100 protein-coding genes, 1 tRNA gene and 1 pseudogene (1 of these 102 only partly in view) are annotated in these 114,204 nt (G+C 70.6%); 43 read left to right on the top strand and 59 right to left on the bottom strand.

Annotated features, from left to right (window positions below; all coding sequences use genetic code 11):
* Both ACIHFD_RS08325 and ACIHFD_RS08320 read right to left on the bottom strand, forming a co-directional pair.
* On the bottom strand, positions 1-576 hold the 5' portion of the coding sequence (locus tag ACIHFD_RS08325; RefSeq protein WP_397366149.1) for an N-acetylmuramic acid 6-phosphate etherase. It extends 327 nt beyond the left edge of the window; only the first 576 of its 903 coding nucleotides appear in the window; the start codon lies at positions 574-576; its stop codon lies off the left edge, out of view.
* 8 nt (positions 577-584) lie between these two features.
* A complete protein-coding gene (locus ACIHFD_RS08320) occupies positions 585-2,726 on the bottom strand; it encodes an alpha-N-acetylglucosaminidase TIM-barrel domain-containing protein (RefSeq protein ID WP_397366148.1) in 2,142 nt (713 codons plus the stop codon).
* Between the two features lie 88 nt (positions 2,727-2,814).
* Here ACIHFD_RS08320 and ACIHFD_RS08315 point away from each other — a divergent pair, with 88 nt between their 5' ends.
* The 5 genes from ACIHFD_RS08315 to ACIHFD_RS08295 all read left to right on the top strand — a co-directional run bounded on the left by ACIHFD_RS08315 (position 2,815) and on the right by ACIHFD_RS08295 (position 8,048).
* Positions 2,815-4,080, top strand: a complete 1,266-nt coding sequence (locus ACIHFD_RS08315; protein ID WP_397366147.1) for an ROK family protein — start codon at positions 2,815-2,817, stop codon at positions 4,078-4,080.
* A gap of 47 nt (positions 4,081-4,127) precedes the next feature.
* Positions 4,128-5,438, top strand: coding sequence for an ABC transporter substrate-binding protein (locus ACIHFD_RS08310; RefSeq protein ID WP_397366146.1), 1,311 nt, complete (start codon positions 4,128-4,130; stop codon positions 5,436-5,438).
* Positions 5,428-6,390 (top strand): carbohydrate ABC transporter permease, encoded by a 963-nt coding sequence (locus tag ACIHFD_RS08305; protein ID WP_397366145.1) that lies wholly within the window; start codon positions 5,428-5,430, stop codon positions 6,388-6,390. Before ACIHFD_RS08310 ends, ACIHFD_RS08305 begins: the two co-directional genes overlap by 11 nt.
* A 53-nt stretch (positions 6,391-6,443) precedes the next feature.
* Complete coding sequence (locus ACIHFD_RS08300; protein WP_397366297.1) at positions 6,444-7,208, top strand: carbohydrate ABC transporter permease; 765 nt, start codon at positions 6,444-6,446, stop codon at positions 7,206-7,208.
* Between the two features lie 81 nt (positions 7,209-7,289).
* Positions 7,290-8,048, top strand: a complete 759-nt coding sequence (locus ACIHFD_RS08295) for a GntR family transcriptional regulator (protein ID WP_397366144.1) — start codon at positions 7,290-7,292, stop codon at positions 8,046-8,048.
* Here ACIHFD_RS08295 and ACIHFD_RS08290 read toward each other — a convergent pair.
* A complete protein-coding gene (locus tag ACIHFD_RS08290) occupies positions 8,026-10,383 on the bottom strand; it encodes an FAD-dependent oxidoreductase (protein ID WP_397366143.1) in 2,358 nt (785 codons plus the stop codon). The genes ACIHFD_RS08295 and ACIHFD_RS08290 overlap by 23 nt on opposite strands.
* Before the next feature lie 70 nt (positions 10,384-10,453).
* On the opposite strand from ACIHFD_RS08290, the gene ACIHFD_RS08285 reads away from it, so the two are divergent.
* Positions 10,454-11,359, top strand: coding sequence for a phosphotransferase (locus tag ACIHFD_RS08285; protein ID WP_397366142.1), 906 nt, complete (start codon positions 10,454-10,456; stop codon positions 11,357-11,359).
* 4 nt (positions 11,360-11,363) lie between these two features.
* A complete protein-coding gene (locus ACIHFD_RS08280; RefSeq protein ID WP_350726383.1) occupies positions 11,364-11,963 on the top strand; it encodes a DUF4126 domain-containing protein in 600 nt (199 codons plus the stop codon).
* A 7-nt stretch (positions 11,964-11,970) separates the two neighbouring features.
* On the opposite strand, the gene ACIHFD_RS08275 is transcribed toward ACIHFD_RS08280, so the two are convergent.
* Both ACIHFD_RS08275 and ACIHFD_RS08270 read right to left on the bottom strand, forming a co-directional pair.
* Positions 11,971-12,765: an alpha/beta fold hydrolase gene (locus ACIHFD_RS08275; RefSeq protein WP_397366141.1), complete on the bottom strand. Its 795-nt coding sequence runs from the start codon at positions 12,763-12,765 to the stop codon at positions 11,971-11,973.
* Positions 12,766-13,530, bottom strand: coding sequence for a glucose 1-dehydrogenase (locus ACIHFD_RS08270; RefSeq protein ID WP_397366139.1), 765 nt, complete (start codon positions 13,528-13,530; stop codon positions 12,766-12,768).
* Positions 13,531-13,646: 116 nt separating this feature from the next.
* Here ACIHFD_RS08270 and ACIHFD_RS08265 point away from each other — a divergent pair, with 116 nt between their 5' ends.
* On the top strand, positions 13,647-14,270 hold the full coding sequence (locus ACIHFD_RS08265) for a hypothetical protein (protein WP_397366138.1): 624 nt from the start codon (positions 13,647-13,649) through the stop codon (positions 14,268-14,270).
* 63 nt (positions 14,271-14,333) lie between these two features.
* Positions 14,334-14,903 (top strand): Uma2 family endonuclease, encoded by a 570-nt coding sequence (locus tag ACIHFD_RS08260; protein WP_397366136.1) that lies wholly within the window; start codon positions 14,334-14,336, stop codon positions 14,901-14,903.
* A 66-nt stretch (positions 14,904-14,969) separates the two neighbouring features.
* On the opposite strand, the gene ACIHFD_RS08255 is transcribed toward ACIHFD_RS08260, so the two are convergent.
* Together ACIHFD_RS08255 and ACIHFD_RS08250 are read right to left on the bottom strand one after the other, a co-directional pair.
* Positions 14,970-15,530, bottom strand: a complete 561-nt coding sequence (locus ACIHFD_RS08255; protein WP_397366135.1) for a hypothetical protein — start codon at positions 15,528-15,530, stop codon at positions 14,970-14,972.
* Positions 15,531-15,714: 184 nt separating this feature from the next.
* Positions 15,715-16,296: a dihydrofolate reductase family protein gene (locus ACIHFD_RS08250; RefSeq protein ID WP_355191900.1), complete on the bottom strand. Its 582-nt coding sequence runs from the start codon at positions 16,294-16,296 to the stop codon at positions 15,715-15,717.
* Between the two features lie 187 nt (positions 16,297-16,483).
* On the opposite strand from ACIHFD_RS08250, the gene ACIHFD_RS08245 reads away from it, so the two are divergent.
* Entirely contained in the window at positions 16,484-16,846 is a 363-nt protein-coding gene (locus ACIHFD_RS08245) for a hypothetical protein (protein ID WP_397366132.1), read from the top strand.
* A 52-nt stretch (positions 16,847-16,898) separates the two neighbouring features.
* Positions 16,899-17,078 carry a helix-turn-helix transcriptional regulator gene (locus tag ACIHFD_RS08240; protein ID WP_397366131.1) on the top strand — a complete coding sequence of 60 codons (180 nt, stop codon included), beginning with the start codon at positions 16,899-16,901 and terminating at the stop codon, positions 17,076-17,078.
* Positions 17,079-17,178: 100 nt separating this feature from the next.
* On the opposite strand, the gene ACIHFD_RS08235 is transcribed toward ACIHFD_RS08240, so the two are convergent.
* A complete protein-coding gene (locus ACIHFD_RS08235; protein ID WP_397366130.1) occupies positions 17,179-17,853 on the bottom strand; it encodes a helix-turn-helix domain-containing protein in 675 nt (224 codons plus the stop codon).
* Between the two features lie 145 nt (positions 17,854-17,998).
* Here ACIHFD_RS08235 and ACIHFD_RS08230 point away from each other — a divergent pair, with 145 nt between their 5' ends.
* From ACIHFD_RS08230 to ACIHFD_RS08210, 5 genes are all read left to right on the top strand, one after another.
* Positions 17,999-19,207, top strand: coding sequence for a cytochrome P450 (locus tag ACIHFD_RS08230; RefSeq protein WP_397366128.1), 1,209 nt, complete (start codon positions 17,999-18,001; stop codon positions 19,205-19,207).
* Between the two features lie 5 nt (positions 19,208-19,212).
* Entirely contained in the window at positions 19,213-20,151 is a 939-nt protein-coding gene (locus ACIHFD_RS08225) for an ATP-binding cassette domain-containing protein (RefSeq protein ID WP_397366127.1), read from the top strand.
* Entirely contained in the window at positions 20,148-20,906 is a 759-nt protein-coding gene (locus tag ACIHFD_RS08220) for an ABC transporter permease (protein ID WP_397366126.1), read from the top strand. The genes ACIHFD_RS08225 and ACIHFD_RS08220 overlap by 4 nt, the downstream gene beginning before the upstream one ends.
* A gap of 582 nt (positions 20,907-21,488) precedes the next feature.
* Positions 21,489-22,364, top strand: coding sequence for a serine protein kinase RIO (locus ACIHFD_RS08215; protein ID WP_397366125.1), 876 nt, complete (start codon positions 21,489-21,491; stop codon positions 22,362-22,364).
* A 461-nt stretch (positions 22,365-22,825) separates the two neighbouring features.
* Positions 22,826-23,587 (top strand): alpha/beta fold hydrolase, encoded by a 762-nt coding sequence (locus ACIHFD_RS08210; protein ID WP_397366123.1) that lies wholly within the window; start codon positions 22,826-22,828, stop codon positions 23,585-23,587.
* A 127-nt stretch (positions 23,588-23,714) separates the two neighbouring features.
* Here ACIHFD_RS08210 and uvrB read toward each other — a convergent pair whose 3' ends face one another.
* The 4 genes from uvrB to ACIHFD_RS08190 all read right to left on the bottom strand — a co-directional run bounded on the left by uvrB (position 23,715) and on the right by ACIHFD_RS08190 (position 29,532).
* Positions 23,715-25,823: an excinuclease ABC subunit UvrB gene (gene uvrB / locus ACIHFD_RS08205; protein WP_350726360.1), complete on the bottom strand. Its 2,109-nt coding sequence runs from the start codon at positions 25,821-25,823 to the stop codon at positions 23,715-23,717.
* Between the two features lie 87 nt (positions 25,824-25,910).
* Positions 25,911-26,684, bottom strand: coding sequence for a sporulation protein (locus ACIHFD_RS08200; protein WP_397366122.1), 774 nt, complete (start codon positions 26,682-26,684; stop codon positions 25,911-25,913).
* A 9-nt stretch (positions 26,685-26,693) separates the two neighbouring features.
* Positions 26,694-27,926: an SPFH domain-containing protein gene (locus ACIHFD_RS08195; RefSeq protein ID WP_397366121.1), complete on the bottom strand. Its 1,233-nt coding sequence runs from the start codon at positions 27,924-27,926 to the stop codon at positions 26,694-26,696.
* Position 27,927: 1 nt separating this feature from the next.
* Positions 27,928-29,532, bottom strand: a complete 1,605-nt coding sequence (locus ACIHFD_RS08190) for an SPFH domain-containing protein (RefSeq protein ID WP_397366120.1) — start codon at positions 29,530-29,532, stop codon at positions 27,928-27,930.
* 139 nt (positions 29,533-29,671) lie between these two features.
* Between ACIHFD_RS08190 and ACIHFD_RS08185 the strand changes: the two are divergent.
* The 3 genes and pseudogenes from ACIHFD_RS08185 to ACIHFD_RS08175 all read left to right on the top strand — a co-directional run bounded on the left by ACIHFD_RS08185 (position 29,672) and on the right by ACIHFD_RS08175 (position 31,672).
* A pseudogene (locus ACIHFD_RS08185) lies at positions 29,672-30,573 on the top strand (ABC transporter ATP-binding protein).
* Positions 30,570-31,424: an ABC transporter permease gene (locus ACIHFD_RS08180; protein WP_397366119.1), complete on the top strand. Its 855-nt coding sequence runs from the start codon at positions 30,570-30,572 to the stop codon at positions 31,422-31,424. The pseudogene ACIHFD_RS08185 and the gene ACIHFD_RS08180 overlap by 4 nt, the downstream one beginning before the upstream one ends.
* 14 nt (positions 31,425-31,438) lie before the next feature.
* Complete coding sequence (locus tag ACIHFD_RS08175; protein WP_355191877.1) at positions 31,439-31,672, top strand: helix-turn-helix transcriptional regulator; 234 nt, start codon at positions 31,439-31,441, stop codon at positions 31,670-31,672.
* Between the two features lie 19 nt (positions 31,673-31,691).
* Here ACIHFD_RS08175 and ACIHFD_RS08170 read toward each other — a convergent pair whose 3' ends face one another.
* The gene (locus ACIHFD_RS08170; protein WP_397366118.1) at positions 31,692-32,477 is read right to left on the bottom strand and encodes a class I SAM-dependent methyltransferase; all 786 of its coding nucleotides are present in this window, start codon (positions 32,475-32,477) and stop codon (positions 31,692-31,694) included.
* A 138-nt stretch (positions 32,478-32,615) separates the two neighbouring features.
* Here ACIHFD_RS08170 and ACIHFD_RS08165 point away from each other — a divergent pair, with 138 nt between their 5' ends.
* The 4 genes from ACIHFD_RS08165 (at position 32,616) to ACIHFD_RS08150 (ending at position 35,456) form a co-directional block, all read left to right on the top strand.
* Positions 32,616-33,668, top strand: a complete 1,053-nt coding sequence (locus tag ACIHFD_RS08165; RefSeq protein ID WP_397366117.1) for a hypothetical protein — start codon at positions 32,616-32,618, stop codon at positions 33,666-33,668.
* Positions 33,668-34,285, top strand: a complete 618-nt coding sequence (locus ACIHFD_RS08160) for a hypothetical protein (protein WP_350726344.1) — start codon at positions 33,668-33,670, stop codon at positions 34,283-34,285. Before ACIHFD_RS08165 ends, ACIHFD_RS08160 begins: the two co-directional genes overlap by 1 nt.
* Before the next feature lie 10 nt (positions 34,286-34,295).
* Positions 34,296-35,117, top strand: a complete 822-nt coding sequence (locus ACIHFD_RS08155) for an inositol monophosphatase family protein (protein WP_397366116.1) — start codon at positions 34,296-34,298, stop codon at positions 35,115-35,117.
* Between the two features lie 96 nt (positions 35,118-35,213).
* Complete coding sequence (locus ACIHFD_RS08150; protein ID WP_397366115.1) at positions 35,214-35,456, top strand: hypothetical protein; 243 nt, start codon at positions 35,214-35,216, stop codon at positions 35,454-35,456.
* On the opposite strand, the gene ACIHFD_RS08145 is transcribed toward ACIHFD_RS08150, so the two are convergent.
* Complete coding sequence (locus tag ACIHFD_RS08145; RefSeq protein WP_397366114.1) at positions 35,457-36,629, bottom strand: SLC13 family permease; 1,173 nt, start codon at positions 36,627-36,629, stop codon at positions 35,457-35,459. It abuts the gene before it with no gap.
* A gap of 55 nt (positions 36,630-36,684) precedes the next feature.
* On the opposite strand from ACIHFD_RS08145, the gene ACIHFD_RS08140 reads away from it, so the two are divergent.
* Complete coding sequence (locus tag ACIHFD_RS08140; RefSeq protein ID WP_397366113.1) at positions 36,685-42,252, top strand: TIR domain-containing protein; 5,568 nt, start codon at positions 36,685-36,687, stop codon at positions 42,250-42,252.
* Positions 42,253-42,259: 7 nt separating this feature from the next.
* Here ACIHFD_RS08140 and coaE read toward each other — a convergent pair whose 3' ends face one another.
* The gene (coaE, locus tag ACIHFD_RS08135) at positions 42,260-42,862 is read right to left on the bottom strand and encodes a dephospho-CoA kinase (RefSeq protein WP_357728462.1); all 603 of its coding nucleotides are present in this window, start codon (positions 42,860-42,862) and stop codon (positions 42,260-42,262) included.
* A gap of 32 nt (positions 42,863-42,894) precedes the next feature.
* Here coaE and ACIHFD_RS08130 point away from each other — a divergent pair, with 32 nt between their 5' ends.
* Positions 42,895-43,581 (top strand): Clp protease N-terminal domain-containing protein, encoded by a 687-nt coding sequence (locus ACIHFD_RS08130; RefSeq protein ID WP_397366112.1) that lies wholly within the window; start codon positions 42,895-42,897, stop codon positions 43,579-43,581.
* On the opposite strand, the gene ACIHFD_RS08125 is transcribed toward ACIHFD_RS08130, so the two are convergent.
* The 5 genes from ACIHFD_RS08125 to polA form a co-directional block, all read right to left on the bottom strand.
* Positions 43,469-43,948, bottom strand: a complete 480-nt coding sequence (locus tag ACIHFD_RS08125) for a GNAT family N-acetyltransferase (protein WP_397366296.1) — start codon at positions 43,946-43,948, stop codon at positions 43,469-43,471. The two genes, ACIHFD_RS08130 and ACIHFD_RS08125, sit on opposite strands and share 113 nt — an antisense overlap.
* A gap of 18 nt (positions 43,949-43,966) precedes the next feature.
* Positions 43,967-45,526, bottom strand: a complete 1,560-nt coding sequence (locus tag ACIHFD_RS08120) for an alpha/beta fold hydrolase (RefSeq protein ID WP_397366110.1) — start codon at positions 45,524-45,526, stop codon at positions 43,967-43,969.
* Positions 45,527-46,025: 499 nt separating this feature from the next.
* On the bottom strand, positions 46,026-47,513 hold the full coding sequence (gene rpsA / locus ACIHFD_RS08115) for a 30S ribosomal protein S1 (protein WP_350726329.1): 1,488 nt from the start codon (positions 47,511-47,513) through the stop codon (positions 46,026-46,028).
* Positions 47,514-47,705: 192 nt separating this feature from the next.
* Positions 47,706-48,800 carry a polysaccharide deacetylase family protein gene (locus tag ACIHFD_RS08110; protein WP_397366108.1) on the bottom strand — a complete coding sequence of 365 codons (1,095 nt, stop codon included), beginning with the start codon at positions 48,798-48,800 and terminating at the stop codon, positions 47,706-47,708.
* A 55-nt stretch (positions 48,801-48,855) separates the two neighbouring features.
* Positions 48,856-51,546, bottom strand: coding sequence for a DNA polymerase I (polA, locus tag ACIHFD_RS08105; RefSeq protein ID WP_397366106.1), 2,691 nt, complete (start codon positions 51,544-51,546; stop codon positions 48,856-48,858).
* Between the two features lie 131 nt (positions 51,547-51,677).
* Between polA and ACIHFD_RS08100 the strand changes: the two genes are divergently transcribed.
* The 6 genes from ACIHFD_RS08100 to ACIHFD_RS08075 all read left to right on the top strand — a co-directional run bounded on the left by ACIHFD_RS08100 (position 51,678) and on the right by ACIHFD_RS08075 (position 56,899).
* Positions 51,678-52,022 (top strand): PaaI family thioesterase, encoded by a 345-nt coding sequence (locus ACIHFD_RS08100; protein ID WP_192794325.1) that lies wholly within the window; start codon positions 51,678-51,680, stop codon positions 52,020-52,022.
* Between the two features lie 634 nt (positions 52,023-52,656).
* Positions 52,657-53,694: a branched-chain amino acid ABC transporter permease gene (locus ACIHFD_RS08095; protein WP_397366105.1), complete on the top strand. Its 1,038-nt coding sequence runs from the start codon at positions 52,657-52,659 to the stop codon at positions 53,692-53,694.
* A 16-nt stretch (positions 53,695-53,710) separates the two neighbouring features.
* A complete protein-coding gene (locus tag ACIHFD_RS08090) occupies positions 53,711-54,709 on the top strand; it encodes a branched-chain amino acid ABC transporter permease (RefSeq protein ID WP_397366104.1) in 999 nt (332 codons plus the stop codon).
* Positions 54,699-55,649: an ABC transporter ATP-binding protein gene (locus ACIHFD_RS08085; RefSeq protein WP_397366103.1), complete on the top strand. Its 951-nt coding sequence runs from the start codon at positions 54,699-54,701 to the stop codon at positions 55,647-55,649. Before ACIHFD_RS08090 ends, ACIHFD_RS08085 begins: the two co-directional genes overlap by 11 nt.
* Positions 55,646-56,437, top strand: a complete 792-nt coding sequence (locus ACIHFD_RS08080; RefSeq protein ID WP_387831325.1) for an ABC transporter ATP-binding protein — start codon at positions 55,646-55,648, stop codon at positions 56,435-56,437. Before ACIHFD_RS08085 ends, ACIHFD_RS08080 begins: the two co-directional genes overlap by 4 nt.
* A gap of 87 nt (positions 56,438-56,524) precedes the next feature.
* A complete protein-coding gene (locus tag ACIHFD_RS08075; protein WP_397366102.1) occupies positions 56,525-56,899 on the top strand; it encodes a hypothetical protein in 375 nt (124 codons plus the stop codon).
* A 54-nt stretch (positions 56,900-56,953) separates the two neighbouring features.
* Here ACIHFD_RS08075 and ACIHFD_RS08070 read toward each other — a convergent pair whose 3' ends face one another.
* Positions 56,954-58,255 (bottom strand): ABC transporter substrate-binding protein, encoded by a 1,302-nt coding sequence (locus tag ACIHFD_RS08070; RefSeq protein WP_394494433.1) that lies wholly within the window; start codon positions 58,253-58,255, stop codon positions 56,954-56,956.
* Between the two features lie 188 nt (positions 58,256-58,443).
* On the opposite strand from ACIHFD_RS08070, the gene ACIHFD_RS08065 reads away from it, so the two are divergent.
* The gene (locus ACIHFD_RS08065) at positions 58,444-59,286 is read left to right on the top strand and encodes a hypothetical protein (RefSeq protein WP_397366101.1); all 843 of its coding nucleotides are present in this window, start codon (positions 58,444-58,446) and stop codon (positions 59,284-59,286) included.
* Here the strand turns inward: ACIHFD_RS08065 and ACIHFD_RS08060 are convergent.
* The 3 genes from ACIHFD_RS08060 to ACIHFD_RS08050 all read right to left on the bottom strand — a co-directional run bounded on the left by ACIHFD_RS08060 (position 59,283) and on the right by ACIHFD_RS08050 (position 62,894).
* Entirely contained in the window at positions 59,283-60,587 is a 1,305-nt protein-coding gene (locus tag ACIHFD_RS08060; RefSeq protein ID WP_364263982.1) for an ABC transporter substrate-binding protein, read from the bottom strand. The genes ACIHFD_RS08065 and ACIHFD_RS08060 overlap by 4 nt on opposite strands.
* Before the next feature lie 228 nt (positions 60,588-60,815).
* Positions 60,816-62,156: an ABC transporter substrate-binding protein gene (locus ACIHFD_RS08055; protein WP_397366100.1), complete on the bottom strand. Its 1,341-nt coding sequence runs from the start codon at positions 62,154-62,156 to the stop codon at positions 60,816-60,818.
* Between the two features lie 153 nt (positions 62,157-62,309).
* Positions 62,310-62,894, bottom strand: coding sequence for a response regulator (locus ACIHFD_RS08050; protein ID WP_350726309.1), 585 nt, complete (start codon positions 62,892-62,894; stop codon positions 62,310-62,312).
* 90 nt (positions 62,895-62,984) lie between these two features.
* On the opposite strand from ACIHFD_RS08050, the gene ACIHFD_RS08045 reads away from it, so the two are divergent.
* A tRNA-Leu gene (locus ACIHFD_RS08045) sits at positions 62,985-63,058 on the top strand.
* A gap of 63 nt (positions 63,059-63,121) precedes the next feature.
* Positions 63,122-63,508 carry a helix-turn-helix domain-containing protein gene (locus ACIHFD_RS08040; protein WP_397366099.1) on the top strand — a complete coding sequence of 129 codons (387 nt, stop codon included), beginning with the start codon at positions 63,122-63,124 and terminating at the stop codon, positions 63,506-63,508.
* Between the two features lie 4 nt (positions 63,509-63,512).
* On the opposite strand, the gene ACIHFD_RS08035 is transcribed toward ACIHFD_RS08040, so the two are convergent.
* Positions 63,513-64,241, bottom strand: a complete 729-nt coding sequence (locus tag ACIHFD_RS08035) for an SDR family oxidoreductase (RefSeq protein WP_397366098.1) — start codon at positions 64,239-64,241, stop codon at positions 63,513-63,515.
* Positions 64,242-64,312: 71 nt separating this feature from the next.
* On the opposite strand from ACIHFD_RS08035, the gene ACIHFD_RS08030 reads away from it, so the two are divergent.
* From ACIHFD_RS08030 to dapD, 3 genes are read left to right on the top strand one after another with little or no spacing between them, the layout of a single operon-like run.
* Positions 64,313-65,317, top strand: coding sequence for a LysR family transcriptional regulator (locus ACIHFD_RS08030; RefSeq protein ID WP_397366097.1), 1,005 nt, complete (start codon positions 64,313-64,315; stop codon positions 65,315-65,317).
* Positions 65,241-65,663, top strand: coding sequence for a pyridoxamine 5'-phosphate oxidase family protein (locus ACIHFD_RS08025; RefSeq protein ID WP_319714435.1), 423 nt, complete (start codon positions 65,241-65,243; stop codon positions 65,661-65,663). Before ACIHFD_RS08030 ends, ACIHFD_RS08025 begins: the two co-directional genes overlap by 77 nt.
* A gap of 24 nt (positions 65,664-65,687) precedes the next feature.
* Complete coding sequence (dapD, locus tag ACIHFD_RS08020) at positions 65,688-66,650, top strand: 2,3,4,5-tetrahydropyridine-2,6-dicarboxylate N-succinyltransferase (RefSeq protein WP_350726299.1); 963 nt, start codon at positions 65,688-65,690, stop codon at positions 66,648-66,650.
* 367 nt (positions 66,651-67,017) lie between these two features.
* On the opposite strand, the gene pyk is transcribed toward dapD, so the two are convergent.
* The 6 genes from pyk to ACIHFD_RS07990 form a co-directional block, all read right to left on the bottom strand.
* Positions 67,018-68,448, bottom strand: coding sequence for a pyruvate kinase (gene pyk / locus ACIHFD_RS08015; RefSeq protein ID WP_355191838.1), 1,431 nt, complete (start codon positions 68,446-68,448; stop codon positions 67,018-67,020).
* 35 nt (positions 68,449-68,483) lie between these two features.
* Positions 68,484-68,831, bottom strand: coding sequence for a DUF2784 domain-containing protein (locus ACIHFD_RS08010; RefSeq protein ID WP_397366295.1), 348 nt, complete (start codon positions 68,829-68,831; stop codon positions 68,484-68,486).
* The gene (locus ACIHFD_RS08005) at positions 68,831-70,465 is read right to left on the bottom strand and encodes a S8 family peptidase (protein WP_397366294.1); all 1,635 of its coding nucleotides are present in this window, start codon (positions 70,463-70,465) and stop codon (positions 68,831-68,833) included. Before ACIHFD_RS08005 ends, ACIHFD_RS08010 begins: the two co-directional genes overlap by 1 nt.
* Before the next feature lie 172 nt (positions 70,466-70,637).
* Positions 70,638-72,152, bottom strand: a complete 1,515-nt coding sequence (locus tag ACIHFD_RS08000; protein ID WP_397366096.1) for an MDR family MFS transporter — start codon at positions 72,150-72,152, stop codon at positions 70,638-70,640.
* An 85-nt stretch (positions 72,153-72,237) separates the two neighbouring features.
* Positions 72,238-72,819 carry a TetR/AcrR family transcriptional regulator gene (locus ACIHFD_RS07995; protein WP_397366095.1) on the bottom strand — a complete coding sequence of 194 codons (582 nt, stop codon included), beginning with the start codon at positions 72,817-72,819 and terminating at the stop codon, positions 72,238-72,240.
* Positions 72,820-72,930: 111 nt separating this feature from the next.
* Entirely contained in the window at positions 72,931-73,992 is a 1,062-nt protein-coding gene (locus ACIHFD_RS07990; protein ID WP_355191830.1) for an aldo/keto reductase, read from the bottom strand.
* 93 nt (positions 73,993-74,085) lie between these two features.
* Here ACIHFD_RS07990 and ACIHFD_RS07985 point away from each other — a divergent pair, with 93 nt between their 5' ends.
* The gene (locus tag ACIHFD_RS07985) at positions 74,086-74,916 is read left to right on the top strand and encodes a helix-turn-helix domain-containing protein (protein ID WP_397366094.1); all 831 of its coding nucleotides are present in this window, start codon (positions 74,086-74,088) and stop codon (positions 74,914-74,916) included.
* 40 nt (positions 74,917-74,956) lie between these two features.
* Here ACIHFD_RS07985 and ACIHFD_RS07980 read toward each other — a convergent pair whose 3' ends face one another.
* On the bottom strand, positions 74,957-76,435 hold the full coding sequence (locus ACIHFD_RS07980) for a glutamate synthase subunit beta (RefSeq protein WP_397366093.1): 1,479 nt from the start codon (positions 76,433-76,435) through the stop codon (positions 74,957-74,959).
* Positions 76,436-76,451: 16 nt separating this feature from the next.
* The gene (gene gltB / locus ACIHFD_RS07975; protein ID WP_397366092.1) at positions 76,452-80,957 is read right to left on the bottom strand and encodes a glutamate synthase large subunit; all 4,506 of its coding nucleotides are present in this window, start codon (positions 80,955-80,957) and stop codon (positions 76,452-76,454) included.
* 931 nt (positions 80,958-81,888) lie between these two features.
* Here gltB and ACIHFD_RS07970 point away from each other — a divergent pair.
* Positions 81,889-83,433: a bis-aminopropyl spermidine synthase family protein gene (locus ACIHFD_RS07970; RefSeq protein ID WP_397366091.1), complete on the top strand. Its 1,545-nt coding sequence runs from the start codon at positions 81,889-81,891 to the stop codon at positions 83,431-83,433.
* A gap of 709 nt (positions 83,434-84,142) precedes the next feature.
* Here the strand turns inward: ACIHFD_RS07970 and ACIHFD_RS07965 are convergent.
* The 6 genes from ACIHFD_RS07965 to ACIHFD_RS07940 all read right to left on the bottom strand — a co-directional run bounded on the left by ACIHFD_RS07965 (position 84,143) and on the right by ACIHFD_RS07940 (position 90,822).
* Positions 84,143-84,730, bottom strand: a complete 588-nt coding sequence (locus tag ACIHFD_RS07965; protein ID WP_397366090.1) for a hypothetical protein — start codon at positions 84,728-84,730, stop codon at positions 84,143-84,145.
* 334 nt (positions 84,731-85,064) lie between these two features.
* Positions 85,065-85,805, bottom strand: a complete 741-nt coding sequence (locus tag ACIHFD_RS07960; protein ID WP_397366089.1) for a hypothetical protein — start codon at positions 85,803-85,805, stop codon at positions 85,065-85,067.
* A 1,889-nt stretch (positions 85,806-87,694) separates the two neighbouring features.
* Complete coding sequence (locus ACIHFD_RS07955; RefSeq protein ID WP_355191814.1) at positions 87,695-88,399, bottom strand: VIT1/CCC1 transporter family protein; 705 nt, start codon at positions 88,397-88,399, stop codon at positions 87,695-87,697.
* Positions 88,396-89,481, bottom strand: a complete 1,086-nt coding sequence (gene lgt, locus ACIHFD_RS07950) for a prolipoprotein diacylglyceryl transferase (RefSeq protein WP_397366086.1) — start codon at positions 89,479-89,481, stop codon at positions 88,396-88,398. The genes ACIHFD_RS07955 and lgt overlap by 4 nt, the downstream gene beginning before the upstream one ends.
* A 110-nt stretch (positions 89,482-89,591) precedes the next feature.
* Complete coding sequence (locus ACIHFD_RS07945) at positions 89,592-90,350, bottom strand: DsbA family protein (RefSeq protein ID WP_397366085.1); 759 nt, start codon at positions 90,348-90,350, stop codon at positions 89,592-89,594.
* A complete protein-coding gene (locus tag ACIHFD_RS07940; protein WP_192792298.1) occupies positions 90,337-90,822 on the bottom strand; it encodes a MauE/DoxX family redox-associated membrane protein in 486 nt (161 codons plus the stop codon). Before ACIHFD_RS07940 ends, ACIHFD_RS07945 begins: the two co-directional genes overlap by 14 nt.
* 217 nt (positions 90,823-91,039) lie before the next feature.
* Between ACIHFD_RS07940 and ACIHFD_RS07935 the strand changes: the two genes are divergently transcribed.
* Positions 91,040-91,567, top strand: coding sequence for a TetR family transcriptional regulator (locus ACIHFD_RS07935; RefSeq protein WP_397366084.1), 528 nt, complete (start codon positions 91,040-91,042; stop codon positions 91,565-91,567).
* Between the two features lie 9 nt (positions 91,568-91,576).
* Here the strand turns inward: ACIHFD_RS07935 and ACIHFD_RS07930 are convergent, their stop codons facing one another.
* From ACIHFD_RS07930 to ACIHFD_RS07880, 11 genes are all read right to left on the bottom strand, one after another.
* Positions 91,577-95,506, bottom strand: a complete 3,930-nt coding sequence (locus tag ACIHFD_RS07930) for an endo-alpha-N-acetylgalactosaminidase family protein (RefSeq protein WP_397366083.1) — start codon at positions 95,504-95,506, stop codon at positions 91,577-91,579.
* 137 nt (positions 95,507-95,643) lie between these two features.
* Entirely contained in the window at positions 95,644-96,438 is a 795-nt protein-coding gene (gene trpA, locus ACIHFD_RS07925) for a tryptophan synthase subunit alpha (protein ID WP_397366082.1), read from the bottom strand.
* A 73-nt stretch (positions 96,439-96,511) separates the two neighbouring features.
* Positions 96,512-97,732 (bottom strand): tryptophan synthase subunit beta, encoded by a 1,221-nt coding sequence (gene trpB, locus ACIHFD_RS07920; protein WP_397366293.1) that lies wholly within the window; start codon positions 97,730-97,732, stop codon positions 96,512-96,514.
* A gap of 23 nt (positions 97,733-97,755) precedes the next feature.
* Positions 97,756-98,595: an indole-3-glycerol phosphate synthase TrpC gene (gene trpC / locus ACIHFD_RS07915; RefSeq protein WP_397366081.1), complete on the bottom strand. Its 840-nt coding sequence runs from the start codon at positions 98,593-98,595 to the stop codon at positions 97,756-97,758.
* A 130-nt stretch (positions 98,596-98,725) separates the two neighbouring features.
* Complete coding sequence (locus ACIHFD_RS07910) at positions 98,726-99,157, bottom strand: DUF2752 domain-containing protein (protein WP_397366080.1); 432 nt, start codon at positions 99,155-99,157, stop codon at positions 98,726-98,728.
* Between the two features lie 23 nt (positions 99,158-99,180).
* Positions 99,181-99,744, bottom strand: coding sequence for a CD225/dispanin family protein (locus tag ACIHFD_RS07905; protein ID WP_397366079.1), 564 nt, complete (start codon positions 99,742-99,744; stop codon positions 99,181-99,183).
* A gap of 160 nt (positions 99,745-99,904) precedes the next feature.
* Positions 99,905-100,555, bottom strand: coding sequence for a DUF4190 domain-containing protein (locus ACIHFD_RS07900; RefSeq protein WP_397366078.1), 651 nt, complete (start codon positions 100,553-100,555; stop codon positions 99,905-99,907).
* 111 nt (positions 100,556-100,666) lie between these two features.
* Positions 100,667-101,269: a Trp biosynthesis-associated membrane protein gene (locus ACIHFD_RS07895; RefSeq protein ID WP_397366077.1), complete on the bottom strand. Its 603-nt coding sequence runs from the start codon at positions 101,267-101,269 to the stop codon at positions 100,667-100,669.
* 8 nt (positions 101,270-101,277) lie between these two features.
* Positions 101,278-101,625 (bottom strand): phosphoribosyl-AMP cyclohydrolase, encoded by a 348-nt coding sequence (hisI, locus tag ACIHFD_RS07890; protein ID WP_350726255.1) that lies wholly within the window; start codon positions 101,623-101,625, stop codon positions 101,278-101,280.
* Positions 101,626-101,693: 68 nt separating this feature from the next.
* Complete coding sequence (locus tag ACIHFD_RS07885; protein WP_397366076.1) at positions 101,694-103,475, bottom strand: ABC transporter ATP-binding protein; 1,782 nt, start codon at positions 103,473-103,475, stop codon at positions 101,694-101,696.
* Positions 103,472-105,274 carry an ABC transporter ATP-binding protein gene (locus ACIHFD_RS07880; protein ID WP_397366292.1) on the bottom strand — a complete coding sequence of 601 codons (1,803 nt, stop codon included), beginning with the start codon at positions 105,272-105,274 and terminating at the stop codon, positions 103,472-103,474. The genes ACIHFD_RS07885 and ACIHFD_RS07880 overlap by 4 nt, the downstream gene beginning before the upstream one ends.
* Before the next feature lie 116 nt (positions 105,275-105,390).
* Between ACIHFD_RS07880 and ACIHFD_RS07875 the strand changes: the two genes are divergently transcribed.
* From ACIHFD_RS07875 to ACIHFD_RS07865, 3 genes are all read left to right on the top strand, one after another.
* Entirely contained in the window at positions 105,391-106,020 is a 630-nt protein-coding gene (locus ACIHFD_RS07875; RefSeq protein ID WP_350726251.1) for a TIGR03085 family metal-binding protein, read from the top strand.
* Between the two features lie 128 nt (positions 106,021-106,148).
* Complete coding sequence (locus tag ACIHFD_RS07870) at positions 106,149-106,364, top strand: hypothetical protein (protein WP_185079467.1); 216 nt, start codon at positions 106,149-106,151, stop codon at positions 106,362-106,364.
* 62 nt (positions 106,365-106,426) lie between these two features.
* Positions 106,427-107,788 carry a glutamine synthetase family protein gene (locus ACIHFD_RS07865; RefSeq protein WP_397366075.1) on the top strand — a complete coding sequence of 454 codons (1,362 nt, stop codon included), beginning with the start codon at positions 106,427-106,429 and terminating at the stop codon, positions 107,786-107,788.
* Positions 107,789-107,848: 60 nt separating this feature from the next.
* Here the strand turns inward: ACIHFD_RS07865 and hisF are convergent, their stop codons facing one another.
* From hisF to hisD, 9 genes are read right to left on the bottom strand one after another with little or no spacing between them, the layout of a single operon-like run.
* Positions 107,849-108,610: an imidazole glycerol phosphate synthase subunit HisF gene (gene hisF, locus ACIHFD_RS07860; RefSeq protein WP_363963754.1), complete on the bottom strand. Its 762-nt coding sequence runs from the start codon at positions 108,608-108,610 to the stop codon at positions 107,849-107,851.
* Positions 108,607-109,017: a Rid family hydrolase gene (locus tag ACIHFD_RS07855; RefSeq protein ID WP_355191788.1), complete on the bottom strand. Its 411-nt coding sequence runs from the start codon at positions 109,015-109,017 to the stop codon at positions 108,607-108,609. The genes hisF and ACIHFD_RS07855 overlap by 4 nt, the downstream gene beginning before the upstream one ends.
* 21 nt (positions 109,018-109,038) lie before the next feature.
* Entirely contained in the window at positions 109,039-109,761 is a 723-nt protein-coding gene (gene priA, locus ACIHFD_RS07850) for a bifunctional 1-(5-phosphoribosyl)-5-((5-phosphoribosylamino)methylideneamino)imidazole-4-carboxamide isomerase/phosphoribosylanthranilate isomerase PriA (protein WP_397366074.1), read from the bottom strand.
* Entirely contained in the window at positions 109,762-110,091 is a 330-nt protein-coding gene (locus tag ACIHFD_RS07845; protein WP_192792284.1) for a hypothetical protein, read from the bottom strand.
* Positions 110,092-110,119: 28 nt separating this feature from the next.
* Positions 110,120-110,758, bottom strand: a complete 639-nt coding sequence (gene hisH / locus ACIHFD_RS07840; protein WP_350726239.1) for an imidazole glycerol phosphate synthase subunit HisH — start codon at positions 110,756-110,758, stop codon at positions 110,120-110,122.
* Positions 110,749-110,904 carry a hypothetical protein gene (locus ACIHFD_RS07835; protein ID WP_350726237.1) on the bottom strand — a complete coding sequence of 52 codons (156 nt, stop codon included), beginning with the start codon at positions 110,902-110,904 and terminating at the stop codon, positions 110,749-110,751. The genes hisH and ACIHFD_RS07835 overlap by 10 nt, the downstream gene beginning before the upstream one ends.
* Entirely contained in the window at positions 110,901-111,494 is a 594-nt protein-coding gene (gene hisB, locus ACIHFD_RS07830; RefSeq protein WP_350726235.1) for an imidazoleglycerol-phosphate dehydratase HisB, read from the bottom strand. Before hisB ends, ACIHFD_RS07835 begins: the two co-directional genes overlap by 4 nt.
* A complete protein-coding gene (locus tag ACIHFD_RS07825; RefSeq protein WP_397366072.1) occupies positions 111,491-112,561 on the bottom strand; it encodes a histidinol-phosphate transaminase in 1,071 nt (356 codons plus the stop codon). The genes hisB and ACIHFD_RS07825 overlap by 4 nt, the downstream gene beginning before the upstream one ends.
* Entirely contained in the window at positions 112,558-113,874 is a 1,317-nt protein-coding gene (hisD, locus tag ACIHFD_RS07820; protein WP_397366071.1) for a histidinol dehydrogenase, read from the bottom strand. Before hisD ends, ACIHFD_RS07825 begins: the two co-directional genes overlap by 4 nt.
* Positions 113,875-114,204 lie beyond the last annotated feature (330 nt).

The raw sequence follows: 114,204 nt of genomic DNA, 5'->3' as shown, positions 1-114,204 counted from the left end.
CCGGGTGGACCCGGTGAGCGCCTCGGGCCCGGTGTCCGCGACGACGAGGATCTCGGCCAGGTCGCGCAGCGGCGCGGCCGGGTTGCAGGTGATCAGCACGGTGCGCGCGCCCGCCGCCCGGGCCGCGCGCAGCGCCCCGGCCACGTACGGGGTGGCCCCGGACGCCGTGATCCCGATCGCCAGGTCGTTCTCGGCGAGCGCCCCGGCGTCGGCGGCTCCGAGCTCCCCGGCGTCCTCGCGGTCCACGGACGAGTCGGTGAGCGCGCCAGGACCGCCGGCGAAGTGCGCCGTGAACAGGCCACGCGCCACCCCGAACGTCGGCGTGATCTCGGTGGCGTCCAGCACCGCCAGCCGCCCCGACGCGCCGGCGCCGAAGTAGTGCACGCGTCCACCCCGGCCCAGCCGGAGATGCGCCTCGTCCACCGCCCGGGAGAGCGCCGTGGCGGCGGCGCGGGCGGCCGCGACCGCCGTGGCGTCCTCGTCCAGCAGCAACCGCAGGACGTCTGGTGACTCCAGCGTGTCGATGTCGGCGGTGCGCGGGTTGCGGCTTTCGGTCGGTGGTCCCACCGGGGGCATCGTGCTCCTCATCGATCGTGTTCGAACGGGCCGGTCCGGCCCGCGTAGGCGGTGAACAGCCGGCGTGACTCCGTGGCGAGGTCGCCCTGGTCCGGCGACACCGGCCCCGGGCCTTCCCGCAGGAAGAGCTCGGCGCGTTCGCGGAGCCGTTCCCGCAGCTCCGTCTCGGCGCCGGGGTCGCCGGCGAGCGCGCGTCCGAGACCCCGGGCCCACAGCTCCCAGCGGTCGCGGTAGTAGCCGCCGACCAGTCCCGCCCAGTGCCGGGCCGCGTAGTCGTCCAGCAGCGGGCTGTCCGAGGTGCCCCACACCGTGAGGATGCGGCGGGCGTTGTCCCGCAGGACCGCGCGGTCGTCCGGATCGGCGGCCCACGACACGGCCTTGGCCTCCCAGTGCCGGAAGGTGTACTCGGGGCGGCAGGCCAGCATCCGGTCGAGGTCCTCGAAGACCTGGAGGAACCGGTCGACCTGCGCCGGGCCGCCCGCCGAGTCCAGGACGTCGAGGCAGAGGCGGTCGGCGACCCTGGCCATGTACGCGATGCCGGTCTCCACGAGGTCGTGCCCGAGCGGTCCCGCGGCCAGGCCGGGGTCGCGCTCGGCCACCTCGATCATCCGCTCCCAGGCCGCGGCGAGGACCTCCGGCCGGAACCACAGGAAACCGGCGACGTCGGCGCGGAGCTCGGCCGGGTCGCGCTCGTACGAGGGCGCCGCGGTGATGACGCCCTCGAACGCCTGGGGGAGGATCGGCAGGCCCCGGGTGTCGTAGACGGTCTCCAGGAGCCCGTGCCAGGCCGCCCGCAGCTCTGCCGTCCACCGGGTGCCGTAGCGCCCGGTCACGAAGGCGTCGAGCCAGGCGTCGAGGTCGGGGACCTCGTTCCAGATCTGGTCGGCGACGAGCTCGAAGAAGACCGGGTTGTTGCGGGTGGCCTCCATCGACAGGCCGAGGCCGGCGGGCGGGCTCGGCGCCGCCAGGGCCGCGTCGATCCCGGCGGGCACGCCGCGCAGGCCGGCGCCCGGGTCGGTGCGGCCGCCGAAGTTCAGCAGCGCGCACCAGAGCCAGGGCTTCCCGGAGAACCCCTGGAAGCGGCCCCACAGCGGGTCGTGCTCCGCCCAGAGGTCCGCGACGAGCATCCGGCCGTCCGGGATCGCGTCGAGGAAGGCGTTGACGCGGTCCTCGGTCCAGAACTCCCGTTGGTAGGAGAACGGCCAGGCCTGCATGAGCCAGACCGCGTCCGGGTCGGCGGCCTGGAGGCCGGCCAGCGTCGCCGCCGCCACGGCCCCGGGGAAGGCCGGGTCGGCGTCGATGGGGATCATCTCGATGAACGGGTCGGCGGCGTACAGGTGATCGGTGCCGAAGAGCTTGATCTGCGCGCGGGCGATCTCGGCGCCGATCCGCTCGTACAGCGGGTCGGCCGGGTCGAGGACCCAGGTCTCGAACCCCTGCCAGAGGCGGCGACCGGCCCGCGCCGTCGACGCGAGCTCGGGCGGGACGTGTCCCGTGAAGGCCGGCAGCACGGGGGTCATGCCGAAGGCGCGCTCGCGGTCGAGGATGCGCGCGCCGAGCTCGCGATGGCTCTCGATCCAGGACGACGAGAGCGGGCCGGCGAAGGTGTCCAGGCAGCCCATGAACTGGAACGGCAGGTAGCCCGGCCCGCCCAGGAAGCCGCGGATCCGCCGGTCGTCGAGACCGAGCGCGGAGTAGGCGGCGTGCAGCGCGGCCTCGTGACCGGTGACGGCCAGCGGCATGGTGATACCGTGCAGGGCCATCCAGTCGATCTCGCGTTCCCAGTCGGCCCAGTCCCAGTAGGGCATCGTGTAGCTGAAGGTGCAGAAGTTGAAGTAGTAGCCCTCCCGCACCCGCGCCGCGCCCTGGCGCGGCGGGGCGTCGGGCAGGGACGTCAGCCCCAGGGGCAGCACCGTGTCCCAGCCCACGGACGTGCCGCAGCGTTCCCGGAGATAGTGGTGGAGCGCGACCGAGGCGCTCACCCCGTCCGTCGCGGCGATGGCGAGCACGCCGCCCGCCGCCTCGTAGGCGTATTCGCGCCCGTCGCCGTCGCGGGCGGCGAACCGTACCGACTCGGCCACGGGCCCCAGCACGCGGCGGGCCAGACCGCGGACGGTTTCCGCCCAGGGCGGGCCCTCACCGGACAACACTGCAGGTCACACCCCTCGACGAATTAGTTCCGTACGGTCCATAATTAATATGCTAGCGTACCGGCAACCGATCGCAGGGAGAGAGAGCATGGAGCAGGTCGTCGCCGCCGGCACGCAGTTCATGCGCGAGGTCAACGCCGCCGCCGTCCTGCGCAAGCTGCGGGCCGCGCCGCCGAAGGAGGCCAGCATGAGCGTGTCCGTGCTGGCCAAGTCGGTGGGGCTCTCCCGCCAGGCGGTCACCCGCTCGCTCAACGCGCTGGTCGCCGAAGGGCTCGTCGAGTTCGGTCCCCTTGACCGCGACTCCACCCGGGCGGGGCGGCCGGCGCAGCTCGTACGGTTCCGCGCGGAGGCCGGCCACGTGCTGGGCCTGTCGATCAGCCCGCAGGACGTGCGCGTTGCGCTGGCGGACCTGGCCGGCACGGTCGTGGCCTCCGACGCGGAGCAGCTCGGCGCCGGCCCCGGCGGTGAGCAGGTGGTGGAGACGCTCCTGGCCACGGTGGAGCGGACGCTGCGCGCGACGGGCATCACGACCGGCGACCTCTGGTTCGCCTCGGTGGGCACCCCCGGCATCGTCGACCCGGCGGCCGGGGTCATCAAGCTCATCCCGAGCATGCCCGGCCTGGCCGGCGACCTCCTCGTACGCCGGCTGACGGAGGCGCTCGGCTGCCCCGTCTACCTGGACAACGACGTCAAGCTGGCCACGCAGGGCGAGCGGTGGCGGGACGCGGAGCGGCGCGAGGACTCCCTGGTGATGATCCACTGGGGCGAGCGGGTCGGCGCCGGTATCGTGCTGAACGGCGAGCTCTACCGCGGCGCCTCCAATGACGCCGGCGACGTCGGCTTCCTCGACCTGTTCACCGAGGGCCCCTCGACGCCCCGCCATCCGCAGGGCCATCCGCAGGGGCTGGGCCCGTTCGAGGACCGGGTCGGCGGCGCGGAGATCGTGCGCCTGGCCACGGCCGCGGCCGGACGCGCCGCCGACGGCGCGCTCCTGGCCCGGATCGAGGCCGCGGGAGAGCGCGCGCTCGAGGCCGTGCTGGACGCCGTCGCCGACGGCGAGCCGGCGGCGCTGGAGGCGATCGACGTGGTGGCCCGCCGCTTCGCCAAGGGGATCACCGTGATCCGGGCGATCCTCAACCCGCGGCTCGTCGTCATCGGCGGGCCGCTGGCCAGATGCGGCGAGCCGCTGCTCGCGGCGCTCCGGCGGCACCTTTCCGGCGAACCGCTGGACCAGCCGGCGCTGGAGGTCTCGGCGCTCCAGGAGGACGCCGTCGTCCACGGGGCGCTGCTGCACTCGCTGGACGAGATCGAACGGACCAGATTCGGCCTGGTGAGACCAGGCTCCGCCGGATGAGAACTGACTCGACGCCACCCACCCGATTGAGGAGAAAGGTCACACGCATGACGAGACCAGCCCGGCGCGCGGCGGTCGCGGCGCTCAGCGTCACGACGGCGTTCGCGCTGACGGCCTGTGCGGGCACCAGCAGTTCGGGGGGTAATACGGCGACGAAGGTCAACGTATCGACCACCGTTCCGAACGACCCGGTGACCCTGACCCTGGCCTACACCAACGACCCGCCCACCAAGGCGCTCATCGACGGCTTCACCAAGAAGCACCCCAACGTCACCGTCAAGCCCCAGATGACGCCGTTCAACGACTACATCAAGTCCATCAAACTGGCGATGTCGTCCGACTCGGCTCCGGACATCGCCCAGTACAACCCGGGCGCGATGAACTCCCTGGTCCCGGCCGGTCTCATCCTCGACCTGAGCCCGTGGTCCAAGGCGTACGGCTGGACCACCAAGTTCCCGCCGGCCAGCCTCGAGGTCCTCAGCTCCGACAAGTCGGCCAAGCAGTTCGGGACCGGCAACCTGTACGCCGTGCCCGGCGGGCTGTCGGTGCTCGGCGTCTTCTACAACAAGAAGATCGTGAAGGAGGCGCCGAAGACGCTGGCCGACTTCGAGGCCGCGATGCAGAAGGCCAAGGACGCCGGCCAGACCCCGCTGAGCAACGGCGCGCTCCAGGTCGGCGGGTTCCACCTGTGGAACGCGCTGCTCAACGTGACCGGCGACGTCAACGACTACCGATCGTGGGTGTACGGCAAGCCGGGCGCGACGATCGAGAACCCGGCCGCGACGAAGGCCACCCAGACGCTGACCGACTGGGCGAAGAAGGGATACATCTCCGCCGGGGCCAGCGCCACGGGCGACGCCGACGCGCTGGCGAGCTTCGCCAAGGGCGGCAGCGCGTTCCTGATCACCGGCAACTGGGCGGCCTCCACCCTGGAGACCGAGATGAAGGACGACGTGGGCTTCTTCCTCATGCCCACGGCCTCGGGCGAGCCCGCGAAGGTCGCCTCGGGCGCCAGCGTCGCGTACGCCATCTCATCGAAGTCGAAGAACCCGAACGTCGCCGCGGCCTTCCTCGACTACCTCGGCTCGCCGGAGGCGGCGAAGATCGAGTTCGACGGCGGGTTCATGCCGGTCGACACCAAGGCCGAGCTGGGCGCCACGGGGCTGCGCGGCGACATCGCGGGCGTCTTCGCGCCGGTGGCGCAGGGCAACGGGATCGTCCCGTTCCCCGACTTCGCCTCCCCCGGCATGATCGACAAGCTGACTCCCGGCATCCAGGGCCTGATCAGCGACAAGATGGCCCCCGACGCCTTCCTGAAGTCTCTGCAGGAGTCGTGGGACGCCCATCATGGCTCGTGAGCTGAGCCCGGCCGTCTCCCCGCCGCGGGCCGCTCCAGCCCGCGGCGGGGGGCGGGCGGCCGCCGGCGACACCCCGCCCCGGCGGCGGCTGGGGCGACGGGCGCGCGGCTGGCTGTACGTGCTGCCCGCGCTCGCGGTGTACCTGGGCTTCGCCATCTGGCCCGCGCTGAACACGCTCCGCCTGTCGCTCCTGACCTGGGACGGCATCCTGCCGCCGGTCTGGGCTGGTTTCTCCAACTACGTCAAGATTTTTCGTGATTCAGCGCTGTACGAGGCCATCCTGCACAGCCTCGCGCTGATCGTCTTCTTCTCGGTCATCCCCATCGGCGTCGGGCTGCTCATGACCGCGCTCCTGATGGGCAAGGTGCGCCGGGGCATGACGTTCTTCCGGATCGTCTTCTTCCTCCCCCAGGTGCTGCCGCTCGTCGCCGTCGGCATCACCTGGCGCTGGCTCTACGGCGAGTCCGGCGTGGTCAACCAGTTCCTCGACCTGGTGGGGCTGGGGTCGATCACCCGCGCCTGGCTGGGCGACTACGGCCTGGCGCTGATCGCGCTCGGCCTCATCGGCACGTGGGTGATGAGCGGGCTGTGCATGATGCTCTTCCTGGCCGGCGCCCAGAAGATCGACCCGTCCCTGTACGAGGCGGCCAAGCTCGACGGCGCCGGGGCGCTCCGGCAGTTCCGGCACGTCACCGTGCCCGGGGTGCGCAGGGAGATCACGGTCGCCGGCGTCATCACCACGATCGCCGCGCTGGCCAGCTTCGACCTCGTCTTCGTCACCACGAACGGCGGCCCGGCGGGGCAGACCAACGTGCCCGGCCTGCTCGTCTACCGGCTGGCCTTCAACGAGGGCGACATCGGCGGCGCCAGCGCGCTCGCGGTCGTGCTGACCGTGATCGTGGTCGCCGTCGTCAGCGCCGTCCGATACTTCACCAGGGATGATCAGAGTTGAGAACGCTCGGCGGAGTCAGTGTCCGGTACGGAGTGCTCGTCCTGCTGGCGGTGATGGTGCTGGTGCCCTTCGCCGGCATCGTCCTGGCCGCCCTGCACCCCTCGGGCGCGCAGCTCGACGGGCTGAGCATCCCGGACAGGTGGTCGTGGGAGACCTTCGCGCTCGCCTGGGAGCGGGGCAACTTCACCAACCTCATGCGTTCGAGCGTGCTGATCGCGGTCGTCGTGGTGCCGCTCGCGGTGGCGATGGCCACGCTCGCCGGGTACGGGCTGGCGATCCTCAAGGTGTGGGGGCACCGGACGTTGTCGTTCGGGTTCGTGATGGGGCTCACGCTGCCGATCGAGGTCATCGTGGTGGCGCTCTACTTCAACCTGCGCGAGGTCGGCCTCACCAACTCCTACGTCGGCGTCATCCTGGCCGAGGCGGCGCTGTTCATGCCGTTCGGGGTGTACTGGATGCAGACGCACTTCTCGAACGTGCCCGAGGAGCTCATCGAGGCGGCTCGCATCGACGGCGCCCGGGACCTCGTGGTGCTGGCGCGGGTGCTGCTGCCCATCTCGTGGCCCGCGGTCACCACGCTGTCGGTTCTCTACTTCATGTGGTCGTGGAACCAGTTCATGCTGGTGCTGGTCATGATGCAGGACCCGGACCGGCGCACCGCGCCGAGCGGGCTGGGGCTCTTCGTCGGCCAGTACACGACGGACATCCCGTTGCTGGCGGCGGCCTGCCTGATCGTCATCGCCCCGATCGTCGTCGTGTACCTCGTCTTCCAGCGCAGCTTCGTCAACGGCATCACCCAGGGCGCCATCAAGGGCTGACCCGAAAGGACCCCGGCCCCGGATGGTGGGCAAGTGGCCCACATTTGGCATTCACGCCGAAACCCATGTCAAGATGCGCGTGTGGTCGGGACACCGCCGGAGCTGGAGCGTGGCACGGGAGTCCCCGCGCACGTGCAGATCGAGCGGTGGCTGCTCGAGTCGATCTCCAGCGGCGAGATGGAGCCGGGCGACCGGCTGCCCGGCGAGCGGGAGCTGGCCGGGCGGCTGGGCGTGAGCAGGATGACGCTCAGGCAGGCGCTGGCCACCCTGGAGCGCGACGGCGTGCTGATCAGGGTGCCCGGCAGGTCGGGCGGCGCGTTCGTGGCCGAGCCGCGCATCGAGTGCGACCTGACCGGGCTGGCCGGGTTCACCGAGCAGATGCGACGGGCCCACCTGCGGGCCGAGGCGCGGGTCCTGGCGGCGGTGACCGTGCCCGCCCCACGGTCGGTGGCCGCGGCGCTGGAGGTGGAGGAGGGCTCGCCGGTGCACGAGGTGGCCAGGGTGCGCTCGGCCGGGCTGTCGCCGGTGGCGCTGGAGCGCTCCTGGTTCCCACCCCTGCCCGGCTTCCTCGACCAGGACCTCACCGGCTCCCTCTACGCCCTGCTGGCCGCCCGCTACGACCTGGAGCCGCGTACGGCGGTCGAGCACCTGGCCCCGGTGATCGCCCGCCCGGCGGAGGCCGCCGAGCTGGGCATCGCCCCCGGCGCGCCGCTCATGCTCATCGAGCGCACCGCCCACGCGGGCGACGGCACGCCGGTGGAGTTCGCCCGGGACCTGTTCCGCCCCGACCGGGTCCGGATCTCGGTACGCAGCGGCGTCACGGAACCAGGGGGGTCCTGACCACGACGCCCGGCACCCAGGCCCCCTCGACCTCGATCTCGACCTGGGCGCCTGGGCCGACCGGCAGGTAGGCGTAGGCGATCGACTCCTTCGCGGTGTAGCCGTACCCGCCCGAGGTGACCCGGGCCACGACCTGCCCGTCCAGCCGTACGGGCTCGTTGCCGAGCGCGACGGCTCTCGGGTCGCGCAGCGTCACGCACCGCAGCCGCCGCTCGGGCGCCGGGTCCAGGGCGTCCTTGCCGAGGAAGTCCTTGTCCGTCTTGACGCAGAACCCCAGCCCCGCCTCGTACGGCGTCGTCTCGGGCCCGATGTCCGCGCCCCACACCCGGTACCCCTTCTCCAGCCGCAGGCTGTCGATGGCCCGGTAGCCGCCGGCCACCAGCCCGTACGGCTCCCCCGCCCGCCACAGCTCCTGCCACAGCCCCAGCCCGTACTCGGTGGAGCAGTACAGCTCCCAGCCCATCTCCCCCACGAACGTGACCCGCAGCGCCAGCACCGGCACGTCCCCCACGGTGATCTCCCGCGACGACATGAACGGGAAGTCCATCGGGTCCGGCGTGAGCCCGGCGATGATCTCGGGGGCGCGCGGGCCCCACAGGGCGAAGCACGCGTACTGGCCGGTGACGTCGGCGATCCTGGCCGTCGCGCCGGTGCGCGCGGCCTGCTTGCGCAGCCAGCCCAGGTCGTGCGAGCCGAACGCGGTGCCGGTGACGATCAGGAACTCCTCCTCGCCCCGCCTGGTCACGGTGAAGTCGCACTCGATGCCGCCGCGCCGGTTGAGCGCCTGGGTGTAGGTGACGGCGCCGACCTCGCGGGCGACCCGGTTGTCGCACACCCATTCCAGCAGGTCCGCCGCGTCCGGGCCGGAGACCTCGATCTTCGCGAACGAGCTCTCGTCGAACAGTCCCGCCGTGGTGCGCGTGGCACGGTGCTCGACGCCGATCGCGGGCGACCAGAGGCGCCCGGCCCACCCGCCGGGCCGCTCCCCCTCGTCCGTCGCGTTCGCGTCGTAGTAGTTGACCCGTTCCCAGCCGGACTTCTCGCCGAAGGCGGCGCCGTGGGCGGCGTGCCAGCCGTACGCGGGCGAGAGCCGCAGGGGCCGCCCCGCCGAGCGCTCATGGCCCGGGTAGCGGATGTCGTAGTACGTCTCGTAGTTCTCGACGGCCCGCTTGATCGTGTACGACGGCGAGCGGTACTGGCGGCCGAAGCGGCGGATGTCCATGTGCCAGAGGTCCATGCTGGGCTCGCCCTCGACGATCCACTCGGCCATCACCTTGCCGATGCCGCCCGCGCCCGCGATGCCGTGCGCGCAGAACCCGGCCGCCACGAAGAACCCGCCGACCTCCGTCTCCCCCAGGCAGAACTCGTTGTCGGGGGTGAACGCCTCGGGGCCGTTGATCAGCTTGCGGATGCCGACGTCGGCCATCGCAGGCACCCGAATCCGGGAATTATCCGAAATTTCCTCAAATCTCGGCCAATCTTCGGACAGGAGGCGGCCGTTGAAGTCGGCGGGGACGGCGTCGAAGGAGTTCGGGGCGGCCGTCCAGGGCGCGCAGGTGCGCTCGTACCCGCCCATGACCAGCCCCTGCACCTCCTGCCGGTAGTAGACGAGCAGGTCGGGGTCGCGCAACGTGGGCAGCCCCGTGTGGTCGTGGCAGGCGTCGGTCACCACGTACTGGTGCGACATCGGCACGATCGGGATCCGCGCCCCGGCCATGCGGCCGATCTCGGCCGCGAACATGCCGCCGCAGTTGACCACGATCTCGCAGTCGATGTCCCCCTGGTCGGTGCGCACGCCGGTGACGCGGCCGTTCGCCGTTGTGATGCCGAGCACCCTGGTGTGGGTACGGATGACCGCCCCGCCCTCGCGGGCCCGCTGGGCCAGGGCGTAACAGAGCTGCGAGGGGTCGATCTGCCCGTCCGTGGGCAGGTACGCGGCGCCCACGACGCCCTCGGGGTCCATGAGGGGGAACAGCTCGACGGCCTCGGCCACCGAGATCTCCTCCAGTGGCAGCCCGAACGTCCGCGCCCAGCCGATCTGCCGGCGGATCTCCGCCATCCGCTCGGGCGTGGAGGCCAGCTTGATGCCGCCGCACTCCGTCCATCCGGCGTCGAGGGTGCGGTAGAGCTCGACGGAGTACTGGTTCATGCGGGTCAGGGTGGGATCGGCGCGCAGCTGGCCGACCAGGCCCGCCGAGTGGAAGGTGGAGCCGCTGGTGAGCTCGTCCCGCTCCAGCAGGACGACGTCGCGTTCGCCGAGTTGGGTGAGGTGGTAGGCGACGGACGCGCCGCCCACCCCGCCACCGATGATCACGATGCGGGCCGAGTCGCTCATGCTGGCGAGGCTAACCTTCGGACCGGTAAAAGGTCTAGACCGTTTAGCGCCGTCCGTCCTAGCATCGAGCATGGCCGTGCCCGAGGTGCTCGATCGCATTCCTCTGCTGTCCGGCGTGCCGCGCTCCGTCGAGGAGCTGCCCGGAGGGCTGACCAACCACAACTACAAGGTCACGACCCCGGGCGGGTCGTACGTGGCGCGCGTGTGGGCCAGCGACTCCTCGCTGCTGGGGATCGACAGGGACGCCGAGCACGCGTGCTCGCTGGCCGCCGCCGCGGCCGGGGTGGGGGCTCCGGTGCACGCGTACCTGCCCGAGCTGGGGGTGCTGGTGGTGGGCTTCCTGCCGGGGCGGACGTTCACCGAGGCCGACCTCCGCGACCCGGCGAACCTGCCCCGGGTGGCGCAGGCGTGCCGCCGCCTGCACGCGGGGCCGCGGTTCGTACGGGACTTCGACATGTTCGAGATCCAGCGGCACTATCTGGGGATCGTGCGGGAGCGGGGCTACCGGCTTCCCGCGGACTACCTCGGCTTCATGCCCGCCGTCGAAGACATCCGGAAATGTCTGCAAATAAGGGCGGAAGGCACCGTCCCCTGCAACAACGACCTCCTGCCCGGCAACATCCTCGACGACGGGCAACGCCTCTGGCTGATCGACTACGAGTACGCCGGCAACAACGACGCCTGCTTCGAGCTCGGCAACATCTGGAGCGAGTCCGACCTGCCGCTCGGCCACCTGGAGGAGCTCGTCACCGCGTACTACGGCCGCCGCCTGCGCCACAAGATCGCCCGCGCCCGGCTGCTCGGCCTCATGTCCAAGTACGGCTGGACGCTCTGGGCCTCCATCCAGGACGGCGCGAACGAGAGCATCGACTTCGACTTCTGGTCGTGGGGCATGGAGAAGTACGAGCGGGCGGTGGCCGAATTCACCGGATCTGACCTTGCGCGCCTCATGGACGAGGCCGCGCGGGCAGACTAGGGGCATGTTCGCCGCACTGACCGGTCTCGGCCTGTCCACGGCCGCCGGGCTGAACGCCTACATCCCGCTCCTCGTCGTGGGTGTCCTGGCCAACTTCACGGACGCCGTGAAGCTCCCCGACGGCTACTCCTGGCTGTCCAACTGGGGCGTGCTCGCGGTGATCGCCGTCCTGCTGGTGGCCGAGTTCGTCCTGGACAAGGTGCCCGCCGTCGACAGCGTCAACGACACCATCCAGACCGTGGTGCGCCCGGCGTCGGGCGGCGTGGTCTTCTCGGCCACGCAGGCGGCGGCCGAGGTGGACCACTCCACCTGGATGGCCGAGCACCCGTGGGCCGGCTGGCTGCTGGGCATCGTGATGGCGCTGGCCGTGCACGCGGTCAAGGCCACCGCCCGGCCGGTGATCAACGCCGGGACGGCCGGGGTGGGCGCCCCGGTGGTGAGCACGGCGGAGGACGCGGGCTCGCTCGGCATGAGCCTGGTCGCCGTCTTCGCCCCCGTGCTGGTGATCGTCGCGCTGCTGGTGATGGCCGTGCTGGCGTGGTGGCTGATCAGGAAGGTACGGCGCATGCGCGCGCGCAGGAGAGCGGCCCGCGGCCTGCCCTGACCCGAGGTCATTCCTGGGCTTGCAGCCACTCCTCCACGAGATCCACGAATTCGGCGGGGCGCTCCTCGTGCAGCCGGTGACTGGCACCCTCCCAGCACACGACCCTGGACGCGGGGTCCTTGAGCAGCCCCGACTCCCAACTCGCCCGTTCCGGATCCGCCCAGATCGACAGCACCGGGCAGCGCCGGCGGGCCAGGTAGTCGTCGCTGGCCGGGCGCACCCCGATGGCGTCCGGGGCCGTGAACATGGCCTCGAACGCCTGGACCAGCACGTGCGGCGGCATGCCGTACAGCCTGCGCTTGTGCCAGCGCCTGATGACGGCGGGCGTGCCGGCGTTCGTGCACCACTCGTCGATCTTCTCGGCGGCGGCGTGCGGGTGCTCGCCGCGCAGGCCTTCGATCATCTTGGGGAAGCGCCGGGCGACCCGGTCGGTCATGCCGTAGCCGGGGTCGAGGGCGACGAGCCCGCGTACCAGCTCGGGGTGTTCGACGGCGAGGATGGAGACCACCTGGCCGCCCATCGAGTGCCCGACGGCGACGACCTGCGGGATGCCCCGGCTTTCGAGGAGGGCGCGCAGGTCGCCGGCCATCTCGCGCGGCGTGTTGCCGCTCTCGGGGACGGACGAGTAGCCGTGGCCGCGCAGGTCCACGGCGATCACCCGGTGGTTGGCCGCCAGCGCGTCGATGTGCCAGGACCACTGGTGGGAGTCGGTGCCCCACCCGTGGACGAGCAGCAGCGGGGGCCCGTCGCCGTCCTCCGTGTAGAAGAGCCTGATATTTCCGCCGACATCCGCGTACGGCATCTATTGACCCCCACCCTCCAGTCGGGACAGCAGCGCGCTCTCCCCTGCCGTCCACCCGCCGTCCACGGCCAGCTCAGCGCCCGTCACGTACGAGGCGGCGTCGGACAGCAGGAACGCGATGGCCTCCGCCACCTCCTCCGGCTCGCCCCAGCGCCCGGCGGCGGCCAGCGGGAAGGTCCCGTCCCCCGACACGGCCCCGAGCGGCTCTGTCATCGGGGTGACGATCATTCCGGGATGTACGGAGTTGACCCGGATGCGGTCCTTGCCGAACTCCAAGGCGGCGATCTTGGTCAGCCCGCGCACGCCCCACTTGGACGCGCCGTAGCCGCCCGTGCCGGGCAGGGCGGTGAGGCCCGCGACGGACGAGAGGTTCACGACGGCGCCGCCGCCGGACTCGCGCATGGCCTTGACCACCGATTTGAGCCCCAGGAAGACGCCGACCAGGTTCACCTGGAGCACGCGTTCGAAGGCCTCCAGCGACTGCTGCTCGATCGACTGCGTGAGGGCGATGCCCGCGTTGTTCACCAGCCCGTCGAGCCTGCCGTACGCCTCCAGGGTGGCGGCGACCACGTCGGTCCACTGGTCCTGACTTGCCACATCGTGGGGGAGAAATCGGGCACCCAGCTCCTTGGCGGTGGCCGTACCCTCCTCCACCAGCACATCGGTGATCACGACCTGGGCCCCGGCCGCGACGCAGCGCCGCGCGGTGGCCGCCCCCATCCCCCGGGCGCCACCGGTGATGATCACAACCTTGCCGTCGAGCACGTCACCCCGCCCTTCCAGCCGCTCTCCGAGAACTGAAGCACAGCCTCACAGCTCTGATCAAGTGCTTGCTTGGTTTCTGGACCGCGCCGATGCCGCCCCGGCCGACTATCCTTCAAGTGAGAGACCCACAGGAGGTGGCGGAGATCAGCGAGCTGCTTGTCGTCCTACTGGTGATCCTGGCGTTCTTCCTGCTGCTGGGCGGTGTGGGCGTCTTCCTCCTGGTCAAGCTGGGCAAGAAGGCCGCGGTCAAGGCCAAACAGGCCACGACCCGGCTCAGCACCCACGTCAACGCCATGGGCACGGGCGACGCCGCCGAGGTCGAACGCCTCCGCCTCGACCTGCGCCGCGAGGTCTCCCTCACCCGCCAGGCCGTCGACCACGCCCAGCGCCTGGGCTGGGGCCTCGGCGACCTCCCCCGGCTCATGGCCGACCTCACCGCGCAGGCGGACGTCCACGACGGCCAGCTCGGCATGTACGCCCAGCAGCGCCGCATGTCTCCGTACGTCGACCACGCCACCCTCGACCGGCTCAGGGAGCACCAGGCCAAGCTGACGGCGATGTGCGCCCGCATCCGCGCCGACCTCCTGGGCGACCAGGTGCACCACACGGCCGCCGGCATCGCCGACCTCGGCTCCCGCACCGACCTCGAGATCGAGGCCCGCCGCCACGCCCCCGACCCGCTGGACCAGATCGACGATCTCTACCGCCGCTCGATGGAGGAACGCAAAGACCGCCCCTGACGACTACTCCACGTGGCAAGATGAGCGCGCCGCGTGAAACGCTGAGGAGGCAGACTGATGACTATGACCCTTCCTGAGTGGTTCTACCCCGGTCCTCCCGGCGGCTGGACCGCCGACATGCTCGATCACCTTCCCCCCGACGCGCCCCGGCACGTCGAACTGATCGATGGGTCACTCATCATGATGTCGCCGCAGACCGGCTTCCATATGCTCACGCTCCGACTGTTCGAGCGATTGCTTCATCCGCCGCAGGAACTCATGGTCGTGCGCGAAATGACGGTGACGCTAGGACTTCGCCAGCGGCCAGAGCCGGATATCCTCCTGGTCAAAAGGTCAGCTTTCAGCACGAAAGGCACTTCGTTCAAGCCCGAAGACGTCCGCCTGGTCGTCGAGGTGGTCTCAGACGAGTCCAGGGAAAGGGATCGGACCACCAAGCCGATCAAATACTCGAATGCGGGCATCAAGTTCTTCTGGCGAGTAGAGCAGGAAGAGGGGTTGCCCGTCGTTTACACCTTCGAGCTTGAACCGGCGATCAAGGCCTACGTCCCCACCGGCATTCACCGCAAACGACTGCAGACCCACATCGGATTCGACGTCGACATCGATCTCACCTTGGAATCGCCACCGGTTTAGCGGTCAGTCCGCTCACGGCAACCGAAGGCGGCGAACAACCCGTCCGCACGACCAAGGGGCGGCGGCTCAGGCGTCGTCCCACTCCCGGTATATGAACGCCGCGAGCTCCGCCTCCGTGGCGCCGCCGTTGGCCAGGGCCTTGGTGACCTGGGCCTGGGCTCGGGTGGGGAGCCGGCCCTCGATGAGGATGGGCAGCGACAGCCGCCGCAGCAGCACCTCGGACTCCGAGACCCCGGACGTCCGGCGGGTGACGGCCACGTTCACCCGCAGCCCGTGCTCGTTGCCGGGCGGGACGGCGGGGCGGTCGATCTCGATGGCGGAGTAGCGGAAGCCGTTGGCCAGGTCGCAGGCGGCGCATCCGGCCGGGCCCCTGCTGAGCCGATCACCGCACTCGGGGCAGGTCAGGCGGTCGTAAGCGGCGTCCACCACGCGCCACGGGTGCTTTTCGGGCTCGTCCGTGACCATCTCGGCGATGAGGCGCTCGTCCGGTGGCCGGGTGGTGCCGAACTCCTGTTCCAGGAACGCGCGCCAGCCCTCTTCCACGATCTCGTCGACCAGCCCGGCGCACCGGGCGCAGCCGGGGGCTCCGGCGGGCTCCCAATGGTCACATTCCGGGCAGCGTCGCATGCCCGCACCGTACAAGCCCGGCCGGATCCATCGCACCGCATTTTTGCGGATGATCCACGAGCTCGGCACCGCAGGACCTCGGCCTTCCCCTGCACCGAACCGTGCGCAGCGCGTCGGATCCGCGCACGGCCGGACGGGCCCGGCGCCGCGCCAGTCCTCCGGCAGCTCACCGCGGCCCGGCAGCTCAGCCGGTCGTGGCGTAGCGCAGCAGGACGTTGCCGGAGCCGTCGAGGCGGCGAACCTCCGCGACGGTGAACCCGTCGACCGGCTGGGTGAAGATCGGCGTCCCCTCGCCGAGCGCCTTCGCTCCGACGACCAGGTGCAGCTCGTCGACGAGCCCGGCGCGGAGCAGGGCGTTCCATGTGATCCGGCTGCCGAAGGTGACGATGTCACCGCTGGTGCGTTGCTTGAGCTCCTTGACCCATCCCTCGGCGTCGGCGCGCCTGACCACGGTCGTCCGGTCCGCCCACGGCGCGATGTCCTCGTCCGTGAGCGAGTCCGAGATGACGCTGACCTCGATCCGCCCGTAGATCCCGCCGAACTGCTGATTCACCGTGGACGCCTCGGGGTTGTCCGCCTGGGCGGGCCAGAACCCCATGAACATCCGGTACGAGTCGGCGCCGAGCAGCAGCGAGCCGGCCGCCTGGATCCGCTCCAGGTTGTAGGCGTCGAAGGCGGCGTCCATCGGCAGCACGAGCGGGTTGCCGTCCGCCGCCGCATAGAAGCCGTCAAGGGACATGATGTTGCAGACGACCAGTTTCGCCATGTCAGGCACTCCGCTTCTTCCGTCGCTCAGCTTCCGTCGCCCACCATGCCCGGAGGGCGCGGCGTCCGACAGAGGCAAATGTCACCAGACCCGCAATGACTTTCGCTACATCAACCCAGGTCAAGCGCATTGCGGGAATCCGCAACACCCCTGTTCCGCCTGCGGGCGGAGAGCCCAGGATCGCCTCATGCGCAGTGCTGCGATCAGCAGAAAAGGCGCCCTGCGGACGGGCGTCGCGGGCGCCACCGTGACCATGGACACGACCGCGCAGGCCGCCACCGCCTACGTGACCCGTGAGCCGCTGCTCGCCGGAGCCAACCCGTACGTCACCCTGTACGACGGCGCCACACCCACCGGGTACGCGTCGATGTGGAGGGTCGACTGGTCCACGCACGGCACCGGTGCGGTGCTGGTGGTGTGGACGCCCGCCGGGCTACGCGTCGTGGGCGACGACCCGCGGCTGGCGGCATGGATCGAGGAGCACTTCGTACGGCGCTTCGACGAGGCGGTTACCTGGAGATCTGGTCCCGTCCCCTGGTGGCCGGCCTGATCGCGCCGTTCGACCGGCACCGGTCCGCCGCCCCACCGCCCCACCGCCCGCGTTGTCCCGCCGTGAGCGGGAGGTGGTGGCGCTGCCGGCGGAGGGCTGGACGGACATGGTCGTCGCCCGCCGCCTCGGGATCAGCGAGCGGACCGTCACGGCGACCGTACGGGCTCTCATGGACCGGCACGGCGCACGCAGCCGCTTCCAGCTCGCGCTGGAGCTGTCCCGAAGGCACTGATGCCCGCGGGTGGACGGCGATGACGGGCTTGGCCGCGTCCGGCCCGGACGCAACGGCGCCCTCCGGGTGAGCTCACCCGGCAGATCGTCCGCTGGGATGATCAAGACAGGAGGTCGCGCCAGCGCCGGCCCGACTCCAGCGTGTCCAGGCCAATCCGCTCCAGGTATGCACCGCCCTTGGCCAGCCGGCGTCCCACCGGCGTGTCGAGGCCGAACGTCTCCCCCGCCGCCTTCGCCAGCTCCGCCGCCTCCAGCGTCTGCCGCGAGCTGGTCACGATCGACTGGTACCAGGAATTGTCGTCGACCGTGTAGATGTCGCGACGCCGCCGCGGATCGCGCTCGCGCCCGATCAGCCCCTGCTGGATCAGGTAGCCCACCGCCATGGAGACCGAGGCGGGGCTGACCTTCAGCCTGCGCGTCAGCTCGGCCGCGGTGAGTCGGCCGTCCTCGCTCAGCCACAGGCCGACGAGCACGCGCGCCATCATCTTCGGCAGCCCCATCCGAACCGCCATCTCGATGACCTCGTCCCCAAGCTCACCGTCCGGCGGCCCGGCCGCGAACCGGAGAGCCGGCGTGCCGCGCCGCGCCCGCCGCTCCGTCGCCCGGTGCGCCTGCTCGGGCCGGTAACCGCCGGGGCCGCCGTTGCGGCCGACCTCCCGGCTGATCGTCGAGGTCGGCCGGTCCAGCCGCCTGGCGATCTCGGCGTAGGAACGCCCTTCGGCGAGGCCGGCCGCGATGCGCTGGCGGTCCCGCTGGGTCAACCTTCCTTGTGACATGACGCCATTGTTGCGTTCGCTGCCACTCAGTGCAACGAATCATTGCGTTCGAGCCCAGCGTCATTGCATCAATTTGCCCGCTCTCACCTGCAGATACGGATTCCCTTGATTGCAGCTTTTTTGAATGCAACGTAGCTTTCAGAGCATGTCGAACACGTACTATCGCGATGAGACGGTCAGCCCTTCCCTCGACCGCGCACCCGCCTGCCCCTTCGATCCCGCCCCCGAGGTCACCGCGCTGCGTGCCGAGCAGCCGATCGCCCGGCTGGCCGCGCCCGAGGGCGCCCCCGGCGTCTGGCTGGTCACCGGCTACGGGCTGGTCCGCCAGATCCTCGCCGACCCGCGTTTCAGCTCCCGCTACGAGACCCACTACTACCCGCAGATGGGCGGGTACCTGCCGCCCGCCCCCGCCGGCGACCTGACCGGCATGGACGCGCCCCAGCACACCCGCTTCCGCAAGCTGCTGGCGGGCAAGTTCACCGTCCGCAGGATGAACCTGCTCACCGAGCGGGTCACCGAGATCACCCGTGAGCGGCTCGACGCGATGGAGCGGCAGGGGCCGCCCGCCGACCTCGTCGAGGTCTTCGCCCTGCCCGTCCCCGCGCTGATGATCTGCGAGCTGCTCGGCGTGCCGTACGACGACCGCGAGCAGTTCCAGACCGCCACGCGGACCCTCTCGGACGCCGAAGAGCCCGAGGCGCAGTACAACGCCTTCATCGAGCTCGGCGACTACCTGCGGACGCTCGCGCTCGCCAAGCGCGCGAACCCGACCGACGACCTGCTCAGCGACCTGGCCACGGCAGGCGAGCTGACCGACGAGGAGCTCGGCGGCGTGGCCGCCTTCCTGCTCGGCGCCGGCCTCGACACCACCGCCAACATGCTCGCGCTCGGCACCTTCGCCCTGCTGCGCGACCCGGCCCAGCTCGCCGCCCTGCGCAGCGATCCCGGCCTGGCCGCAGGCGCCGTGGAGGAGCTGCTGCGCCACCTGTCCATCGCCGCCATGGGCATGCGCGGCGTGCTGGAGGACGTCGAGCTCGGCGACAGGCAGCTCAAGGCCGGCGACACGGTCATCATCGCGTTCAACGCCGCCAACAGGGACCCGGCCAAGTTCTCCGACCCCGACGTGCTCGACCTGCGCCGTTCGGCCACCGGGCACCTGGCCTTCGGCCATGGCGTCCACCAGTGCCTCGGCCAGCAGCTCGCCCGTGTCGAGATGCGCGTCGCCTTCCCCGCGCTGCTCACCCGGTTCCCGACGCTACGGCTGGCCATACCGGCGGAAGAGGTGCCGCTGCGCACCGACCCCTCGCAGATCTACGGCGTGCGCAGCCTGCCCGTCACCTGGGACCGAGGGTGACGACCGTGCGGACCATCGAACCTGCCATCTCGGTGACGGGACTCCACAAGTCGTACGGCTCGCACCGCGTACTGAACGGCATCGACCTCACGATCCCGCAGGGCACGATCTTCTCCCTGCTCGGCCCCAACGGCGCGGGCAAGACCACCATGGTGCAGATCCTGTCCACCCTGATCAGGGCCGACGCCGGCGAGATCCGGGTGGCCGGGCACGACCTGGCCCGAGAACCCGACAAGGTGCGCGCCGCGATCGGCGTCACCGGCCAGTTCTCCGCCGTCGACAGCTTCCTCACCGGGGAGGAGAACCTGCGGCTCATGGCCGACCTGCTCCACCTCGGCCGCTCCAGGGGCCGCGAGCGAGCCCGCGAACTGCTGGAGCGCTTCGACCTCACCGACGCCGCGCGCAAGCCGGCGGTCTCCTACTCGGGCGGCATGCGGCGCCGGCTCGACCTCGCCATGACCATGGTCGGCACACCCAGGCTGATCTTCCTCGACGAGCCGACCACCGGCCTGGACCCGCGCAGCCGCCGCACCATGTGGCAGATCGTCAGGGACCTGGTCGAGCAGGACGGCGTGACCGTCTTCCTGACCACGCAGTACCTGGAGGAGGCCGACGAGCTCGCCGACCGCATCGCGCTGCTGAGCCAGGGCGAGCTGGTGGCCGAGGGCACCCCGGAGGAGCTCAAGCGGCTGGTCCCCGGCGGCCACATCGTCGTGCGCTTCGCCGACGCCGACGGCTACCGCAGGGCCGCCCCGCACGTCGGCGCCACCTTGCGCAACGACGTGGCGCTCACCGTCCAGATCCCCGACTCCGGTGGTGTCAGGACGCTGAAGAAGCTCCTGGAGTGGCTGGACACCCAGGCCATCGACGTCGCCGAGCTGTCGGTGCGCACGCCCGACCTGGACGACGTCTTCCTCTCCCTGACCAAGGAGCCCTCCCGATGAGAGCGATCACCGACTCGGCGACGATGCTGCGCCGCCAGGTCACGCACATCTGGCGCTACCCCTCGCTGATCTTCACGTTCGCCGCCGTCCCCGTGGTGTTCCTGCTGCTGTTCGTGTTCGTCTTGGGCGGCACCATGGGCGCGGGCATCGGCGGAGACCGCGCCGCCTATGTCGGCTACCTCGCCCCCGGCATCATGATCACGACGATCGCCGGTGCCGCACAGGGGACCGCGATCTCGGTGGCCACCGACATGACCGAGGGCATCATCGCCAGGTTCAAGACCATGGCCATCGCCCGCGTCTCGGTGCTCACCGGGCACGTGCTCGGGGCGATGGTGCAGACGTTCATCGCGATCGCGGCGGTGACCCTGGTGGCCGTGCTGATCGGCTTCCGCCCGTCGGCCTCCGCGCTGGACTGGCTCGGCGTGGTCGGCGTGCTGGCCATGTTCACCTTCGCCATCACCTGGCTGTCGGTCGCGCTCGCGCTGGTCTCCAAGAGCGTCACCACGGCCAGCAACCTGCCGATGCCGTTGATGCTGCTGCCGTTCCTCGGCAGCGGTTTCGTACCGACCGAGTCGATGCCGGCCGGGTTGCGCTGGTTCGCGGAGCACCAGCCGTTCACCCCCGTCATCGAGACGCTGCGGGCGCTGCTGGCCGGTCGCCCGGCCGCCTCCAGCTTCGCGGAGGCTGCTGCCTGGAGCGCGGTCATCGCCCTGGCCGGATATCTGTGGGCACGCAGGCTCTACAACCGTTGAGGTCCACCCACAGGCATGCACGCCGACCTCGCTGTCACTCCGGCTTATCGATGGGGGCGGCTCCCGGCTCCAGGTGGCGGTCCGCATCGGGGTGCGGGTGGCAGTCCACATCTGGGTGCGGGTGGCGGTCCGCATCTGGGCTCGTCCGATGGCGCCGCCGACCCGGGTGGCGGGACTTGTCGGCCGTCCACGACGGCCCGCGCGCCGTCCCGTCGACGATCTGGTTGCCCGCCGTCGGGGCGATGGCCAGGGCGACCACGGGCGTGGCTCGAGACCGCCACCGGGGTCACTTCACGCCGCGCCGGCCGTCGCATGGTCCTGCCCCATCTCCGGGGTGACAAGGGTGGCGGCGGGGGCGTCATTTAATCGGTTGCGAGGGCGGTATGTGGACCGGGATACTCGGCACCGAGTTGATCGCTTGGCAGCGGCTTGACGATGATCGCCGCGCCGTGCCGCGAAGGGAGGGTGAGACCGTGATGACGACTGTTCGCGTGCCGTTTTCCGCGTCCTCAGACCTTCCCACCGCGCACTCGCTGACCTGATCGACGAGCCGGTGGGCCTCACACCTGGAGCAATCCCACCGTGCCCAAGCACTCGCAGCACCGCACCCGTGGCAAGTACGCCCTCGACGCCGACGACCTCGAATGGCTGGAGAGCACTCCCGAGACCGACGACGGGCCGCCCGAGGGTGACCGCTGGTCCACCTGGGACCAGAGCACACCCACGGAGAAGGGGCCCAAGCCGTACCCCGGCTGGCTCGTCACCGAGCTGGCCGCCGTCGACACCGAGCACGGCGTGCTCAAGACCGGCAAGGAAGCCGACGTCCATCTGATCTCGCGGGGGGTGCCCGGCACGGACCGGGTCTGCCTGCTGGCCGCCAAGCGCTACCGCTCCTCCGAACACCGGCTGTTCCACCGCGACTCCGGCTACCTGGAGGGCCGCAGGACCCGCGAGAGCCGCATGAACCGCGCCATGGCCAACCGCACCGCGTTCGGCAAGCAGGTGATCGCCGGCCAGTGGGCGGTCGCCGAGTTCGGGGCGTTGTGCCGGTTGTGGGAGCTCGGGGTTCCCGTGCCGTACCCGGTGCAGATCGTGGAGACGGAGATCCTGCAGGAGTTCATCGGGACCCGGGACGGGTACGCGGCGCCGCGGCTGGCGCAGGTGTCCGACGACCTGGACGGGCTGTGGGAGCAGCTCGTGGCGGCCATGGTCACGCTGGCCAGGGAGGGGCTGGCCCATGGGGACCTGTCGCCGTACAACCTGCTGGTCCATGACGGCAGGCTGGTGATCATCGACCTGCCGCAGATCGTGGACGTCATCGCCCACCCGACCGGCCCTTCGTTCCTGGACCGGGACGCCCACAACGTCGCCACCTGGTTCGCCGCCAAGGGCGTCCCGGCCGCCGACCCGGACTCCCTCGCCGCACTCCTCCGCAAAGAGGCCGGCCTGTCCCTGTGATCGCTCCGGCTCTCGTCCCGCCGCTCGACTTCCTGCGCCGCGCCGCCGCGCGGATGGCGCCGCAGGACGGCCGCGAGGTGACGCAGGACGACTGGACGGCGACGCATGAACTGCCGGATGGCGGGGCGGGGCGGCTGGAGGGTGCCGTGGACGCGGGGTCGCGGTCCCTCGGGTGCCAGGGTGGAGGTGGCAGCTCCCGGGGATGGGTTACGGCGCCATACGCGGGTGCGGAGTGGCGCGCCGCCGCCAGCCAATGGGGCGCGGGATGCCGTGTGCCGGTCGCTGGGGCGCGGGATACCGTGTCCCAGCCGCCGGATCGCGGAATGCCGCGTGGCGGGCGCTGGGGCGTGTGGGTTGTGCGTGGTGTCGGTGGCGGGGGTGACGTGCGGGGCCGTCGGAGTGCCGATCGTTTACGCAGGTCGTAGGTATATTGGCCCCGATATACGACGAGGAGGGCCGTCATGCACGATGCCGTCGTCCACCCCAGCGGCGCTCGCATCCGCTGGGTAGAGCTGCCGGGTGCGGAGCCGTCGCGGGTCTACGTCCACGGTCTCGGTGCGACCTCGGCCCCCTACTACGCCGAGGTCGCCGCACACCCGCTCTTGCCGCAACACCGTTCCCTGCTGATCGACCTGCTCGGGTTCGGGATCAGCGACCGTCCCCGGGACTTCGCCTACACGCTCGAGACCCATGCCGACGCCCTGGCCGAGGCGTTGCGCAAGGCGGGGGTCGCCGGGGCGTCGGTGATCGCCCACAGCATGGGCGGCGCGGTGGCGATCGTCCTCGCCTCCCGTCACCCGGAGCTGATCGCCAATCTGGTGCTCGTGGACGCCGACCTCGACCCCCATCCCCCGGCTTCCGTGCGGCCGGGTGGCAGCGGCATCGCGAGTTACACGGAGGAGGCGTTCGTGTCACACGGGTGGAAGGAGGTGCGCGAGCGCGTGGGGCCGCACCGGTGGTCCGCCATGCGGCTGGCGGACCCGCGCGGGCTCCACCGTACGGCCGTCAGCCTGAGCGCGGGCACCACGCCCACCATGCGCCGGCTCCTGCAGGACCTCCCAATCCCCCGCGCCTTCCTGCACCCGGAGGGTGAGCCGCCAGAGGACGCCGACAGCCTGCGGGCCAGCGGGGTCCGGATGGTCGGCATTCCCGAGTCGGGGGACAGCATCATGCTCGACAACCCCGAGGTCTTCGCCCGCACCCTGGCGGATTTCCTCCCCTAGCCCGACGCTCGACCGCCCCAGCCCGTCGCCCGGCGTCCGGCCGAAGTCGCGCGCCCGGCAGGCGGCCGATGGCATGCGTACGCAAAGCGCCTCTTCCTCCATACGAGGAGGAGGCGCCTTGCGGGCGTTACTTGATGCCGGCCTCGCGCATGTCGCGGAGCTCGCGCTTGAGCTCCTTGATCTCGTCGCGCAACCGAGCCGCCACCTCGAACTGCAGGTCGGCCGCCGACTGGTGCATCTGCTCGGTCAGCGACTCGATCAGCGACTCCATCTGCGCCCGCGGCATCTCCCCGGCGATGGCCTTGGCGTGCTGGCCGGCCTGCCGCGCGCCGAAGCCGGGCACCGGGGCCTTGCCGCGCGACTGCTGGCGGCCGCCGCCCAGGAGCCGGTCGGTGTCGGCGTCCTCGCGCTGCAGGGAGTCGAGGATGTCGGCGATCTTCTTGCGCAGCGGCTGCGGGTCGATGCCGTTGGCCTCGTTGTAGGCCATCTGCTTGGCCCGCCGCCGATTCGTCTCGTCGATCGCCCGCTCCATGGACGGCGTGATCTTGTCGGCGTACATGTGGACCTGGCCGGACACGTTACGGGCGGCGCGGCCGATGGTCTGGATCAGCGACGTCTCCGAGCGCAGGAAGCCCTCCTTGTCGGCGTCGAGGATGGCCACCAGCGACACCTCGGGCAGGTCGAGGCCCTCGCGCAGCAGGTTGATGCCGACGAGCACGTCGAACTCGCCCGTGCGCAGCTCCCGCAGCAGCTCGATGCGGCGCAGCGTGTCGACCTCGCTGTGCAGGTAGCGCACCCGGATGCCGAGCTCCAGGAGGTAGTCGGTGAGGTCTTCGGACATCTTCTTCGTCAGCGTGGTGACCAGCACGCGCTCGTCGCGCTCGGCCCGCTGGCGGATCTCGTGGACCAGGTCGTCGATCTGGCCCTTGGTCGGCTTGACCACGATCTCGGGGTCGACCAGGCCGGTCGGGCGGATGACCTGCTCGACGACCTCACCCTTGGCCCGCCCCAGCTCGTAAGGCCCCGGCGTGGCCGACAGGTAGACGGTCTGGCCGATGCGCTCCAGGAACTCCTCCCACTTCAGCGGCCGGTTGTCGAGCGCCGACGGCAGCCGGAAGCCGTGCTCGACCAGCGTGCGCTTGCGGGAGGCGTCGCCTTCGTACATGGCGCCGATCTGCGGCACGGTCTGGTGGGACTCGTCGAGGACCAGCAGGAAGTCCTCGGGGAAGTAGTCGAGCAGCGTGTTGGGCGCGCTGCCGGCCTCGCGCCCGTCCATGTGGCGCGAGTAGTTTTCGATGCCGGAGCAGGTGCCGATCTGCCGCATCATCTCGATGTCGTACGTCGTGCGCATCCGCAGCCGCTGCGCCTCCAGCAGCTTGCCCTGGCGCTCCAGCTCCTCCAGCCGCGCGGCCAGCTCCGCCTCGATGCCCCCCACGGCGGCGGCCATGCGCTGCTCGCCCGCGACGTAGTGGGAGGCGGGGAAGATGTAGAGCTCCTCGTCCTCCGTGATGACCTCGCCGGTCAGCGGGTGCATGGTCGAGAGCTTCTCGATCTCGTCGCCGAACATCTCGATGCGCACGGCCAGCTCTTCGTACTTCGGGATGATCTCGATCGTGTCGCCCCGGACCCGGAACGTGCCCCGGGTGAAGGCCAGGTCGTTGCGCGTGTACTGCATGTCGACCAGGCGGCGCAGGAGCTGGTCGCGGTCGACGTCCATGCCGACGCGCAGCCTGGCCATGCGGTCGACGTATTCCTGCGGCGTGCCCAGGCCGTAGATGCACGACACGGAGGCGACCACGATGGTGTCGCGGCGGGTGAGCAGCGAGTTGGTCGCCGAGTGGCGCAGCCGCTCGACCTCGTCGTTGATCGAGGAGTCCTTCTCGATGTACGTGTCGCTCTGCGGGACGTACGCCTCAGGCTGGTAATAATCGTAATAAGAAACGAAATATTCGACCGCGTTGTTGGGCAGCATCTCCCGCAGCTCGTTGGCGAACTGCGCGGCGAGGGTCTTGTTGGGCTGCATGACCAGCGCGGGCCGCTGCAGCCGCTCGATCAGCCAGGCGATGGTGGCGGTCTTGCCGGTGCCGGTGGCACCCAGCAGCACGTTGTCCTTCTCTCCGGCCTTGACGCGGCGCTCCAGCTCGGCGATGGCCGTGGGCTGGTCGCCGGAGGGAGTCATCTCGGTGACGACCTCGAAAGGCGCCACCTTCCGCTGCAAATCTGTGACCGGTCGCATGTTGCCACTGTAGGCGTCCCGACCGACAGAAACGGTCACACCCCCTGCGGCCGCCGCCGGGGTCCCCGGCGGCGGCCGCGTACCCGATCAGAACCAGCCGCGGTGGCGGGCCATCTGCTCCAGACCGCGCTGCAGCGCCCCGTCCGCCGAGTGCGGCGGGTCGTCGTAACGCACGGTGAAGCGGTTGTACGCGTCGTGGCTCGAGGTCAGGAAGCCGCCCCGCTTGTCGGCCTCCAGGATGACGTCCATCTGCCGCGCCCCGGCGATGAACGTCAGTTCGAGCTCGTTGAAGTGGCGCCGCCACTGCCCGCCCGCGTAGTACTCGATCTCCTGGAAGAACGGCATCGTCGAGCCGTACAGCGTGCCGCGCTCCAGATCGGCCTTCTTGAACTGGAAGCCCAGCCGGTCGAGCGCGGCGATGACGTGGTCCTGCGCGGGCAGCGGGCTCACGTACAGCGGGTCGAGGTCACCCTTGTCGAGCGCGCCCGCCAGCGCCAGCTCCGTCTGGACGCCCAGCTTCATGCCGTGCAGCGGATGCCCGGCGATGGCGCTGATCGGCGTCTCCCAGGGGACCTGGATCTCGAAGGGCTGCTGGTGCTGCACGCCCGCGGCGAGCTGGAACGTCCCGGCGACCTGCTGGCGCAGGAAGCTGTAGGTCGTCTTGTACTCGTTGTCGCCCGACTCGACCTCGACCACCGCGGTCAGGTCGATGTGGATGCCCTCGACCTTGTAGTCGGAGTTGCCGCCACGGAAGTGGACGACGCCGCGCAGGATCTCGCCGGGACGCACGCCCGTGTTGGTCAACACCGTGTCTACCTCGACGCCCGCACCGAACGCGGCCATCAATTTGCGGAACACCATGGGGTTCTCCTAAGCGGAAGGTGTCTGGCCGTTCTGACCCGTGCCCGAGATGCGGGGGAGCAACTGGGCAAGGAGGAGAGTGGAGAGCGCGGAGTCCGACTGGCCCTGCTGGGTGCGTACGACCAGCGGCTGGGGGGCGTTCTCCGCGAGTTTGGCGCCCACGTCGAGGCGCCTGCGGGCCAGCTCGTACTGCAGCACGGCCCGGTTGTCCCGGTACGACTCGGCCAGCCGGCGCAACGCCTTGGCCTCGTTCTCGGCGGCGGTCAGCTCGGCCCGGCCGCGCGCCTCGATCTCCCATGTCACACGCTGCGCCTCGGTCTCCTGCTCCTCCAGCATGCGCGCCACGTCCTTGCGCGCCGTGTTGTGGGCGGCCTTGACCTCGACGACGCGGGCGTCACGGGTCTTCTTGGAGCGCTCGATCTCCATCAGCAGGGTGTCGATGCGGCGCTTGCGGGTCAGCTCCCACTCGCGCTCATAGGCCGAGAGCTCCTTGGCCACCTTCTCGCGGGTGGCCAGGTGCTGCTGGTACTGGTCGGGCAGCTGGACGTCGGGGATGTTGGCGCCCGTGATGCGCACGCCGTACCGGCCGAGCTGGCGGTTGAGCGCGTCCTGCATGTCGCCGACGTCGGAGCCGCGCAGGTCGTACGCGCGCTCGGTGTTGACGCGGCGGCTGCGCTGCCTGATCGCGTCCTGCACCGCGCTGGAGAGCACCAGGTCGAAGTTGCCCGCGCCGATGGTGCGGACGAACGCGACGGGGTCCACGATGCGGAACTTGAGGAAGAACTCGATCGACTTCAGCGGCACGTTCTCGGCCGTGGGGCAGGCCACGATCGGCGCCGAGTACGGGATCTCCGTGGAGGTGTCGACGACCGCGTCCACCCGGTCCCACGGCAGCCACAGGTAGTGGCGTCCCGGCGGGAGGGTGCCGGTGATGGCGCCCCAGCGGCTGCGTACGCCGGTGGTGCCCTCCTCGATCTCGATGATCGCCTTGCGCCACATCGTGACCATGGCCACGACCAGGAAGAACAGCGCCAGCAGCGCGGCGATCAGGGTGAGGTCGGTCAGGACCGCCATCCCGGCGAAGTACAGCCCCAGGAACACCAGCGCCATCCAGGCGAAGCCGCGCCGGTCCTTGGGGATCACGACGGGGACGAGCTGGCCCTGCTCGCCGCCGCGCAGGAGCTGGCGGATGTCGCCCCAGGAGGCCAGCGACTCCTTGATCTTCGAGAATTCGCGGCTCATCTCAGATCTCCCCCTTCCCGGGCAGCAGGCGTTCGACGGTGCGCTCCAGTTCCGCGTCGGGCTCCGGCGCCGCCTGGGGCTCGGTCACGTCGGCGGTGGCCTTCTTGAGCAGGGCGGCGATCTCGGCCTCGCGGCTCTGCACGCGGGAACCGATCTCGTCGAGCCTGGACCGGATGGCGGCCATGTCCTCGGCCGAGAACAGCGCCGCGTCCTTGCCGCCCACCAGCTGCTGGGCCAGGGCCAGGAAGTCGATGTCGGTCTGCTCGCCCACCTGCACGACCTGCGGCAGCCTGGTGGCGACGGACTCCAGCTTGTTCAGCAGGTCCTGCTGGAAGCGGTAGTCGAGGATCTCGGGCGCCTCCGCGGCCGACAGCGCCCTGATGTCCAGCGCCTGCGCCTCCAGGAGGGCGGCGTTGGCGTTGGCCGTGGACTCGGCCTCGACCAGGCGCTGCCTGGCCTGCGCGGTGGCTTGGTGGCTGGCGCGTTCGAGGGCGGTGTCCATGCGGGCCTGGTAGCCGGCGATCTCCGCCTGGATGGCGCTCAGCGTCTCCTGCAGCCCGGCCAGCTCCTTGACCAGGTCGCCCTCGTTCTGCTCCTTGCGCAGCTGGAGCTCGTACTCGTAGGTATAGGCCTCCTTGGCGACCCGGACCATCTCGGGGGCGGCCAGGTCCATCCGGTATTCCTGGCTGGACGGCTCGGCGTGCGTGATGTTCACGTCGGTGAGCCGTACGGCGGGCAGGAACTGCTGGTTGAGGCTCTCCAGCATGCCCAGCGTGCTCTCGCCCACCAGGTCGTAGATCTCCTCGGCCCGCTGGGCGTAGATGAGGGAGCGGGTGACCTCGCTGATGGCGTTCTGGAGCTTGGACTGGAAGCCGCTGACCGAGCCGAGCACGAAGATGAACTCCGCCGGGTTCTCGATCCTGAACTGCAGGAACAGGTCCACGCTGGCCTTGACGCCCTGCTGCGTCGGCGCCTCGCTGATCGGCGCGTTGAACGGGTACTCGCGGGTGGTGTTGACGATGTAGCTGACCCGCTTCCACGGGTTGAACAGCGTCACCCGGCCCGGGTCCGCGATGTGCACCAGCTTGCCGAACTGGGTGATCAGGGCCTTGCAGCCCTCGGGCACCATCACCACGCTGCGCCGCCACCACAGGAACGCGGCCGCCAGGACCAGCACCACCCAGTAGTGCGGGCCGAAGAACAGGTCGGTGTTCGGGATGACGTTGCCGAGCGCGCCGATCAGGCCGAGCACCACCAGGATGCCCAGCGGCACGATCACCTTCGCGGTGCTCCCCTTGGGGATCACCACCGGGGAGATGACGTGCATGCCGTTCTCGGTGAAGCTGCGGTTGACGATCTCGCCGGCCTCGTTCAGCGAGGCCGACCTGGCCTCGATGGCCGTGCCGATCGACGCGCCGCCGTCGCGGGCCGCGGCGAAGTCGTGGGGGTTCAGCGCGAAACCCCGGGCCTGGCCCGCGAACTGTCCCGCCTGGTCGACGACCTGGCCCATGGCCTGCCCCATCGCCTGCCGCATGTCACCCCCTTGGGCAACCGCTTGGGCTATGCCCTGACCTGCCTGGATCAGTGCCTCTCTGGGTCGTGACATCGAACCTTCCTTTTCCGCTACAGGCGAATCCGACCGTATCGGGTGCGACTTACTGTTCGCTTGCAATGGATGTCATATGTCTATTGCGTCCCGTAGTAGATGTGCTATCTATGTAGTAGACCTACTATCTGGAGAATTGATGGATGCGGTAAGAGAGCTCGACCTGGGCCAGACCGCCACCGCCATCGAGGTCCACGGCCTGCACATGGCGTACGGCCACAAGGAGGTCCTCCGGGGCGTCGGCTTCACGGTCGCCCCCGGCGAGGTGATCGCCCTGCTCGGGCCGAACGGCGCGGGCAAGACGACGACGATCGAGATCCTGGAGGGCTTCCGGGTGCCCTCCTCCGGCTCCGTCCGCGTGCTCGGCACCGTGCCGGCCCGCGGCGACGAGCGCTGGCGGGCCAGGCTGGGCGTGGTGCTGCAGTCCTGGCGCGACCACGGCCGCTGGCGGGTGCGCCAGGACTGCAGCACCTGAGCCGCTACTACGAGCCGTACGCGGTCCCGGGCCGGCGGCCGTTCGACATCGGCGAGCTGATCGAGGCCGTCGGGCTCGGCGAGCACGCCGACCACCGGATCAACCGGCTCTCCGGCGGCCAGCGCCGCCGCCTCGACGTCGCCATCGGCATCGTCGGGCGGCCGGAGGTGCTCTTCCTCGACGAGCCGACGGCCGGGTTCGACCCGCAGGCCCGGCGCGACTTCCACGACCTCGTGCACCGCCTGTCGGACCTCGACGAGACCACCATCCTGCTCACCACGCACGACCTCGACGAGGCGGAGAAGCTCGCCGACCGGATCCTCATCCTGGCCGGCGGCAGGATCGTGGCCGACGGCAGCGCCGACCGCCTGTCCCGCGAGGTCTCGCGCGACGCGCAGGTGCGCTGGAGCCGGGGCGGCGAGCAGTTCGTGCACGCCACGCAGGACGCCACCGGGTTCGTGCGCGAGCTGTTCGCGCAGCACGGTACGGAGATCGCCGACCTGGAGGTGCGGCGGGCCACGCTGGAGGACACCTACATGGCGATCGTGCGTCAGGAGGAAGCATGACCCCCACGCTGCACGCCGCCCGGCTGGGCCTGTCCCGGGGCTGGATCGAGTTCAAGCACTCGCTCACCAACCCGCCGAACCTCGGGGGCATCCTGGCGGGCACCGCGGTCCTCGTCGTCGTGCTCTACTTCCAGCGCGACGCGAAGTTGCCCGGCACCGGCCTGTCGCTGGCGTCGGCCTCCCTGCCGGGCACGCTGGCCTTGATGGTCCCGCTCAACGGGCTCCTGGGCATGGTGGGCTCGCTGGCCCTCGAGCGCGAGGACGGCACCCTGCTCAGAGCCAAGGCCCTGCCCCAAGGCATGGTGGGCTACCTCGTGGGCCGGGTGACGATGCACTCCGTGTCCACGCTTTCCGCTCTGGTGGTGATGCTCGTCGCCGGGCTGTTCTTCGTGCCCGGCCTGCTCGGGATCGGGCCGGGCAAATGGCTCGCGCTGGCCTGGTTCGCACTGCTGGGGCTGCTGTCCGCGCTCCCGCTCGGTGCGATCATCGGTTCCCTGGTCGGTAGCCCGCAGGGCGCGGGGGCGCTGTCCATGATCGCCATCGGCGGTCTCACCGCCATTTCGGGGATCTTCTACCCGATCACGGCGCTCGCCGGGTGGCTGCAGGGCCTCGCCCACGTCTTCCCGCTCTACTGGCTCGGCCTGGGCATGCGCTCGGCGCTGCTGCCCGACTCGGCCGCCGCCGCGGAGATCGGCAGCTCGTGGCGGCCGGTGGAGACCACGCTCGTGCTGCTCGCCTGGGCCGTGGCGGGGCTGGTGCTGGCTCCCCCGATCCTGCGCCGGGTGGCCAGGCGCGAGTCGGGCTCGCTGATGGAGGCCCGCCGTCACCAGGCGATGCAGCGGCTGACCTGAGAAGATATGCGCTGATGAGCGAGACCGTCTACAACCGCATCGCGCTGCTGCGCGCAGAGCGGAACGTGACCCGCAGGCAGCTGGCCGACGCCCTGGGGGTCCACTACCAGACCGTCGGCTACCTGGAACGGGGGGAATACAGCCCGAGCCTCTTCCTGGCGCTGCGGATCGCCGAATACTTCGAGGTGCCGGTGGAGGTGGTCTTCTCGACCAGCCCGTTCCCCCGGATCGGGGAGCGGACCGCCTGACCGTGGCCGGGGCGCGCGGTCAGGCGGTCGCCACGGCCAGGAGATGGCCGCTGACCCCCAGGAGCGACGGCTCCGACTCCAGCCTGCGGGCGGCGTCGAGCAGCAGCTCGCGTCGCTCGTCGTCGTCCAGCCACTCGTCCACGTCGCCGTAGAGCCAGAAGGCGCCCTCCAGGCCGTAGCGGTCGGGACGCGGCAGCCCGGCGTCGGCGAACTCGTCCAGGATCTCCTCGAGATCGTGGAGGTAACCGCGGAACCCGCCCGGCCTGGGCGAGATCATCACGCCCGTCTCCAGGCCCCGGTAGTCGGCCGTCCGGTACTCCTCGTCCACGAAGCCGCCGCGGTATACGCCGTCGTGCACGCTCGCGTACCGGCTGATGAAGGCCGCCACGACCGGCCCGCCCGGGCGCACGGCGCGCTTGGCCTCGGCCAGGGCGCGGACGCGGTCGGCCCGTTCGGGCAGGTGGTAGAGCGGGCCGAGCAGCAGCGCCGCGTCGGCCCGGCCGGAGGGGACGGGCAGGTCGCGGGCGTCACCCAGGCGGGCGCTCACCCCGGGCAGCGTGGACGCCTCCCGTACGTGCAGCGGCACCGGGTCGATCAGCTCGACCTCGTAACCGTCGGCGGCCAGCCACTCGGCGTGCGCACCGGTGCCCCCGCCCACGTCGAGCACCCGCGCGGGCGCCGGCGGCAGGACGCGGCGCAGCACGTCACGCGTGCGCCAGTACTCCAGCCGGTTGCGCCCCCGCCGCAGCCTGGTCAGCTCGCCGCCCTGCTCGTAGTAGCCCATCACCTCGGGATCCATGATCATGCGAGCCGATGCTACCCACGGGAGCCGTTCAGGTTCGAGGCAATAAAGCTCCCTGGCTCTGGGTGTACTGGTGGTCGCTTGGCGCGGTCGTTACCATGACCTCGGGGACTGAATGATCGTCGAACGGCGGGGCGAGCGATGACACGGTTCGTGGCGGCGGTGAAGCAGGTCGCCCCATGGGCTGCGCAGAACGCCGACGGGGCCATCGCGCTGGTGCTCGCGATCGTGATCGGCGTCGTGGGAGTCATGCCCAACGAGATCGTGCCCGACGAGGTGCAGTCCCAGCTGGTCAACGCCGCGACCCTGGTCATCATGGCGCTGGTGGCCACCGCGCTGCTGCGCGACCGCGCGCGCCAGGCCCCGGTCGAGGAGACGATCACCTCGGGCGCGCTGGCCGAGCTGCCCGCGCGCCTGGCCCGCCTGCAGGAGATCGAGTCGCTGGTCGGCAGCACCCGCAAGGCCCTCGACGCGCTCCAGCTCGTACGGGTGCTGGGCAGCAGCCAGGAGATCGCCCAGTCCCACGCGGAGGCGCGCAAGGACACCCACCGGTGGAGCTTCAAGGGCGGCACCGGCACCTACCTGCGCGCGGTCACCCTGCCCGAGTGCGTCGCGGCGGCCCGCAGGGACAAGCGCCACCTCACGGTCAGGGTCGAGGTGATCGACCCGTCCAACCTGGAGGTGTGCGAGACGTACGCCCACTACCGCCGCTCGCTGTCGGACGCCCCCGACGGCACCGGCGAGACGTGGACGACCGACCGGGCCAGGAAGGAGTCGTACGCGACGATCCTGGCCGCCTTCTGGCACCGCCAGCGCTACGGCCTGCTCGACATCGCGGTGGGCCTGTCCTCGACGATGACCACGTTCCGCTGGGACGTGTCGGCCACCCGCCTGATCATGACGGTCGAGGACCCCAACAAGGCGATGACCGCGCTGGCCGGCACGTTCTACTACGAGAACTGCGACACCGAGCTGCGGCTCAGCTTCGAGCAGGCGCGGCGGGTGCCGCTGGAGATGTACAAGAAGGTGCCGTTGAGCGACGAGCCCACCATCGAGGAGGTTCAGGAGCTGTTCGAACGCGTCGGGATCCCGCTGCCCAAGGCGTACAACGGCCGTGACGTCGTCGACATCGCCCGCAAGGCGTTGCGGGCGATGGACCCCTACGGTGAGCCGCGTGATCGAGCTGGTGCGTGATGAGCCATCACGGCGTCCACCAGCGGGTCATCGGGGGCGAGGCCAGGGCCTGGGCGCTGGAGACGCTCTCGTCCGGCGGCCTGACGGCGGTGCGCCACCCGCTCGGGTTCGTGTGCCTGCCGCTGGAGCGCGACGGCGGCGAAGGGGTATGCGTCCACCTGTGGTCCGACTCGTTCGCACACGCCGAGAGCACCACCTCGCAGATCCACTGCCACAGCTGGGACCTGGTCAGCCACGTCCTCTACGGCCAGGTGCGCAACGTGCACGCGGTGGTCACCGACGCCGGCCGGGACGCCACGCACCGGGTCTTCGAGGTGGTCAGCGGGGCCGACGGCGACCGCATCTCGCCCACCGGGCGCACCGTGCGGCACGCGACGGGCCTGGTGGAGGTGTTCGGCCCCGGCGACACGTACACGCTGGCCGCCGACCGCTTCCACAGCAGCGTCGTGCCGGAGGGCGGCGAGGCGGCCACGATCGCGCTGGGGCGGGGCCGGCCCGGCAGCCGCGACCTGTCGCTCGGCCCGCTGGGCGGCGGGCCGCACCACGTGGCCAGGCAGCCGCTGGACGCCCGCGAGACCGAGCTGGCCGTACGTCTGATCACCGCTCACCTGACCTGAGAGGCATCCGATGGACCTGGATCACGCCCGCACGGTCGCCGTCGAAGCCGCCGAGGCCGCGGGGGCGCTGCTCCGGGAAGGTATGAGCGGCGTGGTCGGCGTCCGGGCCAAGGGCGAGGCGGGCGACGTGGTGACCGACCTCGACCTGGCCTCGGAGAAGCTGCTGCTGGAGCGCATCCTGACGGCGTACCCGTCGCACACGGTGATCGCCGAGGAGTCGGGGCTGGTGGGGGCCGCGGGCGGCGAGTGGACGTGGCTGGTCGACCCGCTCGACGGCACCAACAACGTGGCGATCGGCCTGCCCGCCTACGTGGTGGGCGTGGCGCTGTGCCAAGGCGGGCGTCCCGTGCTGGGCGTGGTGCACGATCCCGTCTCCGACCAGACGTGGTCGGCCGTCCGCGGGCGGGGGGCACTGTCCGCTCCGGCGGGGTCGTCCTCCGGGGTACGCCTCGCGCCCCCGTACGCGCCGAGCCCGCACGGGCCGCTGCTGGCCTGGACCCAGGGCTACGGCGTGACCAGGGACGACGCCACCGCACGCGCGCTGCGCACGGCGCTGGAGCTCAACGCGCGGCGGGTGCTGCAGCTGTGGGCGCCGCTGCTGGCGTGGGCGATGCTGGCGCGCGGCGACATCGACGGCATCGTGGGCTACCGGGCCGAGGCCGTCGACCTGCCCGCGGGCGCGCTGCTCGCCCGGGAGGCCGGCATCGAGATCAGGGCGCTGGACGGCGGCCCGTTCGAGGAGTGCATCGACGGCACGGCCGACGACCGCAGCTTCGTCGCCGCCCATCCCCGGGCCGTCCCCGGGCTGCTCGCCCTCCTCGGGCCCGAATGAGGAAAAGTCCGCAGAACCTGTGTGTCCTTCGCCGATGAGTTCCGCTCCCGTTCGAGGTCTATTGAGAGAGAACGGAACAAGGGAGAGGGGCTCGACATGATGACCACGACCGAGCTGGCGCAGGTGCTCTTCGCGACCGCTCTGCAGCCGTCCGACCGGCTGTCCCCGTTCCAGATCCGCGAGGCCGTGGACGAGCGGCTGTGCCGGTGCGGCGGCGACGCGACCCGGTGCGCGGCGTACGTGGCGCAGGAGGCGGGCGACCACCCCGAGACGTACGTCGTGCGCATGCGCTGGGCGCTGGACGCGGTCGCCGGCGCCTACGCGCTGGCCGCCGCCTGATCAGCTGAACCGCACCAGGGTCCACACGGTGGCGAGCAGCCCGGCCACGGCCAGGCCCGTGCCGGTCAGCAGGAAGCGGCGCATCGGGACCTTGACCTCGTGGCGGCGGCACGACTCGAACCACAGCAGCGTGGCCAGCGACGCCCACGGCGTGATGACGGGGGCCACGTTGGTGCCGGCCAGCAGGGCCAGCAGCTGGTCCTGGTCGGCGGCCGGGATGACGGTCTCGACGGCCTTGTAGGCGGGCAGGTTGTTGATGGTGTTGGAGAGCCCGGCCCCGACGGCGGCCGTGCGGTAGGGGTCGCCCTCCGTGCCGACCATCCAGGTCATCAGGTCGGACAGGCCGTGCCTGCTGAGCGTGGGCACCACCAGGAACAGCCCCGTCACGAAGATCACGAGCTGCCACGGGACGAGGCTCCAGGTCAGGCGGTCGCGGGCGCGTACCAGGAAGGCCACCACGACGATCGCGGCCGCGGCCGTGGCGGCGATGGCCACGTGCGCCTTGAGCAGCAGCATCGCGATGAACAGCAGGCAGCCGGCCGACGCGGCGCCGAACAGCACGCGGTCGGCCACCGGCTCCAGCAGCGGCGGGGTGTAGCGCAGGTCGCGCCGCTCGCCGCGGCGCCAGTAGAACACCCACAGGAACACCATCGTCACCGCGATCGAGGCGAGCTGCGGGGCCCACATGCGCGCGGCGAACTCCTGGGCGTCCAGGCCGATCTTCTCCATGCCCAGGAGGTTGGTCAGGTTGGAGACGGGGAGCAGCAGGCTCGCGGTGTTGGCCAGCCAGATCGTGGTCATGGCCAGGGGGAGGGCGGCGATGCGGGCCCTGGGGGCGAGGGCGAGCATGACGGGGGTGAGCAGGACCGCCGTCGTGTCCAGATTCAGAAATATCGTGATAAATGACGCGAAGGCGGTGCAAAGAAAGAAGAGGGCGGCGTAGTTGCCGCGTCCGAGCACCGCCATCCTCGCCGCGATGGCGTCGAAGACCTGGGCTTCCTTGGTGAGCTCGGCCAGCACGATGATCGCGACCAGGAAGATCAGCAGGGGCCCGATCTCATCCAGGCTGGCGAGCGCGTCCCCCCAGGGCAGCAACCCGGTCGGCACGAACGCCATGCCGAGACCGAGCAGCCCGATCCTGACCCGGTCGAGCACTCCAAGACGCCGCCACACCCGTAGATGATCCCACAAGCTGAAAACCCGCGGCCGCACAGGGGATACTGAGCTCATGGCGCGTGACGGCAGGCCGACAGAGATCTTCGTCAGCTACTCCCCGGCCGACACGGCGTGGGCCACCTGGATAGCCTGGGAGCTCGAGGCGGCCGGCTACAAGACCATGATCCAGGAGTGGGACTTCGTACCGGGCACCAACTTCATCGACTTCATGGACCGCGGGGTCAGCGAAGCGCAGGTGGTCGTGGCCGTGCTCTCGCGCAACTACCTGACCTCCCGCTACGGCCGGATGGAGTGGCAGGCCGCGCTGCGGGCCGACCCCGACAACCCCTCCAACAAGCTCGTCACGATCAGGCTGGAGGACGTCCGGCTCGAGGGCCTGCTGTCCACGATCACCTGGGTCGACCTGCTGGGCGTCACCGACCCAGGGCAGGCCAGGGCGCTGCTGCTGGGCCGGGTGCGGGAGGCGATGGCGGGCCGGGCCAAGCCGGCGGCGGCGCCCGCGTTCCCCGACGGCTCCCGGGTGCCGGTGCCCGTCCTGACGCTGCCGCCGCCGGGCGACCGGGCCAGGGCCCGGCGCACGCCGGTGGCGGCGCCGAAGTTCCCCCCGGCGGTGAGCGCCGACCGGGCGCGCGAGTCGATCAGCGTGCTGCACATCGGCGGCCCCAGGTTCGGCCGGGCGCTGCCCGATCCGGGCGAGCCGTTCACGCCCGAGGACATGCAGGCGCGCATCTGGGCGGACCTGACCGCCATGTACGACCGGGGCATGCCGCGTCCCGACCTCATGCTGGTCACCGGCGACCTGACCGAGTCGGGCAGCCTGGGGCAGTTCGGGCAGGCGACGCGGTTCGTGACCGACCTGCGGCTGCTGATCGGGCTGGAGCAGCACCGGCTGATCCTGCTGCCCGGGCCGCGTGACGTGACCAAGGCCGCCGCCAGCGCGTACTTCATGACCTGCGAGGCCGACGACGTGAGCCCGCAGCCGCCCTACTGGCCCAAGTGGCGGCACTTCGCCGGGCTGTTCGGCGAGGTGTACCAGGGGCTGGACGACCGGGTGTTCGACGGCGGGCAGCCGTGGACGCTGTTCGAGGTGCCCGATCTGAAGGTGGTCGTGGCGGGGCTCAACTCGACGATGGCGATGAGCCACCTCGAACGCGACGCGTACGCGCAGCTCGGGGAGGCGCAGGCGGCCTGGTTCGCCGAGCGGCTGCGGCCGTACGAGGAGGGCGCGTGGCTGCGGCTGGGCGCGATCGGGCATCCGCCGGGCGAGCTGCGGGACGCGCCCACGTTCGAGCGCCTGCTGACCCATCGGCTCAACCTGCTCTTCCACGGCGGGTCCGCCCACCGCGCCGAGGGAGTGATCGCCGCGCCGCGCTCCGGGCGGCACCAGGTGGTCGAGATCACCCCTGACGGCCTGCGGATCTGGCTGCCCGACGCGGGCGAGCCCGAGCCGGTCCCGTACCGGTGGAAGGCCGTGCGGGCCACCTTCACCGGCGAGAGCCCGGCCCCCGAGCCGCCCGCGCCCAAGCCGGACGAGCGCGCGCCGAGCCCGGTCGAGCTGCTGCTCGACCGGATCGCCGAGGTCTGCGAGGCCAGGCACGAGCGCGCCAGGATCCGCCGGTTCGACGCGCACCTCGTGGTCACCCACCCGGAGGACGGTTTCGTCCGCCAGACGATGATCGGCGCGCACGTCGGCGAGCTGACCGAGAGCACCGCCGACGGCTTCGTCCGCCAGGCGCACGCCACCGGCCTGGCCGCCGAGCTGGTCTACCAGGGTCCGCCCGCCTCCCGGGCGGTCCGCGACGACCTGATGCGCAAGGGGGTGCGGCTGCGCACCTTCACCGAGTTCCAGGGGCTGCTCGACCTGACCGGCTACGTCGCCGAGCAGACGGCCAGGCTGATGGCCGACCGCCGCTACCCGCCCGACCTGTACGTGCCGCAGCGCTACCGCGAGCTCGACCGCCAGGGCGGCCAGATCAAGCACGGCCTGACCGACGAGCTGATGCGGCTGCTGGCCACCGACCACGGCAGGTTCCTGCTGCTGCTCGGCGACTTCGGCCACGGCAAGACGTTCGCGCTGCGCGAGCTGGCCCGGCGCATCCCGGTCGAGCTGCCGCACCTGACGCCGATCCTGATCGAGCTGCGCGCCCTGGACAAGGCGCACTCCGTGGACGCGCTGGTGGCGGCCCATCTGGCCGGGCACGGCGAGGAGTTCATCGATCTCAAGGCGTTCCGCTACCTGCTCAGGCAGGGGCGCATCGTGCTGCTGTTCGACGGGTTCGACGAGCTGGTGACCCGGCTGACGTTCGACCGGGCGGCCGATCACCTGGCCACGCTGCTGGCGGCGGCCGAGGACAAGGCCAAGATCGTGGTCGCCAGCCGCACGCAGCACTTCAAGTCGCACAGCCAGGTGCTGACCTCGCTCGGCGAGATGGTGGGGGTGCTGCCGCAGCGGCGGGTGCTCAGCGTGGAGGACTTCACGCACGACCAGATCCGCTCCTACCTGGCCAACCGCTTCGACGACGGCGACGAGGCCGGCGCGCGCATGTCGCTGATGGGCGAGATCAAGGACCTGCTGGCGCTGGCCCAGAACCCGCGCATGCTGACCTTCATCGCCGACCTCGACGCCGACCGGCTGCGTACGGTGGCGGGCGCCCGCCACACGATCAGCCCCGCGCTGCTGTACGACGAGATCCTCAGCTCCTGGCTGGCCTTCGAGGAGCGGCGGGCCAGGATCCCCGGCTCGGCCACGGCGTTGACCGTCGACGAGCTGTGGCAGGCGGTGACGGCGCTGGCGATGCGGCTGTGGGACACCGGCGAGTCGCTGCTGGGCGTGGACGAGCTGACCGAGATCGGCGAAACGCTGACGGATCTGTCCGACGGGCAGCTGTCGGCGGCGCACGCGGCCTACCGGATGGGGTCGGGCAGCCTGCTGGTGCGGACCGAGGACGGGATGTTCGGGTTCATCCACGCGTCCGTGATGGAGTGGCTGATCGCCCGCCACATCGCCCTCGACAACTTCGCGCTGCTGTCGCGCAGGCCGCTGTCGGCGCTGACCGTGGAGTTCCTGTGCGACCTGGCCGATGTACGGGCCCTGTACGCGTGGGCGGCCGACCCGCCGGGCGACGACGTGTCCAGGGCGAACGCGGTCAAGATCTCGGCCAGGCTGCGCACGCCGGCCCGGGCCGACCTGCGCGGCGCGAACCTCAAGGGCGAGGACCTGTCGGCCAGGGACCTGAGCGACGTCGACCTCACCGGCGCCGACCTGTCCGAGGCCACCCTGGCGGGCACCAACCTGTCCAGGGCCACCCTGCGCGAGGCCAGGCTGACCGGGGCGCGGCTCGACGGCGCCACGCTGACCGGGGCCGACCTGACCGGCGCCGACCTGTCGGGGGCCCGGCTGGCGCGGGTGGACCTGAGCGACGCGGCGGTCGAGGGCGCCCGCTGGCACCGGGCCTCGCTGATCAACGTGACCGGCACGCTGCCCCACCTGCCCGGCGCGGCGGTGGTGCCGGGCCAGCCGGTGGAGGTCGAGTTCGCCCCGGCCGGCATCGGCGTCCCGTACGGCTACCACTTCCAGACCAGCCGCCTACCCGAGCCCATCGCCTACAGCCCCGACGGCTCCACGATCGCGATCGGCAACGAGGACGGCGGCGTGCTGCTCTGCGTCGGCGGCGCCCCCGTGCGCACGCTGCAGGGGCACCGGGGCCGCGTCTACGCGGTCACGTTCGCCCGCACCCGCGACCTGCTGGCCACGGGCGCGAGCGACGGAGCCGTCCTGCTCTGGGACTCCCTCACCGGCGAGTGCCTGCACGCGCTCAAGGGCCACGCCGACGGCGTCTGGCCGGTACGCCTCAGCCCGGCCGGCGACCTGGTGGCGGCCGGGGGCGGCGACGGCATCGTACGCGTGTGGGAGACGGCCACCGGGCGGCTCGCGCACGCGCTCGAAGGGCACCAGGCGCCGATCTACACGGCGTCGTTCGGCCACTCGGTGCTGGTGACGGGCGACGCGGCCGGTGTCGTACGCGTCTGGGACCTGACGTCCGGGCAGGTGAAGGAGACGCTCGACGGCCATCGCGGCAGCGTCTACCGCGCCGTGCACAGCCCGGACCGCCGCCTGCTGGCCACCGGCGACGAGGCGGGCACCGTCAGGCTGTGGGACACCGCCACATGGCGGCCGCTGCACGTGCTGGGCGGGCACGCGGGCAGCATCTACTGTGTGGCGTTCTCGCCGGACGGCTCGCTGCTGGCCACCGGCGACACGGCGGGAGCCGTACGCCTGTGGGAGCCGTCGGGCGAGTCCCGTGGCGTGCACACCACGCACGCGGCGGCCGTCTACCAGGTGACCTTCAGCCCCGACGGGCAGGCGCTGGCCAGCGGCGACTCGGGCGGCGTGCTCCGGCTGCAGCCGGTCGGCGGCGGCCAGCGGGTCGAGCTGACGGGCCACCGCAGCTCGGTCTGGCCGTTCGCGTTCCGCCCCGACGGCCAGCAGATCGCCACCAGCAGCAACGACGGCACCGTGCGCCTGTGGGACCCGGGCTCGGGCAAGTGCCAGCGGGTGCTGCGCGGCCACGGCCGGCGCATCTCGTCCGTCAGGTTCAGCGCCGACGGCTCGATGCTGGCGACCAGCGGCAACGACGGCGTCGTACGCGTGTGGGAGCCGCGTACGGGACGGCGGCTGCGGGAGTTCACCGGCACGGCCGACCGGCTCATCTCGGCCCTGTTCTCCCCCGCCGGGCCCGTGCTGGCCACCTCCAGCAACGACGGCGGCGTGCACTTCTGGAACGCCGTCACCGGCGACTACGAGCGCGAGCTGAGCGCCGAGACCGACCACGTCTGGGCCGAGGCGTTCAGCCCCGACGGTCTCCTGCTGGCCACGGCCAACGACGACGACAGCGTCAAGATCTGGTACCGCCCGACCGGGCGGCTGGCGGGCCACCTGTCCGACCACCGCGGACGGGTGCGCTCGATCGCGTTCAGCCCCGACGGCGAGTACGTGGCCACGGGCTGCGACGACCGGCTCGTACGCCTGTGGCACGTGGCCTCCGGCGGCCGGGTCGCCACGCTCAAGGGCCACACCGACCGGGTCTACTCGGTGGTCTTCTCCCCCGACGGCCGCCACCTGGCCAGCGCCGGCAACGACGGCCGGGCCATGGTGTGGGAGCTGCGCCCGGGACAGCCGTGGCAGCCGCGGCTGGTGCACGAGCTCTGGCACGAGGGGCGGCTGTGGAGCCTGGCGTTCGACGCGACGGGCGAGCGCCTGGCCACGGGCGGCGACGACCTGGTGGTGCGGGTCTGGGACACCGCGACCGGGCGGCCGCGGCACACGCTGGCCGGGCACGCCCGCCGGGTGTGGTCGGTGGCCTTCAGCCCGGTCGCCGACCTGCTGGCCAGCGCGGGCGACGACGGCGTGGTGATCCTCTGGGAGGGCGGCGAGCGGCGGGCCACCCTGCTCGGGCTGGCCGAGGGATGGGCGGCGCTGGCGCCCGACGGGCGCTACAAGGTCCACGGCGAGCCGGCGGGGCAGTTCTGGCACGTGATCGGGATGTCCCGGTTCGAGCTGGGCGAGCTCGACCCCTACCTGCCGGGCGTGCGGCAGGTGCCGCTCGACTCGCCCTTCTGAGCACGGGTCAGCCGCGGCCCGCGCGCCTCGTCAGCTCCTCCCAGACCTCGTCCACCCGGGCGTCCAGCTCGGCCAGCGAGCCCTCGTTGGGGATCACGATGTCGGCCACCGCCAGCCGGTCCTCGCGGGAGGCCTGGGCGGCGATGCGGGACTTGGCGTCGGCCTCCGGCATGCCCCGGTGCTCGGCCAGGCGACGGATGCGGGTCTCGTCGGCCGCGTCGACGACGATGACCACGTCGTACATGGGGGCCAGGTGGTTCTCCGCCAGCAGCGGCACGTCGTAGACGGTGATCGCGTCGTCGGCCGCCCGGCTCTGCAGCTCCGCCACCCGCTCCCCCACCAGCGGGTGGACGATCGCGTTGAGCGCGGCGAGCCGCTCGGGGTCGGCGAAGACGATGGAGCCGAGCTTCTCCCTGTCGAGCGAGCCGTCGGGGCGCAGCACGCCCTCCCCGAACGCGGCCACCACCCTGGCCAGCCCCGGCGTGTCCGGCTCGACCACCTCGCGGGCGATCCTGTCGGCGTCGATCACGACGGCGCCCTTGGCCGCGAGCCGCTTCGACACCTCGCTCTTGCCCGATCCGATACCGCCTGTGAGCCCAGTCTTCAACACGGGAAAAAGCCTACGGGGTCATCATCGTAGACATGAAGACGACGATCGTACGGGCCGCGCACGAGCAGGCCGCGGCCGTCGGGGACGACTGGGTGGGGCCGCAACACGTCGTGCTCGCCCTGCTGGCCGGCGAGTCCCTGGCCGCGCGGGTGCTGACCGAGGCGGGGCTGGACCGCGCGCACGCGCTCGAATGCCTGCCGCACCACGCCAGGCCCGCGCACGGGGCGGGCGGCTTCGCCAACCCCGCCTTCTACAAGCTCTACGGCATCGCGACCGGCCTGGCGCTGGCCGCGGGCCGCCGGCAGGCGGAGCCGGCGGACTGGCTCATGGCCCTGGCCTATGACGTCGAGGAGGACCGGGGGCCGACGCCGCTGCACCTGTTCGGGGTGGACCCGGCGGCGGTGGCCGCGGCGCTGCGCGCGCACGGGGTCGGGACGCCGCCGGTCGACCCGCCCGTACACGTGCCGTGGCGGGGCCGCCACCAGGTCATCGTGCCCGCCGCCGCCCTCCAGGGCGTGCTCGACCGGCTCAACGCCGACCATCCGGCGGGCTCGGAGTGGCGCTGGGGGTGGAACTGGGTGGACGACGACCTGGGCCGCGTCATGATCACGGCTGAGGAAGGGATCGATCTGGCCGCATACGCAGATGGATCAGCGTCAGATGATCGTCCATCCGCTCCCGGCTCGTCTCCCGGTAGCCCAGACGGCGGTAGAGCTTGAGGTTGACCCCTGACAGGTGCCCCGTGAACAGGTCGAACGCCTCCGCCTCCGGCACCGCCTCGTGCAGGGCCGTCAGCAGCGCCGTGCCGATGCCCCGGCCCTGGCGGTCGGGCGCCACGACCAGGCGTCCGACCAGGCAGGTCGTGCCGGACACCTGCCCGCGCACCGCGCCGATCACGCGGCCGGCGTCGAGCGCCTTGAGCACGACGGCGCCCTCGATGACCTTGCGGACCTGCTCCAGCGACTCGATGAGCGGCGGGATGTACGGGTCGCCGTACAGCTGGGCCTCGCTCACGTAGGCCGCCCGCTGCAAGGTGAGGATCTCGCCCGCGTCCGCCGTGGTCGCCCGTTCGATCAGCACGCGCAGCACCCTACCGTCCGCTCCTCACGGATACATGCCCGCCGTGAGCTCGCCGGGGCACTCGGTGCCCTCCTGCGGCACCGTCCCGTTGACGAGGTAGTCGTGCACGTGCGTGCGCAGGCAGGTGGCGCGGAGCCTGCTGACCCCCTGGAGCAGGTACGCGTCGGGCCCGTCGCCGTGCGACAGCACGACCGCCCCGGGGATGCGCCCCACGGGCCGGGCGCCGGTGTCCAGCCGGCCGATCCCGACCAGGACCGTGGGGCCGTGACGGGGGTCCGGCACGTTCGGGGGCCAGCTCGGGGCGCCCTTGCGCGGCATGCCGAGGCATCGTGCGACCTCGTACCGGCCGCTCACCCATCCCACGCGCGGCGCCACCTCGCGCAGATGCGCCTCCATCGCGAGGAAGCGCCGGTAGGCGGGCACGGCGGGCATGAAGTCGTGGCACCACATGGCTCCCGACACGGTCGCGGGCGGCGCCGGCGCGCTCACGGCGTCCGCCTTGGCCGCCTCGGAGGCCTGCTTGGCTGCCTCGGCGTCCGGCTTGATCGCCTCGGATGCCTGCTTGATCGCCTCGGATGCCTGCTTGGTTGCCTCGGACGCCCGCTTGGTCGCCTCGGAGGCCAACGCCGCCAGCCTGGTCGCGTCGCCCTCCCTGGCCTCGGACATGGCCCGGGCCAGCTCCGGCCAGCGCCCCGGGGCCAGCCCGGCGTGGACGGCCACCGCGAGGCGCCGGGAGTTCACCGTACGCCCGGGGCCCGCGTGCAGGGGCGTGCGGCGGGTCAGGGCGTCGTAGACCTCCACGGCGTCGGTGTCGGCGTCGTGGAGCGGGCACCCCAGGTGCCTGCGGCACCAGTCGCGGAAGGAGAACAGCTGCCGCTCGGCCGCCCGTGCCCGGTCGGTCAGCCGCTGCGCCAGGTCCGGCTCGGTGTGGTCGGGCCCGCCTTCGAGGTACATCCGCCCGGTCCGGTGCGGGAACAGCTCCATGTACGCCTGCCCGTACACGGCCCCGTAGGAGGAGCCGAAGTACCGCAGCCGGGGCTCCCCCAGCTCGGCGCGCAGGGCGTCGAGGTCGTGGGCGACCTGCCAGGACGTGAACCCGTCGTAGGCGGGTCCGGCGGCGGCCCGGCAACTCCTGTCGTAGGCGGCGTTGTCGCGGGCGTAGGCGCGCCACCCGGCCCGTCCAGGGGCGAGGACGAGGCGCAGCGGGTCGGGCTGCGCCACCACGCACTGAACGGCGGCCGCGCTCCCCCGGTCGCCGATCCCGCGCGGCTCGACCAGCACCACGTCGAACCACCTGGTCAGCTCGCTCACACCCTCCGGCCGGGCGCGCACGGCCTGGACGGTGGAGGCCGGGCCGGTGTTCACCACCAGGAAGCCGCGGGTGTGCTGCGGGTCCTGCGCGGGCATCCTCGCCAGGTCGATCTCGGTACGGGGGCCGTGCGGCCTGGCCCAGTCGACGGGTACGGACAGCTTGGCGCACTGCAACCCGTCGCCGCAGTCCTGCCATTGGGGAACGGCCGCGCCCTTCACCGCCGGCGAAGCGGCGGCCGCGGCCGCCAGCGCGGCTGCGGCAAGGATGATCACCCGCTGAACCATGCCCAACGCGTCGCCCCTGGGAATCGATCGTGGTGTCAACAGCGCAGGTCAGTCTGTCAGCGCCGATCGCCGCGGGCGGCGGGCTCGCCAACACCCAAGGTAAAATCTGCGACCCCCCTCAACACCTCGCCCGAAACCCCCACGCCACACCCACCGCACCCCACGAGCCTCACCCATGACGCTGCCGGCCGACGGCACCGCATCGCACCACGCGCCCACCCTCGGCACCGCACACCAACGGCGCGGCTGCGACGCCCCCGTGCGGGCCTCTGTGTCACGGTGCGGGTGGAGCGCCGCGGTCCCGGTGTCCATCCACCGCCCTGGGCGCCGCGACGCGCACAGTGGCACTCACGGCGTCTCTCGCCCGGCGCCAGACCCCCAGCGCCTCCCGCCCCGGCCCCCGGAGGCCGAGCGTGCGGAAGGCCCCGCACCGCGAACGGTACGGGGCCTTCCGGAGTTAACGCTGTGCCTCAGCCGGACCCGAAGGTCAGCTCTGGCCGCCCGCGAGCTTCTCGCGCAGAGCCGCGAGCGCCTCGTCCGAGGCGAGCGCGCCGCTGGCCGGAGCCGACGACGAGGAGGAGCCGCCGGCCGGAGCCTGCGTCTCGCCGCTGTAGGTCGAGGGAGCGGCCTCGCCGGCCTCCGCCTCGGCCTTGCGGGCCTCCTCGATCTGCTTCCGGTGAGCCTCGAAGCGCGTCTGGGCCTCGGCGTACTGCCGCTCCCACTCCTCACGCTGCTTGTCGAAGCCCTCGAGCCACTCCCCGGTCTCCGGGTCGAAGCCCTCGGGGTAGATGTAGTTGCCCTGGTCGTCGTACGTGGCCGCCATGCCGTACAGGGTCGGGTCGAACTCGACCTCGGTCCCGACGCCCTCGTTGGCCTGCTTCAGCGAGAGGCTGATGCGGCGACGGTCGAGGTCGATGTCGATGATCTTGACAAAGATCTCGTCGCCGACCTGGACGACCTGCTCCGGGATCTCCACGTGGCGCTCGGCCAGCTCGGAGATGTGGACCAGGCCCTCGATGCCCTCCTCGACCCGGACGAACGCGCCGAACGGCACCAGCTTGGTGACGCGGCCCGGCACGACCTGGCCGATCTGGTGGGTGCGGGCGAACTGCTGCCACGGGTCTTCCTGGGTCGCCTTGAGCGACAGGGAGACGCGCTCGCGCTCCATGTCGACGTCGAGGACCTCGACCGTGACCTCCTGGCCGACCTCGACAACCTCGGAGGGGTGGTCGATGTGCTTCCAGGACAGCTCGGACACGTGGACCAGACCGTCGACCCCACCGAGGTCGACGAAGGCGCCGAAGTTGACGATCGAGGAGACGACGCCCTTGCGGACCTGACCCTTCTGGAGGGTGTTGAGGAACGTCTGGCGAACCTCGGACTGCGTCTGCTCGAGCCAGGCGCGGCGCGACAGAACCACGTTGTTGCGGTTCTTGTCGAGCTCGATGATCTTGGCTTCGAGCTCGCGGCCGACGTACGGCTGCAGGTCGCGGACGCGGCGCATCTCCACGAGGGACGCCGGCAGGAAGCCACGCAGGCCGATGTCGAGGATGAGACCACCCTTGACGACCTCGATGACGGTGCCGGTGACGATGCCGTCCTCGTCCTTGATCTTCTCGATCGTGCCCCAGGCGCGCTCGTACTGCGCGCGCTTCTTGGACAGGATCAGGCGGCCCTCTTTGTCCTCCTTCTGGAGGACCAGGGCTTCGACGTGCTCTCCGACTTCCACGACGTCAGCTGGGTCGACATCGTGCTTGATGGAAAGCTCGCGCGAGGGGATGACACCCTCGGTCTTGTAGCCGATATCGAGAAGAACCTCGTCTCGATCGACCTTGACGACGGTGCCCTCGACGATGTCGCCGTCGTTGAAGTACTTGATGGTCTCGTCGATCGCCGCGAGGAAGGCTTCCTCGGACCCGATGTCGTTGACCGCTACCTGCGGGGTGCTCGAGGTGGCCTCAGTGCTGGACGTCATGTGTGGAATTGCTCCGAACGCGGACAGGATGTCGATGTGGCGGATGCGCGGCAGGCCCTCTTCCGCATCAAGCCGAGGAATTACGACATCGACGTGACCGAGCGCGAGCCCGCTCCGTCTGAGGCGCGCGCGAGCCCACAGCGCAGCGATCAGCATATGAGACCATCGCCACGGGGTCAATCCGGGGAGCAATCAATACGCGTTGACCTGCAGTCCGCGCTTGGCGTCGATTTTACCTCGCAGTTTCTCCGGTATGGAGATGCGGGCCGGGTCGCCGTCGGAGACATAGCGCTCGCCGGGGTGCTTGTTCAGCCATTCCAGCCAGTACTGCGAGCACCACTTGCGGCACTCGCCCTTCTTGCCGTTGCTCTGGATGCGCTGGATGGCTCCCCGGTCGAATTTTTTCGCGTAGGGCGAAAGCGACGGCTCCGCGCCGGCGAGGAACACGCCGGCGAAATCATACCGGGTGCCGTCCCAAGACCCGGTACGGGCGAGCTTCTTCGGCCGGGGCATCGACCCGAACGGCAGGGCCATCGTCCGCGACTCCGGCACGCCGAGCTTCTTGAGCAGGCGTTCGAGCCGGACGATCTGCTCGCGGACCTTCTTCTTGCGCATCACGCGCAGGTTGGGGTGGTTCCAGGTGTGGTTGGCCACCTCGTACCCGTGGTCGACCAGCCACTTGACGGCGACCGCCTGGGACTCCCGGTCGGTCAGCCCGAACGGCTCCCTGTTGATCCAGAAGGTGGCGACCGGCCGGAACCCCGGGTATTTCCCGGCCACCTCCTGGAGGACGGCCACGGCCGTGCCGGCCTTGGGGTTTCCGTTCGCGTCGAGCGCGAAGTGGCTCGGGTGCCCGTCGTCGAACGTCAGCACGACCGGGAACTTCCCCGCCGGCACCTTGATGTCGCCGGTGACGAAGTCTCTGGCGGTGATCGGCACGTAGCCCTGCTTGGCCAGCTTCTCCAGCTCTTTCCTGAGCTGGTCGGGCGTCCTGTCGATCGAGGCCAGCCGCTTGGGGAGGATCCGGTGGTACATCAGGACCGGCACCAGCCCGGCCTCGTTGGCGTGCACCTGCCGGGCGAACTCGGGTGTGGCCACGACCCCGGGCGGCTCGCCCACCGGCGTCTGGCTCGGCGGTGCGACGCTGCCCTGGACCTTGGCCACGTCTTTCGGCTTGGCGTGCGGGCGCTGCTCGGACGGTAAGAGGCTCAGGCCGACGACGGCCACCGTTACCACCACCACGTTGGCGATGCCGATGGTCCGCGTGAGGGACGCTGAAATCCGCACAGAGCTCCTGGCCGCCTGGTGAAATTTCCTCCAGGTTAGTCGAAAAGATGATCAGTCAGTGCCCGGCGTCCTCCCACGTACGCCCGACGCCCACGGAGACCTCCAGCGGGACGCGCAGGTGGTAGGCGGCGTTCATCTGGTCGCGCACGAGCTGCTTGAGCCGCTCCAGCTCCCCTGGCGCGACCTCGAAGACCAGCTCGTCGTGGACCTGCAGCAGCATCCTGGAGGCCAGCTTCTCCTCGCGGACGGCCTGGTGGACGTTGAGCATGGCGACCTTGATGATGTCGGCGGCCGAGCCCTGGATGGGGGCGTTGAGCGCCATCCGCTCGGCCATCTCGCGGCGCTGGCGGTTGTCGCTGGTGAGGTCGGGCAGGTAGCGGCGGCGACCCATGATCGTCTCGGTGTAGCCGTCGGTGCGCGCCTGCTGGACGATGGCCTGCAGGAAGTCGCGCACGCCGCCGAACTCGGTGAAGTATTCCTCCTTCAGCGCCCGCGCCTCCGCGACCGGGATGTTGAGCTGGCCGGACAGCCCGAAGTCGGACAGGCCGTAGGCCAGGCCGTAGTTCATGGCCTTGATGCGGGCCCGCAGCTCGCCGTCGATCTGCTCGGGCGGCAGGTTGAACACGCGCGCAGCGGTGGCCTGGTGGAAGTCGTGGCCCGACTCGAACGCCGCGATCAGCGACTCGTCGCCCGACAGGTGGGCCATGATGCGCAGCTCGATCTGGCTGTAATCGGCCGTCAGCAGCGTCTCGTAGCCCTCGCCGACCACGAAGCCCTGCCGGATGCGGCGGCCCTCGGCGGTGCGGATCGGGATGTTCTGCAGGTTGGGCTTCTCGGAGGACAGGCGGCCGGTGGCGGCGATGATCTGGTTGAACGTCGTGTGGATGCGCCCGTCATCGGAGATCTCCTTGATCAGGCCCTCGACGGTGGTGCGCAGCTTCTGCTGGTCGCGGTGACGCAGCATGATCGTCGGCAGCTCGTGCTCGGTCTGCGTGGCCAGCCAGGCGAGCTGGTCGGCGTCGGTGCTGTAGCCGGTCTTGATCTTCTTCGTCTTGGGGAGGTTGAGCCGGACGAAGAGGATCTCCTGCAGCTGCTTGGGCGAGCCCAGGTTGAACTGCTCGCCGACGGAGCGGTGGGCCTCCTCCACGGCGTGCTTGACCGCGGCCCCGAACTCGGCCTCCAGGCCCGTGAAGTATTGGCCGTCGACGGCGATGCCCGCCCGCTCCAGCTCGGCAAGCACGGTCAGCAGGGGCAGCTCGACGTCGGCCAGGAGCTGGGTGCCGCCGCGCCCGGCCAGGAAGGTCTCCAGGGAGTCGGCCAGCTCGCGCACGGCGTGGGCGCGCAGCGCGAGGTCCTTGGCCGGGGCGTCCTCGTCGTCGCCGAACAGCGCGGCCTGCCCGTTGGACTCCTCCTCGGCCCGCAGGTCGCGGTGGAGGTAGCGCCTGGCGAGGTCCTCGAGCGCGAACGTGCGCTGCCCTGGCATCGCCAGGTAGGCCGCCAGCGCGGTGTCGCAGCTCAGGCCGCGCAGGTCCAGGCCCTGCGCCCAGAGCGCCAGGATGGGCCCCTTGGCGTCGTGGACGGCCTTGGGGCGGCCCTCGTCGCCCAGCCAGGCCCGCAGGGCCGCCTCGTCGGCCTCGGTGAGCTTGACGGGGTCGATGTGGGCGGCGGTGCCGTCGGGCGAGGCGACGGCGATGGCGTCGATGCGGCCGGTGCCGCTGCCGTAGGCGCCCTTGAAGGCCAGCCCGGCCCGGCCCGCGGGCATCGCCGACAGCCAGCCGGCCACCCGGTCGGGGCCGAGCAGCACGGTCTCGACCTCGAAGCCCTGCTCGGGCTCCTGCTCGCCGCTGCCGAGCACCTTGAAGACGCGCTCGCGCAGCTCGCCGCGGATCTGCAGGGAGTCGAACAGCTTGTTGATCTCCTCGCGGTCCCACGCGCCCTGCGTGAGGTCGCCGAGGTCGACGTCGAGCGAGACGTCGCGCAGCAGCTCGGTGAGGCGCCGGTTCATCAGCACCTGGGCGACGTGCTCGCGCAGCTTGTCGCCGACCTTGCCCTTGACCTCGTCGACCCGGTCGACCAGCGCGGTCAGCGAGCCGAACTCGCGCACCCACTTGGCGGCGGTCTTCTCGCCCACGCTCGGGATGCTCAGGAGGTTGTCGCTGGGGTCGCCGCGCAGGGCGGCGAAGTCGGGGTACTGCTCCGGCGTCAGGCCGTACTTCTCGACCACGGCATCGGGGGTGAACCTGGTCATGTCGCTGATGCCGCGCCGGGTCATCAGGACGGTGACGTGCTCGTTGACCAGCTGCAGCGCGTCGCGGTCGCCGGTGACGATCAGCACGTCCATGCCCTGCTCGGCCGCGCGGGTGGCGAGCGTGGCGATGAGGTCGTCGGCCTCGAAGCCCGCCTTGGACAGGTGCGGGATGCGCAGGATGTCGAGCAGCTCGTAGATGAGCTGCATCTGACCGCGGAAGTCCTCCGGCGTCTCGCTCCGGTTGGCCTTGTACTCGGAGTAGGCCTCGTGGCGGAACGTCGGCTCCGACCTGTCGAAGGCCACCGCCACGTGGGTCGGCTGCTCGTCGCGCAGGACGTTGGTCAGCATCGAGGTGAACCCGTAGACCGCCTCGGTGTGCTGACCATCGGTGGTCATCAGGTTGGCGTCCTTGAGCGCGTAAAAAGCGCGGTAGGCCAGGGAATGCCCGTCAAGCAGCAACAGGCGCGGGCGGCTGGGGGTCACTTCACTCTTCGGCACACACGCAGCCTAGTCTGCGTCTGCGACAGAAAACCTGAGCTCGGAAGAGTGGAGACGTCCCTTTGACGCAGACCAACCCCCTGGACTTCTCGGTGCTCGGCGCCGTGCACGAGGGCACGCTGGCCGACCGCATGGGCATCGAGTTCCTCGAGGCCGGCCCCGAGCGGGTCGTGGGCCGCATGCCGGTCGCGGGCAACACCCAGCCCTACGGCCTGCTGCACGGCGGGGCCTCGGCGGTGCTGGCCGAGACGCTGGGCTCGGTGGCTGCCGCCATCCACGCGGGCCCCGAGCGCATCGCCGTGGGCATCGAGATCAACGCCACCCACCACCGCTCGGCGACCGCCGGGCACGTCACGGGCGTGGCGACCAGGCTGCACGGCGGCCGGACGCTGGCGACGTACGGCATCGAGATCACCGACGAGCAGGGAAAACTCGTGTGCACCTCTCGTCTCACGTGCATGTTGCGCGACAGGTGAAACTCCTGTCCCTTTGCGCGCCGCGCCCGTAGGTCGATACGGTGGTCCGAACGCGAGCCCGCGGGGTGGCCCAGTAGAAAACGTGTGCGGCCGGGGAAGCCCTACACGGTCCCAAAGGCCGCCCGCGCGGGCTCGTCCACGTTTTACGGCGATCGTTACGGATTCGTTCGCCGAGCCGCCAGGCGTCTACGGTGATTTAGCCCCTGACCTGGCTTGTTGTTTGCTCACATCAGCGACACACACATGTCACTAATTGGTGACGAACGATACTGAACCGGGCGTCACCAGAATAAGCTCCCGCCACAGCATCCCAGTTGTGCCTGCGATGCGCGCGTGTCGAGATGGAGGGGCACAACCCCGCCTTGACCTACTTGAGGGAGCACCATTGCGCAGAGCCGTGATCGCGTTCACGGCCTTCCTGGGTGGACTCGTCTTCCTGCTGGCCAGCCCCGCTCACGCGGGGCCCGCCGATTGCCAGGGACTGAGGGGAACACTCAAACTCCAAGGCCAGCCAGTGAACGGCGCCAAAATCGCCGTGACCACCGAGAGCGGACAACCCGTTAAGGAGGTCACGAGCAACGCACAAGGCACTTGGGACGTTCCGGTCGACAAACCCGGTAAGTACAAGGTCACCTTGGATGTCAGCAGTCTTCCGCAGAACACGGAGGTGCGCGGCGGCAACAATGTCCGCACGCCGACCGTCTTCGAGGGCAACTGCTCGACCGTCCTGTTCGCCCTCCAGGCCAAGGGCGCTCCCGGGCAGCAGCAGGAGAGCGGCGGCGAGAGCTCGTTCTGGACGACGGCCGCGCAGCTGACCTTCGAGGGCCTGAACCTCGGCCTGATCATCGCCCTGGCCGCGCTCGGTCTGTCGCTCATCTACGGCACGACCGGCCTGACCAACTTCGCCCACGGCGAGCTGGTCACGCTCGGCGCGATCCTCGCCTACGCGTTCAACGTGGGCTTCGGGCTGCATATCATCCCGGCCGCCATCATCGCGGTCGTGGTCGGCGGCATGCTCGGTTACCTACAGGACCGCCTGTTCTGGGGCCAGCTGCGCAGGCGCGGCACCGGCACCATCGCCATGATGATCATCTCGATCGGTGTGGCGCTGTTCCTGCGGTACGTGTTCCTGATCTTCTTCGGCGGCCAGAACGAGGCCTTCGCCCAGTACACGGCCCAGCCCGGCATCCAGGTCGGCCCCATCACGGCCGCGCCCAAGAACTTCGTCGCCATGGGCATCGAGCTCGCGGTCCTGATCATCGTCGGCCTGGCCCTGATGCGCACCCGCACCGGCAAGGCGGCCCGTGCCGTGGCCGACAACCCCGCGCTCGCGGCCTCGTCCGGCATCAACGTCGACCGGGTCATCCGGATCATCTGGACCACGGGCGGCGCCATCGCCGCGCTGGCGGGCATCATGCTCGGCCTGTCGCAGAGCCTCAAATACACGATGGGTCAGGACATCCTGCTGCTCATCTTCGCCGGCGTGACGCTCGGCGGGCTCGGCACCGCGTTCGGCGCGCTGGTCGGCTCCTTGGTGGTGGGCCTGTTCATCCAGGTCTCCACCCTGTGGGTGCCGCCGGAGCTCAAGAGCGTCGGCGCGCTGGCCGTACTCATCATCGTGCTCCTCGTCCGGCCGCAGGGCATCCTGGGCCGCCGCGAGCGGATCGGCTGATCGGGGGAGGATCAGAATGGACTGGATCACGATCATCAGCACCACCCTCAAGTCCGCCATCGGCGTGGACACGGTGCTGTACGCCCTCGCGGCCATCGGCATCAACATCCACTTCGGCTACACGGGCCTGCTCAACTTCGGCCAGGCCGCGTTCATGGGTGTGGCCGGCTACGGCCTGGCGGTCACCGTCACCGTCATGGGCCTGCCGTTCTGGATCGGCATCATCGTCGGCCTCGCCGCCGCCGTGCTGCTGGCGATCCTCATGGGCATCCCGACGCTGCAGCTGCGCGCCGACTACCTGGCCATCGTCACCATCGCGGCGGCCGAGATCATCAGACTCGTCTTCCGCTCGGTGGCGTTCAAGAACGTCTTCGGCGGCTCCGACGGCCAGCGCGGCTTCTCCGACGGCTTCTACGCCCTCAACCCGTTCTCCGAGGGGGACTACGGCTTCAACCTCGGCCCGGTGCCGATCTTCTTCAACAACCGGGTCCTGTGGGTGATGGTCGTCGGCTGGGCGCTGATCGCCATCTGCTGCGGCATCGTCTACCTGCTCATGAAGAGCCCGTGGGGCCGCGTGCTCAAGGCCATCCGCGAGGACGAGGACGCCGTGCGCAGCCTCGGCAAGAGCGTCTTCTCGTACAAGATGCAGTCGCTCATCCTGGGCGGCGTCATCGGCTCGCTCGGTGGCTTCATCTACGGCCTGGCCTTCGCCTCCGTGCAGCCGGACGTCTTCGGCACCGAGACGACCTTCTACGTCTACACCATGGTCATCCTCGGCGGCGCGGCCCGGGTGCTCGGCCCGGTCGTCGGCTCGATGATCTTCTGGGTGCTGCTGGTCTTCATCTACGGTGTGCTCACCGAGGCGGTCGGCGCCGGGTACATCACCTTCATGGACACCAACCAGGTGGGCGCTTTCCGCTACATCATCGTGGGTCTTGGCCTCATCCTGTTGCTCGTCTTCCGGCCACAGGGCGTCTTCGGTGACAAGAGGGAGATAGCAATCGATGCACGCTGAAACCCACACCCAGGCAGGCGCCACCGAGCGCAAGGCGGCCGCCCTGGCGGCGTTCAAGGACCTGGCGCGCGATCCCGGCGTGCCCAAGCCCGACCCCATCCTCGTGGTGGACAACGTCGTGCGCCGCTTCGGCGGCCTGACCGCGGTCGAGGTCGGCCACGTCGAGATCCAGCGCGGTTCCATCACCGCGCTGATCGGTCCCAACGGCGCCGGCAAGACCACGTTCTTCAACCAGCTCACCGGGTTCGACACGGCCGACTCCGGCTCGTGGACGTTCAACGGGAAGTCCATGAACGGCGTGCCCGCGCACAAGGTGGCCCGCGCCGGCATGGTGCGCACGTTCCAGCTCACCAAGGCGCTGTCCCGGCTGACGGTCATGGAGAACATGCGCCTGGGCGCCCAGCAGCAGAAGGGCGAGAGCTTCTTCCGCGCTCTCATCCCGAGCCTGTGGCGCGGCCAGGAGGACGAGATCACGGTACGGGCCGAGGAACTGCTGGAGCGGTTCAAGCTCGACGCCAAGCGCGAGGACTTCGCCGGATCCCTGTCGGGCGGCCAGCGCAAGCTGCTGGAGATGGCCCGCGCGCTCATGGTCCAGCCCGAGCTGGTCATGCTCGACGAGCCCATGGCCGGGGTCAACCCGGCGCTGACGCAGTCGCTGCTCGGCCACGTCAAGGACCTGCGCGAGCAGGGCATGACGGTGCTGTTCGTGGAGCACGACATGGACATGGTCCGCGACATCAGCGACTGGGTGATCGTCATGGCGCAGGGCGCGGTCATCGCCGAGGGCCCGCCCTCGACGATCATGTCCGACGAGCGCGTGATCGACGCCTACCTGGGCGCCCACCACGACGCGCCGCTCTCGGAGACCGAGCTGGAGGCCCAGCTTCACGAGGCCGAGGCGGCGCTGGAGGCCGAGATCGAAGAGGAGACGCAGAAGTGACCGTCCCTGAGCCGGCCCAGTCGAAGGCGGCCGTCACCGACCGCGGCGACCACCTGGCAGGCGCCGAGGACGCCGTGCTGAGGTGCGACGAGCTGATCGCCGGCTACCTGCCGGGCGTCAACATCCTCAACGGCTCCGACCTCTACGTCAAAGAGGGCGAGCTGATCGGCATCATCGGCCCCAACGGCGCCGGCAAGTCGACGCTGCTCAAGGCCATGTTCGGGCTGGTCACCATCCGCAGCGGCACCGTGCTGCTCAAGGGTGAGGACATCACGAACATGAAGGCGCACTCGCTGGTCGCCCGCGGCGTCGGCTACGTGCCGCAGACCAACAACGTCTTCCCCAGCCTCACCATCGAGGAGAACCTCGAGATGGGCGCCTTCCAGGTGCCGGGGAAGTTCAAGGAGCGCTTCGAGTTCGTGGCCGAGCTGTTCCCCGCGCTCAAGGAGCGGCGCAAGCAGCGCGCCGGCTCCCTGTCCGGCGGTGAGCGGCAGATGGTCGCGATGGCCAGGGCCCTCATGACCGAGCCGTCCGTGCTCCTGCTCGACGAGCCGTCGGCGGGCCTGTCGCCCAAGCTGCAGGACCTGGTGTTCATCCAGGCCCAGCAGATCAACAAGGCGGGCGTGACGGTGATCATGGTGGAGCAGAACGCGCGGCGCTGCCTGCAGATCTGCCACCGCGGCTACGTCCTCGACCAGGGCCGCAACGCCTACACCGGCACTGGGCGGCAGCTCGCCAACGACCCCAAGGTCATCGAGCTGTACCTCGGCACGCTGGCCAAGGCGTAAGACGATCGAGAACGGCGAAGGGGCTCCCATGGGCCCCTTCGCCGTTCTTTAATGTGCGTTGTGAAACGTTTAGCGACAGTCGCGCTCATGCTTCCCGTCCTGCTCGTCGGATGCCAGGGCAACGCCTCGTCCGCGTCCAAATACAGCACCGGCGGCGACCCCACCGACAGCCCCTGCGCCCGCGTGGTCTCGGCCATCGGGTACGCCAACCTCATGCTGGAACCGAAGGGTCAGGAGGACCGGCAATATTTCGAGGACGCCGTGATCGGCCGCCTGGCGGAGCTGCGCGGGATCACGCTGGAGTTCGGCGACCGGCTGCCCGACTCGCTGAAGGGCGCCGTACAGACGATCAAGACCACGACCGCCGGGCTGTCCAGGAACGACGTGCCCCGGGAGCGGCAGGTGGCGCTGCTCAAGCAGTACCGCGTGGCCGCCGACCAGATCGTGGCGGGCTGCAAGTAACGACGAGAAGGGCCCGGCCATGATGGCCGGGCCCTTCCGTGTGAGGCGGCGGTACTAGCCGGCGATGTTGCCGGTGCGGTACTCGAGTGCCTTGGTGGCGTACTTGTTGTTGGCGCCGTACTGGTAGATGCCGATGGTGGCCACGGACGGGTCACCGGCCTCGTTGAACTCGACCGGGCCGCTGACGCCCTCGTAGTCGATGTCCTTGCCGGCCTTCAGCAGGTCCACGCACTCCTTGAAGCTCTTGCACTTCTCGCCGCCCTTGCTCACCTCGGCGAGCTTGGCCGCGATGTCCGTGCCGGCGTCGCTCTTGGCGGCCTCGGCGGCCAGCGCGATCAGGTTGGCGGCGTCGTAGGACTCGGGGGCGTAGCTGAAGTCCTGGAGCTTGGGGTTGACGGCCAGGAGCTTCTTCTCGAACTCCTCGGGGGCCGCGGCACCCGGGATCGTGCCCTTGACGCCGTCGAGCGTGCCCTTGGGCATCTTCACGTAGTTCGTGTTGGACGTGTTGCCGTCCACCATGTACCACTTGTGCTTGCTGGCGGGCAGGCCCTGCTTGACCAGCTCGGCCACGACCTTCGCCGTCTCCTCGAACCCGATCAGCACGATGCCCTTGGGGTTCTTGGCCTTGATCTTGGCCACGTCGGCGGAGAAGTCGGCCGCCTTCGGGTCGTAGTCGACGCGCTCGACGACCTCGCCACCGCCGTCGGTGACGGTCTTCTGGACCTGGTCGGCCAGACCCGTGCCGTAGGAGTCCTGCATGGCCAGGATGCCCACCGTGTCGTTGCCGTCGGCCACCACGAGGTCACCCAGCACGCGCCCCTGCAGCTTGTCGGGCGGCGAGGTACGGAAGTACAGGCCCTTGTCGTTGATCGTGGTGAACTTGTCCGACGTGTTCGCCGGCGAGAAGTGCACCACGCCCGCGCCGGTGATCTTGTCGATCACCGACTCCGACACCGACGACGACGCGGCGCCGATGATGGCGTCGGCCTTCTGCGCCAGCAGCTTGTCCACCGACTGCGAGGCGATGTTGGTGGTGGTGTCACCCGAGTCGGTGTCGTACTTGGTGATCGGCTTGCCGAGCACGCCACCAGCCTCGTTGATCTCCTTGACGGCGGCGTCGACTCCCGCGATCTCGGGCGGGCCGAGGAAGGCCAGCGAACCGGTCTGGGGCAGCAGGGTGCCGATGGTGAGAGTGCCATCGCCCTTCGCCGCGGCGGGCGCCGACGACGACGGCGCGGCGGCAGACTCTGACGTCTGCGTGGCGGTGTTGCCGCCGCCACCGCCGCAGGCTGTCAGGGCGAGGCTGGTGGCAGCCACGACAGCCAGCGCCCGCCCCACGGGAGCAATGCGGATCATGAAGTGTCTCCTTCATTTCCAGGCCGGGATCGGTCAGCACCGCCGAGCGTTCCCGAACGAATGCAGGAAACGTATAAAACTGCTGCATGCTCCAACCAGATGCACTGGGGAACTGTCGGCACTTGGATGCGGAGTCGTAATCAGTCCTCAACTTACGGACCTGGGCAAGCGCGCTTAATCTGCATCGAGTGAAGCGCTTTACGGTTCCCCTCGCCATGGTGCTCCTCCTCGCCGGTTGCGCCGCCGCCGAACGGCCTTCGCCGCCGCCCGCGACGCCCCCGGCGGGCGTATCGGTCTCACTGGCGCAATGGCGTTCGGACGAGCCCGTGCACGCGCTGGAGGTGGCCGTCCGCAATACCACGGACACACCGGTCTATTTCGCCGACGTCCAGCTGGTCACGCCGTCATTCAAAACCCTGCCGGCGCAACGGACCGACGCCACCCTCAAGAAGACCGAGCGGACGGACCTGCGCATCACGTACGGGCCCGCCAACTGCCTCCCCCAGGGGCTGCCCGAGGTCCAGCCGGCCACGGTCGTGGCGCACGTCAGCACCGGCTCCGAGCAGCCGCGCAAGGTGGTCTTCACCGTCCCCCACCCCGACCCGCTGCTGGCCAGGCTGCTGCGCGACGAGTGCTCGGAGTTCCTGATCAAGGAGGCGGCGGACATCGAGTTCGGCCCCGAGTGGAAGGACGTCGACAAGGCCATGCGGGGCAACCTGGTGATCACCCGGCGCGGGAACGGCGCCGTCACCGTCAACGACATGGGCGGGACCACCCACTTCATCGTCACGCCCGAGCACCGGCCCCTGGGCGTGCTGGCCGCCGGTCGGCAGCGGCTGGAGGTGCCGATCGCGCTCACCCCCGGCCGCTGCGACCCCCACGCGTTCGCCGAGGCCAAGAAGGCCTTCCTGTTCCCCGTGCGGGCCAGCATCGACGGGGGTCAGGAGCGCGTGGTCATCGTGGTGCCGCCCAAGCCGCTGCAGGACCGCCTCATCCCCTGGGCGATGAAGACGTGCGGGTTGGGCTCCTAGCCCTCGATCTTGCCGGTGCGGTACTCCAGCGCCTTGCCGGGGTACTTGTTGTCGTCCCCGTACTGGTAGACGCCGATCGTGGCCACCGCCGGGTCACCCGCGTCGTTGAACTCGACCGGGCCGCTGAGACCGTCGTAGTCGATGTCCTTGCCGGCCTTCAGCAGGTCGACGCACTCCTTGAAGCTCTTGCACTTCTCGCCGCCCTTGCTCACCTCGGGCAGCTTGGCGGCGATGGACGCGCCGGAGTCGTCCTTGGCCGCCTCGGCGGCGAGGGCGATCAGGTTCGCCGCGTCGTACGACTCGGCCGCGTACGTGAAGTCGCTCAGCTTGGGGCTGAGCTCGACGAGCTTCTTCCTGAACTCCTCGGGCGCCTCGGCGCCGGGGATGGTGCCCTTGACGCCCTTGAGCGTGCCCTTGGGCATCTTCTGGTAGTTGGTGTTCGACATGTTGCCGTCCACCATGTACCACTTGTACTTGTCCGTCGTCAGGCCCTGCTTGACCAGCTCGGCCACGACCTTGGCGCCCTCCTCGAAGCCGATCAGCACGATCGCCTTCGGGTTCTTCGCCTTGATCTTGGCCACGTCGGCGGAGAAGTCGGCCGCCTTCGGGTCGTAGTCGACCCGCTCCACGACGCTGGCGCCGGCCTCCTCGGCGGTCTTGGTGACCTGGTCGGCAAGGCCGGAGCCGTAGGAGTCCTGCATGGCCAGGATGCCGATGGTGTCGTTGCCGTCGGCGGCGATCAGGTCGCCGAGCACGCGGCCCTGGAGCTTGTCCGGCGGCGCCGTACGGAAGTACAGGCCCTTGTCGCTGATCGTGGTGAACTTGTCGGAGGTGTTGGCCGGCGAGAACTGCACCACGCCCGCACCCGTGATCTTGTCGATGATCGACTCCGACACCGACGACGACGCGGCGCCGATGATGGCGTCGGCCTTCTGGGCCAGCAGCTTGTCCACCGACTGCGAGGCGATGTTCGTGCTCGTGTCACCCGAGTCCGTGTGGACCTTGGTGATCGGCTTGCCGAGCACGCCGCCGGCCTCGTTGATCTCCTTGACGGCCTGGTCCACGCCGGCGAACTCGGGCGGGCCGAGGAACGCGAGCGAGCCCGTCTGCGGCAGCACGGTGCCGAGGGTCAGCGTGCCGTCGCCCTTCGCCGCGGGCGCCGAGGAGGCCGCCGTGGACGGGGCCGCCGACTCGGACTGCTTCGCGGCCGTGTCGCCGCCGCCACCGCCACAGGCCGTCAGAGCCAGGCTCGCCGCGGCCGCGACGGCCAGCACGCGCCCCGTTGGAGCAATGCGGATCATAAAAGAGACTCCCCCTATCTCAACGAAGGAACGATCACCTTCGCTGGGTTTTCCGAGCTCAGCATGCCTGTTCGAACAGGTGATGGGGAGTTCTTACGCGGCTTTTATGCGGATTCGTAATGTCACAAACACTGATGGTAATGATGTGTTTCGTGTGAGTTACGGTCCTGTCAGACACGACACACCCCAGATCCGGAAATTTCCGGATCTGGGGTGCAATGGGCGCTCTCAGCCCGCGATGTTGCCCTGGCGATATTCGACCGCCTTCGCCGCGTCGAACTTGTTGTCCGCCCCGTACTGGTAGACCCCGATCGTCGCCACCGACGGGTCGCCCACCTCGTTGAAGTCGACCGGCCCGCTGACACCCTCGTAGTCGATGTCCTTACCGGCCTTCAGCAGGTCCACGCACTCCTTGAAACCGGTGCACTTCTCGCCGGACTTGCTCACGGCCACCAGGTTCGCCGCGATGGCCGCCCCCGAGTCGTCCTTGGCCACCTCGGCCGCCAGCGCGATCAGCGTCACGGCGTCGTACGACTCCGCCGCGTACGTGAACTCGGTCAGCTTGGGATTGACCGCCAGCAGCTTCTTCTGGAACGCCTCGGGCGCAGCCGCGCCGGGCAGCGTGCCCTTGACGTCCTTGAGCGTGCCCGTCGGGGCCCTGACGAAGTTGGTGTTCGACATGTTGCCGTCCACCATGTACCACTTGTGCTTGTCCGCTGTCAGGCCCTGCTTGACCAGCTCCGCCACGACCTTCGCCGTCTCCTCGAACCCGATCAGCACGATGCCCTTCGGATTCTTCGCCTTGATCCTCGCCACGTCCGCGGAGAAGTCGGCCGCCTTCGGGTCGTAGTCCACCCGCTCCACGACCTCGCCACCGCCGTCGGTGATGGTCGTCTGCACCTGATCCGCCAGACCCGTGCCGTACGAGTCCTGCATGGCCAGAATGCCCACCGTGTCGTTGCCGTCGCCCACCACCAGGTCGCCCAGCACCCGGCCCTGCAGCTTGTCCGGCGGCGCCGTACGGAAATAGAGCCCCCGGTCGTTGATCGTGGTGAACTTGTCCGACGTGTTCGCCGGCGAGAACTGCACGACCCCCGCACGGGTGATCTTGTCGATGATCGATTCCGACACCGACGACGAGGCCGCGCCCACGATCGCGTCCACCTTCTGCGTCAGCAGCTTGTCGGCCGACTGCGAGGCGATGTTCGTGGTGGTGTCACCCGAGTCCGTGTCGTACTTGGTGACCGGCTTGCCGAGCACCCCGCCCGCCTCGTTCACCTCCTTGAGCGCCAGGTTCGCACCCGTGAACATGGGCGGGCCCAGATACGCGAGCGAACCCGTCTGCGGCAGCACCGTGCCGATCGTCAGCGTGCCGTCCCCCTTCTTCGCGACCCCGGCCGAGGAGGACGAAGCCGAGGCGGACCCGGCGGGGGCGGCGGTCGTGCCTCCGCCCGAACACGCGACCAGCACCAGACACGCCGCCGTGACGGCGACCGGTAAGCGGGCGGCGGCGAGCACGGGTACGCGGATCGCTGTGGCGGCGACCGGCGCGCGGGAAATACGGATCATCGAAAGCGTCTCCGTTCGAGATGAGCGGACCTTCCGTCCGCCCATCAGTTACGCGCCGGGACACCTCCCACGAAAAGCACTCGAAGCCGGTTGGATGCCCACTCGTGACCACACCACAACCCACCGGCCCAAAAGACTTGATATAGGCCTTTTTCAGCCCCGCTCGGCCGCGTCATCTATAACGATCTGAGCAACCTCACGCATGCTCAACCGCCGATCCATCGACGCCTTCTGGATCCACCTGAACGCCTGCGGCTCACTCCAGCCGTGCTGCGTCATCAGCTGACCCTTGGCCCGCTCCACCAGCTTCCTGGTCTCCAGCCGCTCCGACAGGCTCGACACCTCGGACGCCAGCGCCACCATCTCCTCGTGCCTGCTGACCGCCATCTCGATCGCCGGCACCAGATCCGCCTTCGTGAACGGCTTGACCAGATAGGCCATCGCCCCCGCGTCCCTGGCCCGCTCGACCAGGTCACGCTGGGAGAACGCGGTCAGGATCAGGCACGGGGCGATCCGCTCGGCCGCGATCCGCTCGGCCGCCGAGATGCCGTCGAGCACGGGCATCTTCACGTCCAGGATCACGAGGTCCGGCCTCAGATCGGCGGCCAGCCGGATCGCCTGCTCACCGTCCCCGGCCTCGCCCACGACGACGTAGCCGTCCTCCTGGAGCATCTCCTTGAGGTCGAGGCGGATCAGGGCCTCGTCTTCCGCGATCACTACTCGCCGCTGCGTACTCACGAGCAGAAGAGTACCGATGTCCGGTAGATTAGATCCACGCCGGTGCGGCTCGGTGGTTTACACTCCGAGATCACAGACCGGACAAATGCCGCCCCGGTAGACCAATCGGCAGAGTCGATGGCCTCAAAATCCATTCAGTGTGGGTTCGAATCCCACCCGGGGCACTTTCAAACCGCCCGCCTTCTCGGCCGGGCGGTTTTGTCATACCCGGCTGCGACACTCTCCGCATGCACGATCGCACTCTACGCAACCGCACGCTGCGCCTGCTGGAGGCCGGGCTCAGCGTCGGCGAGGCGAGCCGCCAGACCGGCGTCAGTCTGAGCACCATCCGCCGGTGGCGCGAGGTGCCCGAGAGTCGCTCCCCCACGGCCCGCGGTTGCGCCCGTTGTGCGCCGATTCCGCTCTCTCCGCACCTGTTCCCGCAGCATGGTCCCGGCAAGAAGCATGAGCGCCCGATCGTGCTCGAGCCATGGCAACGGGAGATCGTCTCGGCGCATCCCGGGAGGTTCGTCAGAGGCCTCATCCACTCCGACGGCTGGCGTGGGACCAACCGGGTCCGCCGCGTCCTGCCCAGCGGCGTGCTGCTCGACCTTCACGTCGGCCCGAAATACTGACCGGTCACCAGGGCATGACTCCGGCGTCGTCGTAGAAGCCGCCGGTCGGGCCGTCGGGGCCGAGGGTGGCCAGCCGGATGACGACGGCGGCCCCGTCCGCGGCCGGGCGGGTGGGTTTGTACGGCAGGTCCTTGGTCAAGTCGGTGGCGCAGGCGCCCGGGGCGGCGGCGTTGACGAGGATGCCTTCCTCGCGCAGTTCCTTGGCGTACTGGACGGTCAGGGAGTTGAGCGCGGTCTTGGACACGGGATAGGTGGCCGAGGGCGGCAGGGCGGACATGTAGTGGCCGGGGTCGGTGTGGTGGGCGAGGGAGCCGACGCCGCTGGAGACGTTCACGATGCGGGCCGCCGGTGAGCGTCTGAGCAGGGGGAGCATGGCGTTGGTGACCATGAGGACGCCGACGACGTTCGTCTCGAGCACCTCCCGGAGGGTTCGCGGGGACATCGCGCTGGGCGGGTCGCCCATGGGGCCCGCGATGCCGGCGTTGTTGACCAGCACGTCGAGGCGGGTCAGCGTGGTGGCGGCGGCGTCGATCGTGGCCGGGTCGGTGACGTCCAGCAGGACGGGGCGCACGTCGCCGCCCTCGGCGCGGAGCCGGGCGGCGGCCTCCTCCCCGCGTGCCCGGTCGCGGGAGCCGAGCAGCACCGTCATGCCCGTGCGCGCGAGTCCGGCGGCGACCTCGTATCCGATGCCCTTGTTCGCCCCGGTCACCAGGGCGGTGGTCTTGTCGGTCATGTCGGGAAGCACATCATCGCCGACTGTTCCGGGGCCAACACCGGGTGGGTCATGGGCCATACCCTGAGGGTATGGAAACGCGCGAGCTGGCCTATTTCGCCGCCGTCGCGGAGGAGCTGCACTTCGGGCGGGCGGCCGAGCGGCTGGGCATGGCGCAGCCGCCGCTGTCGAGGGCGATCCAGAAGCTGGAGCGGCGGCTCGGGGTGACGTTGTTCGACCGGTCGGGGCGGCGAATCTCGCTGACTCCGGCGGGCGAGGTGCTGGCCAGGGAGGCGGCCAAGGTCCTCGACGCGGTGGCCGCCGCGACGGTGCGCACGCAGCGGGCGGGGCGCGCCGTGCCCCGACTGGTGGTGGCGATGAAGGCGGGCGGCGACGGCGGCCTGCTGCCGGAGATCCTCTCCGACTATCGCGCCCATCCGGACGCCGTCGAGGTGGATCTGGTCCTGTGCGCGGTGACGGAGCGGGCGCGGATGCTGCGTGACGGCACGGCCGACGTGGCGTTCCTGCACAGCCCGTACGAGGATCTGACGGGTTTCGACAGCGAGCCGCTCCGTGAGGAGGGCAGCGTGGCGATCGTGCAGCCCGGGCACCGGCTGGCGGGGCGGCCCTTCGTGCACCTGGCCGAGTTGGAGGAGGACCCGACTCCGTGCTGGCCGGGTCAGCATCCGGAGCTGCACGATCCGTCCATGTTGATGCAACTGGTGGCGTTGGGGCGGTTGATCGCGGTGGTGCCGGAGTCGGTGCGGGATCATCTGCGGCGGGATCTGGTGTGCGTTCCGGTGCTCGACGGCGCTCCGACGACGGTGGTGCTGGCCTGGCCGGAGGGGGTCCGGTCGCGGGCGCTGGCGGGGTTCGTGCACACGGCGACGACGGTCGCGGCCCGGAACCTGGCCGCCGCAGATGGGGATCACCTGGGCAAAACCGCGATCGAGGAGCTTTCGGGATCGCTCCCATCGGGAATATCGGTCTCAAGATCGATGCAGACGGGGGTGGGGCGGCATGCCGTTGAGCGTGGCGGCGAGGGAGGCGTTCCTGGCGGAGCCGCACATCGCGAGCCTGGCGGTGGAGACGGGTGACGGGCGCGCGCCGCTGATCGTGCCCGTCTGGTACGACTACGTCCCCGGCGGTGAGATCCGCTTCCTGACGGACGGCGGCTCGCGCAAGGCCAAGCTGATCGCGAAGGCGGCCAGGTTCTCGATGCTGGTGCAGCGGGTCAGCCCGACCTACCGGTACGTGTCCGTCGAGGGGCCCGTCGTGCGCTCCGGGCCCACGACGCTGGAGGACCTGACGCGCATCTCCTCCCGCTACCTGCCGCCCGACGCGGTGGAGGGATACGTGCAGGGCTCGGACCTGCACGTGCTCATGACGTTCCGGATGCGACCCGAGCATTGGCTCTCCGCCGACCTGGGCGCTCTCGGCTGACCCGGAAACGGTATTTTTGGGCCCGTGACTGCTATCGATCCCACCTCGACCGGCGCGTTCGGCGTCGGCCTCGCGACCATCGCCGCCGACGGCACCGTACTCGACACCTGGTTCCCCGCCCCCGAGCTGGGCGACGCGCCCGCGACGGGCACCGAGCGGCTCTCCGCCGGCGAGGCCGGTGAGCTGGCCGAGCTGACGGGTCCCGACGCGGCGCGGGGCGTGGAGGTGGTGGCGGTGCGCACCGGCATCGCCAAGCTCTCCGAGGCGCCCGTGGACGCCCACGACGTCTACCTGCGGCTGCACCTGCTGTCCGCGCGCCTGGTCAGGCCGCACGGGGTCAACCTGGACGGCGTCTTCGGCCTGCTCGCCAACGTCGCGTGGACCAATTTCGGTCCCTGCCCGGTGCCGGACTTCGAGCGGACGCGCCTGCGGCTGCGGGCGAGGGGCGCGGTGACGGTGTACGGGGTGGACAAGTTCCCGCGGATGGTGGACTACGTGCTGCCTTCCGGCGTCCGGATCGCCGACGCGGACCGGGTGCGCCTGGGCGCCCACCTGGCGAGCGGCACCACGGTCATGCACGAGGGCTTCGTCAACTTCAACGCCGGCACCCTGGGCGCCTCCATGGTCGAGGGCCGCATCTCGGCCGGCGTGGTCGTCGGCGACGGCTCCGACGTGGGCGGCGGCGCCTCGATCATGGGGACGCTGTCCGGCGGCGGCAAGCAGGTCATCTCGATCGGCGAGCGCTGCCTGCTCGGCGCCAACGCGGGCATCGGCATCTCGCTGGGGGACGACTGCGTGGTGGAGGCCGGGCTGTACGTGACGGCGGGCACGAAGGTCGCGCTCCCGGACGGCACGGTGGTGAAGGCCGCCGAGCTGTCGGGCTCGAACGGGGTCCTGCTGCGCCGCAACTCGCAGTCGGGCGCGGTGGAGGCGGTGCCGCGCACGGGCGGCGGCATCGAGCTGAACGCCGCCCTGCACGCGAACTGACCCGCTGACCACCCCTACCAGCGCCGCCCGCCCTGGGTCAGGGCGGGCGCAGCGTTGGGGGGCGCATGGTGGTGGGGCCGCCCATCAAGACGCGTGGGCGCCCTCAGGTCCTTCGCGCGATCAAGTCGGAACGCGCGGGCAGCGTGGGCGTGCCCCGTGTCCCCTGGCACGCCGGTCAAGCGAAACCCACGGAGATGGCCCACGGCGCGCCGTTGCGGCGGCGCGCCGGTGAGGCGGGTAAGCGTCTCCCTGGAGGGCCCTCAGCCACGGGCGGCGGGTGGTGCCCACCGTGCGCAGCCGTAAAGGATCCAAAGAGCGCCACGGGCGGCGGGTGGTGCCAACCGTGCGCAGCCGTAAAAACCGAAGGTTAGTGCGTGTGGGAGACGGCCGAACCGACGGTGTGGACGCGCAGGGCGTTGGTGGAGCCCGGGGTGCCGGGAGGCGAGCCGGCCACGATGACCACCTTGTCCCCCTTCTCCAGCCGCCCGGACGACAGCAGCGAAGCCTCCACCTGCCGCACCATGTCATCGGTGTGGTGCACGAACGGCACGTGGAACGTCTCCACCCCCCACGTCAACGACAGCTGCCCCCGCACGTGCGGCGACGACGTGAAGGCCAGCAGCGGGATCGGCGAGCGGTAGCGGGCCAGGCGGCGCGCCGTCTCCCCCGACATCGTGAACGCCACCAGTGCCTTGGCCCCCACGATGGCCCCCACCTCGGCCGCCGCCCGCGCGATGGCGCCGCCGGTGGTCTCCGGCATGCGCTCCAGCGTGTGCGTGGCGTGCAGGGACGTCTCCTCGGCGGCGCAGGCGATGCGGTCCATCGTGGAGACGGACTCGATCGGGTAGTTGCCGACCGACGTCTCGCCCGACAGCATGACCGCGTCGGCGCCGTCCATGACCGCGTAGGCCACGTCGGAGGCCTCGGCCCGGGTGGGGCGCGGGGCGTTCATCATCGAGTCGAGCATCTGGGTGGCGACGATGACCGGGTGGGCCTTCTCGCGGCACAGCTCGATGATGCGCCGCTGCACGATCGGCACCTGCTCCAGCGGCAGCTCGACGCCCAGGTCGCCGCGGGCGACCATGATGCCGTCGAAGGCCTCGACGATCTCGGGGAGGCGGTCGACGGCCTGCGGCTTCTCGATCTTGGCGAGCAGCGGCAGGCGTACGGCCTCCTGCTCCATGATGTTGCGCACCACGTCGGCGTCGGACGGGCGGCGGACGAAGGACAGGGCGATCATGTCGAAGCCGGTGCGCAGCGCCCAGCGCAGGTCGGCCTCGTCCTTGTCGGTCAGGGCGGGGGCGCTGACATTGACGCCGGGCAGGTTGAGGCCCTTGTTGTCGGAGATCATGCCGCCGATGACGACACGGGTGGTGATGCGCTCACCGTCGACGCGGGTGGCCTCGAGCACGAGGCGGCCGTCGTCGACGAGGATCGTGTCACCGGGGCGCACGTCGTTCGGCAGCCCCTTGTAGGTGGTGGAGACCTGCTCGCGGTCGCCCGGGACGTCTTCGGTGGTGATGGTGAAGACGTCGCCGAAGCCCAGCCTGACGGGGCCCTCCTCGAACGTGCCGACGCGGATCTTGGGGCCCTGCAGGTCGGCGAGCATGCCTACGCCGCGGCCGAGGTCGGCCGCCACCTCCCTGACCCGGTCGTAGACCTCTCTGTGCATGTCATGAGTGCCATGGCTGAGGTTGAACCGTGCCACGTCCATGCCTGCGGCGATCAGCTCGCGGAGGCGTTCTTTGGAGGAGGTGGCGGGGCCTAGGGTGCAGACGATTTTCGCGCGACGAGTCACGAGTCCTACCTTAATTGGTACAGACCACTTGGCAGTCACTGACGACGGAGAACGTAGCCTACGTAAGAGAACAGAACGAGAACGGTGACCCCCAGACGTACCAAGTTCGTGTACTGCTCCGGGTAGATCACGCCCTCGATGTAGTTGTCGATGAATCCACCGCGGGGCAGCTCGGGCAGCCCCGCGTTCCGGCGTCCCCAGTCCTCGATCGCGGTGAGCGGGCACTCGACGCCGGTCACGAGCGAGAACAGGCCCCAGCCGACCACGGCCAGGTGCGCCCAGATCGTACGCCGCCAGCGCCACGCGAGGAACCCGCCCACGGCCAGGTAGGTCAGGAACGCGAAGTGCACCATCATCGCGGCGTCCGCGATGATGCGATACATCACGATTCGACGGTAGCCGCTTTCCATGCGTCCACGACACCGTGCCCGAAGAAGCCGTTGTCCGCCTGGTCTCCCTCGCAGACCTGCGTGACGTCCTGGCCGTAGGCTTTGTACACATATTGGCGGGGCGTGGGGCAGGCCTTGGGGGTGGCGGTCTTGTACAGCAGGTCCTCGACGGTGGCCGGGGCCAGTTCGAGGCCGCCCTTGCCGGGTTTGCCGAAGCGGCTGACGAGGATGGCGGCGACTCCCGTGGCATGCGGGGCGGCCATGGAGGTGCCGTCGAGGTACTGGTAGTAGGCGCAGGTGCCGCCCTTGCAGTCCTTGACGACGTCGGCGCCCTTGGGCTCGCCCTTCGCGTCGATCCGCCCGGCGGCCCGCAGCACGTGCTCGGGCGCGGCGCCCAGGATCGAGCGGGTGGCCTTGGCGCCCTTGCCGTCCAGCGCGTCGCCGCCGGGCGCGGACACGTCGGCCTGTTCGGCGCCGTAGTCGCTGTAGATCGCCTTGCGGCCGGAAGGGCCGAGCCCGGCGACGGAGATGACGCCGGAGGACTCGGCGGGCACGTTGACGCAGGAGTTGTCGACCTGGCGCTCCTTCTTCTCGCCCACCGGGTAGCCGGGGCTCTCCTTGTCGACCTTGGGATGGCCGAGGTCGGTGGAGCCGTTGCCGAGGGCGGAGATGAGGGTGACGCCGCGCTGGCGGGCGTAGTCGAGCGCCCGCTGCATGCCGGTGATGATGGCCGCCTGTTCGAGCTGTTCCTTCCTGGAGTCGGCCTTGTTGTTCGTGCAGTTGAACAGCCAGGGGTCGACGTAGTAGCTCATGTTCACGACGTCCACGCCGATGTCGCCGGCGTAGGTGAGCGCGTCGAGGCTGGGCTTGAGGAAGAAGAAGCCGGAGTCCTGGCCGGCTCTGATGTTCACGATCTGCACGCCGGGGGCGACGCCGGCGATGCCGATGCCGTTGATCGGGGCGGCGATCGTGCTGGCGACGTGGGTGCCGTGGCCGTCGTCGTCCTCGTCCACGGGGTCCTTGCAGCCGCTGACCTCGCAGGGGCCGTCGAGCGTCTCGCCGTCCTCGTCCTTGGGCTTGTCGGTGACGAAGTTGCGGCTGAGCTCGCGGTTGAAGTTGGGGGCGATGTCGGGGTGCTTGCCGTCCACGCCGGTGTCGATGACGCCGACCAGCACCTGCCTGCTGCCGGGCACCTTGGCGTTGGCGCGGTCGGCGCCGATCATCCGCATGTCCCACTGGCGGCCGGCGAGCGGCTCTCCCGAGCCGCTCCTGGTGAACGACCGCGCGTCGGGGAAGGCCGCCGTCCGGCCCTTGGCTCCTCCGGTACGGCGGGTGGCGGCGCGGGCGGCGCCGGCTTCGGCGAAGCCGATGCTGCGGTCCGGGGACACCCCGACGACGGATCCGTCGGCGCCCACGTTTTCGGCGAACCTGCCGCCGCCGCCCGTGGTCGTCAGGTAGCCGAGCTTGGCGTCGTTCGCGAGCGTGGTGCCGCCGGCGCTCTCGACGGCCTGCTGCGCCTGTTGCTGCCCGCCTTGGGTGTAGAAGACGAGGTATTCGGGACCTCGAGGGGTGGCGGCGCGGGGCGGGGCCTGCGATGCGCCGGGCGAGCAGGCGGCCATCGCGACCACGGTGGCCAACGCCGTCAAGCCAGAGGCGACCCGCCGCATTGTTCCCCCATCCACCCAGTGCCGCAGATTCTGCATCTTCCCGACACTTACCAGGTGATGCAACTAACTGACGAAATTTCGGCCTAAAGGTAGCTAAGCGGACCCCGGGTACGGGATCCGCTCAGCCCTGGGCTCAGGCCCGTACGCCGGGCTCCGGGGCGGGTTCCTGCGCGACCGGCTCGGACGGGGCCTGGTCGGTCAGGCGTACGTTCCTCAGGAACGCCAGCAGCAACGCGGCGGCCAGCAGAATCGGCCCCACCCACGCGAACACCCCGCTGATGGCGTCGGAGAAGGCGAGCTGCGTGGCGTGCCGCGCGGCCTCGGGCAGCGCCTGGATGGCCTCGGGCGTGAGCGAGGCCTGCCCCAGCGCGAGCCTGCCGCTGAAGACGCCGCCCAGCACCGCCACGCCCACCGCGCCGCCGACGCCCCGGGCGAACGTGACGGCCGAGGTCGCCGCGCCCCGGTCCGCCGCCGCGGTGGTGGTCTGCACGACCAGCAGCACGTTCTGCATGACCATGCCGAGCCCGGCCCCGAAGAGCGCCATGTACGCGCCGGAGACGAACCCGCTGGTCCCGAGGTCCATGGTGGAGAACAGGAGCCCGGCGACCCCGGCGAGCGCCGTCCCCGTGACCATGAACCACTTGAACCGGCCGAACCGGTGCACGAGCTGCCCCGTCAGCGTCGACGAGACGACCATCCCGGCCATCATCGGGAGCAGCAGCAGCCCCGAGTCCGCCGCGCTCGCGCCGGTGGCCAGCTGCAGGAACACGGGCAGGAACGTGGCCGCGCCGAGCATCGCGGTGGCCATGAGCACGACGGAGGCCACCGGGATCGTGAACGTCCGGTCGCGGAACAGCCGCAGCGGCAGCACCGGTTCGGCCGCCGTCCGCTCCACCAGCACGAACAGCACGGCCAGCAGCACCGCGCCGCCGCCGAGCCCGATGACGACCGGCGAGGACCAGGCATAGAGGGTGCCGCCCCAGGAGGCGAACAGCGTCAGGCAGGTCAGCAGCCCGGAGATGAGCACGGCGCCGAGCCAGTCGATGCGGTGCGGGGAGACGCGCTTGGGCAGCTTCAGCACGGCGAACGCCACGGCCAGCGCGACCACGCCGAGCGGCAGGTTGATGTAGAAGATCCAGCGCCAGGAGACGTGCTGGGTGAGGTAGCCGCCGAGGATCGGCCCGGCGATCGAGGCCAGCGTGAAGACCGCGCCGAAGATGCCCTGGTACCTGGCCCGTTCGCGGGGCGTGACCAGGTCGCCGACGATGGTCATGGTCAGCACCATGAGACCGCCCGCTCCGATGCCCTGGAAGGCCCGGAAGGCGATGAGCTGGCCCATCGACTGCGCGAGCCCGCACAGGGCCGAGCCGAGGACGAACAGGACGATGGCCGACAGGTAGAGGTTCTTGCGGCCGTACATGTCGCTGAGCTTGCCGTAGAGGGGCGTGGCGATGCCCGAGGTCAGCGCGAACGCGGTGACCAGCCACGACAGGCTCTCCAGGCCGTTCAGCTCGCCCACGATGGTCGGCATGGCGGTCGCCACGACGGTCTGGTCGACGGCGGCCAGGAACATGGTGAGCATGAGTGAGCCCATGCTCACCCAGAGTGAGCGCCGAGGTGCGGCCTCGGGCGTGGTTGTGGATAGCATTGGTCGTCTCCTTGCTTCTTTCGCGAGGGCAGGAGTGATCCGCGGCGATCGGGGGTGCCACCCCGGTCGCCGCTTTCCTATGGGGTCAGAGTCCGTTCTCCAGCAGCGTGAACGCCTCTTCGAGCAGGTCCTCCACCGATCCGCCGCCGGCCGTCGCCTCCTGGATCGCCGAGATGGCGGCGCCGAACGACGCGACGATGAGCAGCCTGGCGTGGATGGGGCCGGTGACGCCCGGACGGCTCCTGACGGCGTCGAAGACCGTGTCCATGATCTTCGTCTCGTCGGCGGCCCTGGACTTGGCGGCCAGTTCGGGGTGGCGCTTGCGCAGCTCCATGAACGGCTGCATGTCCGTCCAGATCCGCTGGCTCCGGACGGCGAAGGCCCGCATCACCGTTTTCAGCGACTGGAAGGCGGGCTCGTCGGCGGGCCTTTCCGCGAGCATGCCGACGAGCTCCTCGGGGTGCCAGAGAGGCTCCATCACGAGCGCCTCCTCCTTGGAGGCGAAGTAGTTGAAGAAGGTGCGCGGCGAGATGTCGGCCGCCGCGCTGATCGCCTCCACGGTCGCGGCCTCGATCCCCTCGTCGAGCGCGATCTTCACCGCGGCGACCCTGATGGCCTGCCGCTTCTCGGCCCGCCGACGGTCTCGACGCTGCTGCGGACTCTCCATGTCTTGCACTGTACGCAACTCTTGCACACTCTGCAAGACTTGCAGAGTGTGCAATTCCTTGGACATGCCGAAGGCGCCCGCCATACGGGCGGGCGCCTCGGGACACGGGGGTCAGCGGGTGAGGTCGAGCTTGACGCCGCCCAGCATGACCTGGCGCGGCATCGGCCGGGCCAGGAACTCGTGCGGGAACCCGAGATCCACCCGGCCGGCCTCCTCCAGCGCGGCCAGCTGGCCGTCGCCGAAGCGCACGTCCAGGGCCCCCAGGTTGTCCTCCAGCTGCGCCGTCGTGCGCGCCCCCACGATGGGAGCCGTGACGCCGGGGTTGAGCGTCGTCCAGGCCAGCGCGACCTGCGACGGCTTGACCCCGAGCTCGCCGGCGACCTGCTTGACCACGTCGGCGATGTCCAGGGCACGCTCGGTCAGCGACCCGTTGGCCGCCGCGACGTTCTTGCGCGTGCCGGACGGGTCGGCGGAGACCTCCTGGGCGAGGTCGTCCCGGCCGTACTTGCCGGTCAGCACCCCGCCGGCCAGCGGCGACCACGGGATGACTCCGAGCCCCATCTCCCGCGCCATCGGGATGAGGTCCCGCTCGACGGTCCGCTCGACCAGGCTGTACTCGATCTGCAGGGCGATCAGCGGCGCCCACCCGCGCAGGTCGGCGATGGCCTGCATGCGCGACACCTGCCAGGCGGGCGCGTCGGAGATGCCCACGTAGAGCACCTTGCCCGCCCTGACCAGGTCGTCCATGGCCCGCAGGATCTCCTCCACCGGGGTGGTGAAGTCCCAGGCGTGCAGGTAGAGCAGGTCGATGAAGTCGGTGTTCAACCGGCGCAGGCTCGCCTCGACCGACTGCACCATGCTCTTGCGGTGGTTGCCGCCGGAGTTCGGGTCGCCGGGCCGCCTGGCCATGGTGTACTTCGTGGCCAGCACCAGCTCCTCGCGCCGCCCCGAGGCGAACTCGCCGACCAGCGTCTCCGCGGTGCCCTCCGTGTACTGGCTGGCGGTGTCGATGAAGTTGCCGCCCCGGTCCACGTACGTGTCGAAGATCCGCCGCGACTCGTCCTTGTCCGAGCCCCAGCCCCAGTCCGTGCCGAATGTCATGGTCCCCAGCGCGAGCGGCGAGACGCGCAGTCCCGAGCGGCCGAGCAGGCGGTAGGTGTCAAGAGTCGTCATGCCATCAAGGCTGCTCGGGCCCGGATCCGGGGGGAAGGGAAGGCCCTTCCTGGGACGGGCCTTCCCAGGCAGGCGGGTCGTAGGATCCAAGGGATGAACACCGTGGACCAGACCCGCGAGCTCGCCGCCTTCCTGCGCACCCGCCGCGAGCGCCTGGATCCGGGCGACGTCGCCCTGCCCGCCCGTCGCGCCCAGCGGCGCACGCCGGGCCTGCGCAGGGAGGAGGTCGCCGAGCTCGCGGGCGTCAGCGTCGACTACGTGATCCGCCTGGAGCAGGGCCGCGGGCTGCGTCCGTCGGCCGAGGTGCTGGAGGCCCTGGCAGACGCGCTGCGGCTGAGCGAGGACGAGCGGGCCTACCTGTTCGAGCTGGCCCGCCAGCGCCCCAACCGGCAGGCGCCCACCGCGGAGGAGGCGGGCCCGCTGGCGCGGCTCGTGCTCGACCTGTCGCCGCTGCCCGCCATGCTGCTCAACCACCGCTTCGACATCCTCGCGTGGAACCCGGAGATGGCGGGGCTGATGCTGGACTTCGGCACGCTGCCGACGGCGCAGCGCAACAGCCTGTGGCTGTGCATGCTCCACCCGGGCCTGCGCGACTTCTTCCGCGACAGGGAGCGCACGCTGCGCGAGGGCATCGCCGACCTGCGGGCCTCGTGGGCGGCCCATCCCGATGACAAGGCGCTGACCGAGCTGGTCGACGAGCTCACCGCCGGCAGCGAGGAGGTCGCCCGCCTGTGGGCGCTGCGCGACGTCCGGGTCAACGGCCGGGGCCAGAAGCGGCTGCGGCACGCCGTCAAGGGCCCGCTGACCGTCGACTACGAGGTGCTGGCCCCGATCCAGGCCCCCGGCCAGCGGCTGGTCATCTACCGCGCCGCCGACGCCGGCTCGCAGCGCGTCCTCGACGCCATCGCCCGCGAATGCGCGTGAAAAAGCCGGGACCGCGCTGAGCGGTCCCGGCCTCTGTGAGTTACACCAGCGGCCGCACGGTCGGCAGGATCGGGTACGGCAGCGCCGTCTCCCCGGTCAGATACCGGTCCACGCCCGAGGCGGCGGCCCGCCCCTCGGCGATGGCCCACACGATGAGCGACTGCCCGCGGCCCATGTCGCCGGCCACGAAGACGCCGTCCACCTTGGACATGTACGTCTTGTCACGCGAGACGTTGCCCCGCGCGTCGTAGAAGCCGTCACCGCCGACCTCGGCCAGGTCCTGCAGCAGCGAGCCCTTCTCCGGGCCGAGGAAGCCCATCGACAGCGTCACGAGCTCGGCCGGGATCTCGCGCTCGGTGCCCGGGACCGGCTTGAACCCGCCCTGCGGCCCCTCGACCTCGACCAGCCGCAGCGCCCGCACGTTGCCGTCGGCGTCACCGACGAACTCGGTCGTGGAGACCGCGTAGACCCGCTCTCCCCCGCCGTCGGCCAGCTCCTCGTGGGCGCTCTCCATCTTGAACAGGATCGGGAACGTCGGCCACGGCTGGCTGCCTGGCCTGTTCGCCGGCGGCTGCGGCATGATCTCGAGCTGGGTGACGGACGCGGCGCCCTGCCGGATCGCCGTGCCGATGCAGTCGGCGCCGGTGTCGCCGCCGCCGATCACCACGACGTGCTTGCCCTCGGCCGAGACGGGCGCGGTCTCGAAGTCGCCCTCCTGGACCTTGTTGGACAGCGGCAGGTACTCCATCGCCTGGTAGACGCCCTTGAGCTCGCGCCCGGTCACCGGCAGGTCGCGCCACTGGGTGGCCCCGCCCGACAGCACCACGGCGTCGAACTGCTCGCGCAGCTCGGCGGCGGTGATGTCGACGCCGACGTTCACACCGGTGCGGAACTCGGTGCCCTCGGCCCGCATCTGCTCCAGGCGGCGCTCGATGTGCCGCTTCTCCATCTTGAACTCGGGGATGCCGTACCGCAGCAGGCCGCCGATCCGGTCGGCCCGCTCGAACACGACCACGTCATGCCCGGCCCTGGTGAGCTGCTGCGCGGCGGCCAGGCCCGCAGGGCCCGAGCCGACGACCGCCACCCGCTTGCCGGTCTTGACGGCCGGGGGCTGCGGGGTCACCCAGCCCTCGGCGAACGCCCGGTCGATGATCTCGACCTCGACCCGCTTGATCGCCACGGGGTCGGAGTTGATGCCGAGCACGCACGCCGCCTCGCACGGGGCCGGGCAGAGCCGGCCCGTGAACTCGGGGAAGTTGTTCGTGGCGTGCAGCCGCTCGATCGCCTCGCGCCAGTCGGTGCGGTAGACGAGGTCGTTCCACTCGGGGATGAGGTTCCCGAGCGGGCAGCCGTTGTGGCAGAACGGGATGCCGCAGTCCATGCAGCGGGCCGCCTGCTTGGTCAGCTTCTCCTGCGAGAAGTCCTGGTAGACCTCGCGCCAGTCGCTGATGCGGACGTCCACGGGGCGGCGCGCCGGCAGCTCCCGGTCATGCGTGAGAAAACCCTTCGGGTCAGCCATTCGGTTACGCCTCCCTTTAGCTTTGAACCGCGGCCGCCATGACGGCCTCGTCGATGTCCCTGCCTTCGATGCGGGCGGCCTCGGCGGCGGCCAGCACCCGCTTGTAGTCGGTCGGCATGATCTTGCCGAACCGGCCCAGCGCCGCGTCCCAGTCGGCCAGCAGCTCCTTGGCGACCGGCGAGCCGGTCTCCGCGAAGTGCTTCTCGACGGTCTCCTTGAGGAACTCGCCGTCCTCCTCGGTGAGCGTCTCGATGGCGACCATCTCGCGGTTGACCCGCTCCGACCTGAGGTCGAGCAGGTAGGCGATGCCGCCCGACATGCCGGCCGCGAAGTTGCGCCCGGTCGGGCCGAGCACGACGGCCCGGCCGCCGGTCATGTACTCGCAGCCGTGGTCGCCCACGCCCTCGACGACCGCCGTGGCGCCCGAGTTACGCACGCAGAACCGCTCGCCCACGACGCCGCGGATGAACACCTCGCCGGACGTGGCGCCGTACAGGGCGACGTTGCCGGAGATGATGTGGCCGTCGAGCGGGGCCTCCTCGTGCGGCCGGACGGTGATCCGCCCGCCGGACAGGCCCTTGCCGAGGTAGTCGTTGGCGTCGCCGGTCAGCCGCAGCGTGACGCCGCGCGGCACGAACGCGCCGAGCGAGTTGCCCGCCGAGCCGGTGAACGAGATGTCGATCGTGTTGTCGGGCAGGCCCTGGCCGCCGTACCGCTTGGTCACCTGGTAGCCGAGCATGGTGCCGACCGTGCGGTTGACGTTGCGGATGGGCAGCTCCAGCGTGACCGGGGTGCCCTCGTTGAGCGCGCCCTCGGCGAGCTGGATCAGCGTGTTGTCCAGCGCGTGCTGCAGACCGTGGTCCTGCTCGACGACCCTGCGCAGCACGGTGCCCGCGGGCAGCTCGGGCCGGTGCAGGATCGGCGCCAGGTCGAGGCCGCTGGCCTTCCAGTGGTCCTCGGCCGCCGACATGTCGAGCATCTCGACGTGCCCGATCGCCTCGTCGAGCGTGCGGAAGCCCAGCTCGGCCAGGTATTCGCGGATCTCCTCGGCGATGAACTCGAAGAAGTTGACCACGAACTCCGGCTTGCCGCTGAAGCGCTTGCGCAGCTCCGGGTTCTGCGTGGCGACACCCACGGGGCAGGTGTCGAGGTGGCAGACCCGCATCATGACGCAGCCGCTGACGACGAGGGGCGCGGTGGCGAAGCCGTACTCCTCGGCGCCGAGCAGCGCGGCGATGACGACGTCACGGCCGGTCTTGAGCTGGCCGTCGACCTGGACGACGATGCGGTCGCGCAGGTCGTTCAGCAGGAGCGTCTGCTGGGTCTCGGCCAGGCCGAGCTCCCACGGCGCGCCCGCGTGCTTGAGCGACGTGAGCGGCGAGGCGCCGGTGCCGCCGTCGTGCCCGGAGATGAGCACCACGTCGGCGTGCGCCTTCGACACGCCCGCGGCGACCGTGCCGACGCCGACCTCGGCGACCAGCTTCACGTGGACCCTGGCCTCCGGGTTGGAGTTCTTCAGGTCGTGGATGAGCTGGGCCAGGTCCTCGATCGAGTAGATGTCGTGGTGCGGCGGCGGCGAGATGAGGCCGACGCCCGGCGTGGAGTGCCTGGTCTTGGCGATCCACGGGTAGACCTTGTGGCCGGGCAGCTGGCCGCCCTCGCCGGGCTTGGCGCCCTGGGCCATCTTGATCTGCAGGTCGGCCGCGTTCACCAGGTATTCGCTGGTGACGCCGAACCGGCCGGAGGCGACCTGCTTGATCGCGGACCTGCGGGTGGCGTCGTAGAGCCGCTCGGGGTCCTCGCCGCCCTCGCCGGTGTTGGACTTGCCGCCGAGCCGGTTCATCGCGATGGCGAGCGTCTCGTGCGCCTCCATGGAGATGGAGCCGTACGACATCGCGCCCGTCGAGAACCGCTTGACGATCTCCGAGGCCGGCTCGACCTCCTCGATCGGGATCGGGGCGCCCTTGCGCAGCTTGAACAGGCCGCGCAGGGTCATCAGCCGCTCCGCCTGGGAGTCCACGAGGTTCGTGTACTCCTTGAAGATCTCGTAGCGGCGGGTCCTGGTGGCGTGCTGCAGCTTGAAGACGGTCTCGGGGTTGAACAGGTGCGGCTCGCCCTCGCGCCGCCACTGGTACTCGCCGCCGACCTGGAGCCTGCGGTGGGCGTTCTCCGCGCGCGGGTAGGCGTGCCGGTGTCGCTGCGCGACCTCCTCGGCCAGCACGTCGAAGCCGACGCCGCCCAGGCGGGAGGTGGTGCCGGTGAAGCAGGAGTCGATGACCTGCTGGCTCAGGCCGAGCGCCTCGAAGATCTGCGCGCCGGTGTAGGAGGCCACTGTGGACACGCCCATCTTGGACATGACCTTGATGACGCCCTTGCCGTACGCCTTGATCAGGTTGCGCACGGCCTTGCGCTTGTCCATCTGGAGGGCGCCGGTGTCGACCAGGTCCTCGATGGTCTCGATCGCGAGGTACGGGTTGATCGCGCCCGCGCCGTACCCGATGAGCAGCGCCATGTGGTGGCACTCGCGGGCCTCGGCGGTCTCGACCACGAGCCCGATCTTGGTGCGGGTCTTCTCCTGGATCAGGTGGTGGTGCACCGCGCCGGTCAGCAGCAGCGCCGGGATCGGCGCCAGCGTCTCCGACGAGCCGCGGTCGGACAGCACGATGATCCGCGCGCCGGCCGCGATCGCCTGGGACGCCTCGGCCCTGATCTCCTCCAGGCGGCTCAGCAGCGCCTCGCCGCCGCCGGCGACCTCGTACAGGCCGCTGATGACGTACGGGTGGAAGCCCGGCAGGTCGTGCTCGTCGTTGATGTGAATGATCTTGGCGAGCTCGTCGTTGTCGATCACCGGGTACGGCAGCACGAGCTGGCGGCACGACGACGGACCCGGGTCGAGCAGGTTGCCCTCGGGACCGATGGTGCTGGCCAGCGACGTGACCAGCTCTTCACGGATGGCGTCCAGCGGCGGGTTCGTGACCTGCGCGAACAGCTGCGTGAAGTAGTCGAACAGGAGCCGTGGCTTCTCGCTCAGCACGGCCACGGGCGTGTCGGTGCCCATGGAGCCGATCGGCTCCTGGCCCGCCTTGGCCATCGGCGACAGGATGATGCGCAGCTCTTCCTCGGTGTAGCCGAAGGTCTGCTGCCGCTTGACGAGCGCCTCGTGCGTGGGGATCTCCCGCTGCCGCGCGGGCAGCTCCTCGAAGCGGACGAGCCCCGCGTGCAGCCAGTCCTCGTACGGGAGCTCGGCGGCCAGCTCGGCCTTGATCTCGTCGTCCTCGATGATCTTGCCGCGGGCGGTGTCGATGAGGAACATGCGGCCCGGCTGCAGGCGGCCCTTCCTGACCACGTCCTCGGGCTTGAAGTCCAGCACGCCGGCCTCGGAGGCCAGCACGACCAGGCCGTCGGCGGTCACCCAGAAGCGTCCGGGGCGCAGGCCATTGCGGTCGAGCACGGCGCCGGCCAGGGTGCCGTCGGTGAACGTGATCGACGCGGGGCCGTCCCAGGCCTCCATCATCGAGGAGTGGAACTCGTAGAAGGCCCGGCGGGCGGGATCCATCTCGGTGTGGTTCTCCCACGCCTCCGGGATCATCATCAGCACGGCGTGGGGCAGGCTCCGGCCGCCGATGTGCAGGAGCTCCAGGGCCTCGTCGAAGCTGGCGGTGTCGCTGCCATCTGGGTCGCAGATGGGGAAAAGTCGTGAAATATCGCCCGGGATGTGGGCGGACTCCAGCATCGCCTCGCGGGCCCGCATCCAGTTGCGGTTGCCCTTGACCGTGTTGATCTCGCCGTTGTGGGCGATGTAGCGGTACGGGTGGGCGAGCGGCCAGCTCGGGAACGTGTTGGTGGAGAAGCGCGAGTGCACCAGCGCGATCGCCGTCTCGTAACGCTCGTCGCTCAGGTCGGGGAAGAACGGCTCGACCTGGTCGGGCGTGAGCATGCCCTTGTAGACGATCGTCCTGGCGGACAGCGAGGGGAAGTAGACGTCCGCCTCGTGCTCGGCCCTCTTGCGCAGGCAGAACGCCAGCCGGTCGAGCTCCAGCCCCTCCCGGCCCTCAGGGTCGGCCACGAACAGCTGGGCGAAGTGCGGCATGACGGCCCTGGCGCTGGGCCCGGGCAGCTCGCGGTCGACCGGCAGCTCGCGCCAGCCGAGCACGGTGAGGCCCTCCTCGGCCGCGATCTCCTCGATCAGGCCGGTGGCGATGCCCCTGGCCTGCTCGTCGAACGGCAGGAAGGCGATGCCGGTCGCGTACGCGCCAGCCGGGGGAAGCGCGAACGGCACGCTCGCGCGGTAGAACCCATCGGGAATCTGCGTCAGGATCCCGGCTCCGTCGCCGGTGTCCGGCTCGCTACCCTTGGCCCCCCGATGATCAAGATTGCACAGAGCCGTCAGCGCCTTGACCACGATCCCATGCCCACGGCGTCCAGCGACGTCGGCAACCATGGCGACACCGCAGGCATCATGCTCGTTGGCGGGGTGGTACAGGCCCTGGGGCTCGGGGAACCCGAGGTGGGCAGCAGGCATTTAATCCCTCCCGTCGTCATCGTCTGTCTCTAACTGCGCTACAGGCGGGGACGACGTTGGCCCTGCTGCATATCGTGGGTAGAGGTTACCGCACGCTGCCGGAATGGTGCCCGGCACGTCCGCATTGCGAACATTGGGGCCTATCCCAGCATCCGAACTCCCTATCCCAAACCCCGGACGTAGGCAAAGAAATTCCCGCTACACGTCCACGATTTACGGCATGGGGAGCGATTCGTCCCCACTCCACCCCCCGCCCAAACCCCAACCCGACCAATCCGCCCGTACACCACCCCGCCCACCCCCAGATTTCACCCCCGCGCCGTCCCGCTCACCCGCCCACCTCACCCACCCGCCACCACGACCACTCCACCACCCCACCCAAGCCCTGCCACACTCCCCCCACTGCTCACCCGACGCCCGGACGGGTGGCCGGGCCGGGGACACCGATGCCTCGCACGGACGCGCGCTCGGGCTGTCCACCCTTGTACCTCGATAGGGTTGGCCTCGTGACTCCTCCGCTCCTCGAAGGGAGCGGCTTCTCGCCAAGCCGCCTGCGCAGCGTCGCGAAGCTCGGTCGACGCGCCGACATCGACATCGCCGTGCGCACAGTGCGAGCGACGAGAACACACACGGGAGATGCCGGCAGTCCCGTGCACAAGCACCGTCACCAACACCCCCCGACCCACCTCCAGGATCGATCCGCTCAATCTCGATCCAGACGTGCCGACGACGTCACACCCGGTCCGATCGATCACGCCGTACGCCTGTTCACCGGTGGGGCACAGCAGGAACGCGGACGATCCGTGCACCACCACCTCCCACCCTCAGTAACGAGACCATCACGCTATCGGCATGTGCCGACAAAATCTGGAGGGAGGGAGCGCGGACTCCCCTGCCGACCGAGGCGGGCGGAAGAGTCCGCGCGGATCTGATGGAGCGTGACGGGGTGGAGCGCCTGCTCGCGGAGGCAGGGCCGGACAGCAGGCGGTTGCGGCACGCCCTGACCCTCCTGTGCGACGCCCAGTGGTGGACACTGGCCGACCTGGTCAGGGAGACCGCCACCTCCAGGCGTACCGTCGAGGCCCTCCTGCGCGAGCTTCCCCTGGAGCGGAAGGGCGACGCGTTCCGGATCCCGCTGACCCACACCAACGACTACCAGGACCTCCTCGCGCTGGCCCCGCCGCCGGAGGATCCGGTGGCCCACCTGCTCCCCCACTACGCTTCCGAGCTCGCCCGCCTCAAAGACCTCGTGGCCCGGGCTCCGCGCGCCCGCCACGTGCTCGACCACGTCTCGGCTACCCCCGAAACGATCCTGAGGCGGGCGCTGCTGCTCGGCGCCCGCTTCTGGCTCCCCGGCACGCGCCTGCTGTGCGTCGGCGACCACGACCTGACCTCGCTGGCCGTCAAGCTGATCCATCCGGAGACCGACGTCACGGTGGTCGACATCGACGAGCGCATCCTGGCGTACATCGACGCCCAGCGCCTGGGGGTCCGCACCCGCTGGGCCGACCTGCGCCTCGGCCTGCCCTCGTCCGCCCGGGACCACGACCTCGCGCTCACCGACCCCCCGTACACGCCGGAGGGCACGGGCCTGTTCGTGGCGCGGGCTGCCGAGGCGCTGACGGACAACGGCCGCATCCTGCTCGCGTACGGAGCCAGCGAACGTACCCCGATGCTGGCCTTCAAGGTCCAGCAGGCCCTGGCGGACCTCAACCTCGCCTACGAAGCCATCTATCCCGACTTCAACCGATATTTCGGGGCAGAAGCCATCGGCTCGGCTGCCGACATGTACATCCTCCGCCCCACCACCAGGACGCGCCCGGCCGTGACGTCCCGTCTGAGCCGCCAAACCACCACTATCTACACCCAAGGCCCACAATCGGTCGAAAGCGCCCATAACGCCCTCTCAGCCCCGCAGGAGGCCATCCAGGGCTTCGACCCCGACCTGCTGGTGGGCGAGTGGCCCAAGGACCTCACCGAGCCACGGGTCCGGCTCTCGACCTGGCTCTCCAAGCCGTACGCCGCCACCCTGGACCGCGTGGCCGTGACCCTGCCCCCGGGCCTGGAGGCCGCCCTCCCCCGCATCCTCCTGGCGACCCGCGCCTCCCACGTACGCGTCGTGGGCTCCGACCTCCCGCCGCTGCCTGACGTGCTGTCCACCGTCTACAAGCTGAGCGCCGGCGGCGACGTCCTGGACGCCGTACGCCTGCCACAACCGCCCGGCGACGCGGCCTCGGTACTGCGCAGGATCCTGGACAACGGGCACGCCAAGCTGGCCAACACATGGCGCGAGGCCCTCATCGCGGTGGCCCGTACCCAAGGCTCGACCCTGACCAAGAACGAGGCCCGCACCCTCATCGCCGAAGCCGCCCCCTGGTCGGAAGCCCTGACCCCCCTGGACGCCCCCCTCCACCGCCTGTCCGCCCTCCCCGAAGCAGTCACCACAACCATCTCCGCCCTGACCACAACCACCTGACCCACCCCGACAACCCCGCCCTCCGAGGGGTCCGGACGTCCAGTCACTGCCAAAGCCAGGCCGATGCGCCACGGCCAAGTCCAGCCGAGGCCGGGTCCAGCAAGGTGGAGTCCAGTGGAGGTCGAGGCCAGTGGAGGTCAAGGCCAGCAGCAGGCCGATGCCGCAAGTCGCCCTGATCGCCGCCGCAGTCGCGGGTCCCAGTCACCATCGCGGGTGGCAGCCGCCGCTCCGGTCACCATCCAGGGGCGCGGGTTGCGGTCGCTGTCCCAGTCACCGTGGCGGGTCACCGTCACGGTCACCTGTAGCGATCGCCGTCCTGATCATCGTGCGGTCCATCGCTGTCGCTGGTCCTGGTCACCATCGCGGGCTGCCGCCGTGTCGCCGGTCCTGGTCACCGTCGCGGGCTGCCGCCGTGTCGCCGGCCCGGCCACCGTCGCGGTCCTGGTCACCGTCGCGGTCCTGGTCAGCGTCGCGGTCGCGGATCGCCGACGCAGTTCCGGCCCCGGTCGCCGTTGCGAGTCATGGCCCCGGCCACGGTCGCGGTCACGGGTCCCGGCCGCCATCGCAGTCGCGAGACCTGGTCACCGTCGCACCCAGGGGTCGCCATCGCAGTCGCGGCCTCCGCCTCTCTCAGGGGTTGCCATCGAGGGGCGGCCGCTGCCCCGGAGTCGCCGAGTCGCTGTCGAGGGGCGGGTGGGTGGCGGTGGCTTCAGGTTGCGGCGACGATGCGGCCCTGGACCACACGCCCCAAACCGTCCAGTGCCACGAGGGCGGCCACCAGGTCCTGGGCGGGCGCCGATCCTCCGGCCCAGCTCACGGTCACGTAGTGGCCCATCGCCCGCGCCTGGGCACGGCTGCCGACCGGCTCGAACGCGATGTCCTGCTGTACGAACCCGTCCTTGCCCAGCGCCGACACCAGCGCGTCAGCCGCCCGCCCGTCGCTCAGGTTGAAGATAACGAACTGACCCGCCACCGCACCCCCCTTGTACGTGGCCTGGAGCGCCTGCGTGCAGCCCGTGGCCGAGACCCCCCAGAGAACCTCGTCACAGTCGCTGAACTGCTGCGTGGCGTCCAGACGCATGGCGCCCAGGGTCTGGGTGGCCGGGGTGAAGACCTCGTTCAGGGTGAGAGGCGTGGTGTCGTTCTGGCGTTTGTCGATGGCGGAATAGAAGGCGGAGGTGGGCTCGGCGTGGAAGCTGGCGGGCCTGGGATCCTCGCGCCGCAGCCACAGCCAACCGGCCACCGCGACGACCGCCACGAGGGCGAGCCCCAAGGGGATGACAACACGACGCGACATCAGCAGGCCACCTCCGCAATCGCGACGACATCCCGAGGCCTCAGGCGGCCGCCCTCCACCATCACGGCAACTCCCCCAGGCCTCAGCCGACCGCCCTCAGTGAGCGCGATGACATCCCGAGACCCCGGGCGAGCGCCCTCCACGATCACGACGACTCCACCGGGCCTCAGCTGACCGCCCTCAGTAATCGTGACGACATCCCCAGGCCCCGGGCCACCGCCCTCCACCATCGCGGCAACTCTCCCGGACCTCAGGAAACCGCCCTCAGCGATCGTGATGACGTCACGGGAGCGGTGCCAGGGGCGGGTGTTGTTCGGGGGTGGGTGGTTCGACATCAGGAGGACGGTCCGGTGATCGTGACGACGCGGCGGTAGACGGCCTTCTCCGCGCCGCGGAGCGCCAGGGTGAGCGAGACGAAGTCGTCCTTGGGGCCGGGATCCGCGCCGTCGGTCTTCCCCAGCCACACCAGGCCGACGTAGTGGCCGAGGGCGTAGCCGCCAGCCTCGGAGTAGCCGCCGGCGGGGAAGGCGGCCTTGGCGGACTCCAGGGGACGCGTCCAACCGCCCCGGTAGAGCGTCTTCAAGGACTCCACCAGGTCCGCGGCCGACTTGCCGTCCTTGAGGTTGAGCAGCGTGTACTGGCCGATGTACCGGCCGTCGGAGCTCGCGTAGAGGCCGCGGGCGACTTGGGTGCATCCGGCGTCCGACACCAGTTCGAGGAGGTTCGCGCCCCACAGCGCCGCCGAGCAGTCGGCATCGAGTTTCTTGGTGACCAGCTTGAGCTTGAGCTTCTTGGACACGGCGAGCTCGCTCTGCCCGAACACCTCCTTCTCGGTCAGGGCCCGCTGGTCCTTGGCCCTGTCCGTGACGGGGTCGAACAGCTTGGGAGAACCCCACCCCCGGAAGACGCGCGGGAGCGCCGTGTCCGGCGCGATCATGGAGGAGCCGGCCTGCCGCTGCGGGGAGTAGCCGCCGATGGAGTTGATGGCGACCACCAGCCCGGTCCCGCCCGCCAGCACGCCGACGATCGTGGCGATGATGACGATCAGCCGCTGGTGCTTGGGCTGCAAGCCCATGTGGGTGAGCAGCGGGAGTTGCCAGTCAGAAGGCGGCGGACGCCGTCGCGTACGCGAGAACTTCCCGGGCCGCCCGTCACCATCGGCCTTCCCGTCGCGAGTCTCAGAAGTCGCAAATCCACCGTCGGCCCCGAAGTCCAATGGACCGTCGTCGGCCAACCGATCGTCCTCGGCCCCGAGCACTGACCAACCGCCATCGGCGCCGGCCACCAACCGGCCACCTTCCGCCCCAGCCACCGAGCGACCGCCGTCGGTTTCAGCCGCCGAGCGACCGCCATGGGCCCCGGCCGCCGAACGACGACCGCGGCCTCCGGATGACGAACGACCTCCATCGGTCTCAGCCGCTGAACGTCGGCCGCCGGATCTTCGGGGTCGGGTCCCCTCGGTGACGGACCGCATGCCGCTGACCGCCCAGTCACCGCCGACCGCATCGGCCGCGGGCTCGTCGCCGCCGGCCGCCCAGTTTCCAAGGTCGCCGTCTGCTGCCCAGTTTCCGCGGTCGCCGCCGCTCGCCGACTGGTCATCCGCGCCGTGGCTCGCCTTCGCCCGCCTGCGCCCGGAACGCCTTTCGCCGCTCTTACCGGACGGCAGCCGCCCGCCGCCGGTCGCCTCGGCCAACAGCTGACCATCGTCGCCCTGGCCTCCGGCAGTCCAGCCACCGCCGCCGACGCCAGCCCCGCCAGCACCCACCCCGCCAGCGGCACCAGGACCAGCACCGCCAGTGGCACCAGGACCAGTGCCAGGCCCGGCACCGGCACTGGGCCTACCCTCGTCGCCAGCGTGCCGGCCACCTGCACCCGGCGTCGGCTGGCCGTCGCCGCTCGGCTGCCAGCCACCGTCCGCACCTGCCGCCGGCCAGCCGCCAGCTGCTTGGCCTCCACCGTCCGGGTCTACGGACGACCGGGCGTGACCGGCCCGCCCCGAGTCGGCCGCGCCCGCCGACCGGCGACCACCGGCACGACGGCTGCCTCGCCCCTCCGACGCGGGCCGACCTCCGGCACCGGTACGGCCAGCGTCATCCGAGCCTGATGCCCGACGACCCCCAGCACCGCTGGTGTCCTGCGCCTCCCGAGCGGGCCAGCTGCCACTGGCGTCCTGGACATCCCGAGCAGGCCAACTGCCACCCGCGTCCCGCAGGTTCCGCGCAGGCCAGCTGCCACCCGCGTCCTGCACATCACGGGCCGGCCAGGTACCACCAGCGTCTGGAACATCCCGAGCAGGCCAACTACCGCCCGTGTCCTGCACATCACGCGCCGGCCAACTACCACCGGCGTCTTGAACGTCTCGCGCGGGCCAACTGCCACCAGCCGGGCCGGCGCCATCCGAACCCGACGCCCGACGACTACCAGCACGGCCGGCATCCCGAGCAGGCCAACTACCGCCCGTGTCCTGCACATCACGCGCCGGCCAACTACCACCCGTGTCCTGCACCTCTCGCGCGGGCCAACTGGCACCAGCCGGGCCAGCACCATCGGCACCCGACGCCCGGCGACCACCAGCACGGCCGGCATCCTGCACGTCCCGCGCGGGCCAGCTACCACCGGTGTCCTGGACATCCCGAGCAGGCCAACTGCCACCAGCCGGGCCAGCGCCATCCGAACCCGACGCCCGACGACCACCAGCACGGCCACCATCCCGCGCAGGCCAACTCCCGCTCGTGTCCTGCACATCACGGGCCGGCCAGCTACCGCCGGCGTCCTGAACATCCCGAGCAGGCCAACTACCGCTGGCCCGGCCGGCGGCGTTCGGGTCTGGGGTCGACTGGCCGGAGGCGGGGGTGGGGGTGTCCTGGTCTCTGCCGGGCGAGCGGCCGCCGCGGGTGCGGCCCGTGCCGTCCTGACCGGAGGAGGATTTGCCGTGACCGCCCGAACCGGCTCTTCTGCGGGCCATCACAGGCCCGCCGCCCCGATCAGGTTGCCGAGGCCGAACGTGACCGCCGCGGCGATCACGCCCACCACGAGCTGGCGCAGCCCTGAGAACCACCAGCTGCGCGCCGTCACCGCCGAGACCAGCGCGCCCGCCGCGAACAGGGCGACGCAGGACACCGCGGCCGACAGCGCCAGGTCCCTGGCGCCGAGCAGGTACGGCAGCAGGGGCAGCACCGCCCCCAAGCTGAACGACAGGAACGACGACACCGCGGCCACCACCGGTGAGGGCAGCTCGCCGGGGGCGACGCCCAGTTCGTTCTGGGCGTGGACCTCCAGCGCGCGGTCCGGGTTGCGGGAGATCTGCCTGGACACCTCGGCGGCCAGGCCGGGCTCCACGCCCTTGTCGACGAACGTCTGTGCCAGCTCCGCCTGCTCGTCGTCAGGGTGGCGGGCGAGCTCGCGCCGTTCCACGGCGATCTCGGCCTGGGCCAGCTCGCGCTGGCTGGCGACCGAGACGTACTCGCCGCCCGCCATGGACAGCGCGCCGGCGGCGAGCCCGGCGACGCCTCCGAGGGCGATGACCTTCGTGTTGGTCGTCCCGCCCGCGACACCCGCGATGAGCGCGAAGTTCGATACCAGGCCGTCCATCGCGCCGAACACCGAGGGCCGCAACCAGCCTCCGGTGACGTCGCGATGCTGGTGGTGGATCTCCGCGCGACCACTCATCGCGAGTTCTTCTCCTTCGTCACGACTTCGGCGTCAGATGCCTCTACCCCGTCGGCGGGGGTTACATCATCCGCCGGCGGCGGGGCATCCTTCGCTCCGTCGTCCTCGGCCTTCTCAGGCTTCTCGGCCTTTTCGGCTGCCGGCGCCGGAGCGTCCGTGACTTCCGCGTCCGTGGTCTTGTCGGTCTCCGGAGCCGGGTCGTCTGTCGCTTCGGGGTCCTTGGACGTATCGGCCGATGGTCGAGGGCTCGGAGCGTCCTCTCCGTCGTCGGCCGAGGTGGGCTCCTGCGTGTCCTCGGAGTCGGCGTCCGCCTGGTCGGCGGGGTGAGCCGGGTCGGCCGGGGCCACGATCTCCACGCTGTCCCGGTTCCTGGACAGCCAGAAGTACGCCAGCGCCGCCACGAACAGCACGATCGACGTCCACTGGTTGATCCGCAGCCCGAGGAACGTCACCGCGTGGTCCACGCCGCCGACCGGGTCGATGCGCAGCCCTTCGATCCAGAAGCGGCCCAGCGTGTAGCCGGCGACGTAGAGGGCGAACAGCCGCCCGTGGCGCAGGGCGAAGCGCCGGCCCGCGAAGAGGAGCACGAAGCCGAGCGCCACGTCCCACAGCGACTCGTACAGGAAGGTCGGGTGGTAGAGCACCCCCGGCTCGCCCCCGTGGTCGGCGTCGATCTCCAGGCCCCACGGCAGCGTGGTCGGCGAGCCGTAGAGCTCCTGGTTGAACCAGTTGCCCCAGCGGCCGATGGCCTGGGCGAAGGCGATGCCGGGCGCGACCGTGTCGGCGACGGCGCTCATGGAGATGCCGCGTTTGCGCACGGCGAACCAGACGCCGAGCGCGCCGAGTGAGATCGCGCCCCAGATGCCGAGGCCGCCCTCCCAGATGAACAGCGCCTGGATGGGCTCCTTGATCGCGCGACTGCCGAAGTAGGTCTGCCAGTCGGTGATGACGTGGTAGAGCCGGCCGCCGATCAGGCCGAAGATGACCGCGGGGACCGCGATGTCGACGATCGTCCCCTTCTGGCCACCGCGGGCCTGCCAGCGCCGCTCGCTCAGCCAGACGGCGACGATGACGCCGAGCACGATGCATAGCGCATAAGCCCGGATCGGGATGATTCCGAGATACCAGACCCCCTGGGAAGGGCTGGGAATCGAGGCAAGGGGCATGTCACGTGAGGGTAGCGGAAGAGAGACTACTTGGCCGCCTTCGTAATCGCTTCGCGCAGATCTTGCGGGCTGAAGAGTACGGGATTGTCGATTTCCTTGCCGTTCAGTTTCACCGTCGGCGTATGGTCGATCTTCTGCGCATCGATGATCTTCTTGCTGTACGAGAGCTGCGCGTCGGCGTGCTTCTGCGTGGTGACGCACTGGTCGAAGTCCGGCGCGGTCACCCCGGCCTGCTTGCCCCAGTTCTTCAGCTGGTCGACCGTGAAGCCGGCCTCGGTCTCGGACGGCTGGTTCTGGTAGAGCAGGTCATGGAAGGCGACCCACTGCTTGCCGTCGGCGACGCATCGGGCGGCACTGCCCGCGCGTACGGAGTTGGACTTGGTCGGCTCCTGGGAGAAGATCGTGATCGGGTGGTAGACGACCTTGGCCTTGCCCTCGGCGGCGAGGTTCTTGAAGGTCTGGCCGCTGACCCGCTCGAGCTCCTTGCAGGCGGGACACTGGAAGTCCTCGTAGATGTCGACCACGGGCCCGGCGACGCCCTGGTTGGCCATCACGACCGAGCCGTCGGGCTGCACCGTGACCGACGCGAGCGCTCCGGCGGCCTGCTCGGACTGCGAGTTGCTGGCCGCGTACCACCAGCCGAGCCCGACGGCGGCCACCGCGACCGCCCCGGCGGTCACGTACGTGGCGATGCGCCTGCGCCTTTCACGCAGGCGTGCCTCAGCCTGCTGTTCCCTGATCTTCTCGCGCGCCGTCTTCGTCTTGGTGCGCTCAGCCTTGCTCATCGTCGTCATCCCCTTCAATACGATTGTCGCCCCCCAGTCCAAGGGCGCCGTCGAGCGCGAAACGGCCCGGCGGGAAACGCACCGCCCAGGCGCCGAGCAGCACGAGCCCGAAGTCGCGCAGGATGTCGAGCAAGTACGTCGGCTCCTCCCCTACCCCCAGCTGGCCGCCGCCACCGAAGCAGCCGCAGTCGATCCGCAGACCGTGCGCCCAGGCCCAGGCGATGCCGAACACGAAGGCGAACATGAGCAGCCCGGCGATCACCGCGGCCACCCTGGTCAGCAGACCGACGACCAGCAGCAGTCCGACGACGATCTCCAGGATCGGCAGGGCGTAGCCCACCGTGACGGCGATCGACTCGGGCAGCAGCTGGTAAGCCTTGACCGCCACGACCGAATCGGCCGGGTTGCCGATCTTGAGCCCACCCGCCGCGATCAGCACCCCGCCCAGGACCAGCCGGGCGACGGTCGTCACCCAGGGTATCGCCGAGAACTCTCTGCGTGACGATAGTGACGCGTCCACACGCCATCTCCTCTTTCTCTGCGCCGGGATGGGCACAGTATCGGGAATCCATATGACCACGCGGCGGATAAGCACCGGCTAAGCCGTGTTTCTTGCGGGAATTACGCAGTCAAGTAAAAATTTACTCATGCAAGTAACGGTCACGGGCTCCGCAAGACGAGCGCAGATCGTGACGGCGACCATCGCGACGATCGCCGAGCTCGGCTACCACCAGGCGTCGTTCGCCCGGATTGCCCGATCTGCCGGGCTCAGCAGCACTCGCCTGATCTCGTACCACTTCGCGGGCAAGGACGAGCTGATCGGCCAGGTGATCGCGACGATCCAGGGGCGGCTTTCGGCGTTCATGACCGAGCGGGTGAGCACACAGCGCACGGCCGGCGCGGCGCTGGAGACGTACATCCGCTCCCTGGCGGAGTACGTCAGCGAGCACCGCGCCGAGATGCGCGCCGCCACGGAGATCCTCCTCAACCACCGCCCCGAGGCCACCGGCCTGTCGGCGCTGTCCCACCTCGAGCGGTTACTGGTCTGGGGGCAGGAGAGCGGCGAGTTCGGGGCGTTCAACGTGCGGGTGACCGCGATGGCGGTCCAGCGCGCGCTGGACGGGCTGCCGTTCCTGCTGGAGGCCGACCCCGACGCCGACCCGGACGAGTACGCCGACGGGCTGGCCGCGCTGTTCGCCAGGGCGGTCCGGGCATGAGGGGCCCGCTCAGCCGCACGCGAACCTGGCCTCGCCCCAGTCGGCGTGGTCGTTGCCGTTCCCGTCGCCGCCATCCCCGGCCACCAGGTCCACGTAACGGGCTCCGGTCAGGTCGGCGCTCAGCTCGTACGCCGCGTCGGCGGCCCGCAGGACCGGGCTGCGCGCCTTCTCCACCCCGTCCGCCACCACGGCGAACTGCACGGACCCCCGCGTGGCCTGCACGTCGTCGACCCCCACGAACGCCGTGAACCCCGTGCACGCGCCGCCCAGGTGGAAGCGGACCCTGGCCGGCGCGTGCGTGCCGAGCCCCTTGGCGAACGTCCGCCCGCCGATGACGATCGGCCCGCCGTCGGCCTCGCCGGTGTCGCCGTTGGACCGGTCGCGCTCCACCGGCCCCCAGCCGTTGTCCGCGGTGACCCATTCCAGGTCGCTGGCGTAGGCGTCCTCCGCGGGCGGCCGGGGCGGCGTGCGCACGGTCGCGGACGCGGTGAGCCGCTTCGCCACGCCGCCCACGGAGTAGCCGGCCGCGGCCCCGAGCTCGTAGCTCCCGGAGGCGTCCGCGGGCGGGGTGACCTGCCAGGTCGTGGTCAACTTGGCGCCCGGCTCCACGACGCCGGTCCCGTCGCCGGTGGCCGTCCACCCGTCCGGTACGTCCAGCGTCACCCGAACGTCCTGGGCCGTCGAGTCCTCGAGGTTCGTGAACGTGGTGACGACCTCGTTGGCCCTCCCCTGCTCGAAGACGCCGGCGGGCGCCACCTCCAGCGACCCGCACGCCTGCGCGTCCGGCGCCGCGCCGAGGTCGGTCACGGAGAAGTCGTCGAGGACGAAGTCGGCCCCGGCCTGCTCGGCCTTGAGCGAACGCAGCCCGACCCACACGTCCCCGCACCCCGCCACCACCCGCTCCCTGAACGTCCCCGTGGTCCGCCGCTCGGGGATGGGCGTGCGCCGCGTCTCGACGCCGGCGCCGCCCTTGTCGTAGCCGGTCACCCACTGGTACGCGTCCGCCTGCGCGCTCTGGTAGGCGAAGGACACCTCGTACGCGTGCCCCGGCTCGAACCGCGCGGTCCACGGCAACGTGCGGTAGATGAGCCCCTGGCGCTCCTCGTGCGCCTTCAGCGACCAGTCGCCGTTCAGCACGTCGTCGATCGTCTTGCCGTTCCACCCGGCCTGCGTGTACGGCTCGTGCCGCTCGGACAGGTGCGTGCGCGCGTCGAACGACCCGCCCGCGTCCCCCTTCACGAACGGCCCCCAGCCGGGCTCGTTCGACTCGAACGTCTCCACGTCACCGGCCGGATCCCGCTCGAACAGCCGTACGTCGTCCACCCGCACGTCCCCGTCCGCGGCGGCGGCCGTGATCCGCAGCGTGGCCGACGTGCCGGGCGCGGTGAAGGTCACCTTGGCCCGCTGGAAGAAGGTGTCGTGCTTCTCGTCGGAGGCGATGTAGTTCCTGGCCGTGGATCGGCTGACGGTCACCGCCTGACCGGCGACCTCCAGGGTGGTCTCGCGGGTCCTGCCCGGCTCGACCTCGACGAAGGCGGAGGCGGTGTAGGTGCGGCCGGGTCGCAGGCCCGTCAGCCGCTGCTCCAGCCGCGCCCGCGCCCCGCCGCCGAGCAGCGCCACCCGCTGGCCCAGGTCGTTCTCACGGACGCTCACGGGGCCCGTGACGGTCCATCCGGCGAGCCGGTCGCCGTTGAAGCCGGGATCGCGCACGCCGCCGCCCTGCCCCCAGTCCGGGTCCGGCTGCCGGGGCGCCTTGCCGGGGTAGAGCACGTACGGCACGCCCGCCTCCGCCCGCAACGTGATCTTCCCGTGCTCCGGGGTGACCGTGCCAGCCGCCACGCGGCCCTGGCCGGTGAGCCGGTAGACGGTCATCGGCCGGTCGGCGTCCCAGGTCGTGACCCCTCCCGCCGGGTTGTAGTGGTAGTACCTGCCCTGCCACGGCAGCAGGTAGGTGCCCCCGTCGAGCACCTTGTGCCCGCCGGCGAACAGCTCGCGCCTCCCGTCCCGGTACGTGCCGCGCACGCCGCCGGAGAAGACGATCTCGTCCACGTTCCAGTCCATGATCTTGTAGTGCTGCAGGAACTTGACCGGCAGGTTGTGCTCCCAGATGTTGCGGTAGAACGCGGTGAAGTCGTTCTTCGCCTGCCAGCCCTCGAACTCGACGATGCGGGCGTTGCCGAGGATCGGATGGGCGTTCCAGACGTCCTTCTCGTCGTTGCGGATGAACCGGATGATCTGGGAGTTCAGCCCCTTGTTGGTGACCCCGCCGTAGTTGAGGTCGTTGGCCCAGTGGGACCACAGGGACGCACGTTCGAGCTTGTCCGACCACTCGGTGGTCACCTGCCAGCCCTGCTCGCGCAGCTCGGCCAGCGTCCGGTCGGCGACCCAGCCGAACGGCCTGAACACGTCCACGTACAGCACCGCGAGGTTGCGGTCGGTCTCGGCGCGCAGCTGCGCGAAGCGCCCGGCCAGGGTGCCTCTGGTGAGGTCGCCGCGCTGGTCGATCAGGTACGCCTGGTCGAGCCAGTTCCAGCCCTTGGCGGCCTTGTCGACGAGCTGCTCGCTGAAATTCCTGGCCTCGGGGTAGGACTCGGTGGCGTTGACGTGCACGCCGAACGTGGCGTTCCAGCCCTTGCCGGCCTTGAGCAGCGTGTTCAGGTCCTTCAGCCCGCCCGCGCGCCGGTTGTAGTTGCCGCCGTAGTCGGGGTGCGCCGCGTCGTGGCCCTCCGACTGGTAGCCCTTGAGCAGCGCGAGCTGCCCGAGGCCGTCGGTGGCCAGCGAGATGCGCTTGACGTCGTCCAGGGTGCGCAGGAACGGGTGCGTGGCCTGGCTGGAGAAGTTGAACGGGATGTGCGTGACCACGCGGTCCCTGGTCCGCTCGGCGCCGGCCGCCTTGACGGCGATGGCCCTGAACGCCACCGCGCCGTCCTGCCAGTCGAGCGTCCCGTCGCCGTTGGCGTCGGGCGTGACCACGACCTTGGCCCAGGGCGGCTCCTCGGTGAACGGCGAGCCGGTCGCGCGGTGCGTCCACTGGCCGCTCCACACGCCCACGGAGACCGTGCCACCGGCGTCCTTCCTGGCCTGGTGCCAGAGCCTGGCGGCGTCCCGGTCGGTGACGCCCGAGGGGCGGTCGTAGGTGGAGTTCGTCTCGATCCCGGCGGCCAGCCGGTCGGTGTTCACGATCGCGTACGTGGCCCCGACCGGGCCGTCGTCGGGCGCGGTGCCCGGCGTGACCTGGGCGAAGACGTCGGCGGTGCGGGTGGAGTTGGGGTCCAGCCGGGTGAACGCGGTCGCCGCGCCCGGCTGCACGCTCGACACCGACACCAGGTCATGGCCGGGCAGGTCGATGGTGTTGACGCGGAACGCCTCGGTGTCGGCCACCGAGTCGATCCGGAACGTCGTCACCCGCCCCTTGACGCCGATGCTCGCCCCGAGCGCGACGCCGCCGAGATCGGGGAAGGTCAGCCGGTAGCGGGCGGTCGCGCCGTCGTTCCCGGTCAGTGCCACGGTGGCGGCTCGCGCCTGGCCGTTGAGGACGACGGCGGGCACGCCCGTGCTGCCGCCGAGCGTGGCGCCGCCGGCCCGGTCGGTGTAGCTCAGGACGCGCGGGAAGTCCGGGTCGAGCTCAACGCGCAGCGCCGGGGACGAGATCGCGATCGGCCGGGCCACCCGCGCGGGCCTGGGCGGCTCGTTCTGCGCGGTGGGGCTGGGCGGGGGCGTCCCGGTGGGCGGCGTCTCCGGGGACGGCAACTCGTACGTCGGGGTGGGCTCCGCGTCAGGCGGCGGGGCGGGTTCGGGGCCTGCGGACGCCGGTTCGGGGTCCACCGACACCGGGGCAGGACCGACGGACGCCGGGACGAGATCGGCGGACGCCGGGGCGGTCATGGCCGTGACCGCGAGTGCGAGGGCCGCTGCGAACGTGAGGGGGCTGGGACGCATCGGTGTCCTTTCGGGGTCGTGCGTCACACCGCTTCGGGGCCCCGATCATCACCCGCCCCGGACCGCACGCCAAGGACCTACGCGCCAAATCCTTGCAGCAATCCCGAAATTTCGTCACATAGGCGGTAAAGCCGCCCTTACCGGCGGACCCCCTGGGCCATGTCCCTGGCCAGGGCTCCGATGGAGGACCGGCCCTCGGCCTCGTCGGACGCGTCGAGGATGCGGCGGATGAACGCCGACCCCACGATCACCCCGTCGGCGTAGGTCGCCACCTCGGCCGCCTGCGCGCCCGTACCCACGCCGAGGCCCACGCACACCGGCAGGTCCGTGTGCGCCCGGGTCCGCTCGACCAGGCCCTCGGCGGCGACGTTGACGCTCTCCCTGGCGCCGGTGACGCCCATCAGCGAGGCCGCGTACACGAAGCCCGTGCAGCAGTCGACGACGGCCTTGATGCGCTGCTCGGTCGAGCTCGGCGCCACCAGGAACACCGTGTCGATGCCCGCGGACGCGGACGCCGCCCGCCACGGCTCCGACTCCTCGGGCGTCAGGTCGGGCGTGATCGTGCCCACGCCGCCCGCGTTGGCGAGGTCGCGGGCGAACCGCTCGGCGCCGTACTTGTCAATGGGGTTCCAGTAGGTCATGACGAGCGTGGCGGCACCGGTGGCGGCGACGCCCTCGACCGTGCGCAGCACGTCGGCGATGCGCGTGCCGTTGACCAGTGAGCGGTGCACCGCGTCCTGGATCGTCGGCCCGTCCATGAGCGGGTCGGAGTAGGGCAGGCCGATCTCGATGACGTCGCAGCCGGCCTCGACCAGGGCCGCTGCCGCGGCGACGTCGCCGCCCTTGGAGGGGAAGCCCGCGGGCAGGTAGCCGACGAGCGCGGCCCGGTTGTCCGCCTTCGCCTTGGCGAAAACCGTCTGAAGAGTCGTCATGTCTGTCCGTTTCGAAGGTCGAGTCCCACCAGTTATCCCCCGGCGCGGGACCCCACGCCGGGGTGGCGGCTCGTCAGAGGTTGAAGTATTTCATCGCCGTGCCCATGTCTTTGTCGCCGCGGCCGGAGAGGTTGACCAGGATGGTCGCCTCGGGGCCGAGCTCGCGGCCCAGCTCCAGCGCGCCCGCCAGGGCGTGGGAGGACTCGATGGCCGGGATGATGCCCTCGGTCCTGGCCAGCAGCGAGAACGCGGCCATCGCCGCGTCGTCGGTGACGCCGTGGTAGGTGGCGCGGCCCGAGTCCTTCAGCCAGGCGTGCTCGGGGCCGACGCCCGGGTAGTCGAGCCCGGCCGAGATCGAGTGGGACTCGATGGTCTGGCCCTCGTCGTCCTGCAGCACGTAGGTGCGCGAGCCGTGCAGCACGCCGATCGAGCCGGCGGTGAGCGTGAGCGCGTGCTCGCCGGACTCCAGGCCGCGCCCGGCGGCCTCGTAGCCGTGCAGCTGGACGCCCTCGTCACCGAGGAAGGCGTGGAAGATGCCGATCGCGTTGCTGCCACCGCCGACCGCCGCGCACACCGCGTCGGGCAGGCCGCCGGTCAGCTCCTGGATCTGGCGGCGGGCCTCGACGCCGATGATGCGCGCGAAGTCGCGGACGATCTCGGGGAACGGGTGCGGCCCCGCGATCGTGCCGAACAGGTAGTGGGTGGTGTCGACGTTGGTCACCCAGTCGCGGAACGCCTCGTTGATGGCGTCCTTCAGCGTCTGGGAGCCGTTGGTCACCGGCACCACGGTGGCGCCGAGCAGCTTCATCCTGGCGACGTTGAGCGCCTGGCGCTCGCAGTCGACCGCGCCCATGTAGATCACGCACTCCAGGCCGAGCAGGGCGGCCGCGGTGGCGGTGGCCACGCCGTGCTGGCCCGCGCCGGTCTCGGCGATCACGCGCTTCTTGCCCAGCCGCTTGGTCAGCAGGGCCTGGCCGAGCACGTTGTTGATCTTGTGAGCGCCGGTGTGGGTGAGGTCCTCACGCTTGAGCACGATCCTGGCGCCGCCGGCGTGCTCGCTGAAGCGCGGCACGTCGGTCAGCGTGGTCGGCCGGCCCGCGTACGTGCGCAGCAGATGGTCGAACTCCCGCAGGAACTCCGGGTCGTTCTTGGCGTTCTCGTAGACCGCGGCCACCTCGTCGAGCGCCGGGATGAGCGCCTCGGGGACGAACCGGCCGCCGAAGATGCCGAACTTGCCGTGCACGTCTGGGTCGTCGCCGAGCGGGCCGTTGCCCGTCAGGTCGGCGGCGGTCAGGATGGAGCCTTCGTGTGCCACTGCTATCCCTCTGCTGAGTGGTCGGGGCGCGTCGCTGGATGGGCGCCGGCGGTCACCAGGGCCTCCACTGCCTTGCGCGGGTCCTTGCCGGTGACCAGGCTCTCCCCGACCAGGACGGCGTCGGCGCCGGCCCTGGCATAGGCGAGCAGGTCGTGCGGGCCGCGCACGCCCGACTCGGCAATCTTGATCACATTATCGGGGATCTTGGGCGCCAGCTTCGTGAAGACCTCGCGATCGACTTCGAGTGTCTTGAGGTTGCGCGCGTTGATCCCGATGACCCGGGCGCCGGCGGCGACCGCCCGCTCGAGCTCCTCCCCGGTGTGCACCTCGACCAGCGGGGTGAGCCCGATCGACTCGGCCCGCTCGATCAGCGACACCAGTGCCTCCTGCTCCAGGCAGACGACCATCAGCAGCGCCAGGTCGGCGCCGTGGGCCCGGGCCTCCCAGAGCTGGTAGGAGGTCAGGATGAAGTCTTTGCGCAGGATCGGGATGTCGACCCGGGCGCGAACCGCCGCCAGGTCTTCGAGACTGCCGCCGAACTTGCGCCGCTCGGTCAGCACGCTGATGACGTGGGCGCCGCCCTCTTCGTAGTCGGCCGCCAGCGCGGCCGGGTCGGCGATGGCGGCCAGCGCGCCCTTGGACGGGCTCGACCGCTTGACCTCGGCGATCACCGAGATCCTGTCGCCCCCGAGCGCGGCCATGGCGTCTCTGGGCGCGTGGGCGCGCTCGGCCCGCCGCTTGAGCTCGTCAATGGACACGGCCTGCTGACGTGCGGCGAGGTCGGCGCGCACCCCGTCGAGGATGTCGTCGAGGACACTCGGCCCTTCCGTCCGCTCACTCACGCGCTTGAGGTCCCTCCGGTCGACTGTGGGGGCGGCGGAGAGTTCGCGTCGCGTCCGCTCTCTGCCTTGTCCTGCGATGGTATCGGCCCGCACGGGGTCACCTCACCACAGGCCCCCCGGCTGGGAGTCCCTACGGAGCGAGGAACGCCCCGAACGGCAGGTTACGGACGACCCAGTAGACCACGACGACGGCGAGGAACGCCCACAGCCACGCCGGATGGGCGAGCGTGGTGCGTCTCGGCCTGCCCTGCCAGGCGCGTACGACCCATCTCCCCCACCAGAACAGCAGGAACGGCATCATGGCCACGGCGAGAGGGTTCATCCCGAGCGCGGTGGCCGGGTCGAGATGGGCGAGCGCGTGGATGGTCCGCAGCGTGCCGCAGCCAGGGCAGTAGAGGCCGGTGAGCCACAGGAACGGGCAGGTCGGGTAGTGACCCGGCTGGTTGGGGTCCACCATCCCGACGAACGCGAACACGGCGCCCGTCGCGCCCGCAACACCGAGCGGCGCGAGCAGGCCCTTGAGGCGTGCCGCGCCGCGCCGCTCGGTTGTTGCGATGCTCATGCTCTCAGTATCCGCCTTCCGGCTCAGTAGCTCGAGCTCGGGACACTGGCGGCCAGGAGGACGAACACCACCACGTAGAAGAGGATGACCAGCACCCACCAGATGATGCCCGCGATCAACGACCGCTTCCACCAGGTCTTGGCCTCCTCGCTCGCCAGCGCGGCACCCTGGAAGTCGCCGACCTGCCACTTCGAGTTGACCTGCGAAGACTTGACGATCGACACGATGCCCAGGGGAAGGCAGCAGAACAGGGTGGTCAGGATGGCCGCGACCAGGTGGTTGTCCGGCGGGTTCCCACCGGCCGGGGGCTGCTGGCCGTAACCGCCGCCGTAGCCGCCGCCACTCGGGGGCTGCTGGCCGTAGCCGCCACCGCTGGGGGGCTGCTGGCCGTAGCCACCGCCGCCGCTCGGGGGCTGCTGGCCGTAACCACCGCCGTAGCCGCCGCCACTCGGGGGCTGCTGGCCGTAACCACCGCCGCCGCTCGGAGGCTGCTGACCGTAGCCGCCGCCACTCGGGGGCTGCTGGCCATAACCGCCGCCGGGCGGCTGCGAGCCGTAGCCGCCGTCGCCCTGATTGCCGTAACTCATGAAGGACCTCTCATGTTGTCATCCGTGGCAAGTTGCGCGCGGCAGCCTAGCGAGGATACGCCCCCTACGTGGAAGAACGTCCATTTTGCGGACAATTCGTAATCGGACCGCAAGCGGCTCGTCACGGTCCGGCCACACTCGCGGAGGGTTACCGACCGGTTCAGTAGTCGTACGAGGACGACGTGGCGGCGGCGCTGAGCCCGATCATCGACAGGATGAGCCCGCCGAAGATGAGCCAGCACAGCACCCAGATCACGACGGTGATGTAGGACGTGACCAGACCGCCGACGGCCATGCCCGAGCCCTCCTCGCCGGTCTTCTTGATCCGGTTGAGGGCGATGTGGCCGAGGATCACGCCCGGGATGCTGGTGACACCGCAGAAGATCAGGCCGATGATGCCCAGGACGAGCGAGGCCACCGCCATGCCGTTGGTCGACCTGGGCTGCTGGGGCGGCGCGCCGTAGCCGTAGCCCTGCTGGCCGTAACCCTGCTGACCGTAGGCCTGCTGGCCGTAGCTGGGGGGCTGCTGGCCGTAGCCGCCGGCGCTCGGAGGCTGCTGGCCGTAGCCGAGCGGCTCCTGCGGATAGCTGGGCGGCTGCTCCCCGTACCCGCCCTGGCCGTACCCGCCCGAGCTCGGGGGTTGCTGGCCGTAACCGCCACCCCCGGTCGGGGGCTGCTGCCCGTACCCGCCCCCGTAGCTGGGCGGCTGCTGACCGTAACCGCCGCCCCCGCTGGGGGGCTGCTGGCCGTACCCACCGCCGGGCTGCTGCGCGCCGTAGCCGCCGCCGCTGCCCTGATCCCCGTAGCTCATGCGCCTGGCTCCTAAGTGTTCGTGGCGAGTTGCAACGGCAGCTTATTGAGGAAACGTTTGCCAAGCAGACAGAGGTTCAGAACAGTAAAGAAATCGTCATAGCGCGGAGAGTCAGCGGGAGTCGGTGGGGTCGTCGCCGCGGTCGAGCGCGTCCCACAGCGCCCGGTCGTCCTTGACCTCGGCGTGGGCCTTCCCGGCGCCCCCATTGGCGCCCCCGCCGGCGCCCGTCTCAGTGCCCGTCTCGGGGCCCCTGTCGTAGCGCGCCGACATGCCCGCCCACCTGCCGCCGCGCACGATCGCGACGATCCCGCCGGCGATCACCAGGACCGCTCCGGCGGCCGTGACCGCCGGCCAGAGCGGGGCGACCTCCCAGGGGAATTCGGCGGCGCCGCGCAGGACGTTCTGCTCGCGCAGCAAGCCGGTGACCGTGTCGCCGCCGAGCGCCGTCCACGTCCCGGCCGCCGCGCCCGCCCCGCACAGGGCGACCAGCGCCCCGACGACGCGGCGCCCCGCGCCCTTGGTGGCCAGCACGGCCACCACCCCGGCCAGCGCGGCCAGGGCGACGGGGGTCAGGACGGGGCTGAGCTCGGCTCCGGTGGGCGCGGCCACGCCCGGCTCCAGGATCCGCACCCAGGCCCGGCTCGCGCCGAACAGCACGAGCACGCATCCGAGGACGGTCGCCCCCAGCCAGCTCCACAGCTCTCTGTGCCCCATGCGGCCTGCTATCCGAGCGGGATCTCGAGCTGGTCGGCGTCGAAGCACGTGCGGTCTCCGGTGTGGCACGCGCCGTCGACCTGGTCGACCTTGACGAGGACGGCGTCGCCGTCGCAGTCGAGGGCCACCGCCTTGACGTGCTGGACGTGGCCGGAGGTGCCGCCCTTGACCCAGAGCTCGGCGCGGCTGCGGGACCAGTAGGTGGCCCGGCCGGTGGTGAGCGTCCGATGCAGCGCCTCGTCGTTCATCCAGGCCAGCATGAGCACCTCGCCGGTGTCGTACTGCTGGGCGATGGCGGCGACCAGGCCGTCGGCGTCGCGCTTCAACCGCGCGGCGATCTTGGGGTCAAGGGACATGCGTCCATTCAACCAGCCTGCCCGCGTGCCCGGTTTATCGGGCACGCGGGCAGGGACGTCACGTCCGGTCAGGAGCGGGCCGCGGAGATCCACGACGCGTGCAGGTCGGCGTACACGCCCGGCTCCCCCACCAGCTCGGCGTGCGGGCCGCGCTGCACCAGGCGGCCCGCGTCGAAGACCAGGACCTCGTCGGCGTTCTCCGCCGTCGACAGGCGGTGCGCGATCGAGACGGCCGTACGGCCCCGCGTCACGCCCTCCAGCGCCCGCGCCAGCCGTACCTCCGTGGCCGGGTCCACCGCCGAGGTGGCCTCGTCGAGCAGGAGCAGGTCGGGGTCGGCCAGGTACGCCCGCGCCAGGGCGACGAGCTGCCGCTCGCCCGCCGAGAGTGACTCGCCGCGCTGGCCCACGGGGGTGTCCAGCCCGGCGGGCAGGCCCTCCAGCCAGTCGGCCAGGCCCAGCTCGGTCATCGCGAGCCGGATCTCCTCGGCGGTGGCCGAGGGCTTGCCGTAGCGGACGTTCTCCTCCAGCGTCCCGTCGAACAGGAAGCCGTCCTGCGGCACCATGACGATCCGCTCGCGCAGCGAGGAGAAGCGGACGTCGCGCAGGTCGTGGCCGTCCACCGTGACGCGGCCCGCGGCCGGGTCCATGAGGCGGGTCAGGAGCTTGGCGAACGTGGTCTTGCCCGACCCCGTCTCCCCCACCACCGCGACCCGCGAGCGCGGCGGGATGTCCACCGTGACCTCGCGCAGCACGGGCGCGCCGCCGGGGTAGGAGAAGTGCACGTTCTCGAAGGCGACCGAGATGGGGCCGCGGGGCAGCGTCACGCCCTGGTCGCCGGGGTCGGCCACGTCGGCCGGCGTGTCGAGCACGCCCAGGATGCGGCGCCAGCCGGCGATGGCGTTCTGGGCCTCGTTCAGCACCTCGGTGGCCGTCTGCAGCGGCGAGACGAACAGGGTGACCAGGAACAGGAACGCCACCAGCTGCCCCTGCGTGATGTCGCCCGACAGGCCGAGCCGCACGCCGAGCAGCACGATCGCGCCGATGGCGACGGCGGCCACGATCTCGGTCAGGGGGAAGACGAAGCCGACGATGGTCTGCGCCCTGATCTGGGCGCGGCGGTTGGCGTTCACGGCGGTGTCGATGCGCTCGGCGGTGCGGCGCTCGGAGGCGTACGCCCTGATGACGGTGGCCCCGACGACGGACTCGCTGACCGCCGCCAGCATGTCGCCGGTGCGCTCGCGCACGATCGTGTACGCCCGCGACAGCAGCCGCTGGAAGCGCGGCAGCGCGATCATCAGCGGGATGAAGCACGCCCAGACGAGCAGGGTGAGCTGCCAGGAGTAGACGAACATGAGCACGGTCGCCACGAACAGCTGCCCGAACGCCACGATGATCATCAGCCCGCCCCACTGCATGAACGCGCTGATCTGGTCGATGTCGTTGGTGACGCGCGAGACCAGGGAGCCGCGCCGCTCGGTGTTCTGGGTGAGCACCGACAGGTCGTGCACGTGGCGGAAGCCGCGCACGCGCAGGGTCGCCAGGGACGACTCGGTGGCCTTGTAGAGGCGGACGTTCATGATGTACGCGGCCAGGGCCGTGAGCAGCACCGCGGCCGCGCAGATAAGAACAGCCTTGGTGATGTACGGAATGTCCGGCGAGCCGCCCTTGAGCCCCGTGTCGATCGTCTGCTGGACCGCGATCGGCACGATGATCTTGCCGATGGTCGCGATGACGGCCAGCGCCAGCGTGCCCGCCAGCCCCTTGCGGAACTCGGGCGTGAGCGAGAGCCCATGCCGGATCGTGGCCAGCGCGGAACGTTCAGAGTTGCCCTGGATGCTCTGCGCCGTCATGCGCTGACCCCTTCTTCCTCTTCTGCCTGCAGGTCGATGGCGGCGCGCTCGGCTTCCTCGCGCTCGTAGGCGGTCACCAGGTTGCGGTAGCCCTCGCAGCGCTCCAGCAGCTCCTCGTGCGAGCCCCGGTCCACGACCCGGCCGTGGTCGAGGAAGACCACCTCGTCGGCCAGGGCGATCGTGGCCATCCGGTAGGCGACGACCACGACGGTCGAGGACTCGGCCGCGTCCCGCAGCCCGTACAGGATCCTGGCCTCGACCTGCGGGTCCACGCTGGAGGTGGCATCGTCGAGGATGAGCAGGCGGGGCCGGCGCACGACCGCGCGGGCCAGCGCGAGGCGCTGGCGCTGGCCGCCGGACAGCGTCGCGCCGCGCTCGCCGACCCGCGTGTCGAGCCCGTCGGCGAGCCTGGCCACGAACCCGTCGGCCTGGGCCAGCCGCAGGGCGGCCCACACGTCCTCGTCGCCCGCCTCCAGCCCGAGCGCGATGTTGCCGCGCACGCTGTCGTCGAACAGGAACGTCTGCTGCGGCACCAGCGCCACCGACTCGGCGATGCCGCCGTAGGCCAGCTCGCGCAGGTCCACGCCGTCGAGCAGCACCTGTCCCGTGCCGGGGTCCACGAGCCGGACGAGCAGCTGCACGAGCGTGGACTTGCCCGAGCCGGTGGGCCCGACCAGCGCGACGGTACGGCCGGCGGGCACGTCGAAGGTGACGTCGTGGAGCACCTGGGCCTCGCCGTAGGCGTACGAGACGCCGGAGATCTCCAGCGCGGCGGGGGCGGAGGCGGTCGTGGTGGCGGCCGTGGCGGCGACGCCGCCGTACTCCATGGAGCCGGTGGCCTCCAGCACGGCCTGCACCCGCTGCCAGCCGACGACGCTGCGCGGCAGCTCGGCCAGCACCCAGCCGAGCGCCCTGATCGGGAAGGACAGCAGCGTGAACAGGTACGCCACCTGCACCAGGTCGCCGGAGTCGATCGCACCGGCCGACAGCCGCGCCGCGCCGACGGCGAGCACCGCGAGCACGCCGATCGTGGGCAGCGCCTCCAGCAGCGGGTCGAACAGCCCGCGCACGCGCCCGACCGCGATGTTGGCGTCGCGCAGCTCGTGGGCGCGCCGCCGGAACCGGTCGGTCTCCAGCTCCTCCCGGCCGAGCGTCTTGACGACGAGCGCGCCGTCGAAGCTCTCGTGCGCGATCTCGCTGACCTCGGCGCGCAGCTGCTGCGCGCGGGTGGCCAGCGGGCTGAGCTTGCGCTGATAAATCAGGTTAAGTACGGCGATCGCCGGAAAAATCAAGAAACCCACCAGCGCGAGCACGAGATCCGTGAACAGCATCGCGATCGCCGCGGTGAACAGCATGACGATCACGCCCACGGCCATCGGCAGCGGCGCGAGCGGCGCCCAGGCGGCCTCGGCGTCGGCGCTGGCGTTCGACAGGAGCTGCCCGGTCGGGTGCCGGTGGTGCCAGGACAGCGGCAGCCTCAGGTACTGCTTGGTCACGTCCCTGCGCGACCTGGCCTGCATGCGGTACTGCATGACCCCCGCCAGGATGCGGCGTCCGGCCACGCCGACCGCCTTGAGCAGCGCCGTCCCGACGATGAGGAGCACTCCCGTCCAGAGCGCCCCCGAAGCGATGCGGCCCGACCCGAAGGCCGGGAGCACCACGTTCTGCGTCGCCCAGCCCAGCGCCCACGCGGACGCGACGGTCATGCCGCCGTAGACCGCGCTGGCCAGCACCGCCAGCGCGAACACCGCCTTCTCCGTCTGAATGGCCACCCCAAGGACACGCAGCCCTTGACGCATCACGGCCGAGGTGACCTTGGTCGCCACGCGGCACGTTCCCCTTCCAATCCGACATATCTGCCTAAGTCACTATCACTCCAGATGTGCACGTTATTCCCACCGGTAGGGTTGACCACGTGACGTACGCTCGCGACGAACGCTCCGCGCTCTGCGACCTGTTCGACCGCCTCGGCCCCGACGCCCCCACGCTCTGCACGGGCTGGACGACCTATGACCTGGCCGCCCACCTCGCGCTGCGCGAGCGCAGGCCCGACGCGATGGGCGGCATCGCGCTCAAGCCCCTCGCCGGCTACACCGCCTCGGTGCAGAACGGCCTCAAGGCCAAGCACCCCTTCCCCGAGCTGGTCGGCCTGGTACGCGAGCCGGGCGGCGTCTACGGGCTGCTGCCCTTCCTCGACGACGCCGTCAACACGCTGGAGTTCTTCGTCCACCACGAGGACGTCCGCCGCGCCCAGCCGTCATGGGAGCCCCGCGAGCTGTCCGACGACCTCGAACGGCTCATCTGGAAGCGGGTCGCCAGCGGGGCCCGGCTGATGCTGCGCAAGGCGCCGGTCGGCGTGGTGCTGCACCGGCTCGGCGGCGGCGTGGCGCTCGGCGGCCCCCGCGGAGGCGCGCGGGTCGAGGTCACCGGCCGGGCGGCCGAGCTGCTCATGTTCTGCTTCGGGCGGCAGCGGCACACCAGGGTGGAGCTGACCGGCGACCCGGAGGACGTCGAACGACTGCGCGACGCCTCCCTCGGCGTCTGAGCGATCCGGACGGCCTATCACGGAAATCCCGGTGAACAAGGGGTTCACGCCAGACCTTCTGCGCTTACCATTGGCTCAGTAAGGAAGCCCCCCGGTTAGGATCATGTACATCTTCACAGAAGATGCCGATGATCGCCCAGATCCGGGTATATACGGCTGGGAATGGACTGCAGGAGGCCCCCATGCAGGTCAAGAAGGTGATCACCTACGTGGCTGTCGCGTTCGTGGTGTTCTACCTGTTCACCAAGCCGACCCAGGCTGCGGCGGCGGTCAACGGAGTGTTTGAAGGAATCCTTCACGGAGCAGACCAATTGGCTGTGTTCTTCACAAATGTTCTGACCTGACGCGAGGCTTCTGTCTGCGCCAGATGCTTCCCCGCGCTGCCGGATCGTGTTACGCAGGCAGGATGAGAGATCGCCCGAGCGGCACAAAGATCAATCAGCTCGATCCCAACGCGCGGCGGATCCTCGAGCGAACCGAGCTCGAGGGAATCGAGCTGATCCGTTTTCTGTACGCCGACCACGGTGGCGTGATCCGGGGCAAGGCCGCGTCCCGGTCGAGGTTGGCGGAACGGCTCAGCACGGGCATCGGGCACACGGTGGCCATGATGGCGATGAACATGCTCGACCAGCTCCAGGAGGTCGAGCACATGGGTCCGGTGGGCGAGGTACGCATTGTCCCCGACCCGGCCACCTACGTCCCGTTGCCTCATGCGCCGGGCGCGGCGGCGATGCTGTCCGACCTGCGCCTGCCGGACGGCTCGCCGTGGGGGGCCTGCGCGCGCACCTTCCTCAAGGAGGCCATCGCCGAGCTCGCCACCGAGGGCTACACGCTGGTCGCGGCGTTCGAGCCGGAGTTCACGCTCGGCCGCCGCCTGCCCGACCCGGCCGGCGGCCCCGACCGGCTGGTCCCGCTCGACGACTCGCTGTGCTACGCCAATGCCGGGTTCGACACGGCCCACGACTACACGATCAAGCTCATCCACGCCCTGGAGACGCAGGGGCTGCGGGTCGAGCACTACCATCCCGAGCTGGGGCCCGGCCAGCAGGAGCTGTCCGTGCGCCACGCGCCCGCGCTGCGCGCCGCCGACAACCACGTCCTCTACCGCGAGACCGTGCGCGGCACGGCGATGCGCATGCAGCTGTGGGCCACGCTGGCCCCCAAGCCGCTGGCCGACCAGGCGGGCAACGGCGCGCACCTGCATCTGTCCCTGTGGAGCGACAACCGTAACGTCTTCGCCGAGGACGGCGAGGTGCGCGACGGGTTCATCGGCGGCCTGATGGCCCACCTGCCCGGCCTGACGGCGCTCACGTGCGGGAGTGTCAACAGCTTCCGGCGGCTGACGCCCCGCACGTGGGCGAGCGCGTACGCCGTCCACGGGCCCGACAACCGCGAGGCCGCGGTCCGCGTGTGCTCCCCGCTCGGCGAGAGCGGCGAGCCCAACCTGGAGCTCAAACCCTCCGACTCCTCCGCCAACCCCTACCTGGCGCTCGGGGCCGTCATCCACGCCGGCCTGGACGGCATCCGGCGCAAGCTGGACCCGGGGCCAGCCGTGGACGTGGACCCGGACACCCGGCCCGGCCAGTACACCCGCCTGCCCGCGTCGCTGGACGAGGCGCTGGACGCGCTGGAGGCCGACGAGGTGCTCATGGAGGCGCTGGGGCCGCTGCGGCGCAGCGCGTACCTGGCGGTCAAGCGCTCGGAGGTGGCGGCGTTCGCCGCGAAGGACGTCGCGTACGAGCTGTTCCACCACCTGCGGGTCTTCTGACGGACGCGCGCAGGCGGGCCTCGCGACCCGCCCGCACGCGGTGACACCCGCCCCGGCGGGCTAGCGGACCGGGTGGCCCGCCATCCGGAGCGTGTCCTTGACCTCGGAGATCTTGAGCGTGCCGAAGTGGAACACCGACGCCGCGAGCACGGCGTCGGCGCCCGCCGCCACCGCCGGAGGGAAGTCCTCCAGCCGGCCGGCGCCGCCACTGGCGATCACCGGCACCCGCACCGCGGCGCGGACCGCGCGCAGCATCTCCAGGTCGTAGCCGTCGAGCGTGCCGTCACCGTCCATCGAGTTGAGCAGGATCTCCCCCACTCCGAGCTCCTCGCCGCGGGCCGCCCACTCCACCGCGTCGATCCCGGTGCCGCGGCGACCGCCGTGCGTGGTCACCTCGAACCCGCTGGGGGTGCCGGGCGCGCGGCGGGCGTCCACGGACAGCACGACGCACTGGGCGCCGAAGCGCCGGGACGCCTCCGTGAGCAGCTCGGGCCGGGCGATGGCCGCCGTGTTGAGCGACACCTTGTCGGCCCCGGCCCGCAGCAGGCGGTTGACGTCCTCGACCGAACGCACGCCGCCGCCGACGGTGAGCGGGATGAACACCTGCTCGGCGGTCCTGCGCACCACGTCGAGCATGGTCTCCCGCTCGCCGGACGACGCGGTGATGTCGAGGAAGGTCAGCTCGTCGGCGCCCTCCTCGTCATAGCGCCTGGCCAGCTCGACCGGGTCGCCCGCGTCGCGGAGGTTCTCGAAGTTGACGCCCTTGACCACGCGGCCGGCGTCCACGTCGAGACAGGGGATGACTCTTACGGCTACGGTCATGCTCGGTGTGCCTCGATTTCGATCTCGACCAGCATTCTCGGGTCGACCAGCCCGGCCACCCTCACTCCGGTGCAGGCGGGGCGCACCTTGCCGAAGACCTCGCCGATGGCCTGCCCGACGAGGTCGAAGTGGCGCTGCTCCACCACATAGTAACGGACCATGACCACGTCCTCGCTGGTCAGACCGCCCATCAGGACGGCCTCCAGCGCGATGTCGATCGCGGTCAGGCTCTGTCTGTAGGCGTCGCCGACATGGCGCACCTCTCCGTCGACCGTGGCGGTGCAGCCGGACACGATCACCCGGTCACCCGCCACGACGGCACGGGCATAGCCGTACCGCTCCTCCCAGATACCGCCGGAAAACACCCTGCGACCGGTGCTTTCCATACCAAAGATGCTGACGCTCATCTCGCCCCCTCCCGGCAAGAGCTACACACGTACTGCGGCTAGCGCGTTTTCCAGTGTGAACGCGTGAGCGTAGAGGGCGCTGCCCACGATGGCCCCCTCAAGGCCGTCGGGGACGAGGGACGCGAGTGCGACCAGGTCATCCAGGGACGAGACACCGCCGCTGGCCACGACGGGCCTGTCGGTGCGGGCGCAGATCCGGCGGTAGAGGTCGAGGTTGGGGCCCTGGAGCATGCCGTCCTTGGTCACGTCGGTGACGACGTAGCGGGGGCAGCCGTCGGACTCGAGCCGGTCGAGGGCCTCCCAGAGGTCTCCGCCTTCCTCGGTCCAGCCACGGGCCGCCAGCGTGGTGCCGCGCACGTCGAGCCCCACCGCGATCTTGTCACCGTGCTCGGCGATGACCTTCCGGCACCAGTCGGGCTTCTCCAGCGCGGCGGTGCCGATGTTGACCCGGCGGCAGCCGGTGGCCAGCGCGGCGGCCAGGGAGTCGTCGTCGCGGATGCCGCCGGACAACTCAACGTTCACGTCGAGCCGCCCGATGACGTCGGCGATCAGCTCCCGGTTGGTGCCCCGGCCGAACGCGGCGTCGAGATCGACCATATGGATCCACTCGGCGCCCGCCTTCTGCCAGGCCAGCGCGGCGGCCAACGGCTCGCCGTAGCCTTTCTCCGTCCCGGCCACACCCTGCACCAGTTGCACCGCCTGGCCGTCGATCACATCTACAGCGGGCAGCAATACGAGCGACATTCAGATCCTCCGGTCGAAAGCGAGGGTCACGACAACGGGCACCAGCAGCAGGGAGAAGACCAGGACGGCGAGGCTGAGCGGGAGCGAGCCCCACACCAGCCACACGATGGCCTGGACGAACAGGAAGCCCAGCGCGACCACGATGTTCTGGGCGCGGTGGCGGCGGGCGATCAGGCCGCCCTGGCGGTAGAACCGCACCGGGCGCGGGGTCAGCCGGGCCAGGAGGGCGCGGCGGCGGGCCCGGCGCGCCTGCCGCTCCTCGTTGGCCCGGATCGCGCGCGCCCGCTCCGCCTCCCGCTCGGCCCTGCGGCGCGCGCGTTCCTTGCTCATGAGAGCCTGGATCGGGTGATCGGCGCGCTCACAGCGTGCCGAGCCAGTTCTTCAGCAGCACGGCTCCGGCGTCGCCGGACTTCTCGGGGTGGAACTGGGTGGCCTTGAGCGGGCCGTTCTCGACCGCGGCCACGAACGGGACGCCGTGCTCGGCCCAGGTGACCAGCGGCTCGGCGAACCCCTCGCCGGCGTGCAGCTCCCACTCGCGCACCCCGTACGAGTGCACGAAGTAGAAGCGGGTCGCGGCGTCGAGCCCGGCGAACAGCACGCTGTCGGCGGGCGCCTTGACCGTGTTCCACCCCATGTGGGGCAGCACGGGCGCCTCCAGCCGCTCCACCGTGCCCGGCCACTCGGCGCAGCCCTCGGTCTCCACGCCGTGCTCGACGCCCCGGGCGAACAGGATCTGCATGCCCACGCAGATGCCCAGCACCGGACGGCCGCCGGACAGGCGCCGCCCGATGATCCGCTCGCCGCGCACGCTCTTGAGCCCGGTCATGCACGCCTCGAACGCGCCGACGCCCGGCACCACCAGCCCGTCGGCGTCCATGGCGGCGTCGAAGTCGGACGTGACGGTCACGTCGGCGCCGACCCTGGCCAGCGCCCGCTCGGCCGAGCGCAGGTTGCCCGACCCGTAGTCGAGCACCACGACCTTCTTGCCTACCACCACAGCACCCCCGCCGTGATCGCCATCGCCGCGCCCAGCGCGCAGACGGCCGCACCGATCTTCAGCCCCTGCTTGGCCAGCGAGAACACGCCGCCGATCAGGAACAGCCCGATGAACACCATCGCGATGGCGATGGTGTTCTCGGTCATAGGACGCCCTTGGTGCTCGGCACGCCCGTGGCGCGCGGGTCGAGCTCGGACGCCTCGCGCAGCGCCCTGGCCAGGGCCTTGAACTGGGCCTCCACGATGTGGTGGGCGTTGCGGCCGTAGGGCACGTGGACGTGCAGGCAGATCGCGGCCTGCGCGACGAGCGACTCCAGGATGTGGCGGGTCATCGTCGTGTCGTACTCGGGGCCGATCATCGGCGCCATGCCCTCGGGCTCGGAGTGCACGAGATAGGGGCGCCCGGACAGGTCGACGGTGACCTGGGCGAGCGACTCGTCCAGCGGGCACGACGCGCTGCCGAACCTCCTGATGCCCGACTTGTCGCCCAGCGCCTCGCGGAACGCCGCGCCCAGCGCGAGCGCGGTGTCCTCGATCGTATGGTGGGAGTCGATGTGCAGGTCGCCCTCGGTCTTGACCGTCAGGTCGAACAGCCCGTGCTTGCCCAGCTGGGCCAGCATGTGGTCGAAGAAGCCGACCCCGGTGGCCACCTCGACCCGGCCGGTGCCGTCGAGGCCGACCTCCACCAGGACCGAGGTCTCCTTCGTAACGCGCTCGACGCGGCCTACGCGACTCACAAGACTCCTTCCAGGGCGGCGCGGAAGGCCGCCATCTCCTCACCGGTGCCGATCGACACCCGCAGCCATTGTGGCGGGCCCACCTCGCGGATGAGCACCCCGTGCTCCAGCAGCCCCTCCCACACCTTGCGCCGGTCGGGGAAGCGCCCGAACAGCACGAAGTTGGCGTCGGAGTCGGCCACGGCCAGGCCCTTGGAGCGCAGCCACGCGACCGTGTCGTCGCGCTCGCGCCGCAGCGCGTCGACCGTGCCCAGCAGCTCGGCGCGGTGCCGCAGCGCCACGCGCGCCGCCGTCTGGGTGAGCGTGGACAGGTGGTACGGCAGGCGCACCAGCAGCAGCGCCTCCACCACGGCCGGGTGGGCGGCGAGGTAGCCGAGCCGGGTGCCCGCCATGGCGAACGCCTTGGACATCGTCCTGGTGACGATCAGCCTGGGGTGCTCGGGCAGCAGGGTGAGCGCCGACGGCGTGCCCTCGCGGGCGAACTCGGCGTAGGCCTCGTCGACCACGACCATGCCCCGGGTGCTGGCCAGGACGGCCTTGATGGTCTCGAGCGGCTGGGCGGTGCCGGTCGGGTTGTTGGGCGAGGCCAGGAACACGATGTCGGGCTGATGCTCCTCGATCGCCGCCGTCGCCTTGCCGGGGTCGATCGAGAAGTCGTCCTCGCGGCTGGCCGAGATCCACTCGGTGCTGGTGCCGCTGGTGATGATCGGGTGCATCGAGTACGAGGGCTCGAACCCGATGGCCGTGCGGCCGTGGCCGCCGAAGGCCTGCAGGATCTGCTGGAGCACCTCGTTGGAGCCGTTGGCGGCCCACACCTGCTCGGTGGTCAGGCCGTGGCCGAGGTAGCCGGCCAGGTCGGCGCGCAGGGCCGTGGCGTCCCTGTCGGGGTAGCGGTTGAGCTCTCCCGCGCTCTCCCGGACCGCCTCGGCCAGGTCGGCGACCAGCTCGGGCGAGGGCGGGTAGGGGTTTTCGTTGGTGTTGAGCCTGACGGGGACGTCGATCTGGGGTGCGCCGTACGGCGACTTACCCCGGAGGTCGTCTCGGATGGGCAGGTCGTCGAGGTTCACGCGGTCTCCGTGGGAATCTGCCAGTCGAATCGGGCGCGGATCGCGGCGCCGTGGGCCGGAAGGTCCTCGGCGTCCGCCAGGACCGACACATGGGCCGCCGCGTCGGCGAGAGCGTCGCGGGTGTAGTCGACGACGTGGATGCCGCGCAGGAACGACTGCACCGACAGGCCGCTGGAGTGGCAGGCGCAGCCGCCCGTGGGCAGCACGTGGTTGGACCCGGCGAGGTAGTCGCCGAGCGACACGGGAGCGTACGGGCCCACGAAGATGGCTCCGGCGTTCCGGATTCTTCCGGCTATCTCCGCGGCGTTCGCGGTGTGGATCTCCACGTGCTCGGCGGCGTACGCGTCCACGACCTTGATGCCGTCGTCGATCGAGCCGACCAGCACGATGCCCGACTGCCTGCCGCCCAGCGCCTCGGCGATGCGCTCGGAGTGCCTGGTCGCCGACACCTGGCCCGGCAGCTCCTTCTCGACCGCGTCGGCCAGCTCGACGCTGGTGGTGACCAGCACGGCGGCGGCGATCGGGTCGTGCTCGGCCTGGCTGATCAGGTCGGCGGCCACGTGGACCGGGTCGGCCGTCTCGTCGGCCAGGACGGCGATCTCGGTCGGGCCCGCCTCGGAGTCGATGCCGATGCGCCCCTTGAGCAGTCGCTTGGCCGCCGCCACCCAGATGTTGCCCGGACCGGTCACCATCGTGGCGGGCGGGCACTCCTCCGTGCCGTAGGCGAACATGGCCACCGCCTGCGCCCCGCCCACCGAGTAGACCTCGTCCACGCCGAGCAGCGCGCACGCGGCCAGGATCGTGGGGTGCGGCAGCCCGCCGAACTCCTTCTGCGGCGGGCTGGTCACGGCCAGCGAGCCGACGCCGGCCTCCTGCGCCGGGACGACGTTCATGACCACGCTGGAGGGATAGACCGCGCGGCCGCCGGGGACGTAGAGGCCCACCCGGTCGACCGGCACCCACCGCTCGGTCACGGTGCCGCCGGGCACGACCTGGGTGGTGACGTCGGTGCGCCGCTGGTCGCGGTGGACCAGCCTGGCCCGCCTGATCGACTCCTCCAGCGCCGCCCTGACCTTGGGGTCGAGCTCACGCAGGGCCTGGTCGATGGCCTCGGCGGAGACGCGGGTGGAGGCGATCTCGACGCCGTCGAACCTGGCGGTCAGCTCCCGTACGGCTGCCGCCCCGCGATGGCGCACGTCGTCGCAGATGGGCCGCACCTTCTCCAGGGCGGCCTCGACGTCGAGCTCGGCGCGGGGCAGCACGTCGCGCAGGTTCTCCGGAAGAGAACCACGCATGTCAATACGGGAAATCACCATCACAGTCTACGGAGTCCGGCCCCTTAATCAGGTTCTGTCCACCATCCGGGACGGCGTGCCGCCCCTCACCCGGCGGTGCGGAGGGCGGCCGCGGGCGACGCTCGCCGACGTCGCAGCCCGCGGCCGCCGCAGCCCCGGACCGGGCCCGCCGGGGCATCGCCGTGGCCGTCGCGGGGGCATGGCCACGGCCGGGAAAGCCGAGAGCCGTCACCCCTGCCCGCCCCGAACCCCCCGATAACGCCGAACGCCTAAAAAGGCGCCAATTTCTCTTTACCCAAAGGTCGAGCGCCCATGTCCCGGAAAAGCCATCACCCCGCCCGGCAAGGC

Source organism: Nonomuraea sp. NPDC051941 (assembly GCF_044593615.1).
The sequence above is the reverse complement of the archived record's forward strand: the minus strand, read 5'-3'. Positions and strand labels throughout refer to the sequence as shown.

Coding starts and splice junctions, on each gene's coding strand:
- ACIHFD_RS08315 (WP_397366147.1), top strand. CDS start 2,815: ATGGAGCAGGTCGTCGCCGCCGGCACGCAGTTCATGCGCGAGGTCAAC.
- ACIHFD_RS08310 (WP_397366146.1), top strand. CDS start 4,128: ATGACGAGACCAGCCCGGCGCGCGGCGGTCGCGGCGCTCAGCGTCACG.
- ACIHFD_RS08305 (WP_397366145.1), top strand. CDS start 5,428: ATGGCTCGTGAGCTGAGCCCGGCCGTCTCCCCGCCGCGGGCCGCTCCA.
- ACIHFD_RS08300 (WP_397366297.1), top strand. CDS start 6,444: ATGGTGCTGGTGCCCTTCGCCGGCATCGTCCTGGCCGCCCTGCACCCC.
- ACIHFD_RS08290 (WP_397366143.1), bottom strand. CDS start 10,383: ATGAGCGACTCGGCCCGCATCGTGATCATCGGTGGCGGGGTGGGCGGC.
- ACIHFD_RS08285 (WP_397366142.1), top strand. CDS start 10,454: ATGGCCGTGCCCGAGGTGCTCGATCGCATTCCTCTGCTGTCCGGCGTG.
- ACIHFD_RS08280 (WP_350726383.1), top strand. CDS start 11,364: ATGTTCGCCGCACTGACCGGTCTCGGCCTGTCCACGGCCGCCGGGCTG.
- ACIHFD_RS08275 (WP_397366141.1), bottom strand. CDS start 12,765: ATGCCGTACGCGGATGTCGGCGGAAATATCAGGCTCTTCTACACGGAG.
- ACIHFD_RS08260 (WP_397366136.1), top strand. CDS start 14,334: ATGACCCTTCCTGAGTGGTTCTACCCCGGTCCTCCCGGCGGCTGGACC.
- ACIHFD_RS08255 (WP_397366135.1), bottom strand. CDS start 15,530: ATGCGACGCTGCCCGGAATGTGACCATTGGGAGCCCGCCGGAGCCCCC.
- ACIHFD_RS08250 (WP_355191900.1), bottom strand. CDS start 16,296: ATGGCGAAACTGGTCGTCTGCAACATCATGTCCCTTGACGGCTTCTAT.
- ACIHFD_RS08245 (WP_397366132.1), top strand. CDS start 16,484: ATGCGCAGTGCTGCGATCAGCAGAAAAGGCGCCCTGCGGACGGGCGTC.
- ACIHFD_RS08235 (WP_397366130.1), bottom strand. CDS start 17,853: ATGTCACAAGGAAGGTTGACCCAGCGGGACCGCCAGCGCATCGCGGCC.
- ACIHFD_RS08230 (WP_397366128.1), top strand. CDS start 17,999: ATGTCGAACACGTACTATCGCGATGAGACGGTCAGCCCTTCCCTCGAC.
- ACIHFD_RS08220 (WP_397366126.1), top strand. CDS start 20,148: ATGAGAGCGATCACCGACTCGGCGACGATGCTGCGCCGCCAGGTCACG.
- ACIHFD_RS08210 (WP_397366123.1), top strand. CDS start 22,826: ATGCACGATGCCGTCGTCCACCCCAGCGGCGCTCGCATCCGCTGGGTA.
- uvrB (WP_350726360.1), bottom strand. CDS start 25,823: ATGCGACCGGTCACAGATTTGCAGCGGAAGGTGGCGCCTTTCGAGGTC.
- ACIHFD_RS08200 (WP_397366122.1), bottom strand. CDS start 26,684: ATGGTGTTCCGCAAATTGATGGCCGCGTTCGGTGCGGGCGTCGAGGTA.
- ACIHFD_RS08195 (WP_397366121.1), bottom strand. CDS start 27,926: ATGAGCCGCGAATTCTCGAAGATCAAGGAGTCGCTGGCCTCCTGGGGC.
- ACIHFD_RS08190 (WP_397366120.1), bottom strand. CDS start 29,532: ATGTCACGACCCAGAGAGGCACTGATCCAGGCAGGTCAGGGCATAGCC.
- ACIHFD_RS08180 (WP_397366119.1), top strand. CDS start 30,570: ATGACCCCCACGCTGCACGCCGCCCGGCTGGGCCTGTCCCGGGGCTGG.
- ACIHFD_RS08175 (WP_355191877.1), top strand. CDS start 31,439: ATGAGCGAGACCGTCTACAACCGCATCGCGCTGCTGCGCGCAGAGCGG.
- ACIHFD_RS08170 (WP_397366118.1), bottom strand. CDS start 32,477: ATGATCATGGATCCCGAGGTGATGGGCTACTACGAGCAGGGCGGCGAG.
- ACIHFD_RS08165 (WP_397366117.1), top strand. CDS start 32,616: ATGACACGGTTCGTGGCGGCGGTGAAGCAGGTCGCCCCATGGGCTGCG.
- ACIHFD_RS08160 (WP_350726344.1), top strand. CDS start 33,668: ATGAGCCATCACGGCGTCCACCAGCGGGTCATCGGGGGCGAGGCCAGG.
- ACIHFD_RS08155 (WP_397366116.1), top strand. CDS start 34,296: ATGGACCTGGATCACGCCCGCACGGTCGCCGTCGAAGCCGCCGAGGCC.
- ACIHFD_RS08150 (WP_397366115.1), top strand. CDS start 35,214: ATGATGACCACGACCGAGCTGGCGCAGGTGCTCTTCGCGACCGCTCTG.
- ACIHFD_RS08140 (WP_397366113.1), top strand. CDS start 36,685: ATGGCGCGTGACGGCAGGCCGACAGAGATCTTCGTCAGCTACTCCCCG.
- ACIHFD_RS08130 (WP_397366112.1), top strand. CDS start 42,895: ATGAAGACGACGATCGTACGGGCCGCGCACGAGCAGGCCGCGGCCGTC.
- rpsA (WP_350726329.1), bottom strand. CDS start 47,513: ATGACGTCCAGCACTGAGGCCACCTCGAGCACCCCGCAGGTAGCGGTC.
- ACIHFD_RS08100 (WP_192794325.1), top strand. CDS start 51,678: ATGGGCATCGAGTTCCTCGAGGCCGGCCCCGAGCGGGTCGTGGGCCGC.
- ACIHFD_RS08090 (WP_397366104.1), top strand. CDS start 53,711: ATGGACTGGATCACGATCATCAGCACCACCCTCAAGTCCGCCATCGGC.
- ACIHFD_RS08085 (WP_397366103.1), top strand. CDS start 54,699: ATGCACGCTGAAACCCACACCCAGGCAGGCGCCACCGAGCGCAAGGCG.
- ACIHFD_RS08075 (WP_397366102.1), top strand. CDS start 56,525: ATGCTTCCCGTCCTGCTCGTCGGATGCCAGGGCAACGCCTCGTCCGCG.
- ACIHFD_RS08070 (WP_394494433.1), bottom strand. CDS start 58,255: ATGATCCGCATTGCTCCCGTGGGGCGGGCGCTGGCTGTCGTGGCTGCC.
- ACIHFD_RS08060 (WP_364263982.1), bottom strand. CDS start 60,587: ATGATCCGCATTGCTCCAACGGGGCGCGTGCTGGCCGTCGCGGCCGCG.
- ACIHFD_RS08055 (WP_397366100.1), bottom strand. CDS start 62,156: ATGATCCGTATTTCCCGCGCGCCGGTCGCCGCCACAGCGATCCGCGTA.
- ACIHFD_RS08040 (WP_397366099.1), top strand. CDS start 63,122: ATGCACGATCGCACTCTACGCAACCGCACGCTGCGCCTGCTGGAGGCC.
- ACIHFD_RS08035 (WP_397366098.1), bottom strand. CDS start 64,241: ATGACCGACAAGACCACCGCCCTGGTGACCGGGGCGAACAAGGGCATC.
- ACIHFD_RS08030 (WP_397366097.1), top strand. CDS start 64,313: ATGGAAACGCGCGAGCTGGCCTATTTCGCCGCCGTCGCGGAGGAGCTG.
- ACIHFD_RS08025 (WP_319714435.1), top strand. CDS start 65,241: ATGCCGTTGAGCGTGGCGGCGAGGGAGGCGTTCCTGGCGGAGCCGCAC.
- ACIHFD_RS08010 (WP_397366295.1), bottom strand. CDS start 68,831: ATGTATCGCATCATCGCGGACGCCGCGATGATGGTGCACTTCGCGTTC.
- ACIHFD_RS08000 (WP_397366096.1), bottom strand. CDS start 72,152: ATGCTATCCACAACCACGCCCGAGGCCGCACCTCGGCGCTCACTCTGG.
- ACIHFD_RS07995 (WP_397366095.1), bottom strand. CDS start 72,819: ATGGAGAGTCCGCAGCAGCGTCGAGACCGTCGGCGGGCCGAGAAGCGG.
- ACIHFD_RS07990 (WP_355191830.1), bottom strand. CDS start 73,992: ATGACGACTCTTGACACCTACCGCCTGCTCGGCCGCTCGGGACTGCGC.
- ACIHFD_RS07985 (WP_397366094.1), top strand. CDS start 74,086: ATGAACACCGTGGACCAGACCCGCGAGCTCGCCGCCTTCCTGCGCACC.
- ACIHFD_RS07980 (WP_397366093.1), bottom strand. CDS start 76,435: ATGGCTGACCCGAAGGGTTTTCTCACGCATGACCGGGAGCTGCCGGCG.
- gltB (WP_397366092.1), bottom strand. CDS start 80,957: ATGCCTGCTGCCCACCTCGGGTTCCCCGAGCCCCAGGGCCTGTACCAC.
- ACIHFD_RS07970 (WP_397366091.1), top strand. CDS start 81,889: ATGGAGCGTGACGGGGTGGAGCGCCTGCTCGCGGAGGCAGGGCCGGAC.
- ACIHFD_RS07965 (WP_397366090.1), bottom strand. CDS start 84,730: ATGTCGCGTCGTGTTGTCATCCCCTTGGGGCTCGCCCTCGTGGCGGTC.
- ACIHFD_RS07960 (WP_397366089.1), bottom strand. CDS start 85,805: ATGGGCTTGCAGCCCAAGCACCAGCGGCTGATCGTCATCATCGCCACG.
- ACIHFD_RS07955 (WP_355191814.1), bottom strand. CDS start 88,399: ATGAGTGGTCGCGCGGAGATCCACCACCAGCATCGCGACGTCACCGGA.
- ACIHFD_RS07945 (WP_397366085.1), bottom strand. CDS start 90,350: ATGAGCAAGGCTGAGCGCACCAAGACGAAGACGGCGCGCGAGAAGATC.
- ACIHFD_RS07930 (WP_397366083.1), bottom strand. CDS start 95,506: ATGCGTCCCAGCCCCCTCACGTTCGCAGCGGCCCTCGCACTCGCGGTC.
- trpA (WP_397366082.1), bottom strand. CDS start 96,438: ATGACGACTCTTCAGACGGTTTTCGCCAAGGCGAAGGCGGACAACCGG.
- ACIHFD_RS07910 (WP_397366080.1), bottom strand. CDS start 99,157: ATGAGCATCGCAACAACCGAGCGGCGCGGCGCGGCACGCCTCAAGGGC.
- ACIHFD_RS07905 (WP_397366079.1), bottom strand. CDS start 99,744: ATGAGTTACGGCAATCAGGGCGACGGCGGCTACGGCTCGCAGCCGCCC.
- ACIHFD_RS07900 (WP_397366078.1), bottom strand. CDS start 100,555: ATGAGCTACGGGGATCAGGGCAGCGGCGGCGGCTACGGCGCGCAGCAG.
- ACIHFD_RS07895 (WP_397366077.1), bottom strand. CDS start 101,269: ATGGGGCACAGAGAGCTGTGGAGCTGGCTGGGGGCGACCGTCCTCGGA.
- hisI (WP_350726255.1), bottom strand. CDS start 101,625: ATGTCCCTTGACCCCAAGATCGCCGCGCGGTTGAAGCGCGACGCCGAC.
- ACIHFD_RS07885 (WP_397366076.1), bottom strand. CDS start 103,475: ATGACGGCGCAGAGCATCCAGGGCAACTCTGAACGTTCCGCGCTGGCC.
- ACIHFD_RS07880 (WP_397366292.1), bottom strand. CDS start 105,274: ATGCGTCAAGGGCTGCGTGTCCTTGGGGTGGCCATTCAGACGGAGAAG.
- ACIHFD_RS07870 (WP_185079467.1), top strand. CDS start 106,149: ATGATCGCCCAGATCCGGGTATATACGGCTGGGAATGGACTGCAGGAG.
- ACIHFD_RS07865 (WP_397366075.1), top strand. CDS start 106,427: ATGAGAGATCGCCCGAGCGGCACAAAGATCAATCAGCTCGATCCCAAC.
- hisF (WP_363963754.1), bottom strand. CDS start 108,610: ATGACCGTAGCCGTAAGAGTCATCCCCTGTCTCGACGTGGACGCCGGC.
- ACIHFD_RS07855 (WP_355191788.1), bottom strand. CDS start 109,017: ATGAGCGTCAGCATCTTTGGTATGGAAAGCACCGGTCGCAGGGTGTTT.
- priA (WP_397366074.1), bottom strand. CDS start 109,761: ATGTCGCTCGTATTGCTGCCCGCTGTAGATGTGATCGACGGCCAGGCG.
- ACIHFD_RS07845 (WP_192792284.1), bottom strand. CDS start 110,091: ATGAGCAAGGAACGCGCGCGCCGCAGGGCCGAGCGGGAGGCGGAGCGG.
- ACIHFD_RS07835 (WP_350726237.1), bottom strand. CDS start 110,904: ATGACCGAGAACACCATCGCCATCGCGATGGTGTTCATCGGGCTGTTC.